The organism is Lentzea albidocapillata (genome assembly GCF_000719115.1).
In the GTDB taxonomy this organism is placed as follows: domain Bacteria; phylum Actinomycetota; class Actinomycetes; order Mycobacteriales; family Pseudonocardiaceae; genus Lentzea; species Lentzea albidocapillata.
In genome coordinates, this window is record NZ_JOEA01000023.1 from 1 (window position 1) to 115,343 (window position 115,343).

A 115,343-nucleotide genomic window follows, 5' to 3' on the forward strand; every position below is an offset into this window, starting at 1 on the left:
ACACGCTCACCCTCCCGGTGGGGAATTACGTGAGCGACGCCCTGCGGAATTACGTGAGCGAAAACCCCTCAGACCTGCGGAATTTCATGAGCGCTGACACTGGATCGCCACAAAGGCTGGCGAATCACGCAGGTTGCCGCCGCTGGAGATCCTTCAAGCCTCAGCCGCCCGCGCCCGAGAATCGATCACGCTCCTGCGCGAGCACCAACCAGAGGGGGCCTTGCCCGAGTCCTTCTCGCTCGGTGATCAACTCACAGTCGGCCACGCCATCGACATTCTCGCAGCCCTGATGGGGTTCGCGGATCTCTGCACAGCCACAGCGAACATCCTGCAACGCACCGAAACCACGCTCGTGACCATGTCGACCACGACGTTGTCGAACCTGCTCGTGCAACTGGCTCCTGATTGTACGAGCGCGCAGGTCGACAACCTCCTCGAACGGCTGACGTTCAAGAACGGCCGGTTGCCCCACTACTCACCTCTTGTCCGCGTGGGGGACGACGCGCTCATAATCTGCCCGCCGCTCATCGGCGTCCGCCTTGTCGACCCGCTCGTGCTGCGCTCAGCTGGCTACGACCCGAACCGGTTCGGGCCCATCGGAAAGTCGCTGGGAGACCTCGCGACGAGATGGACCACATGGCTGGCAAAGATCCCCGGCACTCTCGTAGCCGAACGGATCAAGGTCACATACCCCAACGGGCGTCAGGCAGGCGACCTCGATGTGCTCGCGATCGACCCCAACACCAAGACAGCGGTCTGCCTGGAGATCAAGTGGCCAGTGGACGCCTGGGCGTTCACGGAGGTCGTCAAGGTCGAAGAGTGGGCAGAAAAAGCCGCCAGGCAGATCGCACGAGTCCGCGCAGGGCTCGCCTCCGGCGAAACTACCGCCAAGCTACCAGCACGTTGGCCAGACCTCAGCGACTTCACCTGGACCTGGGCGGTCGGCATCCCCAGGCAGCTATGCGTGCGCCCCCTATCCGAACCAGACATTGAGGTCACGTCACTCCGCTACCTCCTGACGTTGGGCGAGCCGACAAACCTCGAAGCGATCGCACACGCCCTTGCCAAGCCTGACTTGCCAGTCGCCGGCAAGCATTTCACCGTCGATCGCCTGACCCTCCCCTTGCAACGAGGGACGATCCATCTGGACGTGCTCATCATGGACCAGACCAAGCCGTGGATCCCCTTCCAGCGGCAGACCCTCTGAAACCTCAGCACGAAGCAGGTGACTCGTGAGCCTCCGTAACGACTTAACTGCCGGATCGATGCCCGCTGCGTTCAAAATCTCCCAGACGGTGGAGGCGGCGATCTGGTGGCCGAGCCTGGCCAACTCGCCCTGGATCCGCCGATGTCCCCAATACGGATTCTCCCGGGCGAGCCGGAGCACGAGCGACTTGATCGATGCTCGGGTAGGTGGACGTCCGGTGCGTCGCCTCGCGGTGTAGTCAGACTTTCGGGCGACGAACTTGCGGTGCCAGCCAAGCAACGTACCAGGAGTGACAGGGAGGATCTCGCGCCAGCGAGAACGAGGTATCAGCCTGGACAAGGCTGCGAACCAGAATCGATCTGCAGGCTCATAGCGGACCGGCCCGGCCAGTTGCCGGCGAAGGACTGTGTTCTCGTGCCGCAGCACGAGAAGCTCCGCGTCCTTCGCCGCCTCACCGCGGAGCAGCACTGACGTGGCGGACAGCAACTTCCAAGTCGCCTTGTACAGCAGGGACACGCTCACTTGAGCATGCTCTCAGCCGAGGAGAGATGCGCTGCCACGCTGCACTGACGACTTTTCGAGCGGTACAGGTGCATAACTAGGCCATCTCGAAACATGCGAACAAGTGTTCGCTAGCCCCCGGATCCCATGCGAGTCAATTCGACGGACATGCGTCCGCACGGGTGGCAGTCACCCATCCGGTCCCAAAACACACACCTGTGCACGCACACTGTCTGTCATGAGTGCCGATCAGCAGGAGCCCGCACTGACGTGGGTGACGCCTTCTCATCACGCCTTCGTGGAGCAGGCGATCGCACTCGGCGACACACACCGGCAAACCCTTGGAATGCTGCCGCACGAGGTCTACCACGAGGCCGCGCGCAAACGTTGCCTGTTGGTCGCGTTGCAAGGGCGAACGGTAGCCGCGTACGCACTGATCCGCCTGCCTCGTCGTGAGGTTTCGCTGACCCATCTCTGCGTGTCGCGAGCCGCGCGCGGCAGGGGCCTGGCTCAGATGCTGCTTGGAGAGGTGAGCGAGACCTATTCGGATCGTCTCGGCATCCGCGCGAAGTGCCGTGACGACTACGGGCTCGATCCGACCTGGCGGCGGCTCGGGTTCACGGCTCGCGCCAAGACGAGTGGCCGCGGCCTTGACCAAGCTCCCATGACGGTGTGGTGGCGCGATCACGGCCATCCCGATCTCTTCACCGCCCACGAGCAACCGACGGCGGTGCTCGCGGCGCCCGACGTCGAGATCCTCCTGGACCTGCATCGCCGTCGAGACGAGAAGACGGCGGAACGCTCGCTTGTCCTGGAGGCGCAGCACTTGACCGGCATCCTGGAACTCGTCGTCACGTCGGCCATAAGTCGTTGCCAGGACAACCACGGCGGCAGCCAGAGCCTGTCGACGATCGCTTCAACCCGCAAACAACGCCGCGGGCATCCGGACGAAGCTCAACGGTGGCACGACATCATCGATGCCGAGTTGAACAAATCCAGGTCACTTGTCGAAGACATCGACGTCTGGCAGGTTGCTGAAGCCGTGGCGGCCAGCCTGCCGATCTACCTCACGTGGAAAGAGGAGGTGATCGAGCAGGTCGGCCCGGTCGTTCGAGAGCTGACCGGTTTGCGCATCTTCGCGCCGTCCTACGTCATCACGCACCTGCAAGCGATTGCCGACACCGTGGCGTATCAGCCACAAGCGTGGCATGGCAGTTCTTGTACGAGTGTTCGAGCCGGCGATGACGTCGAAGATCACGTGCACGCGTTTACGAACAACGCTGATACCGACGGTTCCCGACTCAGGGAACAGTTGCGTCAGCTCGCGAGTGCCTCGACCCCGTGTTGGCTGATCCGGTCAGAGCAAGGGCAACCGCTGGCGTTGTACGCCACAGAGGTCGACGCAAGTCGACTGTTCGTGCCGTTGTTGCGACTGAACGAAAGCAACCTGCTCGCCGCCACCGTTGCTCAGCAGCTGCTGTGGACACTCCGCTTGCAGGCAAGAGAAGCGGGAGCCTCATTTTTGTCCATTGAGGACTCTTCACTGCCCGACATCATGGAAGAGGCCTGCGACTTCCAAGGGCTTCTCCGAAACGGCGCCAAGCGCGTCGGAGTCGTGGTGGACCATGCAGGCAGCGCTGCCGCCGTCAGCGCCCGCGCCAACAGTGCGCTGCTCAACGCTGGACTGCCTGAATTCGGTCGGCTTCCCGGAAACCTGGCAGCCGAGGTCGCAGCTCAGTACGAACGGTTGTGGTGGCCAGCAAAGCTGACCGACTCCCAGCTCCCCTGCTTCGTTGTGCCAATCCAACCCACCTGGAGCTCAGAGCTCCTCGGCGAGCCAGCACCAATGACTCCCCGTCCGATACAGCTAGCGCTGGGCAGGGAACAGGTGTACTACCGACGCCCAGGCAACAACCGGCTCACCGTGCCGGGACGGATCGTCTGGTACCAGAGCCAGCACCCACGCCTGGGACCTGCCCGCTTCATCGGGGTGTCGAGCATCGATTCCATCCACCTGGACACCCCAGAGGCGCTGCATGAGGCCTTCGGCCACTTCGGTGTCTTCTCGCTGGACGACATCACAACCATCGCCGAGCGAACTGGCAAGGCGCAGGCCGTGCAGGTGTCCAATACCGAGCTCTTCACGTCTCCGATCTCACGCCGCACCTACGACAAGCTTGCGATCGAGCACGGTGGCCCTAAAAGCTTCCAGTCCCCGGTACCGATCTCGTCTGCCCTGTTCACCGAGATCTACCAAGCAGGAATGCCGTCCAGCACGATGATCTTCGACTGACCCACGGTAAGGTCTGCGTTCGTGAGCGAGACGATCATGACCGCATCATCGGCAACGCTGTCCCGCCCGGTCGTCATCTCGCTCCGCCCGCGGTTCGCAGATGCCATCCTGAGCGGAGAGAAGACGGTCGAACTGCGGCGGCACCGCATGGCCGCACCGCTGGGCACGCTGCTGATTCTCTATTCGAGCGCACCGGTCATGGCAGTCGTGGGAACGGCCGTACTCGCGGACCGCCACACCGATCGCCCCACGGCACTCTGGAACCGGCATCGCCTGCACATGAGTCTTACCCGTGCGGAATTTCGCGACTACTTGACCGGCACGGATACCGGCACCGCGCTCAGCCTGCGCGATGTCGTTCGACTCCCTACGCCGTTCAGCCTTGGCCACCTGCGGCAGGAGGGCGCCTTCCAGCCGCCGCAAAGCTTCCGCTACCTGTCTTCGGACGATCCAGAGGTGCTGCACCACCTCTTCACCGCGAACTGAGTCACGACCGGACGAGGAACTGGCCCACTGGCATCCGCTGGGTGATCTCCTGAACTGCGGATCGCAAGTACGCCGCCAAAGTCCAGTCCCGTGGCGCGCATGCCAGACTGAGCTGAGCGAGCTCCTCCACCACGGCCCAGGCAACGTCCCGTTGAGCACCGTCGCTCGCCAACGCAGGCGTGACAAACGCCGTGATCCCGTCGTCGAACGCCGGGAAGCTTGAGCTGTTCCTCAGTACATCGGCAATGATCGTCTTCGAACGCAGTCGCCGAGGATCACCAGCAACATCCGCCGTGTTTAGAGCTATCTGCAGCACGGGGATCATCTCGTCCATGCCCGTGTCTGCGGTCCCGATCCGGGCTCGCAGGCTCAGCAACGACCGATAGGCGTACCTGTCGACAAGCACAGCCGCTGCGATCTGCTGCTCCGTTGTCAGGCGGGCCACCGCGGTTTCAAGCCGCGTCCGCGCCTGCTCACTGGGCGGGTTCGCCGAGTCCGCCCATTCAGCGAGCAACTGAACCGCGGCTACGGCCTCGCGCCCGGTGTTCTCGCCGGAGGCGTCCAGCGCACGGTCGATCAACGCGCGAGCGGTGGGGTTGGCCTGGGCCACAGCGAGCAGTTCCTGAGCGAGACGTTGGACGTGCAGACCCGGTCCCAGACGAAGCAGGCGTAGCGCTCGATCGGTGAGCATGGTCTGGAAGTGCGGAGTCCGGATGGCGACGTCGTCGCCGAGCAGGTCCACCGCGAGGCCGGCACCAGGCATCGTGACTGGACTGGTTACGCCCTCTTGGTCATAGCGCTCGATCAATGTCATCAGGTCGGAGCGCATGTGTTCCCGCTCGCTGAAGAGCCTTCCGGCAGCCAGCAGCCAGGTGTTGCGCCAATGCGGCGAGATGATGAGCGGCGCGAGGCGGGCGAGAATCTCCGGTGACTCGCCGTTCGTGACTGAGCAGGCCGCCATGAACTCCTGCAGGCTGCGCACTTCGAACCCGACAGAACCCTGCCGAAGTGGAACCAACAGGACCAACCTGGTCGTGCTGGCATCGACGAGCCGTTGAGCTAGATCGATTGCCATGCTAGGCGGATGCCCTTCGTCCTGCAGCCGCTGCCTGGCCATCCCGAGCAGGTCGTGCACCAGTAGCACGGACTCCGCCTCCGCAGCGTGTTCGGCCTGGACGTGCAACCGCAGAGCTACGGCTTCGTGAAGCGCATTGACGTGTGTTCGTTGCTCATCCAGCAGTTCCGCGGTTTCGCCGGGCTTCGCAACCTCGCGGGCGTAGATCGTGTCGTAGTACGCCGCGAACAACGCGTACCGATCTCTCGGGGCCCGTGATCGACGTTCCAGGAGCAGCGACATGATCGTCACCTGAAGCGGTGACTGCATCAAGCGTGCAGTGGCCGGCTCGCGGGCGGCAGTGCGCAACCTCTGCACGATCTCGTTCACGGTGTCGGCGTCATCGCCGTGCCTCACTTCAGCGAGACGTTGTGCGTACGCGATGGCCTCGTTCGTGTTGAGCGGTCTCAACTGCAGATGCTCATAGGCTCGTGGCGAGAACTGGTCGGAATATCCCTGAGGCCGGGTCGTCGCGACGATCAGGACATCGGCATCCAGATCTCCGATGTCCACCAGGAACTCGTCGATGCGCTCGGTGACCAGGAGGCGGGTCGAGGCAGCGGCTACCTCGTCCAGCCCGTCCAGCAACACCAACCACGACCAGTCACGCAGCCAGGCGCGCATGCCCTCGACCGTCACGACTTCGCCCCGCTTGGTCACCTCTGCGGCGATGTAGGCGAGCAAGCTTAGGTGCTCATCAACGGCAACCGCATCGCCATAGGCACTCAAGTTGATCTCGATGGGCCATCGGCGAGCCGTCACATCCGGGAGTTCAAGGCGTGACATCGCGGCTCGAAGGCCCTCGTAAATCTCAGCTGCCTGCGGCCCCAGAACGGAGGTCGGCCTGCTCTCCAGCAACGCAACCCGGAACACCTGGCACAACAACTGGCCGATCGTCGTCTTGCCCTGGCCAGGGCCACCGATGAGAACGATGTGAGGGCTCGGTCCGCCACGACTGGGCCGCAGCACCTGATTTCCACGGGAAATGACGTACTCGGCCACCGTTGCCACGTCGGACTTCCTCGACGTAGCAGGCAGATCAATCCCGACCAGACTCAACGGGAGTCGTGAGTTCGTGTCGTCCCCAGCCTGGTCGAGTCTGACGTACTGCCTAGCGATCAGTGCTTTCGTCGCGTGACGTGCGATGGGCGAGCCTATGGACCTGTGCGACTCGTCCAACACGTCCGCCAGCTTCGAGAGAACATCGCCCGGCGTGGTGAGCGCGGCATAGGTACGACGAATCTCCGGGGAGTCGTCCAAGAACCTGCAGATCTGGTCGTAGTGCCAGAGCGCCCATCCTGCCAGCCCCAGCTCGCCCGCCAGGGTGTCGAGAGTCGAGCCGACCTTGTCGATACCTCCTGAACCGGGCACCGCGGACAGCACGACGTTCGTTGCAAAGACCATGTACCTTGGGAATCGCGCAGCTCTAGGCAGCGACAGCTTGATCTGACGCCAGCGCCGCCCCTCCCCGTTGATCTGCTCGGACAGCCAGGCGGCGTTTGATGCCGGATCGCGCGGCCGTTGGTGGAACTTGGCCTGTAGCACGCCGTATCCGTCCCACGGTTCACCGGGATCGGGATGCGGATACGACATGGAGCCGGTGAAGGACGCCTCCCGGCCACCGTCGCGACCATCTCCGAACACACTGACGCCAGCACCGAGAATCTTGATTGCCAGCGCCTGGGTGAGGTGCTCGAACTCGCGCGTGCCCAGACGGGTGAGGTCGTAGTCCACCCTCATCATCCTGCCTGACCGCGCGTCGTGCTTCGACCACTACACCTGAACAGGTGTTCTTCGATCGGCCGAGGTTGCTTAATCGCTGTCAGCGATTTGCGCCACCGCGTCAGGGTTCACGGCCAGCGTCGCACCGGGCTTGGCGAGGTAGAACAACGCCGGTTCACCACCCTGCCCCTGCACGCTCAGCCTGGGCTTCAGGAATAGAACGACAACTTTCCACCGATCCAGTCGAAGTCGTCACGGAGTCCGATCAACGGCCGGGACATGGCTGGGAGCGACACTCGATGATCACGTCGGTGGCGACACGGTTTTCCTCGCCGCGGGCGTCAGCGCTCGACGAGAGTGAGTCGATAGAGCTCATCGCTGAAGCTGCTACTGCGCGCTATACCTGGCGCACGGCAGCTCGCACGCAAGCACGAGCCTGGCGACCTCGCAGACCAGGTATGCCCGATAGATCTACGCGTCACAAAGCAGTAGCCCAAGCTCTGCCGTCCACCAGGGCGCCAGGCACTCTGCTCTAGTCGAACGGCAACGTACCTGCCACAGCATTCCCCGTCGGCGCCTTCAAAGGCACACGAGCAGAGGTCTTCGCGGCTTGGCGGGCTCGACCGACGAGATCGTCGATGAACCACCTCGGCAGGCGGAACCCCTCGGCGCGGTCCGTCATCCAATCCGTGGCGAAGCGCTTGCGGGCCGTCGCTGCCGCGATGGCGTGGAACTCGGGATCGTTCAGCAGATCAGCTGCGAACTCGTCGAGCCGCTGCTTGAGCGACGCCGCGTGTGTTTCTGCCCCTTCTCGGACCTTGGTGATCGCGTGGTTGACGATCCCGCCGCGTTGCCAAGGCGCGGACGCCCGCAATGCCTTGACCAGCTCTGGCAAACCATTAGCGCAAGCCTCGCGCTCCGCCGGAAGACAGGCACGACGGAACGCAGGGTCTTCAGCCAGGACTGTCGACCAGTGCTGCACCTGCTCGTCGGTCATCCCGTCGCCGTCGACGTCCAGGTCGAGTTCGTCACGGTTACGCACAGCGACATCTGAGCTGGCCGCGGTCAACTCATCCCACGCGTCGAACCAGGGCGCCGTCTTCGACCAGACGTGCACAACACCGCCATGAGCAAACCCGAGTTCAAGTTCGGACACCCAACCGGACAGGCGCCTGACCGCGGCACGAAGAGCTTCGTCTTCGTTGGTCCCGCAAGGCAGTTCGGCTGCCACGGGGCCTGTTTCGGCCACTGGTGCCCTCAGATAGATCACCTTCGCGCCGCACGCCGCGGCCGCATCGACCACTTCCTCCATGGTCAGCTTGTCGGCGGTCAGCGAGACTACGTCACCGGTGTCGATCGTGGCGGACAGCACGATCAAGTCCTTCTCACGCGCGTAGTCCCAGACAATGTTCAGCAGCTTCCCCAGGTCGTCGCCGCGGCCGAGGCGGAGTTGCCTGATGAGCTCTGAAGGATCTTTCCTCATGGTCGGCAGCTGACCACCCGGCACCGACAGAAAACGGCCCACCGCAGCCCGAGCTAGCAAAATACACCCGATCGTGTCTGCGTAGTTCGGTGTTCGCCGGGACGTGCGTGCTTAGGGTCAGGGTCATGAGCGAGTCCAGGGACCAGCAGGTCAAACGGGTCGTGGAAGCCATGGCCGTCGCCGTGTGGGCCGCGGGGGTCACGGCGTTGACGAGCAGCAAGGTGGACCTCGAGCTGCGCTTCAACGCTGCCTGGCGCCAGTGGCCCAAGGCTGGTCAGTTCCCAGGAATCACCAGCTATCACGACCCAGGCAACCTGTTCTGGCTCGGCCAGGAACGCTCCGCACGCCGAACGGGCGTACTCGCAGCATGGAAAGACGACGGGCCCTGGAAGAAACCCGCTCTCCTGCAGGACTGGCCCCTCGATGAGTTCTTCGAGGACATGGCCGACGAACACGTCTCGGCGGACGACTGGCGGCAGCTCGGTCAGCTGTACGTCGACCAGTTCAAGCCGGAGCAACTCGTCCGAGCCGACTGACCTCTCGCGCCCACGACGTCGCCGCTCCAGCTGCTTGCGTCGATCGCATTTGTGCAAGTGGCGCCTTGATATCCTGCGTTGTTCTACCGCTGACGACTCCAGCCGCAGGCGTGGTTCGGGAGGTTGCCGTGAGCCCACGTTCTGGTGGTCACTCGGACAAGCTGGGCAACTACTACGAAGGCCTGTGGATCATCTGGCAGATGCTCGAGGTCATCGCCGGCCGGGTGGATTCCATCACCGTCGAGGAGCTGGGTGAGCTTGGCGACGGGGCGGAGTTCGCCCTGCGCTCCGGCAGGAAGGTCGAGCTGCATCAGCTCAAGCGTCAGATCGGAGACGCGAGTGAGTGGACACTGGGAACTCTTCGCTCCAAGGGTGTTCTGAGCCATCTCGCTCGCCACACGAGGCAAGGCCGGGACTTCTGCTTCGTCTCCATGGTTCCGGCTCGGACGCTCCACGAGCTAGCCGAGCGCGCTCTGCACTCCGGCGACGTCATTTCCTTCGCCCAGGATCTGAGTTCGAACAAGAACCTGACCCAAGCCTTTGCGAGCCTTGCCTCGGATGCAGATTTCGGGTCTGAGGAAGCGGCGTGGCAAGCGTTGCGCCGGACCAGCGTGTACTGGACCGACGAGAGGTTCATACGGAGCCACAACTTCACTCTTGCGGATCTGCACCTCGAAGGCCTGCCGCCTGGCCCGATGACCTTGGTACTGGGTGATATCGCTGAGACCAGCATCAGTCAGGTGCTGGACGTCGCCGCTTTGGACGAGAAGCTCGCGAAACACGGTCTCCTCCGCACCAACGGGGCGCAGCAGCAACACATCGCCAGAGCCGAGATCGACGCCATGCTCGCGACCTGGGTGGCAAGTGTCGAAGCGGAGTTCTTCGAGCCGGCCATCCCGAGAATCGCCGCAGACGAGATAGCGAGTGCCGTCGGCGAGAACGACTGCCGCGTTGTCTTCGCCACCGGCGTCGCTGGCAGCGGCAAGTCGGCTGTTCTCCACCAAGCCATCACTCGCCTGCGCCGAGAAGGCTGGGTCGTGGCGGCCACACGCTTGGACCGTATAGAATCGTTCGCCTCATCGGGTCAGCTGGGCCAGCGCGTTGACCTGAGTCGTTCGCCGGTCACCACGCTCGCCGCGGCGGCGGCCGGGCAGAAGTGCGTTCTCGTCATCGACCAGCTCGATGCCATCAGCAAAGCCTCCGGACGCATGCCTGGGGCAATGGACGTCATCGCGGCGCTTGTACGTGAGGCCCGCGCGTTCCCGGCGATGCGGCTGATCTTCGCCTGCCGCAAGTTCGACCTCGACAACGACGACCGCATCCGGCAGATCGCGAACGATCCGCAGGCCTACCCGATCGAGATCGCCCAACTGACCGAGTCCGATACGCGGCTGGTGTTGGAAGCAGCTTCCGTCAGTGCTGACGCACTCACTGCCCAGCAACGGCAGCTGCTGAGGACGCCTCTGAATCTCAAGCTCTACCTCAGTGTCGGCCCGGAGTCCGGAGCACCGGATTTTCGGTCGGTAAAAGACCTCTTCGACGCGTACTGGGAACGGAAGCTCACGGACTGCCGTACACGCGCCGACTCACCCGTTCGGTTCGTCGAAGTGATCGACGTCCTCACCACGAGCATGAGCGCACGACAACGTCTTTCCGCGCCGGTCAGCGTGCTGGACTCCGGGAACCTGTTCCCGGAGGCACTGCTCCTCGTATCCGAGCACGTACTCGTCCGCACAGGCCGCCAGATCGCGTTCTTCCACGAGTCGTTCTTCGACTACGCGTTCGCGCGCCGATGGATGGAGTGTGGCGTCGACCTGGTCACGTTCCTCACCTCTGGCGACCAGGAGCTGTTTCGACGTACACAGGTCCGGCAGATCCTGCTTCATCTCCGAGACGACGAGCCTGAGCGCTTCGTCGCTGAGTCCGAGCTCGTACTCCGCAGTCCGGAGGTTCGTTTCCACCTCAAGGACGTCGTTCTGAGCCTGCTCCGCGTCCTCGAACAGCCGACCGAGGCAGAGGCGCACCTGGCCGATCGCCTGGTTAACGGGAGCCAGCCATGGCTCATGCGGCTCGATCCAGCGCTCCGCACCCCAGGCTGGTTCAACGCTCTGGACGCAGCCGGAGTCCTGCAGAGCTGGTTGGCAAGCCCTGATTCCGAGATCCGCGATCGTGCGTTCCACGCACTGGCCGGCGGGACAGACGAAACGCCGGACCGGGTGGTTGAGATCCTTCGGCCCTACCTGGATGAGAACAGCTTCCCCCATCAGACCATCTGGGTCTTCCGCTTCGCCAACCTGTCAAGCTCACGGTCGATGTTCGACGCCGTGCTGGAGTTGATGCGCCGAGGACATTACGACGCGGACTCGCTCGTTCTCTGGCTTCTGGCACGCCCGCTGCCCAAGCACCAACCAGAGTGGGCTGTTGAGCTCTTGGACGCCTGGCTTTCCAAGCACACGCAACAGGTTGATGCCGAAGGCCCGATCGCTGCGCTCAACAGCCGCACCCATCAACAACTCGAGTTCTGCATCGACACCGCGGTGGCGGCTCCTGTGAAGTTCTGTACGGACATCTTGCCGCACCTGCTGAGGATCATGTCGTTGACGACATACGAACGCCAGCACCCGCCATACGGAGATCGCCACTTCGCGGGCTGGTATCCGGGCAACGACCCCCACCAACTCGACGACGCGCTCATCGAAGCTTCACTCCTCGCGGTCAAAGCAATGACAGAGCAGGATGTTGAAGCCGCGCTCCCGACCCTTCGATTGCTCGCCGAGGACTCGCACAGCGCAGCGCAACTTCTGCTCTACAAAGGACTTCTCGCCGCACCCGAGCGGCTAGGGGGCTGGGCCGGGGAGATCCTGCTGCAAGGCGATCACAGGCTTGAATGCGGCTTCGGGTCGAACTCGATGTGGATAACACGAGAACTCCTGAGCGCAATCAGCCCGTTCATGAGCCCCGACATCTTCAACGCGATCGAGGCACGTGTACGAGACCTGAGGTTCTCCTGGGAGAGGCTGGGAAAACCAGGCACGGGCCGGTACGCGTTCACTCTCCTGAGCGGGCTGGAAGAGCAACGCCTTTCCGAGGTCGGCCGACGGCGCCTCGGTGAACTACGTCGCGTGTTCGGTACGGCACAACCGGAAGAGCCAGATGTTCCGAGCATGAGCAGGTTCCGATCGCCGATCGGGGCGTCTGCGGCATCTCGGATGAAGGACGGCAACTGGCTGCAAGCCATGGCCAAGCACAACCTCGACCGCGCGGACTACCAAACGCATATCGGAGGAGTCGACGAGCTGGCAGCGGTGTTGCAGGCGGAGACCGCACGCGAACCGCTGCGCTTCGCCCAGCTGGCACTCAAGCTCAACGCGGATCTACACCCCGCCTACGCACAGAACTTGCTCATTGGTCTCGGGAACATTCAGAGTCCGGTCCAGGTGGACGCCGTGTGCGACGCCATTCGCCACATCAGACGACTCAGCCAACCCGCAACCGAGCGCTGGCTTGCCTGGCCGCTACGTCACCACCTGGACGAGGAGATCCCCGAAGACATCGTCGAACTGGTGCTCAACCTCGCCCTGAACAGTTGCGACCCCGCCTCCGAGGACGACTGGCCGATCTTCCACGGCGAAGACGCTACACAAGTCGGTGAGCACATATACAACAACGGCATCAACGTGGCTCGTGGACAAGCAGCCGAAATACTAGGCGATCTCGTGTTCCACGACTCCGACGGACGACGCGCTGCCGTCGTCGTACCGCATCTCATGGCACTTGCCGCAGACCCGTCGCTTGCCGTCCGCTCATGTGTGGCATACCTGATTCGCGCAGCACTGCGCCATGCACGGCCCCAAGCCCTCGACGCCTACCTCGTGCTCATCGACACCGACGACCGACTTCTGGCGGCCCGTCCCGTCGAGGATCTCGCCCTCCACATCATGCACAGCGGTGACACAGTGATCTCGCTTTCCACAGTGGCGCGCATGGTCGACTCCGAACACAAGGAGGTCCGCAAAGCAGGGGGCCGGTTGGCCATGCGCCTGGCCCTACTGCGGGATGACGAGGAACAAGTGCTCCAGCATCTGCTGAGTACGAGGTCCGGCGTCCTAACTGGTGTTGCACAAATCGCTGCCGCGTTCCTTCCCCGTACCGATAACCTCGACCTCGTCTCCACGGCACTGGCTCTCTTGTTCGAGGACGAGAACAAGGAGGTGCGAACAGCAGCTGCGGCAGCCGCGGTCGCCCTCCGCGGTGAGGCGCTACGTCCTTACACCGAGCTGCTTGCAAAGCTGATCGACTCTCCTGCGTTCGAAGAGGCTGAGGCTCAGCTGTTGATCACCCTCGAGCGCGCCCCAGACCGAGTCGACACGCTCGTCGTGCGCTGCGCCAGGCGGTTCATAGAATTGCACGGCGATGAGCTCGGAGATCTCTCCACCGGTGCGGCGGCCGACATCCAGCAGGTCACCAACCTTCTTGTGCGGGCATATGCCCAAGCACAAGGCGCTGACGTCCGCAGCGAGATCCTCGACCTCGTGGACCGCCTGCTACTGCACAACGGCTATGGCGTCCAGGAAACGCTGGACACCGTAGAACGCACCTGGTGAGGCTGCTGGCCTGTGGAGTGCCAATAGACCGCCCGATAGCCTGACCTGCGCATTATGCAGCTGCAGCTTCGCACTCGTTGATCAAGCCGCAGAGTACTTGCCGACGACATACGGGCCTGAGTGCTGGCACCCGCACATTCCTGCCGCCTCAGAGCGAAGAACGGCGGGCGGCCGTCAGGCCCGGAATTCGAAGCAGAAGTCCTGCAAGCAGCCTGGACGAGTCGGCGCTGCTGCTGCTGTCGGGCCGGAGCTGAACGCGGCCCTGATTCCACACGTTCGTTTCACGGCACGCGGCCGCGTGCAGCTTGTATGTGCCGAAAACCGTATCCGTGCAGGATAAGCGGCACGGTGATACTCGTCGATGACTCCACCCAGACGGTCAAGTCGATCTACGGTGAGGCCTTCCGTCTAGTGCGAAGCACCGTGTTCTGGATGTCATCCAACGTCTCTGTCCCTGTCATCACTGCGGCCATGGCCTCGGCCACACGCGCAATCGATGGCAAACCTTTAACTTTCACGATGCACGTCTCATCGCCATCAACAGCAACGTCGGCACAGATGCGGTTTACCGTGTCGGTCACAGCGAAAATAATGGTCAGCCAGGTTTGCAAGAACTGGAGCTGACGGTAGACGCGGTAGCTGCTCGTGGCACGTTCCATGAAAACTTCTCGCCCAGTACCGCCAATTGAAGAGGTCGCGCATGCCGCCATCTTGTCGAGCTTCCGCTTGTGCACGCGGAAGTCGTACGCGGATGGCTTGTCTTCCGGCCTTAACCTAGTATCGAACAAGTCAATCGCGTGCAGTCGCTTTCCAGCGCGATACAGCCTTTCCCCCAGCCTGTCGGGCAGCCGGAACTCGATCAGCGCCGCAGTAGGCAGTCGGCGCCACTCGAGACCTCCCGACGTTGGAGTGATCTGGCGTGTCGAACGCCAGCGGCGTCGCAAGGTCCATCCGGGCAGAACGCCGAGGCGAGGCGTGAGGATGTCTCCATCGCTCGCGTCGAACAACTCGAAGACGCAGTGATCATGCAGAAGGTGCTCCCGCGCCACAGTCGATGTCAACTCAAGCAACAGCCTCACCGGGTCGATGTGGTCATACTCGCTCAGCTCTCGGAGCAGACCACCAAGAAGTGCTGCGCCTCGTGAACGGGTGACACCCTCGTAGACGAGGTCCACTGCGTGTCCGTAGCGCACTTGCGCCAAGTCCCTCGCAAACATGGAGAGATGGAACCCCTCAGGAACTGAGCGGGAATGCAACTCCTGCAACGACGGTGTGCAGTACAGCTCAACGGGCGAGCACGAAGCTCTGGGCCGCAAGGTAGTCACGACTGAAGCTCAACTTCTGCGAGGCTGCGAACGAGGTCGGCTAGACGCGGCGGAAGCGAGTCCGGCGCGACAGCGCCTCGCTGAATCGCTTGAGGGAACAGCCAACCAGCCACGAACACGTCCTCGAAGTCGTTGCATGCGCGGACATGATGCAACAACCTTTGTGTCCGTTGCGGCAACTCACTGAACTTGATGTCGACATCTGTGAGAGCGGCATTGATGCTCGTCAGACGGGTAGTCCGCTGCAGGCCGCCTGGTGTCAGGCCAACCATCGGGTCGTCCATGGCCAAAGAAAACACCGCCACGTCGATAGTCTGTTGCGGATCAGCGTCCAGCAGTCGACCCCATACTCCCGCGAAGACTTCGAAGATTCTTGGTCGAGGGCGGATAAGGCTAAGCGTGAAAGCTGCTCCTGATAGCTGGAAGAGCATCAGGTTGGGCTCAGACCACACTGAGCCAAGCACCGAGTAATGCTGTCTGTGCAGGGTCTTCCGCAATCGCGCACCTGCCCGCTCCGTCGCTGCGACCAATGACCTCAGCCGCCTGTCGAGATCATCCGGGGAAAGTTCTCGTCCGGACAGAACTCCGTCCAGCAGATCCTGATGTGCGCGTTGAAAGGCCCACCCGAACATGTCAGGTCGGTCCGGCGTCAGGTCTGTGCCAATCCGCGTCGCCAACCGGGCGATCGGGTACCGCATCTGATCTCGCAACTGCTGCAGCCTGGTGCGCAGCTTTTCCAGACTCAAATCCGGCCACACGTCGTCGACGTTCCTGTGCTCGGCCTCACACCGCTCGAACAGCATCGACATGCTGTCCAAGGTGCCGCTCCACTTATGCGCTGCCTCGTCCACACGGCTCAAAACAGCGCCAGCAACCAACGTGTCACCATCGCCGATGCCGTTCGCCCATGGCCAAAGCTCAGTCTCGAAGGCTGCCATCCACATGTTCACTTCGTCGATGACCTCGGTTGACATTGTGCGAGCGGCGAACTGCCCGATGTCTACATCGGACGATATACGTCGCCCCTCAATCTGTTGTTCGAACGCAAAGCCGTCGCTCAAGCTCGCAAGAAGTTTGGCAGTCTTCGGTCCTACGAAACGAACGTCATCACCGTGCGCCTGTTTCACAGCCCAACGCGGAAAGTCCGTGGCCATCAGCTGGGCGTGCTGACGGAGACCCAGCACAGCTTGACCGTACGCAGATGCGACAAAGTCGACGAGGTTGGTCTGCTCCGCCTCGGTCTCCTTGGCTGGTATGGCGTCGTTCGTCAGCGTTTTCGCTGGTTCGACAACAGCCTCCATCCACAAACGTGCCTCGGTGAACATCCCGAGTGCCAGGAGGTGGCGGACAACGTCGTCGAAGCCAACCACGAGCCTGATAAGGGAACCCGCGTCTCGACCGGCGAGATGTTCCGCAAGGAACGCCGCCAGAGTTCGCTCAACCCACGCGGTATCGTTCACTTCATTCGGGCTTAGCTGAGTCGCGGTTGCGAGCGCGACGGCAACCTCGGTGCCGGCTCCCAGCAACCAGTCCCTGTGTTCTGCTCGCGGCGGGCACCACCCTGGGTGCCGGATGAGATCCTGCTTACTCCCGGCATAGACCAACCAAATGGCCCGCAACACTTGAGAGACCTTGACAGCCCTGAGATCGACGTCGGCGAACTGTGCGGGCACCTTAGCTGCTTTTCGTTCGCGATCGCGGATCAGCCGACAGAGATCACGGAGAACGGCCAGCGACTCGGCTGCGCGAGCCCTGTTGAATGCGACGCTGCTAGCAGTCGGACTGCGCTTAGCCGAACGGGATGCTCTCTTGGTCCACCCGGTGAACTCACGCGTGACGTCTGCAAGCAATCGCGCGGGCTCCAGCATGCCGTAGAGCTGGACACGGAGCCTGCCGAACGACAAGAGAACGAGTCCACACAGGACGAGCATGACGACGAACATCAGGCCGTTGGGATCACGTCCAGTTGTCGGCAGCGTCAGCAACACCAGGCCGAACAGCAGCACTTGAACGTAGGCGAACCCGTACAGCCGACCGCCAGGTGAACGCGTCACCAGCGCACGTACACGGTCCGTGGTGTCCTTATAGGTCGACGACATGACGAACGTGACCGTCGCGAAGTACACGGTGACAAGAGTTCCAGTGATCGTGAGCGCAGTGGTCACGATCACCTGGTAGTTCTGATTGATAGGCGGACTGCCAAGCCACTTGAACATCGACGCGAGCCATACCGGTGAGGACGCCCAACCAGAAATGGCGGTACTTGCGAGGTAACCACCGAGCACGGACGCCGCAGCGATAGCGGTCGCTGCAAGCAAGAGTGCTGTGGCGGCTTGGACAGCGAACTTCATCAACATCCACGACATCCAGCGTGAAGTCCGGAACCGCGAGGCCGCCTCAACAGCTGCGCTCGCGGTCCCACCGCGCAGGCCAGCTAGTCGACTCCGGCCACTCCAGTACCAGCCGGACGACAGTGTTCGAGTTCGCAAGGAGAACAACCGAGTTCCGAGAGCCACTACGACCGCCTTGCTCAATCTCGCTGAGAGCCCGAAGTCTAGTGGACAGCTACTCTGCGATTGCTACGCACACAACGTAACGGCAACCTGCCATGCACTCGCGCGACGGCCAAGCACCTGTCGGCGGCCTTGCACCGTCACTCAGTCACCCGGAACGAACGGGCCCCGCAGCTCATTACCAGGACCACTAAACAGGCGATTCACTACGTCCTCACGTCAGGACTTCAGCAGTAGATCGCCGAGGCGGGCATCAGGAAGACCAGTATGGCGACAACGGTGACGGCCGCCGCCCCATGCGGGTGCTGGCTGAAGCACCCGCACGGCCGTAAGGATTAGGGCTCAAGAGGCTTCTGTTCGAATCTCCGTTCTCACCTGATCCGTGAGATCACGACCTGGCCCGCACCACGAGCAGACAGCCGGAGATCAGGGGAGCCAGCTCGAACTCGCCTTGGCTCGTCACCGAGAGCAGACCGAGCCAGCGAGCAACCCTGGCGAGCACCTCGACATCGGACGGGCGGGATTCGATCAAGGCCGCGAGATCGTCAACGCCACAGGAGCCGTCGTACTCGGCCAGCGCCGCGATCAAGGGCTTCATCTCCGGCAGACCAGCACAGTCCGCGCCGGTCTGCCGCAGGAAGCCCTCACACCACGTCAGGTCGGCACGTGCCTCGCGGAGCCGGTCCAGCGCGGCGTCGACCCCGGACGTCGTCTGCTTACCTGTCACCACATCACGAGCAAGCTGTTCGACCAGCACGGGCCAGCCGCCGGTGAGCTCGAGCGCCCGTTCCTCGAACGACTCGTTCACCAAGCGCTCCAGCTTCGAGTCGCCGCGCCATCGCAGTGGCAACGTGTACCTGTCGTAGCGCTGCAACGGCATCACATGCGCTTCCGCGTCAGGTGATGCGGCGACCTGTGCGAGCCATTTCATGTTCGTGGTCCCGGCGATGAGAGCGGCGGTGCGGGAAGCTCGCCTTTCGTGTGGAATTCCGACACCGGCCTGATCGCCCAGGGCGTACTCGAGCGCTCGCTGGCACGCGGCCGGGGGTGTGTTCAACCGAAGATCTCCCACGACCAACGACCGCCGGGTCTCCGTCGCACCTGTCTCCAGCTTCGACTTGAACTCTCCCAAGGTCTTCATGTCGACCAGGTCGAGATCGACGAGCTGAGGCCTCACCTCGCGCAGCGTCGCCGCGACCTGGTCGATGCCGGTCGCGTCGGACCCGACGACCAGCCGGGCGAAGTTGCCCTTCCTGAACAGCTGCGCGAGTTGGGCGTTGACCAACGGGCTGCGGGTCACGTCGTCCTCGCGGACCGGGCGGTAGCTCTCCCGAGCCTCGCGCACCGGAAGTCCGAACTTGGGCACGAGCGCCAACCCGCGCGCTATGTCCTCTTTGGACCCCAATGCCCTGAGCACCGTCTCGTTGCGAACGGTTCGCCCCTTGATTCCCTCAGCGGGCTCGGACAGGATCCCCAGTCCTGCCAGTTCGTCGAGCAGTTGGAGGAAGGCGTCGAACTCGGTGTCGTGGAAACCGAGCGGCCAGGTGTCGCGACACTTGGCGTAAAGGTCGGCATCGGGCAACCGGACTACCGGCGCGTTCTCGTAGGCGTGCAGCGCGAGCAGGTTGGTGATCACCCGCGTTCGCTTGTCCAGGTCCAGCGTCAGGCTGAGTGCCTTGCGCAGGTCCTGGCGGGTCGCCTTGTCGGCGAGCACATCGGCGACCTCGGACGGCGTGATCCGCCACGGTGGCGCGGCCAGAGGCTTGCGGCGCGATCCACGCGCTTTGAACTGGCGGGTGAGCAGCTTGCCCGCGACCAACTGGATCAAGTACGGCTGGTAGCTGCAGTGCAGAAGAATTCTCTGGACGTCATCGTCTTCGAGCGAATAGCCGAGTGCGGACAACGGGCGGACGACGAGGTCGTAGGCCGGCTGCGGAGCGAGCGGGCCGATTTGCAGGTGGCCGGTGGGACTGAGTGGACTGTTGCCGACCGAGTAGTGCTGAACCGAGTGGAGGCCGGCGAGAACGACCTGGCAACCCGATCGCGTGTCGGCCGCTAGGCTGTGCAACGTTCGGACGTGCGCGAACTTCGGCGCGTCTCCGTCGACGAACCCTTCCGCCTCGTCGAGGAGGAGAAGCAAGCGCCTGCCGGGCTTTTCCTGGAGCCACCTGTCCACGGTGCGGGCGACCGAGTTGCCGGAATCCCGCTTGTCGCTCGCCGAGCTCTTCCCGATCCCCTTGGTGCGCAGGCGTTGCGCCAGGTCGCCCCACAACAGGTTCGGGTCCTCGTCGATCCCCGGCACCCGATCGACCTCGAACCAGACCACGACGAAGTCCTCGTTGTCGGCTTCGCTTTCGACCGTGCGCATGAGCGCGCTCTTGCCCATGCCGCGACCGCCGTAGACGATCGACGGCGCTCCGCCCCTGTGCAGGAGCCTCTGCTTCTCCTCTTCCCTGCCGTAGAACATCTCCGAGGGGACGTCCGAGTCCTTCTCCGACTTGAACGGTTGTGTCGCGGTGAACGGCAGGCTCAGCCTCATGAAAAGGTCGAAGTTGCCCCGGCGAGTGGCCACCCAGGTGAGCAAGGCGTCGTCCAGAACCACCGCGGCGCGCCGGAACGGGTCTGACCACAACTCCGCCAGTCGTAGTCGGCTCTCCGCCGGCAGAGTTCCGAGGTAGCAGATGATGAGCGGCAGCGTCGCACTGTCCGCGTCCCGCCACTCGTCCAGCTGTTCGACGGTCGGTTCGTTCCACACGATCAGCAGCCGGTAGTGGCCATCGGCCGAGGAGCCGAACGCCGGCAGCAACGCTTTGCCGGTCACAGACGCCTTCACGTCCAGAAAACGGCGACCGCGGGCGTACACGGTGAACGAGCGCTTGCTCGCGAGGAGGTCGACGCCGTTGCGGCGAACGTCCAGACCGATCAACCGCAGTGCCGGCAGGAGGTTGTCGGACACCTGGTCCGCGGTCCACCCGTCGACGAACGCGCCTCTGAGCGCGAGCCAGCCACGCAGGCCCTTCAGGACCTCCGCGCGGAACGATTCGGGCACCGAGTTCGCGGGGAGCGCCGGATGTGGCGTCCCCGCGCTCAGCGCCGACAGGAGACGACGGTCGAGGCCTTCGGTGAGCGCATCGATCCCTGCGGGGTGGAAGTCGGCGAAGTCCTCGTCCTCGAAAGGCTGGAAGAGCTGGTCACCCACCTCGAGGTGGTCGAGGCTGTCCTCGGCGAGATCCAATTGACCTCGCTCGATGTGACGATGGACCTGAGTGATGTCCTCGTCAGCGCATCGGTCGGCCAAAGCCTCCACACGTTCGCCGAGGCGTTGCGCGTCGACACGACGCAGGTCCTCTATGCGTTCGCCGATCGAGGATCGGGTGACAAGCGCGGTACGGAGGTCACCCTGAGGATTGGCCAACTCGAGGAGGGCCTCGTCCACCAGGCCGACCAGTTTTTCCTCGGTGACCGCGTCGAGCGCGACCGAGACGCCTGCCTGCGCGGTCTCGTCATCGGCCCCGCTCGTGCCAGCGCGGACGAGTTGGCGGCGCAAGTGCCTCAGATCATCCCGCAAGCTCGTGGCCTGCTCGGCGCGCAAGGTCGTGAGCCGTGCCTCGATCTCGGCCCGCCTCGGCTCGGACAGGGCCCGCGCCAGGAGGTGAGCCGTCGTGAAGTCGGCGGCGGCTGCCTTGTTCAGCGCCACCGTCACCAGTTCCACACCGGTGTCGGGAACTCCCAGCAGCTCCTCGATCCGAGCCTGTGAAGTGCTCGGCGACGGCGTGTGGAGACCGGTTTCGTTGCTCCACGTGCTTCCCGCCAGCGCGATCAACGGAAGATCGAGCACTGGGAGGCCGTGCACGTCCTCCGCCGTGACGGTGGGGTGACCGCTGAGCAAGTCGTCCAGTCGCGTCAGCAGAGACCGTCCAGCGCGAGCGGCAGCGGACACCAACGGATCTGGATCCGCCTCGCGAGAGGCGAACAGGGTGGACATCGCCTCTTGAACGTCCAGCAACGTTGTCCTCAGCTGGTCGACCTGGAGTTCGGCGTAGCTCAGCACAGCCGATCGAGCGTGCCGCTCACATGCCTCTGCCCAGACGTCTGCCGCGCTGATGTCGTCTCGAAGGGTCGCCAGCATTTCTTGACGAACCTGACCGGTGACCGCCTTGCCGGAACTCGACCGGTGTGCCTTGTCCTCCTCTTCGATGAGCCGCTCCAGTGTGGAGCCTTTGGAATGTTTGCTGAGAACGGTCTTCACGTGTCCCAGATGCTCGCGCAGATCGGCCGCGGCGTGATGGAGCGCGTCGCCCAGGGTCTTCGGAGGTTCGCCCCGGGACGCCACAGCCGTTCTCAGGCGTGTGATCACCGCGGCCGCACGAGGCAAGCGGTTGCGCCATTGAACCTCGATGCGTTCCTTGAGAAGTCGTGCTGCCGCGGCGACGTCGAGGTCGTCCAGACTTGCCGTGGCCAGCGCGGCGGGTCCTTGGCCGGCCAGCACTCCCCTGCGAACCGCTTCGCCGACGCCGCGTACGAGCGCGCTGGTGGTCCCGTCGAGGTGGTCCGACAGATCGACGAGCAGAGATCCTGTTCTCGGCGCACCGGTGCTGACCGAAGCCAGGACCAGTGCGCTGGTCGTGAGCAACCGTGCTGCGTCTCCGTCCACCAGCAGGTGTGGCTGCCGCGGTGCGCCGATGAACGCGTCGAGTTCCGGCTCACGGTCGTCATCGGGACCGGTGATCGTCATGGCGAGCGCGGCAAGCCCGGAGGCTTCGGCGAGCGCGGGTTCGTACGGCTGGAGCAAGTAGTGCGCGAGAGCGAACTGCCCTTGGTCAAGCCACACCTCGGCCTTCGCCCTGACGGCGGGCAGCAGCGGATCCGGTTGCGACTCGGCCTTCCTGGGCCTGGCGCTCGTCCGCGCGGGAGCGGACGGCTCAGGAGCGACCGGCACAGGTGGTGTCGCAGCGGGTATTGAAGGTTCAGGTGCTACGGAAGCCGGCGGCTCGCGGACCGGAAGCACCGTCGCCGCAAGCTCATCAGGCCGCGCTTCGACCGGCGTTCGGGCATCGGCAGGGAGGGCTTCCGCGGAAGACGAGGCCTGCGAGGGAGAGTCCTCCACCGGTGGCTGGAGTTCGCGTCCGGCCGATCCAAGGTCTGTGGGCAACGCCACCCTACCGCGAAGAGCAGCCGTCAGCAGCGGAACGACGTCCTTCGACGCCGTTACCCGAAGCTGCTCGTAGCGTGCTTCCACTTCGGCATCCTCGACATCATCTGCGGAGGCGTCAGCGGCCAGGCGCGCCAGGGCGATCAACAAGCCGGCGTCCTCCCGATCTCGCGCGGTCGCCGGTGGCCAGCGGTCGAGGACACCGTTCGCGATGCCGGCCACGATGCTCAAAGCGTCGGCCGCTCCGGCGGGGACACTCGCACCGGCCAAGCGCCGGATCAGGACGACGTCCTCGGAGGCGTCGGCTATCCGCTCGACGGCAGCGTCGATCGCCTCCAACGTCGGTTCGACCGGAGTGTGCAGCAGGTCCGCCAGCTCGGCCGCCGCGCTCACGACCGTGTCGCGAACACTCATGAGCTCGTCCAACGCTGACGGGTCAGGAACCTGCCCCCGTTCCAGTTCCGCCAGAACCGCACGACAGGTCACGACCGCCCGTTCGAACGTCCGACGTGTGGTCTGCGCCAGACGCTCGGCTTCCGCGACGTTGCCACGCACTTCAGTCGCACTGTCATCGGATCGCTCCGGCCCGACCTCATCCCAGAAGCGCTCGAGCGCCGCCTTCCCGCCATCACCCGGCAAGAGGAGATCGAACGCCTCCTCGTCGTGCGCTCGCATCCATCTGAGCACGATGGGCAGGAAAGGCGTGTTCTCCTCAGGGCACAGCGCCGCGGCCACAGCTCTTGCGACCGCAGTGATCGCGTTGTCCCCCTGCCACGCCGTTCCGGCGCGTGCCGACCGCAGGAGCGAAGTCCTGATCGACCGCGTGAGGTCGTGAGCCGCCTGAACTCCGGCCTCCTTCCCGGAGTTCAGGCCTGTCCGGAGCTTCATCACGAAGTGCGCCTGCTGGGGCGGAGTCCACTTTCGCCAGCTCTCGACCGGAAGGCGCAGGAGTTTGAGCACCTCGCGCTTCTCGTCTTCGGCCAGGGTCGCGAACAACGACTTCCACGTGTCGTCCGCGACCTCACCGATGTGGCCGCGGCACCACGCGGTCATCTCCGGCACCATCTCGGAGGCGAAATCACGTGATGCTCGTGAGATCCGCTCGGCAACCGCCTCGGAGTCGATCCCGAACCCCAGTCGCCCGGCTGCTTCGACCAACGGGTTTCTACGCGCTTCGCTTGACAACGACGAACTCCTCACATCGCCTCGCCGGGTTCGAACAGGACGTCTCCGCGGTCAGCCGACTGAGTGGACACTTCGTTTCCGCGCACTGGAACCTGATTCGCTCACATAGGTGATCTGGGGCGAGATGGTGGCCGGATCCAGGCCGATGCTCTTGGCGTACCTGATCGCCAGCTCCCGTTGTTTCGGCGAACGACCGCTGGGCAACGAGCGGAGATGACCCCGGCGGAGGAAGTCCTCGTCGGACCGGGACACCCCGCTGTCCAGAGCGGGCGCCCGGCACGGGCGGTCGGCGGGCGACGGGTGCAGGCTCAGCACGACGGCCAGGTCGGCCGCGATGGGCTCAGCCCGGCTGCACGAGTCCGCCTGCCACTCCCAATCGGGCTCACATCGTCTCCTGGGCGTCAGCCAGTCCCCCTGGCCGTCGTCGTTGCTCAGCAGGACACGCCAGTCCACCCGGACGGTTCCCTCTTCTGCCACTAGCTCGCCGACAGCCGCACAAACAGCCTGCACAGTCGGAACCGGCACACAGATCGACTGGGCCCTGGTCGTCACCTCCCGCACCAGAGTCGTCAGTGGAACGAACAGCTCCGGTGCGCCCTGTCCGACGCGCAGCCCCAGGCGGCTGAACATGCCTCTCAGCACCGGCATCGAGAGGACCTCGCCGGTGTCCTCCAGATCAACGGGATCCGCGAGATAACGCAGAAGAACAGCGGCATCGAACTCGTAGTCGATCGGAATGCCCTCGACGTCGACAGGAGTCTCCAAAGCCGTGCTGGTCGCCTTAACCTGAAAACTGTCCGCGCACCAGGACGCGGTGAGTCGGATGCCGAGAAACATGCTGTCCGGCCACTGAACACCGTGCAGCCGGCGACCGTCGAACCTGACCCGCTGACGGCGGTGTGCCGGATCGAGTTCGGTGCCGGGATGACTGATGTCCAGTTGGAGATCCCCTTCCGGTGGAAGCACGGCACGCATCTCCTCGGCGACTTTGGGGGTCAGCGGGAGAACGCCGCCCCGGCTGTGCCGGGGTCCGAGGTAGAACTGCCACGCCAGCGTCGTGTCGTCCACCCAGCGATCCCGCGCCACAACGCCGTCCGACTGCTCGAGCAGCTCCTCAGTGTCCGCTTCGGCGAAGCGGGGGCTCGGAATCGCGCCCAGTTCAGCTGATTCGTCGCTTGTGGACTCCTCGTGTTCGACCCTCGCCGGTTCCGCCGATCCCAGCCACCCCAGTGCCAGCGGCAGGTCGACCTGGTCCCTCAGCTCGCCGGCGATCGACTCCGACAGTTCGGCTCGCCATACGCCGGCACCCTGCCAAGCGTCGTCCAGTCGGACGTGAACCTCCTTGCCGCGCAAAGTGATCACGCCAGGTTGCCCTTGAGACAACTTCTCCACGAGATACAGCTGTGCGCACACCAGTGTCGTTGCGTACCGTGGTCCGCGCAACGCGTCAGTCGGCAGATCGGGATCCTCGGGATCACGGATCGATTCGCGAAGCGCGGGACCGATCGCCAGGTAGGCAGGTCGCGCCGCGACACCGCCGAAACGACGCCCCTCGACCGGCAGGCACGCACTCGCGAGCAGCCGGGAGAACTGGTCGACGTCAGCGGGATCGACACCGCGGGTGTCTTCGTCCCCGGCGAACCACTGTTCGTACGTCTCGGGATGCAGGTACATCTCGCGCCATCGCAGCAGACCGGTCGCGTCCAGCAGGGTGGCGAGCGCGTCGAACACGCGGTGCAAGGTGTCCGCCAGCTTGTGGTCATCGGCGACAGGACCGACCGGGCGCAACGCCTCACGCACTTCCGCGGTGCGTTGCCGGAGCAAGTGGGAGACGAAGAGCCGGACATCGTCCAGCTCGGCCTGTTCGTCATCAACGTAGGCCGATCTCACGACCAGGTGACCATCGGGATTCAGCGTCCCGCCGAACAGTCTTCTCAGCCGGTTCGGTTGCCCAGAACCAAGTGCCGTCGCGTCGACCACCAGACGTTCTTTCAGCACAACACCTTCCGCGGTTCTCCCCGCGCCCTCGGCTCGGCCGGGGCCGACGGCCGCTGCCGGAGCGCCGGACAACCAGGGCGGGCACTTGCCGTCAGGGTCGAGGGCCGGGTGCTCCCCGTGCCGGAACACGACCTCGCACAGCACGGGCTCGCCGCCGGTGTCGAGCCGGGCGGTGGCGCCGACTGGCATCGGGGCGATCACCTGGTCCGCGGCGATCACGGGAAGTTCACCCGTCTCGACCAGATCGGAGGTGTACTTCCCCCGGTCCAGATCGAACCTGAAGGCGAGGGCGTTGAACGCGAGAGGGACGCTGAGAGGCAGGCGCCGTACCCGTGCCAGTTCTCTCAGGAAAGCGACCGTCTCCGGGTGGCCGCCGAGGTCCTCCGTCAGGAGACCGGCAGGAAGCACGCCCGTTCGCACCGGAGAAAACGTGGTCATGACGTTCCCCTTCTCCTCTTCTCACCCTGAGTGACGTTCGCGACCGTCCTGACGAGGTGTTCTTCTGCGATCAGCACGTTGGCCATCACCAATCTGTCAATCGCGCGACCGACTTCTCCTCTGGTGGCGTCGGGATGCCGACCGAACTGAGGCACGTCTCGCAGCCACCGCGGCACAGGACGCCAGGACGAGATCGTCGCCACCCACTCGCGGTCCTTGCCGTTGAGCACTGAAGTGATCACCCGTGGAGTCAGCCCCCTGTACGCCGAGGCGACGAGCCGGGACACGCTGTCGTCCAGCCGTGCCGCTCGAGTCGCGGGGTCCACCGAATCCGGTTGCAGCTTCCCGTACACCAACGCGTCCAACGGGGTGCCGGCAGTGGTTCCAGGTCCATCGAGGGCACCCGCACACACGGAGCACCGGACGCGATCGCTCGAACAGCATTCGGCGGGCATGTCGACGCTGAAGTACTCCGCGAGCCTGCGGTTCAGACAGACGCGCTCCCGGCTGAAGAACCTGTGCAGGTGGGTTGCTTCGGTACGTGCGCGTGCGAGCTTTCCCTGCACTCTGGACATGTAGGTGGCAGGCAAGTCGACGGAGGCGCTCGCACTCGTCGCGGTGTCGACCAGGTTTGCCGCGATGAGCATCCGGTCGTTGGGGCGTTGCGACACGTCCAGCGCGGCGCTGTCGTGCATGTCGCACAACAACAACCACAGCTCCGCGAGCCCAAGAGCGGCCTCGAGAAACCCTGCGGCCGCACAGGCTGGATTCTTCGCAAGACAGGCGTGCAACTCCTCCAACGGAGCAGCAGTCTGCGAACAGTCGCTGCCCCTGAGCGGCAAGGCCGTGACAGCGTTCGCCACTGCTCGGCCGAGTTCTGTCTCCGGTGGCCGCGTTCCCGGTCTCACCGAGACGACCGCCGGAACGTCACCGCCGTCAGTGATCACTCCCAGATCAGCGAGTGCGGCAACCGCACGCGTCAGTCCGACGGTCCACTCGTCTCGTCTCCGCGGATCCTTCGCCTGAGCGGCGGTGATCCTGCCAGCCTCAACGTCCTGCCGCAGCAGCGTCGTCACGATCGAACTGGCGTCCAAACGGCCAGCCCGCGCGGAGTGCACGGCAGCGACACCGAGCCGTCTGAGCACAGCGGGGTCGAGGTCGAGTTGGGCCATCCACTCCGCGGTCCCCAGACTGCGCGAGGTCGCGTAAGCCAGCGCGTGGGTCGTTACTTCGAGTTCGCCGGCTTTCTTGCCCGCGACGTCGCGGCCTCCGCGTCCGAGTTGCTGGTAGAGCGCGGCGAGGTCCGTCGGCGGACTCGCGCAGAAGACCGTGCGGACATCGGCTCGATCGACGCCCAGGCCGAATGCCGAAGTCGCGACGACCACCACGCGGTCAGCCCCGGACTCGACCTTGCCGGCTTCCTTGAACTCGAGGCTGACTGCGGCCTTATCCACCTCGGCGAGGCGGCCGTGGAACTTCCGCAGAACGACACGGCGCCCGTCGAGGTGGTCGCGCAGGTGCGCGTGCAACCAGTCCGTCTCGCGGACTGTGAGGCAGTAGATGATGGTGTGCCCGGTTTCCGCATCGACGATCTGTTCAGCCAGTGCGGCCGCGGACTTCCGAGTGCCGCTGCCGCGCCGTGCCGCGCGGCGCCCCAACGTGAGTTCCGGACGGATCGGGTTCGCTCGCACAACCACCAGATCCGCGGCACTTCCCGTTTCGGGACTGTCGATCCCCGGCACGAGCCCTGCCAGAACTTCGTCTCTCAGTGATGCCTCGACCGTGGGGGTGGCCGTGGCGGTGAGGGCTTGGAGCACCAACTTGCCCGGCGAGCTCGAACGCAACTCGCGCAGCAACGCGCCCGCACGGCGGAAGCTGGGGCGGAAGTCGTCGCCCCACTGGACATAGGTGTGTGCCTCGTCGATCGCGACGCGGCACAAGGCCCCGGACTCGATTCCGCGACGCAGTGCCTGCCGGAAACGAGCTTGTGAGAGTCGTTCTGGGCTCACGTAAACGATCTTGATGCCGTGTCTGGTGTCGCCGCCGAGCGCTTCCACCACCTCGGTGCGTCCAGTCCGGCTCACCGACTCGGGAAGGCTCGCCACCAGCGCGCGCACCGCGCCGCCGATCGTGTGGTTGAGGCCGAGCGCCTGATCGTGCATCAGGCTGATCAGCGGGCTGATCACGACCGTGACTCCCGGCAGGACGAGCGCGGGCAGTTGGTAGCAGTAGCTCTTGCCGTAGCCGGTCGGCAGCAGCACAAGGCTGTCACGTCCGGCCGCGACAGCCTCGATCGCGGTGCGCTGTTCGGTTCTCAACGTGCGGGGCTCGCCTGCGAGCAACCCCGCCACCTTCTCGCAGCGCCGGACGACTTCCTCCTCCAAGGTGCCCTCGGCTCGGTGTACCGCGACCTCCTCCTCGGACATCTCCAGGTCACGGATCGCGAGCGTCGCCGGGAGCAACGTGTGCCTGTCGAGAGCTTCCGGTGTCGTCAGTTCGGAGAGCCGCTGCCGAGGAAGCACACCGACCTCGGCCAGGAACGGCCAGATCCGTGCCCACGCCTGCCGCATGGTCAGCACGTTGCCCCCGGCCACCTCGCCGGTGTCCGGATCGGCCACGAGCAACCCCGCGTCGAGGCTTCCGAGAAAGACCTCCCGGTACAGGCGGCGCAACGGGAGGTCGCCGGACAGCTTGCGGTCGCTGATGACGATGACACCGCGCCCCGAGTGGTTGCGGATCAGCCGGCCGACCGCCTGCCTCAGATCCAGAGCGGCCAGCGGCAAGTAGTAGGTCGCGTTGGCGTGGTTGTCAGGATCGTCCAGCCCTTGGTCCTCAGCGGCTCTCCGCACGGACTCGCGCCTGGCCGCGACGACCGGGGCGGTGAAGACCGGAAACGGCAGTTTGTTGATCCAGACCAGGTGATTGCGACCCGGTTCGCTCACGTCGACGCCGGTCCAGAGCCCGCGCGTACCGACCAGCACCCCGCCGTGGTGGGACTCATCGCCGGTGAACTCCGCAACCGCCCTCGCCGTACCGAGCAACACCTGGTTGTGCACCGGTACCGAGCGGCCGTCCCCGGCGTGCAGCAGGGTCAACTCGTCCGCGATCCCACCTGCGGCGTTCCGGCTCGTCGTCAGCACCATCGCCCCGTGCATCCACGGTCCGTCGTCATCGAACGCGAGGTTGTCCGGCTCGGCGGTCCTGGTCACCTCACGGGTGAACCCGGCGATCTGGTGTGCCACCGTCCGCATCGCCTGCCGAGGCTGCTCCGCCCAGGACGGGAAGTCCGACAGCGCGACGAGGCGGGCCTGCTCGCGGTAGTCGAACGGCCCTGGCAACTCGACGGCGTCGGCGTGGTGCATTCCCAGACGCGACCGCGTGTAGGTCCAGCGGTCGGCTCCGGGGGTGGCGACGGTCAACGTCGCCGACAGCAGAGCCATTCGTGTGAAGGACGCCAGAAAGCTCTGCCACGTCTGGTCGTTCGGGAGTTCGATAGGGCTGGCGGTCACGGTGACGCGGTAGTGCGCGAGACCACGCCTGTCGATTTGACCGTCTTCCCCGGCGAACACGACGCGGTCAGGCACTGCTGGGCGCCGGGCGGCCTCCTCCCCCGACTCGAGGGCGAGCTGTTCCGGTTCGGCGGGTACCAGGCCGTCCACCGTATCCCGGAGCTGTTCCGCGTTCTCACGCAAGGAAGACAGTCGCTGCCGAGCGGCCGCCAGCCGTTGCAGGTCGAAGACGTCCACCACCGGACGGGCGGCGTCCAGCAAGGAACCGAGTTGTGCGAGCACCCGTCCGAGCTGACCGGCGAACTCTTTCAGGATCCTGCTGATGACTCGTGCGTCACGCGCCGCCCGGGCACCGGTGTGCGGGCTGGCCAAGGTTAGCGTTCGCGCTCCGACCTGGGCCTGCCCTGCTCGGGCGTCCATCATCCCGGACAGGGCGGTGCGAAATCGTCGTTGGCGCCACCACTGCGACAGCTCCGCCACCGCGGCATCCGTCGCGACGGTGAGGCTGGTCGAGCGCAGACCAGTGAGAACGTGGGTCAGCGTGGCAAGCGCGTCGTCGACGTCATCGGCGGAGAGAGCGGCGGACAACGCGTCTGTTGCCGCGTCCTCAAGAGCATGTGCCTCGTCGGCTATCAGCAACGTCGCGTCGGCGCGAGCTGCCAGATCTTCCCAGTGCGTCAGGAGAAGCGCGTGGTTGGCGATGACGAGACGATGTGCGGACAGCGCTTCCCACACTTCGTCGGTGTGGCTGGCGAGTGGTGTCACCTTCGGATCGCGCCACTCGCCGTGCGCTGACTGGCTCAGGCCGGTCGTCCACAGTGGCAGCGCGGTACCGCAGTAGGACTGGAAGAAGGCCGGAAGATCGACGGGGTCGACGCTGTGTGCGATCCAGCGGTACGTCTTGCTCTTCTCCGGATGGACGAGGCGGAACAGCAGGAAGATCAGCAACTCGCGGAAGCGCCGCTTCTGGAGGAACCTGGCCGGCGGCGCGGCCGCGCTCGGTTCGGACCCTGTCGCGTCGGCGAGGGTGTGGACGAGGCCGCGCAGGCTCAGGCGGTTGCTCGACCCTTTGACGACATCGGTTGTTTCCAGCAGACCTGGCACTTGGCTCGACAACCGGGCGAGTTCGTTCGCGAGCTGGTTCTGCAACTGCTTGGTGTGCGTCGAAATAATCGTGCGGTGCGAAGGATCGGCGGCGAGCCAGTTGAGCGCGGCAGCGAGAGCCGACAGGCTCTTGCCGGTGCCTGTCGGGGCCTCGACGAGCACCGGTCGGCCTGCCCGCGCGGCCGACGTGATGGCGTCGGCGACCAGTTGCTGAGCCGGTCGTGGTTCCATCCGGCGCCGGTGCAGGGCCTGAGCGAGTGCCGCCGGCGTGACGTCCCGCTGACCGTCGAGCAGTTCCTCCGGAACCTTCAGCGCCGAGGGCACCGGACCTCGACGAGGGGCCTGGCCGCCAAGCAGGTCGCTGAGGAGCGCGCTGATCTCCGCGACGCTCGAGTGACCACCATCGGCAGGCGGGCTGGGCCGCAACCCCAGAAGCAATCGCCAAGCCGGGCTGTCCCTGCCGACCAGTCGCACGAGTTCGCGCAGCGCCCCATCGACTTGGGCAAGTTCACGTGCACCGGCCACCAGCAGATCGGCCAGCAGAACGGCATCGTTCGTCGCATCGTGCGCGCGACCGGGACGCACTACCCCGATCTCATCCGCGAGTTGAGCCAACCGATGACTTCGAGCAGCGGGCCAAAGACAGTGAGCGAGATAGAGACCGTCAACTCGCTCCACAGCGGGAATCTCTTGCTTGACCGAGGCCAGTGCCTCGTCCAGGACGGGAAAGTCGAGTTGTTCCCCGTTGTACGCGACCAGAACGTCGGCACCGTCCAGCCACTGGACGAGTTCCGGCAAAGCGACGTCGGCAGAGATCGCCTTCCCGCTGTGCCGTGCACGACAATGCAGCGGAACGTCGTAGCCGTCCGGCAACTCCACGAATCTTTCGAATCTGGTGGCGGCCTCAACCCATCGCCGGTCCTCCCCGGTTCGCACCGCACCGATCTGCCAGATGCGGCGCGTCAGAGCACCTCCGTCATCGACTCGAGCACGAACGGCGGTTTCCAGATCGACGACCACGACGCGAACGGCAGCGTTCTCGCTCGTCGGAACCGATGCCTCTTGGCTTCCCGACCGGTTCCGCTCCGTACCCGTTGCGGCAGGGTAACTCTGCGGCTCGCTCGCCACGCCGTCCGCTGAAAGCAGCTGGAAGTCCCCCTCGGGGGACAACGTCAGCTCACCGGCCACACGCGCGCGGCCCAGCATCGCGAGAGCCGCAGACTCAGACGAGGGAAGACGAGCCTCCGAAAGAACCCCACGCACGTCCTCTGTCCGTCCGCTCGTCAACCGTGCCTTGCGCAGCAGCGAGGTCAAGCGCGTTGCCAAAAAAGCCCCGTTCAGCCTTTGATGTTCTGCGGTCTGACAGTCAAACCACAACGTGTGCTGATGATCGAAGTCAGCCGCCGGGTCGTTACGATCAGTTGAACTCCATTCGCCAAATTCACCCGAACGCAGCACAAAACCACCCCGACCAGCGAGTGCGCTCCGATCAAGCCACCCACCCTGCGCGATCACGACTCTGGTCACACTGGGTAACAGGTGGACTGCTTCAACGAATGCACGGCGCCACCACAACATGACGCCCTGGCCGCTTGCCGCTCAAGACCGCGGTTGGGGTGCCGAAATGTCGAGCTCACCTCCGCCGGCTGCAACCGATCCGCACGCAGGCCTGGCTGTGGGGTGGAAATCCTGCCCGATTCTTCGGCTCCGCGGGCCTCCCAGTCTGGTTGAAATCCACCACATGGCAGGAGCACGCCAATCTCGGCCACGCTTCGATCGCTTGACGACGATCTGGGGCCCGCCATTGCGCGGACCTGTCTCGGAACACGAGATATCGGCGCTCGACCGCAGGACTGAGCACGCGATGAGCAGCAAAGATCTGGTCGACGCATTCAGCCTGTTCGCTTTGCGGACGGTCTTGGCGCCGGAGTCACAACTGCCGGACATCCCCGAGCACGTCTACGGCGAACTGAAGGACTTCCTGCTTCAACACGCACATCCGGGACCGATCCCGTAGCAGCGGTACTTCGACCCCCGTGTGCCCCGAGCGGAGGCGCACGGGATACACCCCGACTCCCTCCGGCAGACAGAACCGCTGGGGTGTGGGGTGCCAAAACTAGGCTCAGCGGTCTGACCTGCGCCTTAGGCCGCCGCAGGTTCGTACTCGTTGATCAAACCGCCGAGTACTCGCCGACGACGAACGGACCTACAGCCTGACCATTCCCTGGACGTCCGACAGATCCAAGGAATACGTGGCGTTCAAGTCGCTCGCCTTCGCGATGTCCGCCCTGCTGACCAGGAACCACCCGCGCAAGCAACCGTCCGCCGCCGTGAACCAGGCATTCGCCGAGATCACCGCCAATCCCACGAGCGGACGTGGACCGCCGTCCCCAGCACTCGCGAGCCCTGACCGCTCAACCGAGCAGCTTCACGAGCTTCGCCGGCGCCAGCACGCGGTAGCTCTCGGTCAGCAACTCCCGCACCTCGTCCCAGTCCACGTCCGGCAGCACCTTCAGCCCGACCACGTCCTTGCCCCACGCCGCCCGGAAGAACGGCTCCCCGGCTCCGGCCAGGGCGTCGAACTCCTCGGGCTGGGCGCGGAACGTCATGATCACTGTTGGTTCGGTGAGTTCGGCGGCCCGGCTGTACGCCCCGGTCTCACCGGGATGCGCCGTGAAGACGTGCACGAAGCTGCGGTTGCGGATGCTCCACCGCATGCCCACCCACGCCGCTTGCTCGGTCGTCTCCGGCAGCGCGGCGCAGATGGCCCGCACCTCGTCCAGCATCCGGACCGGCACGTCCGCACGATCGTTCACGGCGCACAACGCTACGCGCCCGCTCCCCCGTCCACGAGCACGATCGCCCGTTCACCATCGATGCCCTGTCGCTGAACAGCCAGGCCGCCACCTCACGCGGTTCGGCCATCCTGCCGAGCGGGCTCAAGGCGTTGTAGCGCGCGGGGAGCACCACGGAGGCGCCTTCTTCGGCGAACAGGCGGGCGGGGACCTCGCCGATGCCCTGTGGGGTGTCAGAACACAGCCGATAGGCCTGACCCGCGTATCAAGCCGCAGCAGGTTCGTACTCGTTGATCAAGCCGCCGAGTACTTGCCGACGACGCACGGACCTACAGCCAGGGGCTGCGATCGGGTCGCGGTGGGGTGTGGTGTGGTGTCGCGCCCAGAATGACTCGACCCAGAGATCAACGGCTAGGAACAGGTTGCTGCTCGTCGTGCCCGGACGCCGCGAGCTTGGAGCTGATGTGCGGATCGCTCGCCGCTTGCTCGGGTCAACCAGCTCAGTGCGACCGAAGTGTCTTCGCCGACTGATCCGCCCCTTCCACCCGGCATCACCGTCGCCGTGCCTGGACGCCTCCCCAAGGGCGCTGCGAGTGTCACTAACGTTGGTATGACTCCAGATCTGCACGTCCTGCAGGCGACTGCGGAGCAGAAGTCAGAGTCAGCCATCCGAGAAGGATTCAAGCAGCCGCGCGGCAGCCACAGGGTCGAGGTCCCACTGCATGCAGATCATCACCAGCCCGTTCATGGTGTTCCAGTCCTCGGTCGGAGTGCCGCGACGCCGCGTGCAATCCCAACCGCAAGCGCCCGTCGCTCGGCACCGTTCTGCACGCCGTCGTTCACTTCGTCCTGCACCCGCTGCGCTATCGATGAGAGCGAGCGGATGACTTCTTCTATCGACGAGTCGTAGGGCTGGATTGCTCGCGCCTTGCTCATCGCTCGTTGGCAGCGCTCGACCTCGTGGTGCTCGGCGGCAGGGTGCGCGCCGAACCACTGCAATCGCCTGGATCCGCAGACTGCCGGGTGCGCGAACGACGCTCGCAACGAGGCGTCGTTCCGCTACACCGGAATAACAAGTACCTGCGTGGCGCGCTCATGGAGCTGCGGCGCTCGCCGTCCTGCGACACCGCTTGGGTGCGGACGACCGGTGGTGACTGCCTGGATCCGTGGGACCCTGCGGCGCCGTCCTGGGAGGTACGAGGCGGCACCGCGCAGTTCGTCGACCCGGACCCTGGTCAGCGCTGGACGGCCATGTGGTCCTTCCGGTACTCGGTGCGGGGCTGTTTCACCCGGCCCAGCCCGAGCGGCTCCGGCTACACCACCGATCAGTGCACGGCGCGGAGGTAGAAGCAGCCGGTCGACATTCCACTTCGGACGAAATCGAGATCTGCACACGGACCAGATCCTTTGCGGAACTGGCTCACATGACAACCGCTTGGCGGTCATGACGCACCAGCTCAGTGCTACGTACGTTCGCAGAGCACAGAAAAGGAGGCCGATGTGCTAATCATCCGGAGCCGGACGCCGAACGTGCTGTTCCTCGTCCTGGCAATGATGGGAACCCTTGTGTTCGGTACTGGCACAGCGACGGCGGCACCCTGCGTCGGTCCGTCGTGTCACGGGCAGAACCCGCAGTCGACGGGGTGCGCCAACGACGCGGTAACGAAGATCGCCAAGGAGTACAAGCAGGAGAACCAGTCGAGCTGGCGCGCGGAGATGCGGTACTCACCGAGCTGCCGCGCCGCCTGGTACCGGCAGATCGTCTACTCCGGCCGCAACCTCGGCTTCCACATCTCCGCGTGGAATCCAGGAGGGGCCAGCGTCGAGTTCGCAGGCGCCGCAGACTGGATCTACACCAAGATGGTCAACGCGTCCTCGGGCGTCGAAGCCTGTGGCGGGGCCCAGTTCTACACCTACGACCAGTGGCGACGCTGGAACTTCCTCGGCTGTTTCCGCGGCTGAGGAACGGTGGTGCCCGCCTCTGTCCACGGGGGCGGGCACCGCTACTGAAGGACCCAGCGGTCGAATCAATGACACAAAGTGGACATTCCGCACGTTCGTCCTGCTCGCGTTAACAGCCCGGCCGCCTGGCGCGAAGAGCAAAGGGCGGTCGGCATCGCCACCGTGCACAACGGTTGAGGAGACGGCCATGCGGTACACGACAAGGGTCGAAGACGGCATCCGCTTCGTCGACACGGACCCGCGCGGTACTGGGGCGGTCTACTTGCTCGTGCACGGACTCGGGGGATCACTCGAACAGTGGATCCCGGTCATCGGTCTGCTCAGCCCGGCTGTACGGGTCATCGCGGTCGACGTGCCGGGCTTCGGCCTCAGCCGAACGCGACGGGGCGACTTCGACCTCGCCTCAGCCGTCGCGCGGATCTCGGACCTGCTCCGTAGGCTCGGCGTCGGCCGGTGCGTCGTCGTGTCCCACTCGATCAGCTGTGTGGTCGCCGCCGGTCTCGCCGCGGCGAGACCGGACGCCGTGAAGAGCCTGGTCCTGGTGAGCGGCGCACTGGTGAGAGCCTCCGAGATCGCGCAGAACCCGTTCTTGACGCTGCGGTATCCGAGACTGGGAACGGTGGTACTCGCCCAGTTCCTGGCGGGCATCGCACCCGCGCCCAAGATCCTGCTCAAAGCCCTCGCGTCGTCCGCGACCCTCCGCGCGGTCACGCTCTGGCCGTTCGTCGCAAGGCCTGCCTCCCTACCAACCGAGCACCTAGTGGAATCGCTGACCGGAAGCGGAAGCCTGGCCGTGTTGCGCATCCTGCTGACCGCGAACGCCATCGACTACCACGGCTTGCTCTCCGCCGTCGAACAACCGGTGGCCCTCGTCATCGGCGACCGGGACCGGCTGATCGTCGCAGACGACATCGCTCGATTACGGAAGATCATGAACGTCACCAGGGTGTCGGTGATCCGCGACTGCGGCCATTGGCCCTGGCTAGAGAACCCCGCACAACTGGCCCAGCTCCTGACGGCCACGGAGTAGCCATGACCAAGAAGATCAGCACCAGCGACCTCGACCCGTTCCAGTTCGCCTTGCTCTACCAGAAGCTCGAGAAAGTCCACACCGGATGGCTCGCACTGGTGAGCGTGGGCGTGGCCGGCGTGCTGATCCTCGCCAGCGTGCTCGAAGGCACGTTCGGCGGCCTCGGCGACTTCCAGGTCGTCGCTGACGTCAAACGCACTCTGGGCATCGCACACCCCGAGCGCTCGTCACCGAGTTTCCCATTCATGCGCGACTTCGTCAGCTGGCTGCTGGCGACAATCGTGGTCACTGGCGCCGTGTTGCTGCACCGGCACTGGCAGTACATGTCCACGTGCTTGTCGAAACTGGCCAAGAACGGCGTCCTCGTCGCGCGGAAGGAGCCCCGGTCGAACAGGTTGTCGAAGATGCTCCGCGTCGACCGGATGATCCAGGGCGTCGGCCAGGACCAGGCCCTGAACACCATCGTGATCAAGGTGATGGAGGTTCTCAAGCGGCGCAGCGTGGGACTGCTGGTGCTCATGGGCGGCTCCGCGCTCGTGCTCACCATCCTTCTGATCCTCGGCCTGGAGAACAACATGTTCCACGTGCTGGCTCCTGCCGGCGCGAGCCCGCAAGAAAAGTCAGTCTGGGTACGTGAGGCGTACTCCAGCTGGTGGGCGGGCAAGCACCACCTCGCCGGGCACATCCTCTACTGGGTGCTGGCCTGGTTCGCGATCTTCGTCATCCTGTCGTTCCAGGTGGTCGGTGTGATCGCCACCTACCTGCTGGCAGCGATGCATTTCGTGGTGGAACCCTCCGCCGACTGGCTCAACCGCGACGGGCGGTACGGCTGGACTCCCCTGGCCGCCTTGTACCGCACGGTGATGTGGGCGAACGGACTGCTGGGGCTGACGTTGACGATCGTGCTGGCCTCACTGGGAATCAACAACTACGGCTGGGTGGCCGTGCTGGTCGTCGTCTACATCGTTCTGGTGCCGCTCTTCGTCGGTGTGCCGTGGCTGGTCGTGCGCCGGGCGGCGGACACCGCCCGCAACGCCCGAGCCGAGCAGATCGCCGGCCTGATGGCGGATCGCGGCATCGACATCGAGTCCGATGTCGAGAACGCCGCTCCCTACATCGCCGAGCTGGAGCGGTGCCGAGCCGCGCGGATCCGGCCGCTCCGGCTGGGCACGGCGTCCTTCTCCACCTATGCGGTGATCGCTGTTCTCCCGGTTCTCCTGACCGCCGCTCAGATCTTCCTGCCGCTGACCTTCGGCACACGATAGGAGGCACATGAAGGACAACGCCGTGATCGCGCCAATCGCTCGTCGCCATCGCGACCACTACGCCGGTCGCTCCGCCCCCTCGTTCGCGGTGCGCACCGCGTCCGGCAAGGTGTTCGAGGTCGGCCCGGACGAGCCTCGGTTCACCTTCGCCGCTAGCCACACCCGCGGTGAGAAGGCGCTCGCCTCGCTCGACCAGTTCCAGATCGGCGTCGCCTATCTGGAGGGCTGGCTCGACATCGAAGGCGACCTCACCGCCGCCCTGGCCATGCGTGGCTTCTTCCGCGACTTCCACCCCATGACGTGGATCGGGAGGTATCTGCCGACACTGGTCGGCACGGGCAACGCCCACGACCGAAGAACGATCTCCGCGCACTACGACCGCGAGTCAGACTTCTTCCTCACCTTCCTGGACCGCCGGCATCGCTGCTACACCCAGGGTTCGTTCGAACACGACGACACCCCGCTCGAGGACGCGATGACGCGGAAGATGGACATCGCGCTGGAGTCCTTAGGGCTCACCGAAGGAGCGCACGTGCTCGAGGTCGGAGGCGGCTGGGGAGCGTTCCTCGAACACGCCGGGCAGCGGGGCGTCCGGGTCACCGCACTTACCCTCGCCGGCGAGTCCGAGCGGTACCTCACCGAACTGGTGGAACGGCGGAACCTGCCGGTCGAGGTGGTACGGGAACACTTTCTCAGTTACCGGACGAAGCAGCGTTTCGACGCGATCGTCAACATGGGCGTGACCGAACACCTACCTGACTACCGCCGCACGCTCCTGCAATACGAAACGCTGCTGCGTCCTGGCGGCAGGGTTTACCTGGACGCGTTCGCGATGCGATCGAGGTACCGGATGTCGACCTTCATGACCCGGTTTGTCTATCCTGGCAAGTCGTCACCCCTGTTGCTGCACAAGTATCTCGCCGAGGTCGCGAGGTCACCGTTCCAGCTCACCGGGCTCCACGACGAACGCCGCAACTACCTGCTCACGTGCCGCGCCTGGGCCCGGCGGCTGGACGCGGCCCGCGACGAGGTCGTCGAGCGGTGGGGGCAAGCGCTGTACCGCCGGTTTCGGCTGTTCCTGTGGGCGTCGGCAACGGGATTCGACAACGGCCTTCTGCAGGCCTACAGGTGGGGCCTGGAGTTACCGGAGCGGTGATGCGCACACGACGAACCGGTCGTCCCGCGGGACGACCGGTTCTTTGCCGTCAAAAGATCAGATCCCGAACTCGCGCAGCGTCGAGTTCAGCGAGTCCGCGTATAGCGTCTGCCCATCGGCATTGGGGTGGAACGACTGTTGCGAAGGGAACGCCGACGGCTCCTCACCCGGTGTCCGGTTCCAGCCCGCGACGTAGTTCCGCACGGATTCCGGTGATCCGCACACGGCCTTGCCGCTGAACTCTTCCGTGGGATCGGAGAACCGCACCTGCGTACCCTGGGCTCTGGCCTCGTTCGCCGCCTCGGAGAGCACCATGTTCAGCTGGCCGGCCATGGAGTTCATCCAGAGCGCCTCCTCCGCGTCCAGGCTCAGGACGCAGGCGCCGAAGCGCTCGAAGAGCTTCGGGTAGCCCATGAGCACGATGCGGGCGTTCGGAGCTTTTCGCTTGACCTGCTCGATCACGGTCCGCACGGACGGCTTCACCTGGCCTGTGATGCGCTTCGGCTCGGCCTGTCGCAATGGCTCGGTGTCCCCGTCCATCCTGAATTCCGCGCAGTTGTCGATTAACGGCGTGAGGCAGAACTTGAGCACGTCGCCAAACTTCGCGTCATTGCCGCCGATCGACAGCGTGACAAGAGTCGTGTGTTCGTCGAGAAAACCCTTGTCCAACTGGGAAAGCTCACCGTACTGGCCACGCCCCGCATCGCCGAACGCATTGCGCGGGACGTCCGATGCCGTATGCACGGGAAGCAGGTTCTCCGTCTCAGCACCGGAACACGCGATCAGGTGGTGGTCGAGCGCGACGTCCCAACTGTCCGCGCGTTGCCCGATCGACGTGCCCGAGTCTGCCAACCGTCCCTTGCGCGACCACGCGAGCTTGGACCTGTGGCAGGCATTCTGTGCCAAGTCGTCGCCACCGCTGTTGTCAGTCTCCGGATAGTAGTCGCCGCCTCCGGCGACCGACGCGCCCTCACCGGACGAGTACGAGTCACCCAGAGACACCACGATGTCGGCGGGCTTTCCCGGCAGCGGTTGAAAAGCAACAGCGTCGTAGGCGATGTCCTCGCTCTCCACTAGCCCGTTCCCGTCATCGCCATCATGGGTGACACTCGACAGCCGCACCTTCGGCGTTCCGGCGAACGGAAAGGACCCGAGCGAGACCCACTTGTTTGCCATCGTGCGCTGCAACACGACTCGGGTGCGCACGCCGGTACCCAGATCCACCTCGTATGTCGCCTGCTGGGTGTGCGCCCCGTGATCGGGCATGTGGACCATCACCCTGGCCCACCCGTTGAGAGTCCGGTTGAGCGTCCACGTCCCGGTTACGCGCATGGAGTTGCCACGCAGGTCCGCGGTGCGCGTGTGGGCGTAGTAGAAATGCCCTCCGAATCCCGCCCCGAGCTGATGGAAGTCCACTTTGGATGGGAAGTTGCCGCTGCCGTCCGTACCGAAGTCGAGGCTGAACGCGCCCTGATTCTGAAAGACGCGTGAACAACCGGGACGGACCACAGGCACGCTGTCCGGCTGGTCGTCAATGATCAGCGCACCGGCCGGAAGCCCCGCCAGCCCGCATGCCGGTGGGTACGCAGTGCCGTCGTCCTGGTAGGCGTAGCCGGGGTAGAACCGCAACAGCTCGTTGCCGCAACTGTAGGAGCAGTCCGACTTCCACGTGCTCGGCTGGTGGTACCAGCACCGGAAGTCGTACTGCCCGGCGCTGTCCCGGTGCATGCACGGGCCGGCGGGCGAACCCGGAGTGACGGCCTGACCCGGCACACAGCTGTTGCTGGCGTCGCAGAACTGCGCCACCGGCGGCTTGACCCTGGCTCGGTTGATCGGGCCCTGTTCATCGCCGCCGTTCCACCAAGCTGCCCGATAGCCCTGGACCAGCTTGCCCGGCGACTCCAAGACCTCCACCGGGTGGCCAGCCCAGCCCATGACCTTCTCCGGGTACGGCCAGTCCTGCGGGTGCGCCGCGTCGGCATAGGTGTACTCCAGGAACGGCGCGCGGTTCGCCGGGTAGTTGGGGTTCACCGGGTTGTTGAACCAGCCGACACCCCAGGCACCCGAGTTGGATCCCGCCGTCGACCGCGGGTAGTAGCCGGAGTTGTAGGCCCACACCGCGTAGAACCAGTTCTCGACCTTCGACGGATCGCCGTTGTTGATCATCAGGCCGTCGGCTCGGGTCTGATTCCACTTGTCCTGCAGGATTCGCAGCCCGGCGGCGACGTTGGAGGCGAAGTCTAGGGTGATCGCCCGTTGCTGCGACGTCGGGCCGGCACCGGGTGCGGTGCGCCGCATCCCGTCCGTCACCTGGGCGACGCCGTAACCGCAGTCCGCGTCCTCCCAGCGAATCGTCCAGTCGTTGCCGGGTTCACCGTCGTAGAGATCGAGCCCGTAGTAGTTGCCGATCAACGGGTTGCCGGTGACCCCCGGCACGACCGATCCTGGTGCCTGCCAGAGGTTCGACTCCTGCGCCAGCATGCCCAGGAACACCTGGGCGGGCACCCGGCCACCTCCGTTCAGCAGAAGCGGCGGGAAATAGCCTTGCGGGGTGTACGCGGGCATGCCGAGGTTCTTCCAGTTCGCTGGCCGCGCAACGGTCAGCGAGTCGGTGATCGCCTGGTCCACGGCCCACTCGACCTGGCGGGGTTTGGGTTGCATCACCTGGTTGCGAGGGTCGTTGCGGGGCACGGAACACGTCCGCTCCGCCTCGACCGGATCGTTCGGCGAACCCGCTGTCGCGATCCGCGCGCCGGTGCCCGAAGTGAGCGTTGGCGCCGAGGCCTGTAGCGGTGCCCGCGTCGGAACGACGGAGAACGCCACCTTCTGTTTGGTGCGCAACGACATCGCCTCTACTCGCACGTCACGGCGCACGTCGGTGGGTTCCGCTTGCCGCGACCGGGTAGCGGTCACCGACGTCAGAACCAGATCGCCCGTCACCCTGGAGTCCTTGGGCGCGTCCAGCTTCCGGATGGAGCTCGGGAGCCCGCGCTTGACCTGGGCGTCACCGGTGATGTGGACGACGCCGTCTTCGCTGGTCAAGCCAGTGCGATCGAGAGGTCCTTCTGCCAGAACCGGAACATTTCCCTGGTCCCTGACCGTGTTGACGCGGTGAACCGTGGCCTTGGCGTCCTTGTGGTCGAGGAAGACCACTCCCCCGGCTGCGTCCGCCTTGAGCGCGAACGGCACCGAGGACGTGGTTGCCAGGGTGCTGCGGCCGCCATCGGACGTCACGCGGACGACGCGTCCGGCATCGGCTGCCACGATGCCGGATGCCGTCGGCACGGCCGAGGTCAGCTGACCGTCGACGATCACCGCCGGTTTCACCGCTGCCGTCGCGGCGTCCACCGGAAGCAGTCGCGTGCGCGTCTCGCCGACTTGGGTGAACACCACGGTGTCTGCGGCACCACAACCTGGGCTGTAGTACGCGAGGGTGCTGAGCACGTCGAGCTTGGTGACCACTCCAGTATCGAGGTTCACCAACGCGGTGAACGCCCCACGCTCGAACAGGTTCTCGCGGTTGGTGAACGCCCGCGGCGCATAGGTCACCGCGAGAACGCGCTTCGACCCGGTGCGGCAGGCGTTGCCTACCCACTGATCGCTTTCGAAGCCCTGCTCGGTCAGGGTGGTGAGCGTTCGCCAGGCGTATCCGCTGGCGGCGTCGGCCACCAGCACGTGTAAGCCAGCACCGTCACCGGACGTCGTCCAGGCTCGGTCGCGGGACGCACGCCATCCGCCGCCGAGCACGCGGTCGCGGTCCTTCTCGGGCACAGCAGCGGGTGCGGGCGGCGAGGTGCTTACCGGGCCGGGTTCCTCCGGAGGTGGCGCCGCCTCGGCGGACACGCTCATCGCCGAGACCGGCAGCGTGGCAAGAAGACAGGTGATCACAAGTTTTCGCATGGTGGTCACCCCTCTCAGAACGTCCGGGTGCACGTGTGCGGCTTGGCGTAGAACCAGGTCGCGGTGCAGCCGGTGGCCTGCGCGGGCGGGGCTCCAGTCAGGATCGTGGCGAATGTGGGGGAGGCGGCGGCCAGATTCGTCGCCGCTCTGCGGAGAACTGGTGTGCGCATCGGTTCGACCTTCCAGGGGCGGAATCGCCACAGAACTTCGCGGCTCACCTAAAGACGCTAGGTACTCCCGCCCCGGTGGTCATGACGGTCGAGCGGCGGTCATGTGGTTGGCGGACAACGGTTTTCCGGACGCCACGCGCGTGACTGATAGCCGTTTACCTCGTCGGCGCGGATCAGTCCGTCTTGGATCGAACGGGCCAGCAGAGCGTCCTTGGTGCTAGCCCGGCGGCCGACGGCGGCGTACTTGGCCCGGGCCCGGTCGATGTACTGCTTCACCGTTGCCTCGGTGATCCCCATGCGCGTGCCGACGGACGACTTCGTCATGCCCTGGAACCACAGCCGAAGCGCGGTCCGCTCCTGTTCGGACAGTGCGGGTCGTTGCGACCGCGAGTCGGCGAGCATCGCCCCGGCGCTGGTGGGCGTCACGTATGGCCTGCTCCCGGCGACGGCCACGATGGTCTCGACGCAGTGCTCCCGGCTCTCGTCCTTGTCGAGGAACTCCGCGCCAGCGTCGAGAACCGCGAGGACGTTCTCAGGCTCGGAGTGCGCCGAGAACACGACGACCTTGCGGCCCGCCGCGGTCAGCTCGCCGATACGGTCGACGATGAGCGTGCCGCGCAAGTTGAGGTCCACCAGCAGCACGTCGGCGTCGGCACCGGGACCCGCGAGCACCTCGTCCAGGTCCGGCCCGCTGCCGACCAACGTCACCCGGCGGCCGGGATCGCCGTCGATCCAGGTGCGGATGCCGTCGATGACGACGCCGTGGTCCTCGACGACGGCGACGGTGATGGGCTGTGCCAGCTCAGCTGTACCCACAGCGACTCCCCTTCACGCTGATATTCGATCTCGACCGGTCCGGCCGACGGAGGTGGCGGATCCGCAGAGGTGTCGGCCAGGACGCTGACGCTGATCCCACCTGGGACAGCGGACAACGTGACGCGCGCCCGGCTGATAGCGGTGCTGAGCACAGTGATCAGCGGCTCGACGAGCAGCCGCCGCACCTCGACCGGAACGTGCGGTAGCGGGCCGGACGTCCGCACGTCGACCGGGATCCCGCGCTGCTCGGCGATGTCCGCGCACGCGCTCACCTCGTGCGTCAGCGGATCGGGCACGTCGTCGGTCTCCAGCAGCAACCGCCGGAGCCTGGCCGCCTCGACCGCGCACTGGCGCTGTGCGGCTAGGTCGCGCGGATCCAGCGTGCCGTCGGCCAAGCCACGGAGGGCGCCGGCAGCGGTGTGCTGGAGCAGTTCGAAACGCCGAGCGCGGGCCGAGTGCACCTCTTCCGCGACCGCTCGGTGCGCTTCGATCTCGCCCCGGACGATCGCCGCGTCGACAGCCCAACCGACCGCGAGCCCGAGCATCCGCGCTCCGATAGCGAATCCTAGCTGCAACGCGATCGCGCCATACGCGCTCACGAGCAACGCGGCCAGGTTCAGTCTGTCGGGATGTCCCAGTGCCACCAGCAGAACAACGCTCACCACCACGTTGCCCGACAGCACAAAGGTCAGCGGTGCCAGGGACCGGCCCCAGGACGCGAGCACACCGAGCCACCCCACGGCGCCCCAGCCCCAGTTGTGAAACGACGTGAGGGCCCCTTCGGACGCCACGCTCACCGCGGCCGAGATCAGCAGCGCGGACACTGCCAGGAACCACGGCCGGGCGACGGTTCCGCGGCGCAGCAACGCAATCGCGGCACCGGTCGCCAAGCCCGTGTAGACGAACCACATCACGACGGACACCCACGGCCACCGGTACTCGGACCAGTTCATCGCGAGCATGGCGGTGTCGTTGCCGACGTGCCAGAGCCCGGTGATCAGGACGGCCGCAAGCGTCGCGCCGCGGCGGTAGCGCACGTCCAGCAGTGCGGCGGAGAACTCAGTCACCGGCCCACCACCGCAACGTGATGCGGGTGCCCTCGCCCGGCGCCGAATCCACCAACGCCACCCCGCCGACGGCCGCCATGCGTCCGACGATGCCTTCCCGCAGCCCGTACCGGTGCGCTGGCACCCCGACGGGGTCGAACCCCCGGCCGAGATCGACGACGGTCACCACGACCGCGCCGCCGGCCTCGTCGAGGCGGATATCAGCTTGATCGACTCCTGCGTGCCGCCGCACGTTCACCACCGCCGCCGAGCCCGCCCATACAAACGCGTCAGCGACCGGGCCCGGCACTTCACACCGGTCGAGCATTAACGCGAGCGACACCGGAGCCGCGGCCCGTTCAACCGCATCACGCAGCAGCTCGTCCAGTCGCACCAGACCAGCCGACTCGCCGTACCCACCGGCCATCGCCATGACAACGCTCAGGTCGGAACGCGCTTGGTCGCGCAACCGCGCCGAGGGCGCGTCGATTGAACCGGATCCGACCATGGTCAACGTCGCCAGCACGGTGTCGTGCAGCCTGCGGTTGGCTTCGCGCTCATCAGCGCGCTGTGCCTCCCGTGCCCGTGACTGGGCCCGGCTGCGCGAAGCCAGGTCCAGCTCGGCATCGGCGCCGCGGCTGACCCTGCGCAGCAACAGCATCAGCCCCATGGTCGCGAAGTTCTGCAATGTGATCACCGCCGCCTGAACCAGCCCGGCACCGGGCACTCCGGCCAGCGCCTGCCCGACGACGTAGAATGCGACGACCACCAGCCCGCTCGGCACCGCGACCACAGGCCGCCACGCCAGGTGTCCGTAGACCACGCACATGCTGGCGATCACCGAAACCCACGCGGCCCCACCGGGCAACGCGGCCCCGCCCACGACGTGTGACTGGATCAGGCAAAGCCCGCACACCGCCACGAGATCCATGGCCATGAGCCACGTCAACAGCCCGTGGCGCAGCGTCACCACGACGAACACCGCTGACCACCCCAGGTTGGCCAGCACCACCGGCAGCACCCAGCTCAGGTCCGCAGGCGGATCAAGCCCCAGCAACGCCGAGGCGCCCCCGACGACCGCTCCCGCTCCTCGCACCGCCGCGGCACATCGGCCGAGCACCCGCCCCATCGCCCTGGTCGCGTCGCCAGAGCCTCTGGGTCCGTTGGTCAGCAGGCTGCCCATGTCGGTCGCCAGCCACGCCCGTGCGCCCATCAGCTCACCTCCTACCTGCCGGAAACCGAAATGTACAAAGGCAGGTGCCCTGGACGCGTGACCTCCGTTCGGCTGTCACGTAGCCCCCAGACAGCAGTAGATGACGCGCTCGTGCCAGGTAATTCTCAAGTGTCGGCGCAATCGTTACCCACACAGCGACCAACCACGCGAATGGCGGAATACTCGGTGCTCAAGGCGTACGCCACCCGAACAGGACCGGATTCCAGACCAATTGGAAATAACTGGTGTGACGGTACAGGAATAGGATGGGTTATCGTTGTTTCCGCCAACTTGGAGGACGTGTGAGCGCCGTATTCGTGAGTCATCGGATCGCTGACGAGGTACCCGCCGAGAAGCTGGCTGCAGAACTGCGCGCCGCGGGTCACGACGTGTGGCTGGACACGTGGGAGATCGGCCTCGGCGACTCGATCGTCGCGAAGATGAACGACGGTCTTTCCTGCTCCGCGTACGTCGTCCTCTGCTATTCAAGCGCGGGAACGACGAGCCCATGGATCAGCAGAGAGTGGATGTCGGCGCTGGCACGCCAGCTCGACGGGGCCGCGGTCAAGATCCTTCCCGTGCAGCTCACCGGTGGTGACCCGCCCGCGGTCCTCGCCGACCTGAAGTACGCGGACCTCACCACCGACTGGGCCGGCGGTCTGCGCGCTCTGCTCGCGGCGATCAGGTGACCTGATGCCCGGCCGGGTCGTGTACATCGTCTGCGCGGAGGGCGAGGAACAGCTCGCCGAGCAGCTGGCCGAGCCGCTTCGCCTGGCCGGGTACGAGGTGGCGCACGACGGGACCGTCTCCGTCGGAGAGTCGTTGATCGGCACGGCTGCGGCGGCCGTGGCGTCAGGCGCGCCCATCGTGCTGTGCGCGACAAGGAAGTCGGCCGGCAGCACGTGGTCGCACCAGATCGTCAACGCCGGCCGTTCCAACGGCACAAGCCGCGTGTTCGTGGCGCTGATGGAGCAACAGGCCTATGTAGACCATCTCGCGCTCGACGCAAAGGCTGCCCGCTTCTACGACGACCCTCTGCGGGGGATGAACGACCTAGTCGCCGCACTGACCAAAAACTTCCCCGCAGAAATCGCCCTGCCCGCGGCCGATCCCTCACCCGCCCCAAAGGAGCGGCAGTACCTCGATCACTACACCGAGGCGCAGGTCGACCACGCGACACTGCAGAGGTTCCGAGCCACGATGCGCGAGGAGGTCGTACAACGTCACCCTCCCGCGCTCACCCCGCGCGAGTTCCTCGAACGCGGGGAGCTCTTACTCGAGGGCAAACTCACCCGCACCGGCGCCCTGCTCTTCGGCGAGCGTCCAGCGTCTGCCTGCTCCACCGCAATGGTCAAATGCGTCCGCTACTACGGCTCAACCCGTGCCGAGCAACGGGAAAGCGAGACGTTCGACGGCCCCGTCCCGGACCAGATCGTCGCCGCGCGCGATTTTGTGGCACGCCGCGTGCGACGCGGCGAGAGACCATCCACTGAGGGAGCCCAGGCCGTACCGGTATACGACTACCCGATGATCGCCGTTCGCGAGATCATCGCGAACGCGTTGGTGCATAGGGACTACTCAGTCGGCCACTCGTGTGTTCACGTGCGGCTGTTCAGCGACAGGCTGGAGATCAGCAGCCCCGGCTCGTGGCTGGACAGGGAGATGCCCGCCGGTGTCCCCCTCGACCTGGCCGCTCTTACCGGGCACTCGATCAAGCGCAACTACCGGCTCGCGCACGTCTTGTCGTGGGTCCGGCTGGTAGAAGGCGAAGGCAGTGGTATTCCGACGGTGCTGCGCGAGTGCGAAGGCACCAGCGCACCCATGCCGACCGTGATGCAAGACCAGGGTTTCATCACCGTCACACTGCAGCCGCTGCCACCCGACCAGCTCGAGATCGGCGCCGTGATCGGCTGGAACAACCTCCCGGCCCCTAAGCAGCTCCCGATGACCGCACGGCATTTCGTCGGACGCCAACGCGAACTCGACGAGCTCCGGGCAGGCTTCACAGCGCATCCGAGGGCCGAGGCTCCTGCGGTGGTGGTGATCACCGGTATGCCAGGCGTGGGCAAGACCGCGCTGGCAATGCGGTTCGCGCACGAGATCGCCGACAAGTTCCCGGACGGCCAGCTGTACGCGTCGCTCCACAGCGACATCGGGCCAACCGAAGTACTGGCTGGGTTCCTCACGTCATTGGGGATCTCCGCCGACCGCATCCCTGCAGGCCTGACAGCCCGAGCGGCTCTGTACCGAAGCATGCTGGCGGGTCGCAGATTCCTCGTCGTCATCGATGACGTTAGGCATGCGTCGCAGCTCGATCCGCTGCTGCCCGGCACCTCGGACTGTGCTGCCGTGATCACCAGCCGCTCTCATCTGGGCGAGGCGGTCGCACGATGGGGTGCTTCAAGTCTCACGCTCGGCGAGCTATCGATCACCGAAGCCATTGCGCTGTTCGCTGAATCCGCGGGAGGCGACCGTGCGGAGCGCGAGCCGGAAGCCGCCCATCGCGTAGCCGAGACGTGTGGACGCCTACCATTGGCGCTGACCATGGCAGGCTCGTCTGCTCGCAGGCGCCCTGCACTGTCACTTGCCGCGATCGCCGAGATGCTGGACAAAAGCCTGTCAGAACCGCCCATGGTCAAGGTGCGCGAAACCTTCGAGTGGTCCTACGCGGCACTCACCGAACAAACGCAACTGGTGTTCCGCGCACTCGGTGTTCATCCGGGCCCGGATGTCGGTATCACCGCACTCGCCGCTATTGCCCAGGTGCGGGTGCGAGCGGCGCGTGCGGCCGTGGAAGAACTCTGCGAGATGAGTCTCCTGAGCGAACACCAGCCGGGTCGATTCCGCGTTCACGATCTAGTACGCCAGTATGCGCGAGACCTGACGTCCGACGACGAGGACGACGAACAGGTTCGGACGCTCACACTCCGCATGATCGGCTACTACCTCGACGCCTGTTCCTCTGCGAGCGCCGAATGGTATGCCGAGGAAGATGCCGTGCTGCTCGCGGTGATCCGCGAAGCCGCGCAGGCGGAGGCCGATGAGCAACTGGGTCGTCTGGTCACCGCTGTTACGCCCTTCTACATCGCGCAACAGCGGTGGGACGACATGCTGAGCATCCACGCCGAAGCTGGCAACGCTGCGGCGAGACTCAGTGACCACCCGGACCTCGCGCGGAGCCTTCTTTTTCTGAGCGTGGCCCACTGCCGACGCTTCGAACACTCGGCAATGCTGCAAGATCTCACCTCGGCGCGTCGGTTCGCACAGCGCGCCTACACCCTGTACGGCCACGCCGCAGATCCCCATGGCCAATGCAACGCGCTCGAGTTGTCCGCTGTGGCGATGCTCGGGCTCGCGCGGTACGAGGACGCTTTGACCTGCTATCGCCAAGGTCTGGAAATCGCCGAGAGAATCGGCGACCGCGTGGCGGAAGCCACGATGCTGACCGGCCACGGTGATGCCTTGGCCGCGGCAGAGGATCCACATTTGGGTTCAGCCGCCTGGGATGGTGCGCTGAAACGGGTCATTGGGCATCTGTGTTCTGCCGACGCAGACCATCAGCGGGGATCAGGCGAAAACAGCCGTCGTGCGGCAGAGCCAGTGCCCGGGCCCGGGCCCGGGCCCGACACAACCTTCATCCACGCAACGGAGGGCAGCCGGACCTCCGACGAGGCCCCGAATTCTCTGGACCAGGTCGCCGACAGCACCTTGGGTGCGACTGCAGCCCAGGCCGCGCGTCGCAATGCGTCGCCCGACCTGATCTCATCGATCTGGCAGCACCCACGCAACCTGCAATCGGGTACATGGTCATCCGGTGCGGGAGCAGCCGATGCCAGCAACAAGATCGATGATCGTGACGATCCTCGCTTGATCACCGACTCTTTTCAGAATGCGGAGGTTGCGGCCGCAGCCTCCGCAACCACACGTGAGAACGACGTGATCAGTGCGCTCGCCACCGCTGCTGGGGGCGAGGCACACCGTGACGCCCAGCAAGCAGAGCAGGAGGCGGCTGCGGTCCGTGAACGCGCGCGACAGATACGTGCGCAGTCAGAGCGTGACGCCGCAGTCTTGCGCGACCTAGCACGGGAAAAAGCCGGTGCCCACGCAAACCCAGCCACCCGCGATCTTGGACGGGCCGGAGAGCAAGCCCGAACTGATGGCTTGTCGCCCACGTTCGCTCAGGAAGTCCGCCGCCTGCGCACGGAGCGCGGGCTCTCGCTCACGAGATTGGCTGAGCAGGTCCGTTACAGCAAGGGTTACCTCAGCAAGATCGAGAACGGTCAAGTCCGCCCGACCGCCGAGATGGCCAAGGTGTTCGAGAACGCCTTCAGGACGCAGGGCCGCCTGATGGCGCTGGCCGACACCTCGGCGCGTCCAATACCGAGCGACGACACGGCTCTGCTCACCTACGACGCGATGCTCGACCACCACCGGACGCTCGGGCGCCGGTCCAGCCCGGAGACGGTGCTGACCGGGCTGCGGTCCCAGGTGGAGATCCTGAGCACCATGGCCCGTTCCTCCGACAATCCCGGCCTCAGCCGGGGCCTGTGGATGCTCGCCGCCCGGTACGCCGAATACGCAGGCTGGATGGAGCAGGAACGCGGCGACGACGCGGCCGCTGCCGAGCTCACCACGCGTGCCGTCCTGTACGCGGCCATGGGCGGTGACCACGAACTGGAGGCCTACGCGCTGGTGCGCGCCGCAGAGCTCGCCCTATATCGGGGAGACGCCCGCGCAACCGTCGCATTCGCCCGCCGGGCGAGCAAGGCCCGCTCCACCGTCGTGCAAGCCGTCGCCGCCCAACGCGAAGCGCAGGGCTACGCCCTCGCCGGCGCCGCAGCCGCCTGCGAGACTGCCCTGGACCGGGCCGCAGAACTGCAGCAAACCGTCGCCAAATCCCTTTATGGCACAACGAGCCTAGTCGACCAGGTGGCCATCACCCGCGCGTGGTCGTTCCACGACCTAGGCCGTCATGCCGAAGCCGCCACCATCCTGGACACCCAGGTCCCGCTGATCGCCCGCACCGACCTGCGCGCCCGCACCCGCTTCGGCCTGCGCCGCGCCCTGGCCCACGCCGCAGCAGGCGACGTCGATCACGCCTGTGAGCTGGTGATCGACCTGCTGGACGACATCCGCCAGGTGCAGTCCGCGACCATACACATCGACCTGACCGCCTTCAGCCGCCTGCTGTCTCGCCTGCAACCCGCCGCGGGCCGCGAGATCGCACACGAGATCAACGAGATCCTCTTCGGCACAACGCCGGAGCCAAGCAGCGCTGAGGTGAGAGGACCGGCGGTCCCGAGTCCGATCGACCCGATGATCGCCGTTCCGTCCGACCTTCCAGCGAACCTCACCGGATGGAGCATCGATTTCGAAACGACGGGAAATGCGTGGGTTCGCCAAATCCCGCTGCTCTCAATTGGCTAACTCGCCTGCACGATGGGGAATCTATGGCGTTCCGGTGTAGTTCATCGGAACCCCTGGGTGCCAAAACGCGGACCGACGGTTTGACCTTGTGCGTACCGAAAATTACGTCCACACAGGCCAAGCGGCATGCTGATACTCGTGGAGGACTCACCGAGGCGATCCCGTCGGAGTACCGCGAGGCGTTCGATCCGGTCAGGTCCGAGGGGTTGGAGTCGGGCTCGCAAGGGTGCTGCGGCGGCGAGGGATCGGTGGGTGCGGTGCCGGTTGTAGTGCTGCTCGTACGCTTGCAGCGCGTGCCGGAGGCCTCGTTCCAGATCAGCGTGCGGTCCAAGAGCTCGCCGCGCAACGTCTTGACCCAGCGTTCCATGATCGCGTTCATGCGCGGCACCCGGATGCCGGTCAAGATCGCCGCGATCCCGGCGCCGCCGAGCATCCCGTCGATCAATGCGGGGTACTTGCCGTCACGATCACGGATGAGAAACCTCACTCGTGCGAGGCTGCCGGCGTCCTCGAGGCCCACCAGGAAATTTCGGAGGGCCTGCGTCACCCAAGCATGTGTCGGGTGCGCGGTTGCGCCGAGAATGCGCACGCGTGCGGCCCAAACAGGCTGCTCGGTCGCGCTGAGCCTATCCCGTCCGACAGAGGCTTAACGGCCCGTCTCTGTATCGCTCGGGCAAACGGGTACGGCAGGGCCTTCGGTCACCCACCGCGCCCGGCGATGAGAGGTAGGGCCGGGGTAGCGACCGAGCAGCCCCGAAGGCCCTGCAATATGAAAAGGAAGACCACTCGGAGACGAGTTTGGGTAGTCCCTCGCGCCCATGGCTCCGTCATCGTTTGACGCCAGAGTGTCCGCCTCAAGAGCATTGCGCGTCGCTATGAGGGCCTACGCCCTCTTGACGCCGGCACTCTGGCACCAACCGCGTCAGGGGCGACGGGACGGGGAGAGTGCGCTTGTAGTGCAGGCTGAAGAAGCAGTTAGGGCGACGAGAGCGTCGTTCCGCCAAGGTGAGGTCCATTGCACCTACGATGCAGCCATGCTCAGGCATCTCTTCGGAAGCTCGTCAGGACGTTGACCCACACCGCACGTGCAGTCGGACAAGCCATGATGCAGGGCCTGGCAACCCCGTAAGACTTCAAAGGTTCCGTCGGTTGAGGCAACCCGCAAATCGATCATGACCGTAACGCTGGTCCCACCACCGACTACATACGACGAGGAACGAGACATCGAATTCCGCAAGAAGGGCGCCCGATCTATGCACCTCAGACAGATTTTCGGCTGGATTCGTACACATCTAGACAGTGTGATCGCGCTGACGCTGGCGGTGGTAGTAAGCATCGGCGGATTGGCCGATAAAGTCGGCTCTAGCGTGGTTACCAACGCCACACTCGCAACGCTTGCCATACTTGCAGTATCGGTCATACGTACGCGTGCCACGCTCATCGACATGACGGGAAGATTGGGCGAAGTTCAAACCTCCCTAAGGGATTCCACCCAGAGCCCCTCCGCCGATCTCTTGTTCTCCACACAGTCCACAGAGTTTCCGATAATTCGAAACGCCAAATCTGATGCATCATTCGTTCAAGAGACAGGATCGCTTGTCAGCGAAACTGTAAAATCCGAGATCGCGTCGCTATTGCGCCGCGGTGGTCGTGTTCAAATTGTCGCTTCCGCACCTGACCGTCCGACTGCCACATTGCTGGCACTTCGTAACGCAAACATCGGAGCAGAAGACATACTTCGACGCCGCGACTCATTTAGGGCGCACCTGAGAGACTTGGCACAGCAGGTCGGCAGAAATGCAGAGCGACTGGAAGTTCGCTGGCTACCATACCCGGTCGATAGCACTTACGTGATTGTGGATCAAGAATCTACAAGCCTTGCTGAGCGCAGGGCACTCGTGCGACTCGCCGGTTACAGAATCCCATTCTCAGAAAAGCTCGACTTCGAGTTCGATGCACTTTCCTCTCCTCATGTATTCTCCCATTACAAAGACGAGTTCGAACACCTGTTCGCGAGCGCGCACAAGGTTGTCCTCGTGGAAGGGCCACCAAGGATTGGCAAGACCTCTGCCTTTATGAAACTGGTGGAAGAAGTCGATCTCATGGATAGCGCCTACTATGCGATATCGCCCGCCTTGTATACGTCAGAACCAGCGCAGGAGCGACGAGGGTTCGCACTCAAGACTAGCGACCGAGCAGGCCAGGAAGAGTTCGCCAGACGTCTTGGCGACCGAAACTACGAGCTGGTCTCCAACGCGTGGCCAGACGTGGTTCCACGACTGCACGCTGCACTCAGTGACCGAAGGTTGATCATACTTGATGAGATCGGTGATTTGCAGATCAAAGATCCATCATTCGTTAGGCTGATTCAGTCCGTTCTGGAAGATCCTTCCGCAACTATGATCGCCTCGATCAGCGAGAGCTGGGCGGACCCGTTCGCGCGTATCAAAACCCATCCACGGGTTTCGCTTTATCGAATGGACAATGAATCCCGATCAAGCGTCGAGGCTGCTATCAAGAAGGAGCTGCAGACAGCGCTTCGAACTATTTCCATCATGAATGACCACCGGGGGGCCGAATGAAAGACTACCTCAGTCGATTCGTTGGGGCGTCAGCTACTGTGCCGACCCGGAATTGGGGACCGCTCAGATTTACGGTAGCTTCTTTTAGCGGTGCAATAGATGGCGACCTTGTTGTAACCCTCAACGAGAAGTCGGACCGGCGCGAGCCTTTGGTTCGGATACACTCGGAATGCGTCTTTGCTGAAGTTTTCTCCAGTAAATTGTGCGACTGTTCGGACCAGCTAGATCTGGCCATGACAAGGCTGTCGCAATCTGACAGTTTCGGAATCTTGTTCTACTTGCGAATTGACGGTCGCGGCGCTGGGCTCGCAGCCAAAGTAGCGGCCACGAATCTTGAAATCAACGGCGCGGACACATGGGAATCTCGGGTTCATTTGGGGGTCGAGCCGGACAGCCGGGAGTATCGATCCATCGCGAATTATCTTGAATCCCTCGGAATTCAGAGCATCCGCCTCCTCACAAATAATCCCAATAAGGTCGGCGATCTTGCAGATTCCGGAATCGAAGTTCGCCGACTGCCACTGGTCGTCCCGAAGCCGAACGGTGATGTCCGTCGCCTTTATGAAACGAAGAGGGATAAGTTCGGACACCTTCTTGGTGACCTTTGATTGTACGTGGGTAGTGAGGCCTGTGAGGCACGGCCGAGGAAGCCACCGGAGTGGACGAACCTGCAGCTCACACGCGGGCCTAGCGCGGGGAGGCGTTGCGCTATTACCACCGTCAACCCACCAGCTACCGCCATCATGCAGCTGGCCGAGTCTCTTGACCCCAGATATGCGTGAGTTCACGGTGCTGAAGAGAGTGTGCTGATCGCCCATAGTGCGTCCGCGAAACGGTCGGTTGAACCTCAGCCGCAGGTCACGGCCGTGATGAGCTCATTTCGAAGTTCCGCACGATGGAACTTCCCGCTGGACCCCGCGCAGGAGCAGTACAGCAGCGAAGTACAGCTACCACCCTGCTGGCCGATGCCCGACAAGGAAGGCTATAAGCCTTCTGACCTCGACAAAGACTGCGGGTGACCTGCCTGCCGAGAGTTCACACCTAAGCGCTCACCACGCGAATCACCGATTGGGTCGAACTGTCACCCGCCAACGTGCCCGTGACCTTCTGCTCACGGCCGCTGGCGACTTCCTGAGCGGACGGTCAGCCCGTGCCCGTACACGGCCAAGCTCAGCGATCACCGGCTCCGCGCTCTCACCGAGACCGTCGACTGCTGATGCCGAGCCCGTTCGGCAGCAATCGCAAACGCGCTAGTCACCCCTGCTCGTCGCGAACCCGGACTCGGAGGTCGAGGACGCGCATCGGCCGGATTCGGTCGTTCGCACCGGACGCGACGCCGAGAGTCGGTTCCCCGCAGCTGCCCACCCACAAGCCCACGACCAGATCCCGCAGGTACTGACCGAGTCCGATCGCCGCGTGCCGGACCTCGCTGTACCGGACCGTGAGCGACGACGAACCGGGCTTGTCCCTGCCTTCGACGATGGCGTGCAACAGCTTGGCGGGCACACACAGGACGTCGCCCGTCTGCTGGATCAGCCAGTACACCGCCGTCGGGCTATGGTCCAGCAGGGCGCTCAGCTGCCTGGTCTCGATGCGCCACGAGTCGGTCGTGCCAGCGACGCCGTGCAGCCGGGTCGACTTCTTCACCTGGACCAGCTCACCGAGACGCACCCTCATCCGGCTCGGGAGGTCGACGTCGACGACCAGACCCACGTCGGCACCGATCGTCCGCTCATCGGCTTTGCGCACAGGACGTTGTGCTAGCGAGATCTCAGGTCCGCCTGCAGCTTGAGGTGCCACGAGCACCAGCTCGGTGTCGATCTTGGAGAACTCGCGCTCCAGCCTCTCGAGTAGCCGCGCGGTGAGCGCGTCCTCCTCCGTCGCGCCCTGGTCGCGAACGATCTCGCGGAAACCGGCCAGTGCGAGGGCCGCGCCATCGTGCATCAGCTCTTCGAGGCTCCGGTCCGACAGCCAGGTGTGCGCCGGTACCGACAACGGTCGTGGGAACGCATCGACGCGGCCGCGGTTCCGGTCGAGGACCGCTGCGGCGGCTTCGATCAGGGACCGTTCCGGATCAGACTCATCCGCACCGCCCGCGCGGACGAGCACGCCTTCCGCGGCCGTCCTGACAGCTCGGTGGGGATGCTCCGTTGCCAACTCCACGGCCTCGCGAAAAGTCCGATCGCCGAGCGCCACCTTCAGCACGAGCAAGGAGTCGAGCACGCCGCTGAAGTCCTGGCACGCCACCAGCAACCACGGCATGGATTCCGCCCACACCTCGGGATGTTCGTCGGCGAAGGTCTCCAGCCGCCGACGAGCAGCGGTCTCGTGCAGACCCCGCCCGCGCCCCGGCGACATCCAGGCCACCAAAGCCGCCACCGTCAGGCGCGTCCAGAGCTCACGGAGGAGTTCTCCCTCCGTCGCGGCGAGAACCGGTCGCGCGGACTCGTCGTCCGCCTCGTGCCCGGCACGCCACCGCCCCGGCCAGCCCTCGCCGAACATCTCCCGAACCTCCTGCCGGCCAGCGACCACTCCGGCCGCCACGCAAGCCGGAACGCGCAGCCGCCGCCACACGTAAACGTCGAAGTACGAGTCGCTTTCCGCGAGCCAGCGCACCACCTCCGGTTGGTCGCGGTCCGCGAGCAGCCGTCTAACGCTGGCCCCCAGCAGGTAGTGCTCCACCGCCTCGGCGTCGTGCGCTACCACTAGGGCGAGAACATGTTCGTTGTCAAGGCCGAACCGCCCGTAATATCCAGGCGAGCCGGCTCGAAAACTGGATGCGATTCCCGGCAACTCGCGCAGAATCTTCTGCGCCTCAGACGACTGGCGTGCCCAGGCGCGGAACTCGGCCAGCGGGGATTTCGGCTCGTTCGGCAGCTGCTCGTCATCCGACATGATCGTCCTCGCGTTCCGCGACGGTGGACAGGACGTACTCCTGCGCCAGTTTGGCCAGGTGCAAGGGCAGCCGCAGCGCGTCGCTATAGTCGGGCGCCTGCCGTTGCTGGTGCACGACGAGCGCGAGCGCCTCAGGGTCGTCGCCCTTATCAGGATGGCACCCCCGCACGACGATCTCGACCAGGGTGGGGTGTTTCAGGCGGGAACCCCTTCTTTAAGTATCGCGTGACATTCCACCCGGCGCGGCAAGAGGTGTCCGGAATGGCTTCACCCGTTCGTTGCAGTACCTATGCGATAACGGACCAGGCTTTGTCGGCGACAAGCCGAGCATGTCACTCAGGTGGTTGATCGCCGCAGGCGCCGTGATTGTCGTCGTGGGGCTCGCCATCGTGCTGTTGTTCCCACGCCTGGGAACGCTGAACCAGGAGAACCAAGCGAGCTCCGCTCCGCAATCGTCGCCAGCCAGCTCCACACCCACGATCGCCCCACTCGCCGAGGAGCAGGCAAAAGCGCTCGCCGCTGATCTCACGAGCGGCGACGAGCCGAGGGTGCGACGCGCGCTCGCCATCTCCGACGCGCAACCGCTCGACCTGGGCGCGGTGGCACAGCTCGCTTCCATCGCTCCGCTCACGATCGACACCGCCTCCTTCCAGGACGCGAATGACGGGACAGCGTCAACCAGCGCACAGACCGGGGGCGCCTCTGGTGCGGCGTGGACGTTGCATCTCGTGGTCCACGACGGCAACTGGAAGATCAGCAGCACAGAGGCGACGCAGTGACGAAGCTCCGGAGGTTGTTGGCCCCCTTGGCAGTGCTGATTCTGATGGTATCCACTCCAGCCCTGGCGTCGGCGGCTGTTGAGGAGTGCGGGGCCGACGGCTGGCGAGCGGCAGACGAGCAAGTCGCGAGCCGCCGGCCTGTGGTCCTGGTGCACGGCTGGACCGGTGGTCCCATGACCGACACCGCGAAGGCGCTTTCCACGCGGCTCGGAGACCGCGTCAGCACCTTCACATTCGACTACGGCAGGCGATCTCTCTACTGGGCCTCGGATGCGCAGATCGCCGGGTGTCTCAGCAAGTTCCTCGACGCGGTGTCGCAGGCGCATCGCAAGGTCGGCGGAGACGGCAAGGTCGTGGCAGTAGCGCACTCGATGGGCGGACTCGCTCTGCGGTATGCGTTGCAGGGCAAGGGAGACATCGTCCCGAACATCATCACGATCGGCACACCGAGCCTCGGCTCACCGTGGGGTGCGACGTGGGTCGCCGACGCGGTGCACGCGATGAGTATCCCCGACAAGGATCTACCCCCGCGCGAGGCAACAGCAGCGTTGTGCCTTGGCCCGCACAACAAGGGAACCGCTCTACCCAAGGGCTGCAACAGCGATCTTCCCTCGTGGATACCCCCGCGCACCCAACTCACCCAGATCGCGGGCGACGTCACCGTCGATCGCACGCTCTTCGGGATACACCTGTATTCGCTGCCACTTTTCAGCGACGGGATCGTGCCCGTACCGTCCGCCCACGGCTATTGGTCGTCGGGACCCGGCGGTGAAAGCCCCGCCGAAGGGGCAAGGCTGGCCAACGTCACGGAAGCGTGCCGTGTCGATCACGGCCTCATGTCCGGCCTGCGCAAGGAACAAGCCCTCGCGGTACCGGCCTGGCTGGCTCTGGACTACGTCGTGCTCCAAGACCTGCAGTCGGAAACGCTCAGCCCGGCGACGGGGTGGTACCTGATCCTCGCAGCGTTCGCCGCGAGCTGCTCGCACATGAAGCAAGCTAGCGACGCGCGAACGCTCGACCGAGTCGAAGCCGCGCTGTCCGAGGCGACTGATGTCCTCGCTGCTTCAATCCCCGTGAACCCAGCCGACTACCGGCTCCCTGAGAGTCCACACGAGCTCTACTACTTCAGGTCGCCCTCGAAGAACTTCTCGTGCGGCATCATCACCCTCGAACTATCAGCTGGTTGCCACGGCAAGACCTCACCGGTGCCACCACGCCCCGAGCACTGCAGCACCCACATCAGCTGGGGGTCCGGCATGTTCGTCAACGCGACCGGCAAGACGGACTTCATCTGCACCGGCGGCGTGATCTACTCCAACGGGTTCGGCCGAGAAGATCCGGTGCTGCCGTACGGGCGATCCTTGACCGTACTGGGATTCACTTGCGTCTCCCGGCAGTCCGGTGTCACGTGCACGCACCAGTCAACCGCTCACGGCTTCCGGATCGCGGCGGAGTCGAACGAGCAGTTCTGAGCCCGCCTGCCGAGCGTGACGTTCGGACTGCGCTCGCCGTGGCCCCGCCAGGTGGTCAGTGGAGCGATGTCGGGAGCACTTCCTCTACCTCGGGTCCTTCTTGGCCCGAATGTTGCGCCCCACCCCACGAGTTCCCGACATCTGCATCTGCGCTACCTGCGCGTTCGTCATGTCGTCAAGGGCTGCTTGCACAGCAGCCTTCTTCGGCACGAGCAACTCGCCAGACACGAACTTCGCCTGCTTTTCCTTCTCGCGATCAAACCGTCGGCACCCTTCGGCAGTCAGCAAGACCTCGTCGAAGACGTGCTCAAGCAGGAAGTGGCCGAGCTCGTGGGCGATGCTCAACTGGCGCCTGAGCGGCCGACCAGGTTCAGTCGGATGGCTTGAGGTTGTTCGTGAAGCCTGGATTCACCACTACGGCTCGTGCGTTCGCAACACGCTCCGTGAACTCGGGCGCGCGAAGGTTGAAGCTGGTCACCTCATCGCAGGCGGTACCGGTGTTCAACTCGCGGAGAACCTGAGCAAGTACGAGGGCTGCGGTGGCGGTGCCGACGAACGAGGCGCCGACTGCCCGGCCCGCGATCGCGACGACACCGCACCTCGCTTCAGCTTCAGTCTGGCCGGCGCGGACACCGTGGGCCACCAGGTCGTCGTACGCGGGGGCCACCACGGTTCGGGGAGCCACAGGAGGAAACGCCTGGTCGACTGTCTGTCCTGACGGGAAGGACTGGACGAGCACGTCGTAGTAGGTGTCGGAGGTGTCGCCGATACCTGCGTCGACGTAACGGCTGAACCCCGCAGACGCGGCCCACTTGCGCGCCGCGCGGTTGTCGAGCCCGCCGAGGGCCCAACTGGGGTCGGCATCGCGGGGATGTGTGTCCTCGTCGAAGGCGCGCTCAATCAGCCGGGTGGTGAACCCCGCGGCCTCCAGTCGTCGTCCGACGACCCGCGTCTTCAGGGTGCCGATGTCGCCGGGTTCGCTGAGCAGGCCGGTGCTGACGTTCGCTTCGACCACCGAGTCGGTGTCCTGCAGGGTCAGTACGACCTCCGCCGGGTTCGCGTACGGGAGCATTCCCAGGCCCCACCCGTACGCCTGGCCGAGGTGGCCGAGGCCGATCAGCCACAGCTTGGTCGGTAGGAGCTCGCACGCCTCGCCGGCGGCGGTCGGGTGCTGCCAAGGAACGTCCGGTTCCCACAACGAGATTCCCAGTGCGCGACGCCCTGCCCTGCTGTCACCTCTGGTGTGCTGGAAGAGTTCGGACACCGCCAAGGAGGCGGCGGCCACGCCCGACTGCGGGAACTCCAGCGCCTCGGTCAGCCGCGGTTCCCCGGTAGGCACCAATCCTGCCGCCCACCCCTCCCAGGTGAGGGTCAGGTCGATCTCGTAACGCGGAGCAGCGTCCAGTGGCGTGCCGATGCGCAGCACCGGAGCCGACGCGTCGAGAGCGGTCACCACCCGTCCTCCGAAGCGGAGTACCGCGTCAGTCAGACCGAGCCCATTGGCCCAGCCCACCGACAGCGCTGGATCTTTCTCGGCAACGACGAGAACTCCGCCCGGAAACGCTCTGACGCCAGCCGCAACGGCGGTGAGCAGGGCTGCTTGGAGCGTCCGGGAGTCGGCGATCGCCGGACCGGCGACGATCTGGAGGCGATACCGCTCCACAAGTCGCCGAGCCTCGTCAACGCTCCGGGCGCGCCCCTCATCCAGTTCGAGCTTCAGCGTCCGGTGCAAGCTGTCCGGGGTTGGGACCGTCATGCCCACCATCCGATGTAGAGAGCCGCGCGGGCGTCCTTGCCCATGCTGCTCGACCAGCCCTCGTCACCGAGGTACCGGTGCACGCCAACCTCCTTCGTGCGGAGAGAGCGGGCGGCAAGGTCCGGAACGATCAGCGCCACATGCCCCTTCCTGGCGATCATCGGATTGGTGGCGTCGGTGTGGCTCTGTGCGACGTGGCCGTTGAAGTGGGTGTGCACGTCACCGATTACGCGCATCTGCTCCCGATCGCAGAGCTCCCAGAGTCGCGGGAATCCCTCGAACCCGAAGCTGATGCCGCCGGTCAAGGACTTCGGGTCCAGGTCGTCGTAGAACACGACGCGTCGAACCCTCCTCGGCGACGACTCGCGGTCGCCGAGGAGGAACGCGCCGGCCTCACGACGGCCGCCCGCGCGTTCTCCCAGCCCCTGAACTAGCCGCCGCCACGTGCGGCGGCTGATCCGCAGACTTGCGTTCCTCCCGAAGAGGCGCTCGCGGATCACGCCGCACCCAGGTAGTCGTCGTCGTTGAGCATCGTGTGGACCTTTCCGAGGAAGAACGTGAGATCCCGGTCCGGCGTCCACGTGTCGCCGGGGTACTGCCTCGGCCAGTCGGGGTGACCTGTGAGCGCGACCCTGTCGAAGGGTGCGTACAGCGCCCGACCGTGCTCCCAGTTCGTCCGGAACACGACCTCGACGCCCTCACCCCTGGGCCGTCGCCTCTCCGCAAGCCGGGCTCCCGCCTCCAGGTCCCACGGTTCTGCTGTCGGCGCCTGCTGGGGGTAGCCGGTCAAGTCCATGCGCAGGGCGATCTCTTCTGGCCCACCGGGCCGAGGCGCCGCCGCGACCGCCACGACGAGGGCGGGCCAGTCGGAGTCGACGACCCGCCATCGCCCCGCCGCGACCGCCGCCTGAAACCTGGCGGAGTCGAGGTGGGCCTGCACGGCCCGGTGGTCCGGGGTCATCCCTGGTACCGGGCCTTCGGCGCGAGGTCGAAGCACACCCGGCCGCCAGATGCCAGCGAGCCGACGTGGGCGTACCGGTCCGCCTCAGTCTCCGCACCGCACACAGCCAACGTGTGCTTGGCGCGCTCGGTGGCCGGCAGGTCGAATCCGGACTCGCCGACTGCCCACTTGAACACCCGCTGGACGTGGACGTTTGGCCGGAAGTCCCTGGTCTTCGTCTCGCCTGCGTAACGCACGCTGACCTCGATCTTCTTGCGCCTGGCCACGTGCAAGCGGGCACCGTCGACCAGGCCGGCCTCGTCCAGCGTGGCGCCGCGGTCGAGCGGCTCGTCTGCGTCCTCCAGCCAGGCGGTGACGTCCGCGTCGCCGCCGTTCTGCAGGCCCGCTCGTCCGATGAGGTCTCCGACGGTGGACGACCCGTCCGCCTCGATCGCCTCGGGGTTGGCGTGTTCCTCGCGGTGCACGAAGAGCCGCATGCTTGACTCCCTTCACCAGGCAGCCGAGTTCACTCGACTGCCGGTATCCTTGACCTAGCAGGTCAAGGAGAATTTCTTTACCTGAGAGGTTAGCCGATCTCGTGGAGCTGCGCATCCCCGATTCGGACTTGGCACGTTTGTGCTGCTCAAGGGCAGTCATGGAGGCCAGGTGGGGCCAGAGGTGGACTGCGATCGCGCGCCGCTTGTGCGAGGTTCGGGCCAGCGCCGACGTCGCGGCGTTGGCACATCTACCGGGAGCCAAGATCCAGGCTATGACCGAGAGCGACTATGAGGTCACTTTCAGCGAGGGCGTTATCGTTCACCTACGTGTCGATCTCGACTTGGACACCGTTCCCGCGCACCGAGCAATGGTCGCCGAGTTGACCGCCGTGACCGCGCACGTGACGGAGGACGTACAGCAATGACCGACCGTCCGGTGACATTCGCACCTGACTACGCGTTCCCTCCCGGCGACACGCTCAGGAACAAGCTGTCCGAGCTGGGCATGACGCAGACCGACCTGGCGGACCGGCTGGGCATGTCGGAGAAGCACGTCTCGCACATGATGAAGGGGACCGCACCGCTCACCTACGAGACCGCAGTGGCGCTTGAGCGCATCACCGGCGTGCCGGCGAGCACCTGGAACGGGCTCGAGTCGCACTATCGCGACCACCTTCTCCGCGAGCGGTTGAGCATGGTCGGGCCACCGGAGGCGGAATGGCTCTCCCTGTTGCCCTTGACCACTCTGCGGGAACGCGGCTACATCAGCGATGCGACTTCGAACGGGCGCACGCTCGGCGAAGCCTTGCGCTTCTTCGCGGTCGCCGACGTCAAGGCCTGGACAAAGGTGTGGAGCCAGCCAATCGTTTCCTTCCGCCGGTCCGCGGCACACCCAGTAAACGCGGAAGCAACCGCCACATGGCTGCGCATCGGCGAAATCAAGGCACAGGAACTCGACTGTCAGCCTTTCGACGCCTCCGCAGTACGCAAGTTGCTACCTGTGCTCCGCGAGCTGACTCGATCAAATGAGTTTATCCACGAACTGGTACAGCTGTGCGCCGCCGCCGGGATCGCGATCGTACTCGAACCCGAAGTCTCCGGATGCCGCATCAACGGCGCATCACGATGGCTCAACCCCAGAAAAGCACTGATCCAACTTAGCGATCGCCAGAAGAAGGAGGACGTCTTCTGGTTCTCCCTCTTCCACGAGATCGGCCATCTCCTCCTGCACTCAAAGAAGGCCAGCTACATCCACGACGGCAGCGAGGACAGCTTTATCGAGGATGAAGCGAACGACTTCGCCCGCGATCTGCTCATTCCACCCAAATGGCTGGACCGTCTCACGGAAACGCAGACCCACGTCGACATCCAGCTGTTGGCCGACGAGATCGGCGTCTCGGCAGGCATCGTCGCCGGAAGGCTGGCACGCGACGAAATCGGCGGATGGAACTGGGCGAAGGTGAGCAAGCTCAGGACTCCTATGCGCATCAACGAAATCTGACGACGAAAGTCTGTCAATTACTACTGCCTGCAGGCTCCTCGGCTACAGCACGCGCTGAAGACGGTCCAAGATCAGGATGCGCTCGCGCGATCCAGGCTTAGCGCTGCACTCAGCCTGGATCGCGCATTGAACCAATCGACCCGCTGGCCGGGCACTCCGTTGAATCTAGGCTGGTAGTAAATCCGGTAGCTGAGACGCGCGATCCCTACCGAGACGCCACGAAATCAGCGAGACTCGATACGGTTGTTCATACAGCTCAAGACCGTCGTGCTGAGACCAGTGCAACTGCTTGATACTCGACAGGATCCGTTCACACCGAAGAGGTCACTGGTTCGATCCCAGTATCGCCCATACAACCCGAAAGCCTCTGACCTGCACAGGTTGGGGGCTTTCGGGTTTCTCGGGCACGTACTGACCCCTCGTTTCGGGGCTTCGGTGCAAAAAGTGGTGCTAAACCGGCGTTGTTCCACGTCAGACCAGCCCCTTCTGCGAGGGTGGCAGGAACAGACCAATCACTGCCTCTGCGGCGTCACGATCAAGGTCCTCGATGTCGGCGGAGTACGTGTCGAGCATGAACGCCACCGTCGCGTGTCCCAGGCGAGAGCTGACAATCTTCGGGTGCACACCGGCACGCAGCGAGATCGTCGCGTAGGTGTGCCGGATGTCGTGAAACCGAATCTTCGGCAACTCCAGTAGATCGACCAACTTGTTGAACTCCTCCGTGATGGTGTCCGGGTAGATCGGCCGTCCGTCGTCCCAGCAGAACGCCAAGCCGTGGTCGCGATAAGCGTCACCCCAGTCCTGCTTCTCCTTCTCCAATTGCTGGAAGTGCGAGGCGAGGACAGCCACGGTGAAACTATCGAGCGCGAGCAGCCGACAGCTCTTCTGACTCTTGCCGACCCTTTCACCGCCTTTCCGCGGGCGATGACTCGCGTGGTGGTGGCCATGCGGACGACCTTCTTCGTCCTCGCTTGCGCTCGAGCAACCGCCCGACAGCCGGCACCAGGTCTTGGTAGTGACCGCCGACAAGGCGTGCGAGCACAGCCACCAGACGCGCGTCCGTTCCAACGAAGATCCGCGCGCGACGCCGTTTCGCTCCTCTTAGGACGATCGCCGCCGCCTCGCCGGGGTCGGTACGGGCAACGCGCTTCTCAAAGCCACGGATCACGGCGTCGCGGTTCTCCCCCGCCGCGAAGAGGCCGTTGCGGACGATCGAGGTTCGAATTCCTCCAGGGACACGCAGGTCACCGAGACCCCACTGCCGACAGCCACGAGCTCCTGGCGCAGCGACTCGCTGAAGCCGCGGACAGCGAACTTCTGCAAGGTGACGGCCTCGCTCAGCTCGACCCGTGTCCTTGATCAACTGAACGACCTGGGGCGTACCTTGGCGTCGGCGCACAGCGTTCCCGAGGTGGCGCATTTCCTGGCCACACTGGGCGCGCTGAGCCACGTATCCGACGCCCGGGAAGGTCAAACTGCGACGTGGCCGGTCTGACAGACGACGCCCGGTTCGCCTATCTCGCCGAGGGCAACGCGAAACAAGCCCGCAAGCGCGTCGCCGCACACGTACTCATCCGGGACCAGCGTGGGCACATCGTGCTGGTGAACCCGACCTACAAAGAGCACTGGGACCTGCCTGGCGGCATGGCTGAGAACAACGAGCCTCCACGCGCTGCAGCTGTTCGTGAAGTCGGCGAAGAGCTAGGCCTTTCCATCGGCCCCAGGCCGCGTGCTCGTGCTCGACTGGATCGGCCCGCATGGTCCATGGGATGACCAGCTGCTTTTCATCTTCGACGGCGGCGTCCTGTCGGAGGAAGACGTTCAGCAGCTCGCTCCGCGCGACCCGGAGATCAGCGAAGTCGCTGCGGTATCACCTCAGCAGGCACGTCAGCTGCTGAGCGCCGACATGGCGAAGCGACTGGAACGTGCACTTCAGGCGCTCGAAGACAACTCCACCGACTATGCGGAAAGTCCTCAGTGAGTGACAGCCCGACAGTCGCCGGTAGGCGGTCAGTCGACCAGGCTCAGCGGCGTGGTGCCTAGGTTTCCCGCAAGGAGTTCGTCGAGCAGACCGGGAAGCTGAGCGGGGAGGAGTTTGTCGGTGCACTGACGTAGTTCCGCTGCTGACCACCAGCGTCGTTCGATCAGTCCGGCCTTCTCGTTCTCGGTGGGCTTGAGGGCCACCTTCGGTGCGGTGTCGGTGATGCGGCCGAGGAAGACGTGGTCCTCGCGGTGGTGGTCGCGTCCCTTGTAGTGGAAGCGGGATTCGCGGATCCACAGTTTGTGGCCCAGCGAGGGAATGATGAGTCCGGTTTCCTCCGCGACCTCGCGCAGGGCGGCATCTTCCGGCTTCTCGCCCTGGTCGAGGCCGCCACCGGGTAGCTCCCACCAGTGATGGCCGCGGTCGTGCGGGTCGCAGGCGTGGATGAGCAGCACGCGGTCGTGGGCGTCGAGCAGGAGCACTCGAGCGCCGATGCGTAGGGTGGTGGCGGTGGCGGACATCCGGCGGGCGTTCCTCGCGGTCGGCTGACTGGTGGCAGCCTGCGCGGGTGGTGCCGGAGTTCAGAACAGTGTTGGCTCCGGCTCGTTGAGCGCGTCGACCGCCGTGGCGGGGTCAGACGTTAGCAGCGTCCGCTTTGCGCAAAGCGACAACCGGACGGCGAGTCCTGAATGATCGGTAAGGCGGGAGCCGTCCTGCATCTTTTCCCTGGTCTGGTGAACGTATTCGCATGCCATGAGCCGCTGCGCGAGCGCTTGCGAGCCGTGGGCGTGGTCATAGCGGTAACCGAGTTCCGGCCGGCGTGCCCAGCTGTGTTCGACCTGGTCGGGGTGCAGGTGCCGGAACAGATCGGTCAGGCCGTGTCGCTCGGTCAGGCCGGTGTAGAAGTCGTACTCGAACTGTGCGAACTGGCCGCGATGGGCAGGCTGGTGGCCGGGTTCGAGCACGTTGAGGTCGCCGAGCAGTAGGAGCGGCGCGTCGGATGCCGTCCTGTCCAGTGCTGCGTGAAACCGGTCGATCCACGACTTCTTTCGTTCGGTCTTCTCCAGAGTGGCGTCACGGGACGGTACATAGGCGCCGACGATGCGCAGCGGCCCATCGTCGGTGTCGACGACAACCCCGGTGGCCCGTGCGGGTAGATAGTCCAGGGCAGCGCCGAGCGGGTCGAGCGTGGTGGCGAGCTTGCTGATGATCATCGCACCGAGTTCGCCGCGTGCCGCTGCTCCAACGGCTTCCGCCGGAACGCGTCCTGCTGGAAACCGACGGCCCCTTCGCCCGCTCCGGGAGCCGTCCAGCCGTTCCTGCCGATCTGCTCAGAACGCTCGATCACCTGGCACGGCTCTGGGCCATGACGACCGATGAGGCGCGGAGGGCGGTCGTGGACAACGAACAACGACTTCGCTGTACCGCAGGTGAGTCGCCGCCAGCCTGACTGACGTCTGCTCGGCGTACCCGCGAAAACGCACACCAAACGGGCGTCACTCGGTGATGAGCCGCAGAAAGTGCGATTACTCGCATGATCACCACAGTGCCGGCGCTCGTGTGGGTCGTGGTCGGCGTGGTGGCAGGTTTCTCTGAGACCGGCTCGAAGAACAGACCGGCCAGCGGCTTGCCAGGCAGGACCAGTCTTGAGTCTTGTATGCGTGACCTTGGCGCTGGGACAACGCGGCTACGGGCATCGTTTGCGACGAATGAGGCCGGGTAACCGGGCAACGTGACTGATGAACTTCCTTTGACCGACTACGACCAGCTCTCTCTAGGCGATCTGAAGCACCGCATCCGGTCGTTGAGCGAGGACGAACTCCGGCGCGTGCGCGACCACGAACGCGACCACGGTGATCGCACCGCAGTTCTGCAGATCATCGAGACCCGGCTGGACGAGCTCGGCCGTGGCGCCGAACCGGCACCTGGCGACCAGCGCAACGCTCCCCAAGTCAGCGGCGCGACAGGCGAGTCGTCCGTCTCACCTGAGCATTCCCCCGACGGCAACACGCCACTGCGACACGGCGTCTACCAACAGACGCCGGCACGCGGGCGAGATTAGATCAGCCTCGACCTAGGACGCCACCGTCCGCCCATGGTGTCCACAGCGGACGCGAACGTCGCCGCCAGCTGGTCGAGCCTCGTGGCCATGATCGGCTCGTCCCCTATCTGCATCGCAGTCATTCGTCGCCACGAGGCGCGGTTCTCCTCACGGTCACGAATACGGCGGACCGCGTCGTTTCGCGCAGACACTGGACACGCCCGCCGGCCGCGCTGTTCTAGATGCACAACCTCGTCTCCGCTGACGTCACGAAACCAGTCAGGTCAGCCGAGTTCGGTCACCAGTTGCTGCTCCGGGATCGCGAAAGCATCCACCAGTGTTCGGGCGTGAGGGCGGAGGTGCCTGCAAAGTCGGTTGACCTCGGCGACCACGCGCTTGGCCAGTGGCGGCGTCAGTCGGCCGTGCTCAAGGAACCACGCGCGGTCGGACTCGACCGCCGAGAGCACGTACAGGTCGCACAGGCGCTCGAGAAGATCTCTGGCCGCCGGATCGGCGCAACGGCGGACAGCGGCTACGAAGGCCTCCAGTACGAGGCGTTCGATATGCACCCGTCCTGCACGCAGAACGTGGTCCTGTGCGTCGTTGAACACGTCGAACGGGTCCTTGTCCGAAGACGCCGCGGTCCTCAACCGCCGGGCCAGGCCAGCGAGGACGTGTTGCTCGCGATCGGCGAACAGGTCGAGGTGCCACGTGCGGTCGTGCATCGCGGGGCGCGCGATGATGAGACCCGGCAGTCGTTCCAGTACCGGACTGATCAGCTGTCCGGCGACCAGCCGCGCGGTGGCCAGGGGGCTGAGATCGGCGAAGTTGTCGCGGTAGTCGGTCAGCAGACCTTTCGCCACCAGTTGCAGCAGTACCGTGTTGTCGCCTTCGAACGTCGTGAAGACGTCGGTGTCGGCCTTCAGGCTCGGCAGAAGATTCTCTGCTAGGTATCCGGCGCCGCCACAGGCTTCGCGAGCGGTTTGGATGGTCGCGGTGGCATGCCAGGTGGCGATGGCCTTGATTCCCGCCGCACGGGACTCCAGCACCCGCTTGTCGCGCTCCCCCGGCTCGGGTGCGGTCTGCGTGTCATGCAGCATCGCGATCAGCTCGTTCTGGGCGAAGTGCAGGGCGTAAGTGGTCGCCAACGCGGGCAGGAGCTTGCGTTGATGGGCCAGGTAGTCCAGCAGCGGGATCTCCGCGTCGCCACCGGGCCGCTGGAACTGGCGGCGGGTCTCCGCGTGCCGGACGGCGAGGGTGAGACTCCGCTGCGTCGCGCTTCCCGCGCTACCCGCCACGCTCACGCGACCGCGTACCAGTGCACCGAGCATGGTGAAGAACCTGCGGCTGTCGTTCTCGATCAAGCTCGTGTACGTGCCGTCCTCGGACACATCGCCATATCGGTTGAGCAGTGCCTCACGCGGCACGCGGACGTTCGAGAACCACAGACGCCCGTTGTCCACTCCGTTGAGTCCTGCCTTGCGGCCGCAGTCCCCGATGCGCACTCCCGGCATCGAGTTGCCTTCATGGTCACGGATCGGGACCATGAACGCGTGGACGCCGTACTGTCGGCCGCGGATGTCAAGCTGTGCGAACACCACCGCAATCCGGCCGTCCCTCGCCGCGTTGCCGATGTAGTCCTTGCGTGCCGAGTCATCTGGCGTGTTGAGGATGAAACTTCCGTTGTTGTACCTCGCGGTGGTGCGCAGGTGCTGCACGTCTGATCCGTGGCCCGACTCCGTCATCGCGAAACACCCAGGCAGTTCCAGCGACATGATGTCGCGCAGGTACCGCTGGTGGTGGCGATCGGTACCGAGCATCTGCACGGCACCGCCGAACAGTCCCCACTGGACACCGGCCTTGACCATCAGGGAAAGGTCCCCGTACCCGAGCATCTGGAACGATACGACCGCTCCGCGGACATCGCCTTCACCGCCGTAGGCGGGATCGAACCCGAGCGCCGGATAATCCGCCTCGACCAACACGCGCATCCCGTCCCACACCTGCGCACGATGGGCCTCGGTTGTGAGGTCGTGATGGCGGTCCACGACCCTCGCACCGGTCATCTGTTTCCGCAACCGACTGCGCAACTCACTCCACTGCCCGTCAAGGACGTCCGTAAGCGCGGAGGCATCCACTTGTGCGGCCATCATTCGGAAGCTCCCTCCTCTGCCCGTCTACAGGTTCCACTCACCCTCTCCGGAGTTCGTCGCGTTCGCCAGTCTTGCCCTCGTCTTCTGTTGTGGACGGTGAGCAGAGGAAGCGTGAGCCGAACATTCCGGCCGGCCACTCGGGCCCGCCCCGCTGTTCCTGGTCGGCCCGTCGTCCCTCCTCCCGCTGCACAGCCACCTCGGGTCGTCCGGGTGCCCGCCGACGCGGAGCACAAACCAAGGCACAAATGTTGCGAGAGGAAATTGTTGCGTGGGCGACTGCAAAGCCTGTTTTCAGCGTGACGACCGGGGTACGCACGACACGACCACTCGTCGTGAACCGAACAGCGGGAGCAGTCGATGACAGCAGCACCCGAACGACCTGACCTGATCAGCGCGATCATCACGGACCACCGCGAGGTCGAACAGGTCTTCACCGAACTGGCCCACGAGAACAACCCGGAGATCCGCAGGCAGCTCACCGACCACGTGATCGCGGAACTTGTCCGCCACTCCGTCGCTGAGGAGCAGTACCTCTACCCCACCGCGCGGGAGGTGCTGGCCGACGGTGACAAGATCGCCGACCACGAGATCAAAGAACACGCCGAGGCCGAACAGCTCATGAAGCGGCTCGAAGACGTCGACGCCTCTGACCCCCGGTTCGACCAGCTGCTCTCCGAGCTGATGTCCTCGATCCGACACCACCTGCGGGACGAGGAAGGCGATCTCCTTCCCCGGCTGGCCGAGCACTGCGACCAAGCGAAGCTGTGTGATCTGGGCGAGAAGTTCGAGCGTGCCAAGAAGATCGCACCCACCCATCCTCATCCTGCCGCCCCCGACCGCCCGCCGGCCAACAAGATCCTCGCTCCGGGTGCCGGGTTGATCGACCGCGTGCGTGACGCGTTCGCTGGCCGCAGCACGTAGGCGCGAGGAGGGATCTCATGGCAGCGCAGGCAGGTGAGGCCGCGGAGTAGACCGGCACGTTCCACTGCGTTGGCCGAAGGCGCGCTGGGCTGGTGGTGCTGATCGGCGCGCAGTACGCAGTCGCCTGGACATCGGTGCGGTGGCGGCCTCTCCGAGGGGCCGTGAAGTCGACTCCACGCTGTTGGTGTGGCAGGGGCGGGCGCGTGGGCCAGGCGCTGCGTGAACATCGTGTCAGCCGAGCAGAGGTGCTGCAGGCGGTGCACTCACAGTCTGCACGAAGGCGACTGTTTGCGGCACGCGCCGATCAGCGCAGTGGATGAACGCCGTCACCACCGTGTCCAGTGGAAGGTCGACGCACCGATGGTCCTGCTCGGTCAACGGTCTTGCGCCCGAAATTGTCAGTCGCTGACCGGCGTGGTGCTCAACACGATCAGCCAGTCGTCACCGCGTAGTTCCCCGATCTCCGCGTCCTCGGTCCAGATCCGCTGACCGTCCCGCACGATCGCCAACACCTCGCTGCCACAGTCAAGCGGCGAGCTGCCGACCTCATACGGCATCGCGGGACGCTCCTCCACCGCCCATTCCAGCTCGGGAAACAGTTCGTACGGAAGGCGTTCAATTTTGAGCGCCCACTCGCCGACCCGGTCAGCCACCAGGACGTGGTCAGCACCGAGGAACTCGATGAGCTCGTGCAGTTGCGTGCTGCGGACCAGAGTGGTGATCGTCGCGGTCTCGTTGAGGCTGCGCACAACCGAGGTGATGCGCAGAGCGAGAGCATCGTCGGCCACCGCGACGACAATGTGATCAGAGGTGTGCGCACCGGCAGACCACAGCACATCCAGGCGCCAGCCTTCGCCCGCCACGGCGTGCACGCCGTCCACTCCGGCCTGCACGACGCGTTCGGCATCGGAGTCGACGACGGTGAAGTCCGTGGCGTGACCTCCGGCGAGCAGCGCACTCAGGACGACGCGGCCGCGAGCGCTGTAGCCGATGAGCACGGCATGTGAGCGCATCCGGACTTTTCCTCATCGTGCGTGGGCGGGTACCGGCCGCCGATCCTGCCGGCCGGTACCCGGATCTCCCCGTAGCGGATTGGCGCGGACGCTCGCCCCGACCGGTTCGCGTCCGCCGCCCACAGTCTGCCGGAAGTCCGCAGTGAGCAACCTTGCGAGGCCCTTTCGATGAGATCTCATTGCCGTGAAGAACGTGAGCGACCTGGCCGTCCGCTGGTCCACAAGTAGATTCCGCCGACTACGGCCACCATCACGAGGAATCCGAGCAGTGCATCGGAGCCGTCGTTCTCGTTCTGCTGAGCGATGTTCTGAGTTCTGGGCACGTTCGGCACGGCTTGGGGCACAGTGGGAACCGGCGTGGGACTCGCAGGTGCTGCCGCAACGGCCGCGAGCGGAATCGCTTCGGTGTCGCTGAAGTCGACCATGCCGGTCGCTTCGAGGACCTGGATGTGGTCGAGCACCACTTCCATGCAACGCTTCGCGAAGTCGCGGATGAGCGTGTTGCGGGTACCGGTGCGAACGACCGCCAGGAACTTGTAGACACCACCGTGCGCCGCGCGAAGGCGGTTGGCGAAGATGCGGTCGAACTCGGCGCTGCCGGCGGGGGCGTTGGTCATTTCGGCGATCCAGCCCTGCTGGTCGGCGTTGGCCTCGCTGGGCAGCGGGACGTTCAGCGTGCGGCCTAGCTCGATGACCTTGGCGTCAAGCTCGGCGTGCCCGTCGATCAGATGCCGGCCCGCTTCCTTCACCAGCGGGTTCGCGGACTTGTTCAGCCCCAGTCGTCCTGCAGGTCCCTCCCACAGTCCGGCGAGCCGGACCTTGACGAGCATGTCTTTGCCTGCGGGTCCCATCGGGCCGAACTGGGTCTGTGTGTAGTCCGGGCCGAAGCCGGGCTGTGCCGATGCCTGCGGAACCGCGAGCGAACAGATGACCGCGAGCGCCGTCACCACCTGGGCGAGACGTGTGAGCACCGTGGATCTCCCTCCGCGCACAGCGGCGATCGTGTGTACTGACACGGAGGGATACGGATGATTCGGACCGTTGCGATTATTGCACTGTGCAACAGTTATCTATTCGTTATCGGCGCAGACCGTGCAGTAGTGCGGCCCTAGCGCTCGGTCGGAACCGGTCCAGCCGGCGATGTCAGCCTGTAGCCAGAGCAGGTCCCACGCGATCGGGCCGGTACTGGTCGTCCGGCGAGACCGGCCGCAACCGTCGCACACGAGAATCGTTCCCGTGATGCCGTCGTCGGTGGTCGGCATGCCCGTCACGGCTGGCGATGACCTTTCGTCGTTCCGCGGCAAGCGTCGGCCGTGTACAACGACCGACGCCTGGCCTTCCCCGGAAAGCGCGCGCAGGCACGCGCCCACTACGGGCGTTCACCCGCGGCGGCAAGCATGCCTGAACCATGCACTGCGCAACCTTACGAACTCCTTCCGAAGGCGCGCATTCCGTCGAAGTGCGGTCAACATGGAATCGTGATAGAAGCAGCACTGGAAACCAACGAGGAAAAGCGGGACATGGATTTCTCCGTGCTGCTCGTGGACGACGACGAGCGCATCCGCCAGGCACTGGGCCTCGCCCTCGCCGACGAGGGCTTCGAAGTCGACGAGGCCGTCTCCGGCGAGGACGCGCTGAACCTGCTCGACGACAATTCGTTCGACGTCGTACTACTCGATCTCATGCTGCCTGGTGTGGACGGGCTGCAGGTGTGCAGGAGACTACGTGCGCAAGGAGACCTGCCGATCATCATCGTCACCGCGCGCACGGACACACCTGATGTCATCGCCGGATTGGAAGCCGGCGCCGACGACTATGTGACCAAACCGCTGGTCGCAAGTGAGCTGGCCGCACGCATCCGCGCTCTGCTGCGGCGGCGAGGCCCCAGGCAGAACGTCTCGTACCGCGTGGAGGACCTGGAGATCTGGCCGGACGAAGGCGTCGTTCAACGCTGTGGCGAGGAGATCCGCCTCACCCGCACCGAGTTCCGCCTGCTCGCCGAACTGGCCGCGGCGGGCGGGCGGATCGTGACCAGGGAGCAACTGCTGCAGCGGGTGTGGGGCTATGACTACTACGGCGACACCCGTCTGCTCGACGTGCACATCCGCCGGCTCCGCACCAAGGTCGAGCACAATCCCGAGGAACCCGTGTTCGTGCTGACCGTGCGCGGCTCCGGCTACAAGTTCGGTCCGCCGAGGTGATGGTCCGCCGACCTTCGCTGCGCTGGCGGGTCGCCGCCGCGCTTGGCCTCGGCTCCTTGCTGGTCACCAGTCTTCTGGCCGTGGCCACCTGGAATCTTGCGTCGGACTACATGTTGCGGCAGCGCGTGCAGGCCACGACGCGCCAGGCGGAGGTCAACCTCCGCCTGGTGGAGGAGGCCGTCCGCACGAACTCGGACGGGCTGACCGAGCTGTTGACCGGGCTCACCACCAATCCGGACTCCACGATCATGCTGTTCCGCGCGGACGAGGTACTGACCAGCGGGCGGCAGGTCGACCCCGCCGTGGTACCCGACGACCTGATAGCGATGGCTCGCGAAGGGACTCCGGCCAGGCAACGCCTGCGAGCTGACGGAATCCCGGTGATTGCGGTGGCCCAGTCGCTGGCCGACGAGCAGGGGGTTTACGTCGAGCTCTTCCAGCTCGTCCAGCTGGACCGCACGTTCCGGTTCCTCAGTGGCCTGCTGATCGCTGGAACGGTGCTCAGCGGGCTCATCGGCGTGGGACTCGGTTCTTGGGCCAGCAGACGCGCGCTGAGGCCGCTGACCGAGTTGACCGCCGCGGCGTCGCGCATCGCGGGCGGTGATCTGAAAGCACGGCTGCCGGACCAGGCCGACCCGGACCTCGCACCGCTGGCGAGCACGTTCAACTCCACGGCCGACGCGCTGGAGCAACGCGTGCTGCGCGACGCAAGGTTCGCCGGCGACGTCAGCCATGAGCTCAGGTCACCGCTCACGACGATGGTCAACGCGGCAGCGGTGCTGCGGCGCAGGCAGGCGGAGCTGCCCGGCACCACTGGGAAGGCGCTCGGCCTGCTCACGTCCGAGGTGGACAGGTTCGCGCGCATGGTGGTCGACCTGATGGAGATCAGCCGCGCCGACCAGGAAGCGGATCGGGACGACTTCGAGCCGCTCGACGTCGGCGGGCTCGTCCGTGGTGCAGCAGGCCTGCGGCTGAGTCCTGATGTGGAAATCGTGGTGGAGCAGCCGGCCCCACTAGTGCTCGGAGACAGGCGCAGGCTCGACCGGGTGATCGGCAATCTGATCGAGAACGCCAAGCAACACGCGGGAGGCGCCGTCCGGCTCGCCGTGCTCCACCACCACGGGAAGATCCGGCTGGAGATCGACGACACCGGTCCGGGTGTGCCGAGCGATATGCGGACGCAGGTGTTCGAACGCTTCACCCGCGGTGCCAGGGCGGGCAGTCGCGGCGCCGACACCGGCAGCGGACTCGGCCTGGCGCTAGTCGCAGAGCACGTTCGCCGCCACCACGGCCGGGTGTGGGTCGAGGACCGGCCCGGCGGCGGAGCGCGGTTCGTCGTGGAACTCCCGGAGGCTGTCGTATGAGAACCGTCGTCGCCGTCATCGTGTGTGTGCTGGCCACCGGGTGCGGCGTGTCCACCCAGGATGAACCGGAACCCCTTGGTACACCGACGATATCGGGTGAGGCACCAACTCCCGTAGTGACGCAGCGCTCCCACTCGACTCCGGCGTCAAGCTCGAGCACCACCGCGACGTCAACGGCAGCGACGCCCACCCCAGCGAGCGATCGTTAGCGACTCGTCAGGTTCACTCATCGATGAATTCGGACAGGATGGAAGGATCCGCCGGAAGGACGTCGTCTTGACCCGAAGCCGTTCCATTCCCGCCGACGCGGAGGCCGTCTTCGACGTCGTCTCCGACTTCGACAACATGACCACCTGGCTGCCCGACTCCATCGAGATCGAGCTGTCCGGCCCCAACCTCATCCGCCTGTGGCTTCCAGGTCTTCACGCCGACGTGGACGTCGAGCGCCAAGTCGCCATCGACTGGGATCGGCTCCACATCACGTGGGGCAGCGAAACCACGGCCTCCTGCAGCGGGACGCTGCAGGTCCTGCGGCTCACCGCCGATCGCAGCACGGTCTGTGTGCGGCTCACCGGTCCGCCCGCAGCATCTCCGAGCACGGTCGAGGCCTGGATCGAGGCAGCGCTAGACGCGCTGGAATCGGTCGTTGCCACCGAATGCCGCACCAAACAGGCCGTGCACCAACCCGTCCGGTGATCAGACGCCGTAGTTGTCGTACAACAGTCGTATGAGCCGGTCCAAAGTCGGCACGAACGACGTCGACGCGCTCGCCGACGCAGGCGGCGAACCTGCGGTCACCTCAGGTGACCTCGGCTGGATCTGACCACTCAGCCGAGCCACTTCCCGGCATCGATCGCGACCACGAGTGATATCAGCGCAATTGCTGCTCCGACGACGATCTGGTTCAGATGCACCACCGGGCTGCCGTCGGCGCGCAGGAGAATCCCTTCCGCGACGAGCGCCGCCGCAAGACAGATGTTGGCCGTGCGCAGCCATGGAACGTCCAATGGCGCCAACGCGCGCAGCATTCCCGCCAGCATGATCACCACAGCGAGCACCAGCGCAAGCCAGTAGGGCCGGAAAAGATGCTGTGCGGCTTGGAAATCCAGGAGCAGAGGAGCCGCGACCAACCATACACCCGCGAGAAAGGTGAGGGTTCCGGTTCTCGCTTCCGATCGTCGGCGCTGTTCTTCACGCACACGGCAATCATTGCGGCGCGCAATCAAAAAGACGACACGTCAGGATGATCGTAGGGAGTTCGCAAGGGCAGGATGCCGTAGTACGGCCGGATTCGTCACCGTAGTGGCGCTCGCCGGCGACATGGCGGTCGCCGTGAACTGCCGCGAGTATCGACGGCACGATCACCACCTGGCACTTCGAGTGCAAGCGTTACACGCAACCCCGAAGCTGCTGGGCGCGGCCTTTGGACGCAGAAGTCAGGAGCGCGCATGATCCCCATGTGGACGGTCGAGCACGTTGCCGTTCGGCGGCAGCACAGACGCAAGTACCCGCGTGTCGACGACAAGAAGATCCGCGAACAGGAACATCCAGTCCCGCATGAAGATGCGCCACCTTGATGAGAGCCACCCACTGTGAACCGACGTCCGGACTCCTGTCTACGTGTGACCGGCGGTCGCAGCCGCTCCTGATAACGCACCGAGGTCGCGTACACATCGCCGTCCTCCAGTTCTTCGGCCGGCACCTATGCGCCCGCCGTCGCCAGCGACGCGCCGTGGCCTCGCCCACGATCATCGCTCGCAGTGCCTTCCCCCGACCGCCGAACCTACGAATTGGGCACATGCCCAAGCGAAACATGTTATTTGCGCAGCGCAAGCGTTGTCTAACGCAATGGTCGTCAGGTCAGCCGAGACGGGCGGTCGGCCACCGACTTCAGCATCGTCATCGCGCACCGCCGCAACGGTGCTTCGTCCATCGTCATAGAGGGCCAGGGCAGGTACATGTGCTCGTACACCGGCCATCGGACGATGTGTGTTCCGCTGCGTCCGAGCCGTCGACTCCCACCACGACCGGTTCGTTCACCTGGCTTTCCCTTTCAGTGGCCTGGTAACGCCGGTCCGGCCTCGTCCGGTCGGCACGACGGCCGCCAACAGCCCTACGAGAACCACGCGCAGATGCAGGACCAAGGCGTCTTCCTCGATTCCGGCGTAGGCGATGGCGCTGTACCAGATGGCGAGACCGGCGCCGTAGAGCCGGGCGTGGCGGCTGTTCCAGGCACAAGCGAGGCCGAGGAGTCCGGTGCACAGCAGCAGAATCCGATGTGGTTCACCGATGTCCGGAAAGCCGGACAGGCCGGAAGCCACCTGCGCCGCGCCGACAAGCAGGACGATGACCTGCGGTCTACTCAGTCGTCCCACCGTTCCCTCACAGGCACTCCGCGACGAACAATCCCCACGACTCCTACGACGACGCACCCGATACCCAGCACCAACACGTCGAAGTTGAGCGCGAGACCGCCACCGACCGTGATCGTGACGCCGGCGCTCGTCAACAGGAGGTAGCGCCGGATCGGGTACCGCCGCCGCGGGCGTTCTTCGAGCAACATCGTCATCCCATCCTCGACGTGTCACCGGGGTAGGCGTCGAACCGCGGCTTCGACCGGGCTCGCCACGAGATCGCCGTGCTCACCAACGCGAGCGCGATGACGACGAGACCGACGACGACGACGTTGACCGCCTCGCCTGGTGTGTCGTAGGCCAACAGCAGCGGCGTGGCCACGAGCCAGCCGCCGAGGGCGACGGTGACCCAGTCGAGCCACGGGATCGACCGCGGCGAGATTGCGCGGGTCAGTGCGACGACGGCGATCACGGTTCCCGTGACGAGCTCGTTCCAGCGTTCCGCGGCGGTGTGGTCGAAGCTGACCGCAGCGAGCAACAGCCAGACCGCGGCCAGGAAGGTCAACGCGTTCGGCACCGCCGCAAGTCCGCCCCGATCGTGGAGGTGCCGAGCGGGATAGCGCGCCCGTGACGGTTGGCGGGTGCCGTTGAGCTCGCTCAGTGGTGTTTGCACGGAGGGCTGGTTTCTGGGGGGCGTCATGCGAGTCGGGTACCGCCATGGGCGCCCGCGACACCTGCACGCCACCGGTTCACCGCACCGTAACACCGGTAACGAAACGATCTCACCATTCCAAGTCAAGAAAGCCTCTACACACAAATCCAGCCTGGGCAACCTTTGCGGGTTCGTCTGCCTGTCCTCAGCACAGCAGCAACAAGTACCGGTGCGCAGCCGGGAGCCAAGCAGCGCGGTCCTAGCGGCGCCTGCCCACGACGGCAACGGTCCACCTGGGCCTGTTCACGTTCGGCAGCACTCGAGCGATCGCACTCACCACCACGACGGCCTTCGTCCACCAGGGCATCTCGAAGACGCTGTTGCTCATCGCGCTGTTGGCCGGCGGGTACCTCATCACCAACCTCTGGACGCGGCACCGCGGGGGAAGGGACTCGATCCAGTTGACCGACGGCATCAACCAGCACGTGCTCAAGGTCGTCAATGACCTCGCCGCCGAGTTCGGCGGCACACTCCCGAGGCCGTCCGTGCTGGAGACCACGGCCGACGGTCAGCGTGGCTCGTCCGGTTCCTCCTCGCGCTCGCCCGCCTCGTCCTCACGGCGGCGGTAGGTGCTCGCGGCGCTCAACGACGCCATCGCGACCACGACCGCACCGACCACGAGATCGTTGATGACGGCTTCAGGGGTTGCTTCCGGGCGGCTGTAGCCGAGTGTGAGAGGCGCAATCACGAGCCAGATGCCCAGTGCGAGGTTGACGATGCTGAACCATGCCACCCGCATCGGCGCGAAGGTGCGCACGATCGCGAGTACAGCAATGACGCCACCGATGACCACGTCGTTCCAGCGAGCCTGAGGCGCGGTGTCGTAGCCCAGCGCGAACGGCGCCAGCACCAGCCACAGCCCCGCCAGGAACGTGAGGCCGCTGGCAGTGGCGGCGCCGAGGGGTTCGCGGGTGTCCAGCGCCAGCGGTGCCCCGTACGGATAGACCAGCGGTGTGTACCCATAGAGCCGTAGCTCCCGAGGTGTGATCTCGGCTGCCTCCCTGCGAGCGGATGTCTGCTCGTCAGGCCGAGTCCTGCCTGGTGATCCGAAAACCATGATCCTCACTCCTGTCCAGGTCGGGCGCGGAGGCGGTAGGTGGTCGTGGCGCTCACCGAGGCCATGACCGCGATGACCGCGCCTGCGGAGATGTCGACCGCGATGGCCGAAGGGGCATCTGGTCCCTCGTAGCCCAGTACGAACGGCGACACGATCAGCCACAGGCCAAGCACGCCGTTGATGACGCTGAACCACGGCGCCTCTTTCGGCGCGAACACCCGCACCACTGCGAGCAACGCCACGACGACGCCCAGGACGATCTCGTTCCAGTACCCCTGCACGGCGCCGCCCGTTGTCCCGAAGCCGAGCACAAACGGCGCCAGCACGAGCCAGACGCCGGCCAGGAAGTTCACCGCGCTCGCCACGCTCACGGCCACAGGTAGGCCCCAACGCTTCTCGGTCTCGTGCCACTCGACGTAGCCGGGCTCGTGCCGTTGTGAACGGAAGACCACCGTCGTCCTCCTCTCTGGTGAGGCCGCTCCATTCGGGTATCCGCTCCCGGCCCTGAGACACGGTTCGTGTCCTGTTGGTTATCGCGGAGCACGAACAACACCGCCACGTCTCAGCGGCGTCACGCTCGCCTCACGACCCCGGCGCCAGGCGCATGGCGCAGCAACCGGTCGCGAATGTGGCTGGAAACTGACGAAGGAGGTGGACGGCGTGCGAAACCGTTGTGGCGCTGGTAGGCGCGGTCACGCTGGTCCTGCCGGGGGCGGCGGGAACGAGCAGGGTGGAGAGGGAGACGACTCCGCCCGCAAGAGCGGCAGGACCGCCGCGTTCGGTTGCACTGATCGGCCGGCGCTTTCCTGGCACGGGTCCGTGACGCGAATACCAGCGCGAGCCAACCCGTCAACGACTCCGTGAAGCGATCTCCACGCGGAGTTCCTGCTTGTCGCCGTTGCGCACGATCATCGCCGTTACCTGCTGTCCGGGATCGGTCGCTCGCAGCGCGCCCAGCAGCGCTTCCACAGTGCGCACCTCTGTGTCGTGCAGCCGCACGATCACGTCACCGGGGCGGATGCCGGCGTCCGCGGCAGGGCCCTTCTCGTCGACGCCGAGCACGACGACCCCGGTGTCGGCCCGCACGCCGAACCGCTCCCGGATCTCGTCGGTCAGACGGCCCGCGCTGATGCCGAGATAGGGATGTTCCGCTGTGCCGTTCTCGAGGAGCTGCTCCGCGATGTCGACCGCAGTGGCCGACGGAATGGCGAACCCGAGCGACACCGCGCCGGCCGCGGATGGGATGTAGGCCTCGTTGATGCCTATGACCTTTCCGCTGGTGTCCAGTAGAGCGCCACCGGAGTTGCCGGGTGAGATCGGGGCGTCGGTCTGAATGAGGTCCACCAACGACCTCGTCTGCGCCGCCGAACCGGGAATCTCCCGGTGCAACCCGGACACGATGCCTGCGGTGACCGAGTTCTCGAACCCGAGCGGGCTGCCGATCGCCAGCACCGGATCACCGGGACGCGGCAGTTCCTTGCTGAACTCGGCGACCGGCAGGTCCTTGCGCTCGGTCCGGACCACCGCGAGGTCGGTGATGGCGTCGGTGGCGAGCACTGTGCCGCCCGAACGCCCACCGTCGGCGTACTCCACGCTTACCTGATCCCGTCCGCCGACCACATGCTCGTTGGTCAGCACGATGTCGGAGCGGAAGACCACACCACTTCCCACGCTCGCCTCCGTGCGCACGGTGACCACGTTCGGTGACACCCGCTCGACCAGATCCGCGTACGAGGAGCCGCCCCGCTGCATCGGAGCGCTGGTGCCGGTATCTCCCGGTGAACAGGCCACCAGCGCCAACAAGAGGGTGACCGCCGCGACGACGGTGATGAACGCGACGGTGATCTGCCTGAACTGATCGTTTCTCACGGGTTGCCTCCGTGGTGAAGGTGAGTGGTACCTGCGGCAGGAGTTCCTCTGCGATACCGCGAAAAACCCGGTCCGCACGGGGGAATCGCGCTTCCTGCGACACCTGGCCGGGTACGTGGTGGGGACAGAGATCTCAAGGAGGAATGCCATGCGAAGCCGCGCACGAATGGCGGGACACGCGATCCATCCGATGTTGATCGTGTTTCCCCTGGGACTGCTGTTCACAGCCGTCTGCTTCGACGGGTTGTACTTCGCGACCGCCACGACGAACTTCGCCGTAGCCGGCGCGTACACGACGGCCGCGGGAGTGCTCGGTGGTGTGCTCGCCGCCATGTTCGGCTGGGTCGACTGGTTCTCGATTCCGGGAAAGACCCGGGCCAAGCGGGTGGGGCTCATCCACGGGCTCGTCAACGGCGTGGCGCTCGCGGTCTTCGCCGTGAGCTGGCTGCTGCGACTGGACCAGGTCACGTGGCGGCCGACCGTGCTGAGCATCTCCTTCGCACTCGGCGGCCTGGTGCTCGCGGCGATCGGCGGCTGGTTGGGCGGCGAACTGGTGGAGCGCCTCGGTGTCGGCGTCGACCCCGACGCCGGGTTCGACGCGTCCAGTTCGCTGCGCGGGCACAGGCGCGCACCCGCGGCCTAAGACCTCAGGAACGGCCGGTGTTCAGTCCCTGAAGGGAAACCGCTCGGCTGATGTCGGTGGGCGAGACGATGCCGACGAGCCGTTCCGCTTCGAACACCAGGGCCCGGCCGTCGGTACATCCGTTCATCCGGGTCAGCAGGTCCGCCAGCGGGTCGTCGGGCTGTACCAGTGGGATTTCCTTCGGCTCGCAGGCGACCTCGCGCAACGCGACGGAACCGCGCTGGCCGAGCGCGACCCGCTTGAGCCTGGCCAGCGTGACCATGCCCTGGAGCACGCCGTCTTCGTCGACCAGTGGAAAGGCGGAGTGCCGGCGGGCCAGCGCCACGTCCTGCAGGAACGAGCTCACACTCAGCCCGCCGTCCACGGTTTCCGGATCCGGAGTCATGACGTCCCGCACCCTCAGGCCTTCGAGCATCCTGCCGATCGTGGACTGGCGCTCCTCCTCGCTCGCCATCGTCACGATGAACAGACCGATCAGCGACCACCACAGGCCGTCGACGAGTCCGGTGAACAGCGACCACACGCCGAGCGCGATCAGCACGAAGCCGAACCCGCGGCCGATCCTGGTGCTCCACACGGTCGCCCGGTGCGGGTCGTCCCACCACGCCCACAGCGCCGACCGCAGGATCCGGCCACCGTCCAGCGGTGCCGCGGGCACGAGGTTGAACGCGCCCAGCACCACGTTGATGAACGCCAGGTAGGCCAGGACACCGAGCACTAGCGGATCGGCGTCCAGCATGCTCGCCAGCAAGAGGGCAGCGCCGGACACGAGCGCCACGAGCAGGCTCGTGGCCGGGCCGACCGCCGCGACCCGGAACTCGGCACCCGGTGTACGGGCCTGGCCCTTCAGCGACGCCAGACCGCCCAGCATCCAGAGAGTGATGCCCTCGACCTCCTGGCCTGTTCTGCGTGCCACGAGGGCGTGCGCGAGCTCGTGGGCCAGCAACGACGCCAGGACGAACAAGGCCGTCACAAAGCCTGCCACCAGGTAGACCCACCAGGCGTACCCTGCGGCGACGACCGGAAGCTGACCGAAACCGATACCGGACATCAGCAACGCCACGATGACCAGCACGCTCCAGTGCAGTCCGACGCTGACACCCCAGAACCGTCCGATCTGGATGGCCGCCTTCATCGCATCTCCGTCCGTTCTTGGTGGGCTCGAAGCCTGAGGACGCGTTCCGGTTTCTCCTTCAGCCGGATACCCCGCACCGCGGCCGCCAGCACCTGCGCCGAATGCACCGCCCTACGACCGGTGTGCCCCTGGTGTATCTGTGTGCGGCAGGAGAAACCGTCGGCGACAACGAGGCTCGTGGTGCGCCGTGGAGCCGCAGGAGTTGTTGCCGATCATCCCGCCGATCGTGCACTGACCGTGCGTGGACGGCTTCAGTCCGAAGACGAGACCGTCCCGCCGCGTGATCCGGTTCAGCTGGTCGAGCACAACCCCCGGCTGGCACACCACGCGTCGCTTCTCCACGTCCACCGACTCGACGCGGTCGCAGTACTTCGACCAGTCCAGCACCACGGCGTCGTTGCGGCACTCACCCGCCAGGCTGGTGCCGCCACCGCGCGACAACACGGGTGCGTCGTGATCACGGCAGATTTCGATGGCGGCAACCGCGTCCTCCACGTCGCGTGGAAGCACCACACCGATGGGCGGCTGGCGGTAGTTGGACGCGTCGGCCGCGTACAACGCCCGGTTGCCGGGATCGAACCTCACCTCACCGCGGAGCCGCCGGGTGAGCTCGGCCGCGAGCGCGCCTGTGTTGCGGGGTGCCATGCCGTCAGCTCCTTGTCTGCCTAACGCGTGCTGTCGATGGCTGCCGGTTACCACGACCAGTCCTCGCGTAGCGCCTGTGACACCACCGATACGTTGGCAACAGGACCGCAACAACAGGCTGTAGTCCACTGTGGACTAATTTCGGCAGTCGCGGATCGCATCGGCCTGCTCGGCTGGCTCAGCCGGACAGCCTGGCATCGCTGACGAGGAACGGAATGCCCTGCATGCAGGTCGTCGGCCTGTCAGGTGCCGGTGCGCCTTCCACAACGACCTCCTCCCCGGCCTGCAGCACCTGAGGATCTCCGCCGAGCAGCAGGAACTGCCGGCCGTCGTCGGCCCTCATCACCAGGCAGCGCGGCTCGACACCGCTCTGCACCACGCCGGTCAGCGTGATCTCGTCGGGTGTGCAGGAGGGCAGCGGTCCGTCGTCCCCGTCTCCCGCCGTCTCGATGATAGCGTCCACGGTCGTCTCCCCGGCACGGTCGAACTCGAACGTGACCGGCACCGTGGTACCCGCGAGAACGTCCTCAGAGAAGTCCAGGACCTGCAGGTGGTAGGCGAGTTGCTCGCCCGCCACGCCGTCGACCCCGCCGTCCGCGGCCAGTGGCAACTCCTGCACCTTTTCGCCGCTGCCGTCACAGTCGCGGTCCCACCGGATCTCGACATCACCGGCGACGGGCGTGCGGACGTCCACCAGCGCGTCGGGATGGTCGGCCCGGTTGAACAGCGCGAGGCTGATCACGCCGTCGTCTCCGGCGCGGAACGCATTGCCCTCCGGCGGGCGGAAGTGAACGTTGCGCAGCAGGATCTCGCCGAACTCCGCGTTGGTGCCGATGGTGCCGCTCTCATGCACGCGTTGGGGTTCACCGCAGGACGTGGCCGTGAGCGCCAGCAGCACTACCGCCATCGTGGACGCGACCTTCGCGATACCGGTTGGCAGCATGGTCGCTCCTCTCGTGATTCGCTTGTCACCGGCTGGCTTCCCCGATGGTGCGAGCCGGAACGGTCTACAGCCGTTTGTGACTCCCCCGTTACCGGAGCATGGTGATCCACAGTGGACGGTCCAGTTTCAGCAGCGCACAGGAGGCTAACCAGTCTCCGTGAAAGAAGCCTCACGTCCGCCGAACTCCGGACAGTTGGTACGTCGCCTCAAAGAGGCGGCGGTACCGGCGGCTGCGTGCATCGCCCTGATCGTGCTGCTCTGCCTGCTGATCCGGCTCTCGGTGATGGTCAGCGCGGTGCTGCTGCCGTGCGCGGTGGCGTTGCTGCTGGCCGCGCTGCTGCACCCGGCCGCCCAGTGGCTCCGGCGGTTCCACATACCCCGGTGGCTGGCCACGGCGCTCGTGTTGCTCGCCGGAGTCGCGGTGATCGGCGGAATTCTCACGTTCGCAGTGAACGCCATCGTCTCCGGACTCCCCGATCTGCAGGCGACGGTGCAGTCAAGTCTGTCGTCGCTGCGTCATTGGCTCGTGCACGGTCCCCTCCACCTGAGCCAGCGGCAGATCGAGGAAGGCATCGACAACCTCACCGCGTGGCTGCGAGAGCGCTCGGATCAGCTCGCCTCAAGCGTGACGGCGACGGCATCGGCGCTCATGCGGTTCCTGGCAGGAACAGTGCTCGCCCTGTTCGTACTGGTCATCCTGTTGTACGACGGCGAACGCGTGCATCGAGCCGTGGTGCGCGCCATGCCACACGACCTTGCACACCGCGCCGACCAGCGGATTCGGTTCGCGTTCGCACAACTCTCGACATACGTCCGGGCGAGCATCGCCGTCGCTCTCATAGACGCGATCGGCATTGGCGCCGGCCTCGTGCTGCTCGGCGTGCCGCTCGCACTCGCCCTTGCCTCGTTGGTGTTCCTCGGCGGCTTCGTCCCGTTCGTCGGCGCATTCGTCACCGGCGGATTGGCCGTGCTGGTCGCCTTCGTGACGAAGGGCCCAGTCGTCGCGCTGGTCGTCTTCGCCATCGTGATCGGGGTCCAGCAACTGGAGGGCAACATCCTGCAACCTCTATTGCTGGGCAAAGCCGTGCGGCTACACCCACTCGTGGTCGTGCTCGCAGTCTCGACCGGCGCCGTCACAGCGGGCATCGTGGGCGCCGTTTTCGCCGTGCCGCTCGTCATCGTGCTACGCGCACTCTTCTCGCCACCTTCACACCAGAGCGACGAACGACGCGCATGATCGGATTGCTGTCCTGCATCGGTTTCGACGGGTTGCAAACCTGCGTGGATGCATTGGGCAACATTTGCATAAAGGCACTCTTGAGACTCGTCGGCTGGGTACGCCAAGGGAACAACGAACCGACGATGATGGAAGAGCCTGTGAGCTCCGTGAGGAACCGCTTGATCGCCGCCACCGCGGTGCTGGGCCTCGGGTCCGTCTTGACCGGATGCGGGAACGACGACCCTGTGAACGATGTGGTCCCCGGCACGGCCGACACGACCACTACCACCACGAAGCCTGATCAGCCTCAGTACTTCGCCAACACCGACCACGTCGGGAAGAAGGTGACCATCGCGGCCCCGGTGGAGAACGATCTCACCGACGAGTCCGTAATCCTCGACGCAGCCCCCTACGGCGACGACTCGCTTCTCGTGCTCTTCAAGGACAACCAGCCCGAGTTCACCGAGGGCCAGACAATGACAGTGACCGGCACCGTGCGGCAGTTCTCCTACGACGACTATGCCGAGCGGTACGGGCTGGGCGAGGCGGCACGCCGCGCCGGCAGGCTACAGGCCGATCTCGACCGCAACTACGCCGACGACGTCGTCACGTTGTCGGCTGAGGGTGTACACCACGGACACGAAGCGATCCGTTCGCTGGCGGCGATTCTGCGCAGCTATCTGCCCGACGGCGCGTACAGCTATCGCAGCCTGCTCGTGCACGGCGAGGTCGGCATGCTCCAGTGGGCCGGGCGATGTACCGCGGGCAGCACCAGCATCCACGACGGCGTTGACACTTATGTGGTGAAGAACGGCCGCATCGCAGCGCAGACGACCCATTATTCAGCGCGAGAGTGACGTTCTCCGCCATTTGTGGCAACACGGCACCGTTGGGGTACAACTGTGCCATGACTCGGTCCAAGGTCGACATCACCAGCGTCGATGCACTCGCGGACGCCGTGCTCACCGCGTCGCGTCTCCTCGTCGCCATCTCCGCACGGTCGATCGCCGCAGCGGGCGACACCATCACGCTGCCCCAGTTCCGTGTGCTCGTCGTGCTGCAGAGCAGAGGGCCGATGAAACTGACCACGCTGGCCGAGCTCCTCGGGGTCAACCCGTCCACCGCGACCAGGACGGTCGACCGCCTCCTCGCAATGGAGACGGTGGCGCGTCAGCCCAACCCGGCCTCACGCCGCGAAGTCGTCATCGAGCTGACCGAGTCCGGCAAGAAGCTCGTCCGGGATGTCACCCGACGACGTCGTGCCGGGATCAGGAAGATCGTCGAGCGGATGCCGGAGGATCACCGGCAAGGCCTCATCGACGCGCTTACGGCGTTCGCCACGGCCGGCGGAGAGCCAGCCGTGAACGGGAGCGATCTCGGCTGGATCTGACTCACTCACGGCCGCGCCAGCGCAGATACGCCGCCGTCGCCCCGCACAGCAGCGTGCCCACGCTGACCGCCTTGCGGTGCTGGGACAGCCACAGCTGCGGACTGTGATCGCGCTGGTGCGGTCCGAAGCGGCCTGGGCGCCGTTCGCGCGAGGTAACGGTCGAGGAGTCCGGGCATCAGCCGGTTCGCCGTCAACGTGGCTACCGTGCTGGCGCCGAGCCAGTACTCACGACGATCGGGGTGGTCGGCCGCGTACGTGATCGCCTCGGCCGCCAGCTCCGGCTGGTAGATCGGTGCCACCGGTGTCGCCTTGCAGCGCATGCGGGACAGCGCCCAGTCGAACTGCGGCGTGTTGAGCGCCGGCAGCTGCACCATCGTGATCTCCAGGCCGCTGCGGTCGTGCACGAGTTCGCACCGCAGGGACTCGGTGAAGCCCTGAATGGCATGTTTGGCGCCACCACTGCAGGCCTGACTCCTCACGTCACGACATCGAGCCGTTATCCAAACGACAGCCTCGCAACGGTTGCGCCACCAAAACGTTTCCAGCCGCAATGGTCGATGCGTTACGTGTTGACGACCACGGATCCGGGGTAGGCGAACGGAGAGACCCTAGCGAGGAGGCTTCATGACCCAGACGGTCGGTGACCACGTAGTCGCCAGGTTGAGGGACTGGCAGGTCGACCAGGTGTTCGCCTACCCCGGTGATGGCATCAACGGCGTCATCGCCGCGTTCGGCAGGGCAGGTGACCAACCGCGCTTCGTCCAGGCCAGGCATGAGGAGATGGCGGCATTCGCAGCGGTGGGCTACGCCAAGTTCTCCGGCGAGGTCGGCATCTGCCTGGCCACCTCCGGCCCCGGTGCCATCCATCTGCTCAACGGGCTGTACGACGCCAAGCTGGACCACGTGCCGGTAGTGGCGATCGTCGGTCAGACGGCCCGCAGCGCGATGGGCGGCAGCTACCAGCAGGAGGTGGACCTGCAGTCGTTGTTCAAGGACGTAGCGAGCGAGTACCTCGTCGAGGTCAACGTAGCCGAGCAGCTGCCCAACGCGATCGACCGGGCCATCCGCGTCGCGCTCGCGGAGCGCGCGCCCACAGCGGTGATCATTCCGGCCGACCTGCAGGAGGAGGACTACGTTCCGCCGCAGCACGAGTTCAAGCAGGTTCCGTCCAGCAGGCCGGGCGCTCCGAGGTCGAGGGTGCTACCTCCCGAGGAAGACATCAGCCGGGCCGCTGAGATTCTCAACTCCGGCGAGAGGGTCGCCGTGCTGATCGGTTCAGGGGCACGGTCGGCCGTGGACGAAGTCGAACAGCTGGCCGATCTCACCGGCGCCGGTGTCGCGAAAGCGCTGCTGGGCAAAGACGTGTTGCCCGACGACCTGCCGTACGTCACCGGGTCGATCGGACTGCTCGGCACCCGCCCGAGCTATGAACTGATGCGTGACTGCGACACGTTGCTGATCGTGGGATCGAACTTCCCCTACACCCAGTACCTCCCGGATTTCGGTCAGGCGCGGGCGATCCAGATCGACATCGACGGCAAGTTCATCGGCATGCGCTACCCCACCGAGCTGAACCTGATCGGCGACGCGCAGGCCACCCTCGCGGCGCTCGTACCGTTGCTGGAACGCAAACCACGCAGCAAATGGCGGGAATCGGTCGAGAGCAACGTCGCCCGCTGGTGGGACACCATGGAGAAGCAGGCGATGGTCGAGGCCGACCCGGTCAACCCGATGCGCGTCGTCTGGGAGCTGTCGAGCCGGGTCCCGGACAACGCGATCATCACCGCCGACTCCGGTTCCGCGGCGAACTGGTACGCCCGCGACCTGAAGATGCGACGCGGTATGCGCGGCTCCCTCTCGGGAACGCTCGCGACGATGGGCCCGGCGGTGCCGTACGCGATCGGCGCGAAGTTCGCCCATCCCGATCGTCCGGTGATCGCGCTGGTCGGTGATGGCGCGATGCAGATGAACGGTCTGGCCGAGCTGATCACCGTGATCCGGTATGCGGACAGGTGGTCAGATCCGCGGCTGGTGGTCTGCGTGTTCCACAACAACGACCTCAACCAGGTCACGTGGGAGCTGCGGGCGATGGGCGGCGCACCGAAGTTCGAGGAGTCGCAGACACTCCCCGATGTGGACTACGCGGGCTTCGCCCGCTCTCTCGGGATGCTGGCCATCGACGTCGACTCCCCCGATCAGCTCGGACGCGCGTGGGATCTGGCCCTCAGCGCCGACCGGCCGACGCTGCTGGACTTCCGGTGCGATCCCGAGGTGCCGCCGATCCCACCACACGCCACGTTCGAGCAGGTGAAGTCGTTGACCGAGGCGATCCTGCGCGGCGACCCGGAGGCGTGGCACCTGATCGTCCAGGGCACCAAGACCAAGGCGCAGGAGCTGCTGCCCGGCGCGCAGAGGTGAATAACCATGAGTTCACCTGACCAGCGGGACGAGCCGCTCTACGGCGCGAAGGTGACGGCAGGCTGGCTCAGCGTCGCGTTCCTGCTCGGCCTGCTGTGGGTAGCCGTGGAGCGCGGACCGAACCAGGCATACATCGCGCTTGTCGCATGCACTGTCGTCGCTCTGGTGATCGGACTTGTGGCTGGGATGCGCAGACATGCACGCCGACGACGATTTGAGCGCTCGTAGCAGATCCTGCTCGGTTCTTTGATCACAGCCGTGGGCGTGCTCGGCCGCTCGCCCAAGAATCAGTCGAAATCGACGTGAGGAGGCATGGACCACATGACCGTGGTAACTGAAATGCTTGAGACCTATCCGGCGGACCTGGGTGAGGTCGACCGGTCAGCGCTCGTGCGGTGCATCGAGGAATGCATCGCCTGCGCGCAGGCATGTACGGCCTGTGCGGACGCGTGCTTGTCGGAGTCGGATGACCAGTTGCCGATGTTGCGCAAGTGCATCCGCACCTGCGAGGACTGTGCGGACATCTGCGCCGCCGCCGGCCGGATTCTGTCGCGCCACACCGGCTACGACGCCAACGCCACCCGCGCCGTGCTCGAAGCGTGCGCGACCCTCTGCAAGTCGTGCGGCGACGAATGTGCTCAACATGCCGAACGGCACGAGCACTGCCGGGTCTGCGCGGAAGCATGCCGCAAGTGCGAACAGGCGTGCCGGAATCTGATCGGCGCGCTCGCCTGAGGCAACGCTCGGAAGGACAGGACGATGGACGTCAAACCTCGTATCCGGGCAGGTTTGCTCTTCGCGCTGATCCCGCTGGCGTTCCTGATCGGATTCGCCGTCTACGCGGGCAACCGCTACCAGGTCTCCCGGATCGCTCTGGCGGCCATCGCCCTGTCCGCGGCAGCGGTGCCGATGACGGTGATGCTGTTCTCCATCAACCGCCGCTGAGTTATTACGACGTCGTGATGTGAGCTCCGACAGCGTGCGGTGTGTTGATGAGACCGACCAGGCTGAACGCCTATGGCGTGTTGCGGTCGGTGTCGAAAGGGCTATCAGCAGCCCAGTCTCATCCTGACATCTGCCTCGAATGTGCCGTACATGACCGGCACACCAAGCGAACCGCGCCGCACAGAGCGTTACCTTTCGTATGTGCAACATTTGCGCTACCCGCGCATCAGGTGTGTGCAGCCAATGCGTCCGGTCCTTACGGTGGACTCGTCAGCCCGAAGCCGTCACCAGGAGCCGCAATGCTCGACGTCAGCCAGCGAGCCAGCCAAGCGATCAACACCATCGCCTCCGCCGCCTGCCGCAGCGAACAGGGTGGGCTGAGGATCTCGCTCACCAGGAAGCCTGCCGAGGGCGCCGGCTTCGCGCTGGTGGTCGCCGACGAGCCGGTGGACGGTGACCAGGTCGTGGCCGGAACTGCGGGCTCGCGTGTGTTCCTCGACCACGTCGCCGCTCGCTGCCTCAGCGAGCAGGTGCTTGATGTCCAGGGCGACGATCGCGGCAAGTTCCACTTCGCCGTTCACCGCAAGTCCTGAGGCGGCGGACCATGTCTGCGGCGAATCCGTTCGTCGAGGTCGGCCACCGAGGTGGTTTAGTCGTCGGCTTCGACGGCTCCGACCCCGCGTGGGAAGCGGTCAGGTGGGCAGCGGACGAAGCCGCCCACCGATTCTGTCCGCTGCTGCTCGTGCATGCGCATCTGACGTCGGTCACGAGTGCGTGGGGCGCGGTGGCGGCACCCGGATGGGGTCCTGCGGCGGTGTTCGATGACACGTCGCTCGTACGGCAGGCAGAAGAGAATGTCGCCGTCGCCGCCGAGGAGTGCCGACGGCTTGAGCCGGGACTTGAGGTCGACGTCAAAGTCGTGGGCGGCCGGGCGACTCCCGCCTTGATCGAGGCAGCACGGACCGTGGACGCCGAACTGCTGGTAGTCGGGATGTCTCACCAGTGGGCGTTGCCTCGCGCGTTGATCGGCTCCACCGTCACGAGCTTGGTGCACGACGTGGACCGCCCTGTTGTCGCGGTTCGCGGTGGCCAGGTGGGCCGGAGCGGTCCGGTGATCGTGGGCGTGGACGACTCGCCTGACAGCATGCCCGCCGTGCGATTCGCCGCCGGCTACGCGAAGCGCCACGCGTGCGAACTACGTCCTGTGCGCGACGATGCCAAGACCCTGCTGGAGCAGTCCGAAGATGCCCAGCTCCTCGTGGTGAGCGACCGCGGCGACAATGCCGTGCATCGGGCGCTGTTCGGCTCGGTCAGCCATACCGCGCTCAACCACGCATCCTGTCCCGTCGCCGTGGTACCCATGCCTTGCTGAGCGAATAGGGAGGCAAGGGGTGCACGAACAGCCGGGTGGGTTCATGGCCGGCCTGCGCATGCTCATCGTCTTCGTCGCCGCCGAGGTGGCGTTCCTGGCGCTGTCGCTGCTCACGCTGATCTGGTACACGTCGGCCGACCCGACGATCGCCGAGGAGGGTCGACTACCCGACAGCGGCCTGCTCGTGTTGCTGATCGTGCCTCCTGTGGGTGGTGCGCTGGTCGCGATCGCGTGCACGTCGCTGTTCGGAGCAGGACAACGAACAGGCCGGTGGCGCCGCGAACTCGCGGTCCGGTCCGGTCTGCGTTCAGCTGGTCTCGGTGCGGCGATCGGGCTCGCCGGACTGCTGGTCACCATCCCCGCCGCTATCGTGTGGGCGAACTGGGTCGGCGGCGATCAGGCCACGTCTTCGGTAGGTGAGGCGTTCGCCGACCGGCAGATGCCCACCGCTGCGGCTGTGACCGTGTTCCTCGTGGTGTGGCTCGTCGCTCCCGCTGCCGAGGAGGTGCTCTTCCGGGGTGCGTTGTGGCGCTCACTGGAGCACTGGCGGCTCAACCGGTGGGTTGTGTTCGCGGTGACGAGTGTTCTGTTTTCCTTGGCGCATCTGGAACTGCTGCGCACCCCACTACTCCTGGTGCTGTCGATTCCAGTCGGACTGGCCAGGATGTTCACCGGCAGCCTGATCGGAGCGATCGTCGCTCATCAGGTGAACAACCTGCTGCCCGCCTTGGCTTTGCTGCTGGCGCTGACGGGCAACGTTCCCCAGCTCTGAGCCTCAGCGCACGCCGCTCATCAGCTTGCGGATGAACGGACTGGCCAGGGCAAGCAGCACTCCGAATGCGACCGCCGCACCGCCGACGACACTGAAGTACACCGCCTCGTTGTCGACGCTGTAGTAGCTCGCGAGCGCACCCGCGGTAGCCGTGCCCAGCGCGATCGAAAGGAAGTTCAACGCGACCATCTGGGTGCGGAACGCCTGTGGCGCCAGCTTCGTGGACAACGACAAGCCCACCGGGGACAGCAATAGTTCGGCAACGCTGAAGGTCAGCAGGATCAGGACAAGCATCAGCAGTGGTGTGGTGTTGCCGGTACCGCCGGCGAAGGGCAGGAACATCAGGAACGCGACACCCATGATGACCGTGCCGAGTGCGAACTTCACCGGTGCGGACGGCTGACGGGACCCGAGCCGCGTCCACATCGCCGCGAACACTCCCGCCAGCAGGATGATGAAGATCGGGTTGATCGAGTTCGCCCACGCGACCGGCATCTCCCAGCCGAACAGCGTGCGGTCGAGCCGCTGGTCGACGTAGAGGACGACGACGGTGAACTGCTGCTGGAACAGGGAGAAGAACACGAAGCTGGCCAGGAACATCGGGATGAAGCTGAGCACCCGGCGCCGTTCCACCCGGGTGATCTTCCTGCTGCTCAGGATAACGGCGAAGTATGCGACCGCCGCCACCGCCACGACCAGGACCGTCACCGTGGCGAGGTTGGCGGCCGTGATCACTCCGGTCAGCACGAGCGCGGCCACCACGGCCACAACCGCCAGCGCACCGATACCGGCGACGGCACGGCCCTTCCCCGGAAGCGGGTTCGGCACGACGCTCGCGTCCCGCGACAGGTTCTTGCGCCCGATCGTGTACTGGACGAGCCCTGCGGCCATGCCGATCGCAGCGAGCCCGAACCCGTAGTGAAATCCGAGTTGCTGCTGCGCGAGACCAGTGAGCAGCGGCCCGATGAACGCCCCGAGGTTCACACCGAGGTAGAACAGCGAAAAGCCGGCGTCACGCCGTTCGTCGCCCTCGGCGTAGAGGGAACCGACGAGCGCGGTCGCGTTGGCCTTCAATCCACCGCTGCCCAACGCAACGGCACACAGACCGAGACCAACACCGGCGAGCCCCGGTACGACAGCCAGCGAGATGTGACCGAACATGATGAGAACGGCGCTGTAGAAGAGAGTTCGCTCCGAGCCCACCACACGGTCGGCGATCCAGGCACCGACGATCGTGGACAGATACACCAGACCGCCGTAGGCACCAACGATGCTGGTCGCGGTGGTTTCGGAGAGTCCAAGACCACCTTCGGTCGCCGAGTAGTAGAGATAGATCGTGAGGATGCCCTGCATCCCGTAAAAGGAGAACCGTTCCCACATCTCCACGCCGAACAAGTTCGCTAAGCCGCGTGGGTGTCCGAAGAACGCGGTGTCCGCGCTGTTGCGGGTGGAGGTGCTCATTGTCCCTGCCGTCCCTTCCGTTGGGCCTGCGTGTCAGCCGACCCGGTGGTCCGCAGCGTCACGGACGGCGAGTCCATGTCCGGGTAGCTCCGCCTGCGGTGCGAGAAACCCGCCGACGGGACGGACGCAACCGGTGAACAGGAGTTCATCGGCCCGTACGTGGTCGCTGAACCACTCGGCGTGCCGGATGTTCGGAACCGCGCAGTCGACCGCCGCGTGCAGGTTGCGGTGCTGTGTGCGAACTGACCTCCAGTTCGAACGAGTCCGCGATCGCCGCAGCACGGAGGAACCCCGGTGACACCACCGCAGCGGGTGACGTCGACCTGCAGGCAGTCCACCGCGCCCGCCTGGCACATCTCCCGGAAGTAGCCGTCAGAGGTGCCGTACTCGCCCGCCGCCACATCGGCCCGGACGGCACCTCGCACCGGTGCCAGTCCGGTCAGGTCGTTGGACGACACCGGCTCCTCGAACCAGGTCACGTCCGCCCCGCCGCCCGATCCGCGATTCGGACCGCCTGTTTGGCGGTGTAGGCGCCGTTGGCGTCGACGAACAGCTGCGCGCCCGAGCCGATCGCCTGACGTGCGAGGCTGGTGAAGCCGCCGCTGCCGTAGACAGGCACGGCGGTGTGCACCCGGCCCAGCAACCAGCTGAGCGGCATCCCGAGTGTCTTCGCCTTCAGGTCCCACAACGCGATGTCCACCGCCGAGATCGCCGACATCAGGTCGATCGCGGGCGCGAGGACATCACGGATCACGTCAGCCGCGCCGCCCGAGCCATAGGTCCATCCCACTCCCGACGCGCCATCGGCGTAGACGGTTGAGACGACGACCGTGATGCCGCGCCATGTCAAGGTGCCATCGGCGTGCGGTTCGTCGAGTTCAACGCGATACACGTCGGCCGACACGTCCGTGATGGCAGCCATCTGTCTACCTCCATCGCGTGAGCACTTGAACCGCGAGTACCACCGGGAAAGCGTCATCAGCCCACCGTGACCAAAACGAAGGCAACATTGCGGCTCAGCAACATTTGTCTATTGCACAGCTCATCTGTTCCGTCTCTACTGCCGGATATGAGGAACGCCAGCCGCACGCGCGATCGCAGCTGCTGACGGGAGACTGAAGTGCACTCCAGCCACGACGACGGTTCCACCGAGCGCGACGAACTCGTACGGCACAGCGCGGAGCTCGATGACGTCGAGCTATCGCGTCTGCCTGGGCCAACAGCGGCGTGACCGCGAGACGCTCGAGCACAGCATTGAGACTGGCATCGTCAAACGCCAGTCGCACGGCGCGTTCCTGGAACTGCACCAGCCACTCGGAAGGAACGGCCTGCCCTACGCCGGCGCGCCGGTTCCGAAGAAGCCGAACGAGATCGGCGCAGCGGGCAAGCCGGTTCCAGGCGGGTTCTTCAGCCCTGATCCACAGAACAGTGACGAGCGTCGATAAAGTCGAACCGGTTCTGAACACCTGTTGCTTGCAGCACCCGTCGGACAACACCACCGCATCCGGCCAATGAGATCGCGACACCGCGTGTGCGTGCGGAGCGGTCGGCCGCCAACAGTACGTTGACACCTGCTGCAGACAGGAACGTGAGGCCGGACAGGTCGAGCACTACATGGTCGATGTCCTCGGCGAGTAGTCCGGCCAGCCGTTCGGCGAGCAGTGGGGCCGTCGACATGTCAACCTCACCGACAAGCTCGACAACCGCTCGGGCCGGGCCGGTTCTACCGCTGCACACCCGCAGCGCCTGGCGTGCCGCAGTGGCGTGATCCCGCCTGAGCGGGACCGTCCACAGTTGTTCTGGCTCCACGAGATCGAGAAGTGGTCGCATGTCACGCTTCCGATCAGTTCGGCGAAGAAGGTTCGACGCTCCCCCGAAATCACCATACTCCGGCCGGCCAAGCCCACCTTCATCTGCTGACGCAAAAGTTGCTCACAGCATGGATTCGTCATCCACTCGTCAGGTTCCGCACTTGGCAGCTCAGGGAGAATGGAGACGACACCACGTGAGGAGGAAGCAGAATGACTGTCGAGGTCGAACGGTCCGACCGGCACGTGATGGAGGTGACGAACGGGCTGGCCGCGGAGTTCAGCGGTGTACTCGCACGGCCGGTCGTCTCGGAAGCCGTGCTCGACGCGCGGCGAGACCTGGAAGGACAGATCGTGCCCGAGGCACTGAGCGAGATGCTGCACCAGCTCGCCCGGCACAGGCTGGGAAACCTGAGCACCGCGAGGAAAGCCTCCGTGGGCTGATCACCGCGCTTCGGCTACGTCGCCGCAGCAGGAGGACGCTGCCTGCTACGAGCAGGACCAGCGCGTAAACGCCGTAGTACGCCACGTACAGCCCGGCGAGCACCAGCAGCACGCCCCCGAACTTGGACGTGTGCGGCAGCAGTGATCGCGACAGCTCTTACCTGGCAACCATTCTGGCAAGCATGCGTAGTGCGGTGGTTGCTCGACGTAACCCGCCTCGCAAACGCCGACGAGGTAACCTCGCGGTTCGCGTGCTACGCCAGCCTTGCACAGCGCACTCCTGGAGCTCCTGCCTGCCATCGAGACAGCAAAGAACGAGCAGGCAACGCGTGCGGCGGCGCGATCGTCAGCCTGTCGAAAGGTTCATCCCGGCTGACGCACCAACAGCATGGAGGGATCCTCCGAGGAGGTCAGCGTCAGGTCCCGACGCCGGCTGCCGGACAGGTACCAGCGATCAACGCGTTCACGACACACCCGAAACTTGCGTATAGCAAGCTTTGTGAACTGCAACAGGGCGCGTAGAACGGCGGCTGAACGCGGCCCGGTCCGGATAGCGCACGACGATCACCGCGTCCCAGCTCTGCCCTTCCTCGGCCACCAGCACGGTGGATCCGGTTCCGGCGTAGAGAACCTCGCCGCCGTAGCGGGGCAGGAACGTCTCGCGCAGATGAAGCGCGTACTCCCGGTACGATTCGGCACCGCCCTCGGCGAATCGCAGCAGGTTCAGCATCACCACTGGCCCGCCTGGGTCCTCGGCGAGCAGTCGCTTCACATCCGCACCACGTGGATCAACGGCCATGTGAACAGCATGTCTCTCGGCCGAACCGCTCGCATCGGTCGATCCACCTGTCCGGGCACGCGCACCGATCTGGCGGAACTCCGGACCAAACCGCGGGACGGTCGCCCGGTGGATGCATAGGCGCGCGGCCTTGCGCCGTTCGTCGTCGAGTTGGTCCGCGACGCGGCGGCGTCAACGGTGACTCGCCGGCAAGGTGCTACTCAAGGCCGTCCGACGAGCGCTGCACCGGCAGGTGGGGCGAGTGTCCACTGTCGGGTCAAGGTGTCAGCGCTGATCGGATTCCGTTGTCTGCGGGGAAAGCACCGCCACCGGGCACGACGCCCTGTCGATCGCCGCGTGGCTGACCGAGCCCATGAACGCCCGGCGGACCGCGCCCTTGCCATGACTGCCGACGACCAACAGGGACGCCTCGGCGGACGCGGAGAGCAGGCCATCCACCGCAGGGCCAGGGACGGACATCAATTGGTGCCGAACGCCTGGGTATCGCTGTGCGCACGCAGCCAGCTCCGCGCCCAGCGGGCCCACGTCCTCGCGCAGCACCGCCTCGTCGTGGGTCTCCACCGGCTCGACCACGGTGGTGACCTCTCCGTCGGCGGCGTGCAGAACCACGACCTCGGCTGCATGTCGGGCGGCGAACCCGAACGCGAACCGGAGAGCCCGCCCGCTGACCGGGGACCCGTCCAGACCGACCACCACTGGTCCCTCGTCACGCCGGCCGTCGACCGTGACCTCGTCCCGGACGACGACGACCGGCCATGGGCACGACCGCGCGAGTCGCTGCGCGGTGGACCCGAGCAGGAACTCGGCCACACCGCCATGGTCGGAGTGGCCGACCACCACGAATGCCACCCGGTCCGCGGCCAGGATCACCGCGTCCGCCGGATCACCTGAGAAGATCTCGGTGTGTACGTCGACACCGGTCGTGTGGCGGCAGTGTTCGGCGAGTCCTTCGAGCATGTCCCGCGCCCATCGCCGCATCGGCTCCTCGGTGACGCCCGGTTCCATGGCACCGATGCCCACCGGGGCATGCAGGTGCGCACTGGTGTAGACCGGCCACTGCATGGCGTACACCAGCAGCAGCGGTTTGCCGAAGATCGCCGCCTGCCGCGCAGCCCATTGGGCAGCCCGCTCCGACGGCTCCGTTCCGTCCACGCCGACGACGATCGCGCCATCGTTCGACACCTCCATCATTCTCCTTCCCGTCCGTCAGCTCGACGGTGTGGTCCCCGACGGCGCAGGTACGTTCTGCCGCACGTTGTGCGCGGCCAGAAACTCTTCGTCGGAGTAGGTGCGGTAAACGCCGTCATGGAGCAGTCCGTAACGGTCGCGGTAGTCGGCCAGCCGGAACTGCTCCACGATGCCGCTCACCTGGACGACATCGCCCTTCCTGATGGCGTCCGCGTTCTCGGTGGAGAGCACGAGCAGCGACTCGTCGCCGTACTCGCTGCCGTCGAGCACGAACGCCTTCTGTCCAAGCACCTCGGTGACGACGGCGCTGACGCGCCCATCACGAGCGCGTTCGACCTGCCGGCGCGTCCGGTCTGATCAGCACGCACGATGAATTTCTCCTGCCTCCGTGCCGAGCCGCGACGCTCAACTCCTGCCGCGGGTTTCGTTGGCTGCGTACAGGTTGGCGACCCCAACGAACCGACTAGCGCGCATCCGGTGCCCAGCAGCACGACGGCCGAATTGGTAACCAAGAAGCCGACCAGCAGGACCGTGCCGACAAGCGCGGACGCCGGGTCGGACACGGCCAACGCCTGCTCGATCTAGGCCAAGGGGCGCTCGTCGTCGCGCTCGGTCATCCTGTCCACTCTGGTCCCTCCAGTTCAGCGTGCTCGGCTGCTCCGTCGTGCTCGGCGCGCCTTGCTTCCGCTCAGGTTCGTTTCGTTCCACTCGTGTCTTCTGTCGGGTTCCCGTGGGCCGGTACCAGAACCTTGCGACCACCTTTCGCCTGTCGGGCGTCCCGACGGATCGGCTGGCATGCGGTGAGCACCGGCTCAGCGCTCGGTGTGCTGGGCGTCGGCGCTCGGCTGCCAGGCTGATCTCCTCAGCGTCCTCGCCGACGACGTTGGTGCCGGGACCGAGGTGGACGCACAGACCGCGGTCAGACACTGCTCGGCGCCGTCAGCGCGTCGCGGGGAGTCGACGCCTCGGGCGTTCGCTGGCGTGCCGGTGGGTTGGTCTACGGCCTCGGAGCCGCAGCCACCCGGCAGTGCCATGGTCACGCACGACGCGGTGGTCAGGACCCGGTTGCGTTGGTATCGCGGAACATCGGTGACTGGCGTCCTCGGTGGGTCCATGGCAGGACTTCCCAAAGCGCCTTCATTCGAACGCGATCCCTCGGGCAATCGCAACGTCCCCATGCCGATTGGCTGCCCGTCAGGCGGGTATCGCGAACCCGTGTCCCGTTCAGCACTCCCCCGGCAGACAGCCGGGAGAACTGGAGCCCGTCCGTGACGCTGGTGCTGGCTTTCGGTGTGGTGATGCTGGTCAGCGTCGCGTTGTCAGGGCTGGCGGCGCGCACGGTGCTCTCGACGGCGTTGATGGTGCTCCTCGCCGGGGCTCTGCTGGGCCAGGGTGGATTCAGCGTGGTGGAGATCCCCTCCGACAGCGGGTTCGTCTCGGCGCTGGCCGACCTGGCCCTCTTCACGGTGCTGTTCACCGACGGGCAGCGGGCCGGGTTGCCGGCGTTGCGCGAGGGGTGGCGCAGTTCAGGCAAGGCACTGGGCATCGGCATGCCGCTGGCCATGATCGGCATCGCGGTGCCCGCACACTACCTGGCCGGCCTGGACTGGGCCACCGCTTTCCTGCTGGGTGCGATCCTGTCTCCCACCGACCCGGTGTTCGCCTCCGCGATCGTGGGCCGCGAGGACGTACCGCTGCGGTTGCGGCGCCTGCTCAACGTCGAGTCAGGTCTCAACGACGGTCTGGCCCTGCCGTTCGTGCTTCTCTTCCTGGCCGCGGCCTCGCACGAGACCGCGCACCCCGGCGAGATCGCCCTGGAACTCGTCCTCGGCCTGGTCCTCGGCGTCGCCGTGCCCGGTCTGGTGGCGCTGGCGCTGCGCTTGCCGGTCCTGGGCGCGGAACCCCGTCTGCAGGCGCTCGGGCCGCTGTCGGTGGGCATCGTCGTCTACGCGGCAGCGGAATTGACCCACGCCAACCCTTACCTGGCCGCGTTCGCGGCCGGTTCCACGATCGCGACCCTCACCCCGACCGCGGCAAAGCAGTTCGAGCACTTCGGCGACCTGCTGTCGGAGACCACGAAGTTCGGCGCGCTGCTCGTCTTCGGGGCGATGATCACCCCCGAAAGGCTGTCCCACCTGAGCGTCGGTGACTGGCTGGTCCCGGTGGTGGCCATCCTGCTCGTGCGACCGCTGTCGATCGCCGTCTCGCTGCTGCGCAGCAGGCTGAGCAAGCGAGAACGCGCGGCCGCGGCGTGGTTCGGGCCCAAGGGCTTCGCCTCGGTCGTCTACGGTCTGCTCGTCGTGCAGTCCGGCCTGCCCGAAGCCTCACACGTGTTCGACCTCGTGGCCGTCACCATCGCGCTGTCCATCGTCCTGCACTCCTCTTCGGACGTCCCGGTCGCCAAGGCCCTGCGCATCGAACCACCCGACAACCTGCCCACCGGCGGACCGGACGAACCAGACGTCGGGCGCACGCCGCCTGGTTGACCTGGTCGATCACCGATCCCTGTCCGAGCGGTTTGAGTTCACGGCCGGCACAGAGCGACGGTCACCGGGCCCGGACCTTCGAGTAGAGCTCGCGACCAGGGCTGTCTGGTCAGGCCGAACACGACCGTGTTTGCCGCTACGACGAGCGTGACCGCAGCGAACAGGCGCGGATCGCTCACTCCTTGGTGAACGCTGTGTGCCAGGTAAACAGGGCACTGACTCCGATCGGGCCGAACCCACCGGCGAACAGCGCGTCGCGGCGTACGAGACGCAGAGGACGGGCCAGCGCGAGGACGAACGACAGGCGGCGCACCAGCAGGACCGCGAGGACGAAGGCGATCGCCGCGGGCCCGAAGCCGACCCAATCCCGCCAGGGCAGCACCGCGCCGAGCACCAGGAACAGCTGCAGCACCGCATAGCGGTTGACCGCCTCGTCTACGGCGTCCTGCGGGAACAGGAACCGCGCGGTGCGCCGGAACCTGGACAGCTGGCCGTTGTCCGCGCCGGCGTTCCCCCTGTGACCCTTGCGGCTGACACGATTGGCGTCACCGATGCCCTTGCGGCCCGTTGTACAGGGCGGACGTTCACGCTTCTGAGCACGAGTTCCGGTTCATTCGGCAGAACGCGAGCTGTTCTGCCGAACTGGCTTTACGCGAGCGAGACACGAGGGCCGTCCCCGGTGCCGCGATCATTGATCGAACAGCATCCGAATCGGACTCAAGCAAATGGGGCGAGCCCGAGTGGGGTGCTGTCGCGCTGAAGTTGTTCCCGCAGCTCGGCGCATGCATCAGCGCGGGCGAGGTCTTTGGGCCTCGGCGGATCCGGAACGCGTTTGAGCACCTCGTGGGGATCGCACACCCACACCGGGGTCCCGGCCAATTCCAGTTCGGTTGCGCCCGTCCGCAAGTGGGCGTACGTGCCAGTGAGCTCTGGTGGCACGTCGAGCATGCCCAGTCGTGTGACGAACAAATGATCCAGTTGCGCCAGCGTCAACGGTTCCGGCCGCCAGCTACGGCACCGTTCTTCTGTGAGCCCGTTGCGCCAACTCGGGTCGTAGGCGGGTATCGCTTCCAGTTCCACCAGTAGGTCCGCGATGCGCTGAAGGTTGTCCGGGTCTGGCGACGGCACGACGTCGAGATCGTTGGGCTGCACGTCCGCGCCGTAGACGGCTAGAACGACGGATCCGCTCATCACCCAGTCGACGTTGTGGCGATGCCCGAGACGGCCCTGCCGATCTACGCTGAGGCGTTCGATTTGATCGAGTTCGAGAGGCTGGGGCCGGCCCCTCAAGGGCGCCGCTCCAGCGAGTGATCGGTGCGTGCGGTGCTCGTTGTAGTGCCTCTCGTACTCCTGCGGGGCGCACCGTAAGTGGGTCTGATTCCAGATCATCGTGCGTTCCAGCAGTTCGGCGCGAAATGTCTTGACCCAGCGTTCAATGAAGGAATTCATGCGCGGCATCCGGATACCGGTCGGCACCGTAGCGATTCCCGCGGTGCCGAGGATCTTGTCGATCAGCGCGGAGTACCTGGCGGCGCGGTCACGAATGCACGACTGGCTGTGGCGTGTCGGCGCAGGACGAGCCCGTTCTGATCACCTCCACGAACTCAGCCGAGCACACCCCTACCATCACGATCAAGCCCACCGCGGCGCCGGCCACCACGTCGAGCTCGCCGGCACCGGCGGGCTACCGGAGGATGGCACGTGCGCCAGGTCAATGCCGTTTCACACCCAGGCTCGACCTCCTGCGGACGCATGAGATACCGCGGGCTGGCCTCTGCGACATCGAGGTCGCGGTTCGTCGATCGGGCGTCAGTTTGCATCGACGGTCTGCGGGGACGGTCGCGCCGAAGCATGATCCTCGCGGCAGGCCGTCATCTTTCAAGGAAGCCAGAATCGTCCACGCCCAGGCCTCCCTGCGAGGCTGTTTGAGGCTCAGGTCCTCGATTTCGTCGGCAGTCGGCGACTGCCTCCAAGTCCAAGTCGTCCGTCAAGTCGACATGGATGAAGTCGCACGCCAGCATGCCAGAAGCCTGATCACGCAGGAAACACAGCCAGGACGTGACGAGCCCGGCTCGGCGAGGGCGGTATCCGCAGACGCGCGAGAACATGATGGACCGTTTATTCTGCCGTCCGGTGACACGCCTGGATTTACCGAGGAGCTGTTGTCATGAAACGGAAATGGCGTATTGGGCAGTCGCTGATTGCATTGCACCGCTAAGCAGTTTCCGATCCTCGTCAGAGTTAGCCAGTTTGATGAGAAATCCCGTGTGTCTGCGGTCGAATGCGGCGGCCCAGTCGAGCAGATCAGCCGAGCACGCTTCCGGCGCATACAGCCACAATCCGGGTTTGATCGCATCCTTCGCTGTGTCTGGCAGCGTCCGCGCCAAGAACTCGAGCAGCTTGTCCAACGACTCGAGTATCCGCACTGACGGGAGCAGCGCGCCCTGCGGGGCTGCAGCCAGCACCTTGAGCAGCTTGGTGACCTCGACGTGGCTGCGTCCAGCGGCTTCAGTGAGTTCCTGAAACAGCCCTGCCTCGGTCAGTTCGCCGCCGAAGACCTGCCTGCCGAGCATGGCGGCGTCTGCATGCTTTGCGAACCGGCCTGATCGCATGGTGATCCACCAGGTCCCACCGATCACGAGGAGGAACAAGGGGTAGTCGAAGTACCGTTCGACCTCGCCGCGGATCGGCATGTCGATCGGAAGAGCGACCATGATGACGCCGAGTACCGCGAGCACTGTGATTCGCCACGGCGACCGCAGGTGCTGGAAGCGTGCTGCCAGTCTGCCCGTGTACGGAGCAAGCTCATGACGGTACGGCCACAGCTCTTTGAGACGCCGCTGCGGAAACCATCCGTGCTGATGTTGATGTGGCGCATGAACGACCAGTGCCGCGGTTGCGAGAGGCCAGCTTGACATCCACAGCCCGACGACCAGACGTGGCAGGGCACCGAAATTGCGCGCAAACAGATCGACAAAAATTTGTGTGAACAGAGAGAGTGAGACGGCTCCCAGCAGCGCGCCGAACAGGCATATGACGCCGAAGGCCAATGAGGCGGTCAGCTCCGTTAGTGACTGAGCGTCTTTTCGAAGAGACCAGAGGAGGATGGCCGCCAGCAAGGCAAGTCCGCCCACTGAAGCTGCTCCAGTAGCGGGCCGTGTCGTTACGGCAAGCCAGAAAAGAAGGACCACGGTGCCGCCCAACGTGATCCTGCCAATGTTGAGGAGGGCTTGCAGCATCGGCACCAGCAGCCGATCGGGACCTGATGATTGGCGATCCGTCAGGAACTGGTCATCGGCCCACGCCGCCAGCGCGTTAACGATGACGATCACTCTGTTCCGCAGCGCCGTGTGGTCTGGATCCGTTGGATCCCAACGCAAATGCTCGGCAATCTGTGACGTCGTTCGCGCGTCGAACTTGAGCACGACGGCCTGCCGATGCAGTGCCGCGACCGCGGCTGGCGAAGCCAGCGGCAGTAAGGACAACGAGGCTTCCCGATCGCGCCGGCCGCCACCGAACATGCCAAGCCAGATCAGCCGGTCGATACTGTCGTTCGTGTCGTCGAGTTCGTCAGCCTCGCTCAACACTGTCAACGCGTGCAGCACCGGCGGTGGCCAACTGAAGGAACCCAACGGTGGGAGTACGGCCGAATCAGCCTGTTCCCAGACGGTACGCCGGACGAGATCATGAATAGAGGTCACCAGTAAAACCTTGAAGCCGGCGTCGCCGAGTCGGAGCGCCTCAACGAGGACACGGCGCGTCTCGGCGGTGCTCGTCGCGTGTTCCAGGTCCAGCACGGGGCGCGTTCGCACCAGGTATGCGGCGGCCAGATGTGTGAGGAGCAACGGCACTCGAAACGAAAACCCTCTGCCCTCGATCCGTCCTAGCCGCGAGGCGAGCACCGGAGCGATGTCGGCGTCATCCGTGGCCAGGTCAGTGGTCTTGAAAGCAAGGCCGTACGCGAAGCTCTCTGCCTTATGCCGCAAGGACTCGGACGATTGGTTGACTGCGGAGTGCCGATTCAGCCGCGCCGCGACGAAGGCGTCGAGCACCGCGGCCTGACTGCGCAGCGGAGCACTCACCACGTGCGGGCCGAGTTGCATGATCATGGCCGGACTGGCGAAGATCGCTCTCATCGAGCGGTCGCGGATAAGCTGATCGTCTATGTCGTGGATGCCCTGTCTACCGAGCAGTTCCCTCACCTGGCGGCTCGATGGCTCGCGAGGCGTGAACACCGGCTGCGCGTCCGGATAGGCTTCGCGGACGGCAATGATCGCCCGATCCCGTTCCCGATGCCGCATGAAGTTGCGCAACGCCTCGAAGTACTGCTCCTGCTGCTCCCGCGTCAGTTCACCGTCGAGATCGAACGCGAACATCCACCGCGTCCCGCGCGCTTCGCCAGAAAGATAGCGGGAGAGGCGGTCGCCGAGCACGGTGTTGTCCTCCGCGACCGACTGCTCGATCTGCTGGAAGAGCACATCCTGCGTGATTGACCCGGTGATCGCGGGCAACCTACGCACCGAAACGTATACAGCCAGTTGCTTGGGTCTTCTTGCTTGAACAGCCTCACGGCATACGTTGAGCACGAGGTGACGCAGGGAGACGCTCTTCCCGCTGCCTGCAGAACCGGCCAACACCGACACGGACGCGGTGGGCAGCCGCGCCAGCGAGAGCCTCCGCACGTTCGACGTCTCTGTCTCCCCGGACCACGCATGTCGGTAGGCCACCGCGAAGCCGAGCGGAACGTGGTTGGCGCGCACGAAGTCGTCGTCAGCGTCACTGTTGCTGTACCGCGGCCTCCACCGCGCTGGCCAGCTCTCGCAGCGCGCCGCGATCAGCCGACGGGGTAAGAGCAGCCATCAGGCCACCCGCCACCGCAATGACCAGACATGCCAACAGGAACAGCCCAAGGAGCCGACCATCCCTGTTCAGCGGCGATACGTTGTTTTCCCGCAAAGCGATGATCGCGGAGATCGCCCCGAACAAGCCGAGCACCGCGATGAGCCAGCCGACCGCAGGCCGGAAGGACTTGGTCTCAGACCTGCCCCGGACGAACTCGAGGAAGAATGCCACCAGAGCGATCAGCGTGGCAGATCCGGAAAACCCGGAAGCGGCCTTGACGAAGCCCTCGCTCAATCCGGTTAAGCCATCAAACACGCCACCGCCCCCTCGATGTTGTTCGGCTTCCGTGCAGATGTCGGCGCTAGGACCAGCGTTGTTACGTCCCGAAAGACTTCACGCCACCACGTCCTGGTCGACCGGCGACCCGACGCCCGAACCACCACCTGTTTGCAGGTGGACGACGACCTCCAGCAGGGCCATTCACTCAGACTCCAGCACCACAGAATGAGGGACATGACAGTCGGCCGCGTGACCAACCGACTCGCCTACCTGATCAAGCGCAGCGTCGAGATCCTCGCGGCATGCTCTAGCTGAACGGCAACTCCGCAGCCACCGCACTCCGCGCCAAGGTCTTCGGAGGCACGCGAGCAGAAGGCTTCGCGGCTTGGCGGGCTCGGCCGACGAGGTCGTCAATGAACCCCTCGAGAGGCGGAACCGGTCTGCGCGGCCCATCATCCAGTCCGTGGCGTAGCGCTTGCGGGCTGTCGCTGCGGTGATCGCGCGGAACTCGGGTTCATCCGCCAGTTCGGCCGCGAACTCGTCGAGCCGGGGCTCAAGCGACACCGCGCATTCTTCTGCCTGTTCTCGGACCTTGTGTACCGCGTGGCTGACGATCCCGTCGCGCTCCCAACGGTTGGCACCTTGCAACGCTTTGGCAAGGCCGGGCAAGCCATCGGCGGCGGCTTCAAGCTCTGCTGGACGGCGGCACGCCGGAACGCCGGGTCCTCAGCGAGCGCTGTCGACCAGCGCTGGGGCCTGCTCGTCCGGCATTTCGTCGCCGTCGTGATTCAGTCCGTCGGGGTTACGCCTGGCGACGTCTGAAGCGGCGGTGGTCAGCTCCTCCAGACCTCACCCGACCACGACGCTGGCCGAGCTCTGCCAGCAAGGACCGGTCTGGGCGCACGTCGCGCTCGACTTCGAACCCAAGGTCAGCCTGCTCCTGCCGCCGCGGCCGCAGGGCTCCCGCCGGTGCGTGAGCCGTAACGATCACCTCACTGAGAGCGACATTCGCTTGTGGCAAGAAATCCGGCGATCTCGTTCCGTGGCGCGCTGAAGATCTTCGGAGCGGACACACCCAGCTGGGTGAAGACACTCGACCTCCTGCTCGGCGGCGCCATCCTTACCGCCGGAGGCATACCGGCGACCAACCCGCTCAGTGCAGTCTGGGGATGGATCGACCAGAAGAACGAGGCGATGCGTCTTCTCCGCGAAGGAGTGGACGCGGTTACCTCAAGGATGGCCGACAAGCGTGGTCTCGAACGCCACGAACTGGTCATCGCAGCGCACACGATCATCGTGGCAACAGCCTTCTTCGATGCGGTCCGAGATCTCTTGGACGTGCGGCTCAAGGGCACGTTGGACCTGAGCGAACCGAACCACGCCCTCCTGCACCACATCTACACCGCGCCGGTGCCAGCCCCTTCCGCAACAGCGAACTTCGACAAAGTCGCCAAGCACGTCGAGGCCTGGGCACATTCCGCGATACAGCAGGGCATGGAGACGGTCCTCGGTGACGCAGGCGAGAACGATCTGCACAGGATCCCGTTCGAGACCAGAGAGCGCTATCGATACCTCTACCATCAGCTGAAGACGAAGGTGCCGGAGTTCGCGATGTGGGCGGACCAGATCGAGCACAGCTACACGCACACCGCCCTGGGACGCCTTGAGACGCTGTTGCAGCCGGGACCGCCCGCGCGTGGCGCGGCCACGACCATCGCCGCCGTCAACCGGAGCGAACTAGGCAGGCCGGTGGTGGACACCCAGGGATACGGGAGCGGACTCACGTTCCCCACTGTCGACGAGATCTTCATCAGCCCTACTTACGAGCAGGAATACCGGACCGGCTCCGATCTCGAACTCGTGCTTGCACGGCATTTCACCTCTTTCGAAGCGACAGAACGCCCGCTGGTCGTGCTCGGGCATCCGGGAGCCGGGAAGTCGCTGCTCACCAAGGTGCTCGCCGCACGTCTCTCCGAGCGGGGATTCACGGTGGTGCGGGTACCACTGAGGGCCGTGGAGGCCGACGCTCCGATCAGCGAGCAGATCCGCGAAGCTCTGGCGCAGAGCACCAACGGACGTGTCTCGTGGGCGGAGCTCTCCGACCAGTCCGAGGACAGCATCCGGGTGGTCCTGCTGGACGGCCTGGACGAACTGCTCCAGGCCAGCTCGCACAGCCGCCAGAGCTACCTCCACGATGTCATCGAGTTTCAACGTGTGGAAGCCGTGCTCGATCGTCCCCTCGCGGTCGTCGTCACGTCCCGCACAGTGGTCGCCGACCGCGTGCCGATTCCGGACGAATGCCCGATTGTCAAGATCAAAGACTTCGACGACTCGCAGATCGAGGAGTGGCTCTCGCGGTGGAACCGCGTGAACACCAGCGACTCCACTCGCCTGATACCGCTCAACGTCGCACTCGCCCAACGCGACATCGCCGGACAGCCGCTACTGCTGCTGATGCTGGCGCTCTACTTCTCCGACCCTGGCGTTGAACTGCGCACGGACCTCTCCAAAGCCGAGCTCTACAAGAGACTGCTGGAAGCCTATGCGGAGCGCGAGGTGGCACGACCTGACAAACCGAACGTCACCGAAACGGTGCCTGATCTGCTTCGCAGGCTGGCGTTCGCCGCACTCGGCATGTTCAACCGTGCCAGCCAGAACATCAGTGAAGCCGAACTCACGGCAGACCTGACCAACCTTGAAGAACCAGTGACCTCTGGCGAACACGTACTCGGCCAGTTCTTCTTCGTGCACACCGCGACCGCCACCACCTCAGCGACGCAGCAGCGCAGCTACGAGTTTCTGCACGCCACCTTCGCCGAATATCTTGTGGCATCACAACTACACGACACCGTCGCAGAGATCGCGGCCGTCACAGCTTTGCGCGGCAGGACAAAACCTGATGACGACTTGCTCTTCGCGCTGCTCTCACATCAACCGCTCTCCCGGCGCTCGCCGATCACGGGCTTCCTGACCCACATGTTCCGAGTCGATCAGGACGTCTCGAACCTGACTCACACGGTGAACACGCTCATCCGCGACTTCCCGACCCGCGCCGAACCGAGGCGCTACATCGCCTACCAATCCCTGCAACGCAACCACATCCGCACCTTGGCCGCTTACTCCGCGAACCTGTTAATGCTGCGCCTCATCATCGCCGACGGACAACCGGTCGAGCTCGCGGACATCTGGCTCGACGACTGCCAACACAACTGGAGTTCTTGTGTCGCGCTCTGGAAAGCAGGCTTGGACCCGCTCCAACTCCAGGACCTACTCACCTCTGTGAGCATCGACAACGGCCGCCTGCACTGGAACGCAAAGCCCCCGAGCTCGACCCTCGGGGTTGGAATCCACACCTACCTGCTGACGGACGAAGACTCCACCGCGGAGTTCTTGGCCATCGGCCACTCTGCGGTTGGGCTGAGCCAAGCAGACGAAGTGATCAGCGCCTCGCTCTTCGCGTCTCGCCTGTTCCCTGTCCTGCGTGCAGTTCCGATCAACAACTGGCCGGCGATAACCCCCGCGCTGCTCGACGAGGCCGCGTTGTCCAACTCGCGGCCTGCCGAGGAAGTCTGGAACCTTCTTCGCAACAAGTCAGGCACGTTCCCACACGGCTTGGCAGGCCTCCTGGCGTCGTGGGCTGCTGCCCGTGACGAGCCGTTCCCGGCGATCGCCGTAGCCGCTGCGGCCTATCGACACGCCGAGGTCTTCAACGTCGTCGAACCGTTGTCGGAACAACTTCCTGCTCCGGGAAAGCCGCTCCTCGAGCTTGCACGCCACAAACATGGCCGACTCGATGACATCGACCCCATGGACGGAGCTACCGTCCATCTCCTCATCACGGCGATGGTCGAATGGTCGTGGTCGGAGGCCGGTCGACGCCACTACCCCTGATGACCTTGTGCCTTGCGGCACCCTGTGCGTGCCAAATTTCGTCCGCACAGGTCAAGCGGCATGCCGATACTCGTGGAGGACTCCACCGAGACGGTCCCGTCGGAGTACCGCGAGGCGTTCGATCCGGTCAGCTCCAAGGAGCTGGAGTCGGGCTCGCAAGGGTGCTGCGGCAGCGAGGGATCGGTGGGTGCGGTGCTGGTTGTAGTGCTGCTCGTACGCTTGCAGCGCGTGCCGGAGATGGGCCTCGTTCCAGATCAGCGTGCGGTCCAAGAGCTCGCCGCGGAGCGTCTTGACCCTGTGGGGTGCCAAAACGTGGCCCAACAGGCCTGACCTGCGGATCAAGCTGCGGCAGGTTCGTACTCGTTGATCAAGCCGCCAAGCACTCGCCGACGACGTACGGACCTGCAGCCCGGCTCTGCGATCGGGAGGTCGGGTCGCGGTGGGGCGTGGTGCTGCGCTTGATGTGGTCGTCGGTGGTTGTAGTGGGACACGTAGCGGTTCAGCACTGACTTGAGGTGATGCTCGTTGATGATGAGCAGCCTGTCTGTGAGCTCTCGTCTGACGGTGCCGACAAACCGTTCCGCGTAGCAGTTGGCCCGCGGACACTGCGCCGGGATCTTTACGACGTCGATCCCGGCGTCGGCGAGAACGGAATCGAACGACGCCGTGAACTGGCCCGCCCGGTCACGAATGAGGAATCGGAAGTCGCTGACCCGATCGTCAAGAACCATGAGGAGGTTGCGCGCCTGCTGGGTGGTCCAGCGCCCGTCAGGATTGGTGGTAGTGCCGAGGATATGGACGTAGCGGGTGCCGACCTCCATCACGAAGAACACGTACACCCGTTTCAACGTGACGGCGCAGTCAACGTGGAAGAAGTCGCACGCCAGCATGCTCGCCGCTTGAGCACGCAGGAACCGCCGCCACGACGTGTCAGTATCCCGAGTCGGCGAGGGCGGTATCCGCAGACGCCGGAGTACGCGGCGGACAGTCGACGCAGCCGCCCGGTGGCCCAGCTTGAGCAGTTCACCTTGAATACGGCGGTAACCCCAGCCGGCGTTTTCCCTCGCCATGCGCTCGATCAACGCCACGACGGTGTCGTCGATCGGAGGCGCCCGGCCTGGTTCGGGTAGGTCCACTTCTTCGCGACCAGGCGCCGATGCCACCGCAGCACGGTGCCCGGAGACACCAGCCGGTGCTTCCGCAACCAGACAGGCAGCCGCCGCACCAACGTCGCGAACACCGCACGATCAGCCCAGTCCAGACGCGGACGGCCATGGGTACGACGCAACACCGCGACCTCATGCCGCAGCACCAGCAACTCCACATCCTTCGCCGCCGATGACCGGCCGAGCAGAACCAACCAGCCACCTAGCTGGACAAAGACGAGGTAGAGCAGTCGCAGCGCCACATCCACGATCATGCCGTCAGAACGACAGAACCCGATCACTGCAGCTCAGCGGGCGAGTGCAGAGTTCTGGCACCCTGCAGGCAGATCGTCTGAGCGCAAGTAGCAGGCGAAGGTGCTCTAACCAACTCGCCCGCCTACGTCACGGACGGCTTTTCGCCCGGCCCTATCAGCTGTTCCAGCACGGCGTCGTGCTCCTGATAGACGACTCGGCTGGTGGCACGTATGGCGTCATACAAGTCGTCGCCGATCCACTCCGGCGGCGACGTGAACAACACAGCGGACGAGTCCGCCCCTGCATACCGAACCACGTCGGCGGACATGGCCACGAGGGTGGCACCGTAGGTCGTCACGACCTGCTGGGCGATCTGCAGACCGGCGGCGTCGAGGTCACCCGCGTAGCGCAGGGTCAGTCCCTGGTCGGCGGCGAGCTGAAGAAGGGCGTGGTCGACGCTGCCGAGCTGTCCACTCGTGCATGCGAAGGCGTGTGGGCTCTTGCGCTCCATCGCGGCTTCGAGGACCGACGGATTCTCAACCACGGTGAGCGTCTGCACGGCGAACGTCGGCGGATGAACGGTCAGATCGAGGAGAGTCACGGGGATCGGGGTGCTCGCATCGCGCAAGCGGCGGTCCGTTGGACCATCTCCGACGACCCGCACCTGGTGCAGCAGAATTGTCGAGGACAACCGGTCCGCGAGGATGCCCACCTCGGCCAGGAGCGCACGAACGAGGTCAGGTCGCGTCGGCTCAGGCACGGCCGACCGTTCAGCGACCGCGCAAACAAGTCTCGCGCCAGCGATTCGGTCGAGGTCGAAGTAGTGCGGATCGCCGGCAGAGTCGTGAGCCAGCTTGGCGAGGCTAGTTGGCGGATCCAGAGGTAACGCCGCTACGACTTCGGCGAGAGCTCGAACGAAACGCCGCGTTGCCGCCTCGTCGTCCGTTCCGGCGGCTCGCATCCGCGCCACCAGGACCGGAAGGTTCGGCAGGTGGAACTCCACTTCGGACCACAGATCTCGGCGTTGCGACGACGCTTGCCTGCGCAACGCTGCGGTGTCGATCACCGGTCGCCCCACCGCCAGTTCCACCAGCGTCACCAGATCGCTGACGGGCACTGCCAGAGTCACCAACACTTCGCGCAGCGGGACGATCGTCACATCGCCTTCGACGACGACGGCCGAGCGAGTGCGGCTACGACGTGTCGTCGTGTCCACCCACGAACGGAGAAGCGCGGTGCCTGCGCGTGAAAGCCCGTCGACTCGGACCGACACGACGGACTCCGGCCGGGCGCCCGAGCACAGTCGCTGGTGAACTGCCTTCCACAGGGGAGCCAGATCTTCGTCCTGTGCCAGGTGCGCTGGTGACAGGGTCACGGGGTGCTCGCCCCGACGACGAGGTCGAGCGTCAGCACTTGAGGTTCACCCCGGCCACTCCACAGCCATGGCACAGTGATCCGCTTCTTTCCAATGGTGACGACCTCGTGCAACACGACTCGCCCGGCCTCCTTCTTTATCATCGGCGTGATGAAAGGAGCGGTCGCCAGTACGTCGAACTGCCACGACCGCAGGAGTGCGAGCACCTGCCGCAGGTTGGGCTCGTCGAACGCAGCATCGATCTCGTCGATCGAGATCCACCGCGGCCCTCGATAGTCCGCTCCCGAGTACATCGACCACGCCGCTGCGAGCAGCGGCAGCATGGTCGCGAGCCGCCGCTCCCCCGTCGACAGAGTCTCCAGCGGGTTGGAGCGCGCGTTGACCTCGCGGAACCGCTCCTGGTTAGGCCCGGTGAACGACGCGTGGGTGACGGAGATCTTCCACTCGTGCCACGACCGGTAGTCGAAGGTGTGCGCGACGCGGTCCTTCCACGAATCGCCGGCCTTCTCGTTCATCCTGTTGCGCAGCACGGTGTACATGTCCTCGAAGACGTCGTCCGACTGCGGCAGGCCGATGAGCTTGACCATCCGTTTGGCGTCGTCCTCCTCCCGCACGACCCACTCGACCTGGACACCCACGTCGGCGACGCCCGTACGCACCTCCGCGAGGGTCCCGCGAATCTGGCGAACCAGCTCCTTCGCGGCGTCCATGCGCACCAGGATGTCCCGGCGGAGCTGAGTGAACAGGCTGGTCTTCAAGGTGCGCTTGACGTCGTCGCGCAGGTCTTCCTCCAGCTGCGCCGCGGTCGACTCCAGCTTCCCGACCGCGATGTGCAGGTCCTCGCCTCGTCCCGCGCCCGGATCCGCAACGACTGCGCGGCGCCAATCGGTTCCTTCAACGGTCTCCATCACGACCTGGCGGTCGAAACGAGCCAATGCGGTGCTGGTGGAACGGGCGGTCGATTCGAGCTGCGTCAGCGCACGCGCACGTGCTTGACGCAGCGTTTCCAGCCGATCGGATCCACCGGAATGGTGCTGCAACAGGCGTCTGGCCCAGCTGAGCGCTGCCGTGAGGTGGGCAGGTCTGCCGGCTTCGTCGCGGAGGTCCTCCGGCATGGTGGCCAGGCGTTCGTCGACGAGCTTCCCGATCTGCCGGACGCAGTCGTCGCGCCTGCGTTCAGCGGCCTCCCGTTGAGGTGCGATGCCTTCGAGGGTGGCGCGAGCGGCAGCCGCGGCCTCGCCGGCCTTCTTGTTCTCGTCACTCATCACCACGGCCGCGTTCTTCGTGCCGGCCAGTTCAGTTCCGATCTTCTCCCTAGTCGCACGAAGCTCCTCGTACTCGGCGCCGTGCAGCTGGCGTGTTTCAGCCAAGGTGGCCGCTTCCCGAACTGCGGTGAGCTTCGCAAGTTCCGCTTCGTCCTTGGCCCTGCCGGACGCCGCCGCGCGCTGCGCGGCCGTCGCTGCGACGATGCGTGCTTGCCGCACGAGTTCGGTGGAACGTTCGGCGGCGTGCCGCCAGAGTTCGACCTGGTGTCCCAGGCGTACGACACACGAGCCGTGCGCTTTCAACCCAACAGATTGTGTTGGCAAGAGACTTCGATCCGGCAGCGACGCCGCGTGGTTGAGTTCACGGAGCGCCTGCCGCACTTCCTCACCAGCATCACGATGGCGCTCGGCCGCGGCGAGCACAGCCGCGCCGGCCCGGCGGAGGTCTTCAGCGTTCCGGTCCTCCTCGGCGCCAGCGGCTCGGACGTCATCGAAGGCAGGAAAGGACTGCCGTTCGTCGTCCGCCTCGCGCTGCGCCCGCACCGCCCGATCCAACGCGTCGGACGCTTCCGCAGAACGCTGTGC

The 115,343-nt window shown here is 65.4% G+C and carries 101 protein-coding genes (1 of these 101 running past the window's edge); 45 read left to right on the top strand and 56 right to left on the bottom strand.

Annotated elements, in window-relative coordinates; translation table 11 throughout:
- Positions 1–133: 133 nt before the first annotated feature.
- The 3 genes from IG04_RS46790 to IG04_RS0133410 all read left to right on the top strand — a co-directional run bounded on the left by IG04_RS46790 (position 134) and on the right by IG04_RS0133410 (position 4,487).
- Positions 134–1,207 (top strand): hypothetical protein, encoded by a 1,074-nt coding sequence (locus tag IG04_RS46790; RefSeq protein WP_030480739.1) that lies wholly within the window; start codon positions 134–136, stop codon positions 1,205–1,207.
- Between the two features lie 739 nt (positions 1,208–1,946).
- Positions 1,947–4,001: a GNAT family N-acetyltransferase gene (locus IG04_RS0133405; protein ID WP_030480740.1), complete on the top strand. Its 2,055-nt coding sequence runs from the start codon at positions 1,947–1,949 to the stop codon at positions 3,999–4,001.
- A 21-nt stretch (positions 4,002–4,022) separates the two neighbouring features.
- Complete coding sequence (locus IG04_RS0133410) at positions 4,023–4,487, top strand: ASCH domain-containing protein (RefSeq protein ID WP_211257857.1); 465 nt, start codon at positions 4,023–4,025, stop codon at positions 4,485–4,487.
- Between the two features lies 1 nt (position 4,488).
- Here IG04_RS0133410 and IG04_RS0133415 read toward each other — a convergent pair whose 3' ends face one another.
- On the bottom strand, positions 4,489–7,335 hold the full coding sequence (locus IG04_RS0133415) for an NACHT domain-containing protein (RefSeq protein ID WP_144065737.1): 2,847 nt from the start codon (positions 7,333–7,335) through the stop codon (positions 4,489–4,491).
- Between the two features lie 520 nt (positions 7,336–7,855).
- Complete coding sequence (locus IG04_RS0133430) at positions 7,856–8,848, bottom strand: hypothetical protein (RefSeq protein ID WP_030480743.1); 993 nt, start codon at positions 8,846–8,848, stop codon at positions 7,856–7,858.
- An 83-nt stretch (positions 8,849–8,931) separates the two neighbouring features.
- Between IG04_RS0133430 and IG04_RS0133435 the strand changes: the two genes are divergently transcribed.
- Positions 8,932–9,342, top strand: coding sequence for a hypothetical protein (locus IG04_RS0133435; RefSeq protein WP_030480744.1), 411 nt, complete (start codon positions 8,932–8,934; stop codon positions 9,340–9,342).
- Positions 9,343–9,470: 128 nt separating this feature from the next.
- Positions 9,471–13,946 carry an NACHT domain-containing protein gene (locus tag IG04_RS0133440; protein ID WP_144065739.1) on the top strand — a complete coding sequence of 1,492 codons (4,476 nt, stop codon included), beginning with the start codon at positions 9,471–9,473 and terminating at the stop codon, positions 13,944–13,946.
- A 389-nt stretch (positions 13,947–14,335) separates the two neighbouring features.
- Here IG04_RS0133440 and IG04_RS0133445 read toward each other — a convergent pair whose 3' ends face one another.
- The 5 genes from IG04_RS0133445 to IG04_RS0133465 all read right to left on the bottom strand — a co-directional run bounded on the left by IG04_RS0133445 (position 14,336) and on the right by IG04_RS0133465 (position 31,494).
- The gene (locus IG04_RS0133445; RefSeq protein WP_144065740.1) at positions 14,336–15,121 is read right to left on the bottom strand and encodes a hypothetical protein; all 786 of its coding nucleotides are present in this window, start codon (positions 15,119–15,121) and stop codon (positions 14,336–14,338) included.
- A gap of 146 nt (positions 15,122–15,267) precedes the next feature.
- Complete coding sequence (locus IG04_RS0133450) at positions 15,268–17,622, bottom strand: hypothetical protein (protein ID WP_144065741.1); 2,355 nt, start codon at positions 17,620–17,622, stop codon at positions 15,268–15,270.
- Positions 17,623–18,172: 550 nt separating this feature from the next.
- Complete coding sequence (locus tag IG04_RS0133455) at positions 18,173–24,121, bottom strand: AAA family ATPase (RefSeq protein WP_144065742.1); 5,949 nt, start codon at positions 24,119–24,121, stop codon at positions 18,173–18,175.
- Positions 24,122–24,172: 51 nt separating this feature from the next.
- Positions 24,173–26,557, bottom strand: coding sequence for a hypothetical protein (locus IG04_RS0133460; protein WP_030480749.1), 2,385 nt, complete (start codon positions 26,555–26,557; stop codon positions 24,173–24,175).
- Entirely contained in the window at positions 26,554–31,494 is a 4,941-nt protein-coding gene (locus tag IG04_RS0133465) for a DEAD/DEAH box helicase (RefSeq protein ID WP_051771190.1), read from the bottom strand. Before IG04_RS0133465 ends, IG04_RS0133460 begins: the two co-directional genes overlap by 4 nt.
- Before the next feature lie 69 nt (positions 31,495–31,563).
- On the opposite strand from IG04_RS0133465, the gene IG04_RS48360 reads away from it, so the two are divergent.
- Both IG04_RS48360 and IG04_RS46795 read left to right on the top strand, forming a co-directional pair.
- Entirely contained in the window at positions 31,564–32,310 is a 747-nt protein-coding gene (locus IG04_RS48360) for a hypothetical protein (protein WP_245816731.1), read from the top strand.
- 724 nt (positions 32,311–33,034) lie between these two features.
- Positions 33,035–33,187 (top strand): hypothetical protein, encoded by a 153-nt coding sequence (locus tag IG04_RS46795; protein WP_157513041.1) that lies wholly within the window; start codon positions 33,035–33,037, stop codon positions 33,185–33,187.
- A gap of 397 nt (positions 33,188–33,584) precedes the next feature.
- Here the strand turns inward: IG04_RS46795 and IG04_RS0133480 are convergent, their stop codons facing one another.
- Positions 33,585–33,986: an MmcQ/YjbR family DNA-binding protein gene (locus IG04_RS0133480; RefSeq protein WP_036016477.1), complete on the bottom strand. Its 402-nt coding sequence runs from the start codon at positions 33,984–33,986 to the stop codon at positions 33,585–33,587.
- Between the two features lie 1,074 nt (positions 33,987–35,060).
- Between IG04_RS0133480 and IG04_RS0133490 the strand changes: the two genes are divergently transcribed.
- From IG04_RS0133490 to IG04_RS0133510, 5 genes are all read left to right on the top strand, one after another.
- Entirely contained in the window at positions 35,061–35,312 is a 252-nt protein-coding gene (locus IG04_RS0133490; protein ID WP_030480752.1) for a hypothetical protein, read from the top strand.
- Positions 35,313–35,465: 153 nt separating this feature from the next.
- Entirely contained in the window at positions 35,466–35,927 is a 462-nt protein-coding gene (locus IG04_RS0133495; protein WP_030480753.1) for a DUF2690 domain-containing protein, read from the top strand.
- A gap of 187 nt (positions 35,928–36,114) precedes the next feature.
- Positions 36,115–36,957, top strand: a complete 843-nt coding sequence (locus tag IG04_RS0133500) for an alpha/beta fold hydrolase (protein WP_030480754.1) — start codon at positions 36,115–36,117, stop codon at positions 36,955–36,957.
- A gap of 2 nt (positions 36,958–36,959) precedes the next feature.
- A complete protein-coding gene (locus IG04_RS0133505; RefSeq protein WP_030480755.1) occupies positions 36,960–38,222 on the top strand; it encodes a hypothetical protein in 1,263 nt (420 codons plus the stop codon).
- Between the two features lie 22 nt (positions 38,223–38,244).
- A complete protein-coding gene (locus IG04_RS0133510; RefSeq protein ID WP_245816732.1) occupies positions 38,245–39,378 on the top strand; it encodes a class I SAM-dependent methyltransferase in 1,134 nt (377 codons plus the stop codon).
- 57 nt (positions 39,379–39,435) lie between these two features.
- Here IG04_RS0133510 and IG04_RS0133515 read toward each other — a convergent pair whose 3' ends face one another.
- From IG04_RS0133515 to IG04_RS43185, 5 genes are all read right to left on the bottom strand, one after another.
- A complete protein-coding gene (locus tag IG04_RS0133515; RefSeq protein ID WP_030480757.1) occupies positions 39,436–43,278 on the bottom strand; it encodes a golvesin C-terminal-like domain-containing protein in 3,843 nt (1,280 codons plus the stop codon).
- 14 nt (positions 43,279–43,292) lie between these two features.
- Positions 43,293–43,448 (bottom strand): hypothetical protein, encoded by a 156-nt coding sequence (locus IG04_RS46800; protein WP_157513043.1) that lies wholly within the window; start codon positions 43,446–43,448, stop codon positions 43,293–43,295.
- Positions 43,449–43,547: 99 nt separating this feature from the next.
- Positions 43,548–44,264: a response regulator gene (locus tag IG04_RS0133520; protein WP_030480758.1), complete on the bottom strand. Its 717-nt coding sequence runs from the start codon at positions 44,262–44,264 to the stop codon at positions 43,548–43,550.
- Positions 44,153–45,331 (bottom strand): hypothetical protein, encoded by a 1,179-nt coding sequence (locus IG04_RS44445; RefSeq protein ID WP_051771196.1) that lies wholly within the window; start codon positions 45,329–45,331, stop codon positions 44,153–44,155. Before IG04_RS44445 ends, IG04_RS0133520 begins: the two co-directional genes overlap by 112 nt.
- Positions 45,324–46,523, bottom strand: a complete 1,200-nt coding sequence (locus tag IG04_RS43185; RefSeq protein ID WP_051771199.1) for a sensor histidine kinase — start codon at positions 46,521–46,523, stop codon at positions 45,324–45,326. The genes IG04_RS44445 and IG04_RS43185 overlap by 8 nt, the downstream gene beginning before the upstream one ends.
- 302 nt (positions 46,524–46,825) lie before the next feature.
- Between IG04_RS43185 and IG04_RS0133535 the strand changes: the two genes are divergently transcribed.
- Entirely contained in the window at positions 46,826–47,212 is a 387-nt protein-coding gene (locus IG04_RS0133535) for a toll/interleukin-1 receptor domain-containing protein (protein ID WP_030480761.1), read from the top strand.
- A 4-nt stretch (positions 47,213–47,216) separates the two neighbouring features.
- Positions 47,217–51,950: an NsdA family TPR-like regulatory protein gene (locus IG04_RS0133540; protein WP_030480762.1), complete on the top strand. Its 4,734-nt coding sequence runs from the start codon at positions 47,217–47,219 to the stop codon at positions 51,948–51,950.
- On the opposite strand, the gene IG04_RS45765 is transcribed toward IG04_RS0133540, so the two are convergent.
- On the bottom strand, positions 51,874–52,539 hold the full coding sequence (locus IG04_RS45765; RefSeq protein WP_211257858.1) for a hypothetical protein: 666 nt from the start codon (positions 52,537–52,539) through the stop codon (positions 51,874–51,876). The genes IG04_RS0133540 and IG04_RS45765 overlap by 77 nt on opposite strands.
- A 583-nt stretch (positions 52,540–53,122) precedes the next feature.
- Here IG04_RS45765 and IG04_RS45770 point away from each other — a divergent pair.
- The gene (locus tag IG04_RS45770; protein ID WP_084402213.1) at positions 53,123–54,532 is read left to right on the top strand and encodes a nucleoside-triphosphatase; all 1,410 of its coding nucleotides are present in this window, start codon (positions 53,123–53,125) and stop codon (positions 54,530–54,532) included.
- Entirely contained in the window at positions 54,529–55,140 is a 612-nt protein-coding gene (gene ribA, locus IG04_RS45775; RefSeq protein ID WP_084402214.1) for a GTP cyclohydrolase II RibA, read from the top strand. The genes IG04_RS45770 and ribA overlap by 4 nt, the downstream gene beginning before the upstream one ends.
- Before the next feature lie 646 nt (positions 55,141–55,786).
- On the opposite strand, the gene IG04_RS0133545 is transcribed toward ribA, so the two are convergent.
- Positions 55,787–57,427: a hypothetical protein gene (locus IG04_RS0133545; RefSeq protein WP_144065744.1), complete on the bottom strand. Its 1,641-nt coding sequence runs from the start codon at positions 57,425–57,427 to the stop codon at positions 55,787–55,789.
- Positions 57,417–57,596, bottom strand: coding sequence for an RNaseH domain-containing protein (locus IG04_RS49025; protein WP_211257859.1), 180 nt, complete (start codon positions 57,594–57,596; stop codon positions 57,417–57,419). Before IG04_RS49025 ends, IG04_RS0133545 begins: the two co-directional genes overlap by 11 nt.
- Positions 57,597–57,771: 175 nt before the next feature.
- Here IG04_RS49025 and IG04_RS0133555 point away from each other — a divergent pair, with 175 nt between their 5' ends.
- Both IG04_RS0133555 and IG04_RS44450 read left to right on the top strand, forming a co-directional pair.
- Positions 57,772–58,206, top strand: coding sequence for a hypothetical protein (locus IG04_RS0133555; protein ID WP_144065745.1), 435 nt, complete (start codon positions 57,772–57,774; stop codon positions 58,204–58,206).
- Positions 58,207–58,250: 44 nt separating this feature from the next.
- The gene (locus tag IG04_RS44450; protein WP_338043629.1) at positions 58,251–59,678 is read left to right on the top strand and encodes an alpha/beta fold hydrolase; all 1,428 of its coding nucleotides are present in this window, start codon (positions 58,251–58,253) and stop codon (positions 59,676–59,678) included.
- Positions 59,679–59,762: 84 nt separating this feature from the next.
- Here the strand turns inward: IG04_RS44450 and IG04_RS0133565 are convergent, their stop codons facing one another.
- From IG04_RS0133565 to IG04_RS0133585, 5 genes are read right to left on the bottom strand one after another with little or no spacing between them, the layout of a single operon-like run.
- The gene (locus IG04_RS0133565) at positions 59,763–60,086 is read right to left on the bottom strand and encodes an ImmA/IrrE family metallo-endopeptidase (RefSeq protein ID WP_084402216.1); all 324 of its coding nucleotides are present in this window, start codon (positions 60,084–60,086) and stop codon (positions 59,763–59,765) included.
- Positions 60,049–61,434 (bottom strand): thiamine biosynthesis protein ThiF, encoded by a 1,386-nt coding sequence (locus IG04_RS0133570; RefSeq protein WP_144065747.1) that lies wholly within the window; start codon positions 61,432–61,434, stop codon positions 60,049–60,051. The genes IG04_RS0133565 and IG04_RS0133570 overlap by 38 nt, the downstream gene beginning before the upstream one ends.
- Positions 61,431–61,934 carry a hypothetical protein gene (locus IG04_RS44455; protein WP_144065748.1) on the bottom strand — a complete coding sequence of 168 codons (504 nt, stop codon included), beginning with the start codon at positions 61,932–61,934 and terminating at the stop codon, positions 61,431–61,433. Before IG04_RS44455 ends, IG04_RS0133570 begins: the two co-directional genes overlap by 4 nt.
- Positions 61,931–62,395 (bottom strand): DUF7665 family protein, encoded by a 465-nt coding sequence (locus IG04_RS0133580; protein ID WP_030480770.1) that lies wholly within the window; start codon positions 62,393–62,395, stop codon positions 61,931–61,933. The genes IG04_RS44455 and IG04_RS0133580 overlap by 4 nt, the downstream gene beginning before the upstream one ends.
- Positions 62,392–62,871, bottom strand: a complete 480-nt coding sequence (locus tag IG04_RS0133585) for a hypothetical protein (protein WP_030480771.1) — start codon at positions 62,869–62,871, stop codon at positions 62,392–62,394. The genes IG04_RS0133580 and IG04_RS0133585 overlap by 4 nt, the downstream gene beginning before the upstream one ends.
- A gap of 272 nt (positions 62,872–63,143) precedes the next feature.
- On the opposite strand from IG04_RS0133585, the gene IG04_RS46805 reads away from it, so the two are divergent.
- Both IG04_RS46805 and IG04_RS0133595 read left to right on the top strand, forming a co-directional pair.
- Positions 63,144–63,296 (top strand): hypothetical protein, encoded by a 153-nt coding sequence (locus tag IG04_RS46805; protein ID WP_157513045.1) that lies wholly within the window; start codon positions 63,144–63,146, stop codon positions 63,294–63,296.
- Complete coding sequence (locus tag IG04_RS0133595; RefSeq protein ID WP_036016480.1) at positions 63,293–64,372, top strand: ImmA/IrrE family metallo-endopeptidase; 1,080 nt, start codon at positions 63,293–63,295, stop codon at positions 64,370–64,372. Before IG04_RS46805 ends, IG04_RS0133595 begins: the two co-directional genes overlap by 4 nt.
- A 471-nt stretch (positions 64,373–64,843) precedes the next feature.
- Here IG04_RS0133595 and IG04_RS45785 read toward each other — a convergent pair whose 3' ends face one another.
- Positions 64,844–65,440 carry a tyrosine-type recombinase/integrase gene (locus tag IG04_RS45785; protein WP_084402217.1) on the bottom strand — a complete coding sequence of 199 codons (597 nt, stop codon included), beginning with the start codon at positions 65,438–65,440 and terminating at the stop codon, positions 64,844–64,846.
- A gap of 534 nt (positions 65,441–65,974) precedes the next feature.
- On the opposite strand from IG04_RS45785, the gene IG04_RS48370 reads away from it, so the two are divergent.
- Positions 65,975–66,145, top strand: a complete 171-nt coding sequence (locus IG04_RS48370) for an NUDIX domain-containing protein (protein ID WP_245816739.1) — start codon at positions 65,975–65,977, stop codon at positions 66,143–66,145.
- The gene (locus tag IG04_RS48375) at positions 66,102–66,353 is read left to right on the top strand and encodes an NUDIX hydrolase (protein ID WP_245816742.1); all 252 of its coding nucleotides are present in this window, start codon (positions 66,102–66,104) and stop codon (positions 66,351–66,353) included. Before IG04_RS48370 ends, IG04_RS48375 begins: the two co-directional genes overlap by 44 nt.
- Before the next feature lie 29 nt (positions 66,354–66,382).
- On the opposite strand, the gene IG04_RS0133610 is transcribed toward IG04_RS48375, so the two are convergent.
- Entirely contained in the window at positions 66,383–66,874 is a 492-nt protein-coding gene (locus IG04_RS0133610; protein WP_030480775.1) for an NUDIX hydrolase, read from the bottom strand.
- A 60-nt stretch (positions 66,875–66,934) separates the two neighbouring features.
- The gene (locus IG04_RS0133615) at positions 66,935–67,567 is read right to left on the bottom strand and encodes an exonuclease/endonuclease/phosphatase family protein (protein WP_245816733.1); all 633 of its coding nucleotides are present in this window, start codon (positions 67,565–67,567) and stop codon (positions 66,935–66,937) included.
- Between the two features lie 17 nt (positions 67,568–67,584).
- On the opposite strand from IG04_RS0133615, the gene IG04_RS49030 reads away from it, so the two are divergent.
- On the top strand, positions 67,585–67,803 hold the full coding sequence (locus IG04_RS49030) for a TatD family hydrolase (protein ID WP_144065749.1): 219 nt from the start codon (positions 67,585–67,587) through the stop codon (positions 67,801–67,803).
- Between the two features lie 282 nt (positions 67,804–68,085).
- Positions 68,086–68,415: a DUF8129 domain-containing protein gene (locus IG04_RS0133625; protein WP_030480777.1), complete on the top strand. Its 330-nt coding sequence runs from the start codon at positions 68,086–68,088 to the stop codon at positions 68,413–68,415.
- Here IG04_RS0133625 and IG04_RS48730 read toward each other — a convergent pair.
- Together IG04_RS48730 and IG04_RS0133635 are read right to left on the bottom strand one after the other, a co-directional pair.
- Positions 68,412–68,537 (bottom strand): hypothetical protein, encoded by a 126-nt coding sequence (locus tag IG04_RS48730; protein ID WP_276326725.1) that lies wholly within the window; start codon positions 68,535–68,537, stop codon positions 68,412–68,414. The two genes, IG04_RS0133625 and IG04_RS48730, sit on opposite strands and share 4 nt — an antisense overlap.
- A gap of 141 nt (positions 68,538–68,678) precedes the next feature.
- Positions 68,679–70,544 carry an acyl-CoA dehydrogenase family protein gene (locus tag IG04_RS0133635; RefSeq protein WP_144065764.1) on the bottom strand — a complete coding sequence of 622 codons (1,866 nt, stop codon included), beginning with the start codon at positions 70,542–70,544 and terminating at the stop codon, positions 68,679–68,681.
- A 360-nt stretch (positions 70,545–70,904) separates the two neighbouring features.
- Here IG04_RS0133635 and IG04_RS0133640 point away from each other — a divergent pair, with 360 nt between their 5' ends.
- Positions 70,905–71,468, top strand: a complete 564-nt coding sequence (locus tag IG04_RS0133640) for a hemerythrin domain-containing protein (protein ID WP_030480779.1) — start codon at positions 70,905–70,907, stop codon at positions 71,466–71,468.
- A 398-nt stretch (positions 71,469–71,866) separates the two neighbouring features.
- Here the strand turns inward: IG04_RS0133640 and IG04_RS0133645 are convergent, their stop codons facing one another.
- The gene (locus IG04_RS0133645) at positions 71,867–72,481 is read right to left on the bottom strand and encodes an NAD-binding protein (protein WP_084402218.1); all 615 of its coding nucleotides are present in this window, start codon (positions 72,479–72,481) and stop codon (positions 71,867–71,869) included.
- A 176-nt stretch (positions 72,482–72,657) separates the two neighbouring features.
- Positions 72,658–73,452, bottom strand: a complete 795-nt coding sequence (locus IG04_RS43195; RefSeq protein ID WP_051771209.1) for a DUF4142 domain-containing protein — start codon at positions 73,450–73,452, stop codon at positions 72,658–72,660.
- Between the two features lie 549 nt (positions 73,453–74,001).
- Here IG04_RS43195 and IG04_RS0133660 point away from each other — a divergent pair.
- From IG04_RS0133660 to IG04_RS0133670, 3 genes are all read left to right on the top strand, one after another.
- Positions 74,002–74,682 carry a response regulator transcription factor gene (locus IG04_RS0133660; protein ID WP_030480783.1) on the top strand — a complete coding sequence of 227 codons (681 nt, stop codon included), beginning with the start codon at positions 74,002–74,004 and terminating at the stop codon, positions 74,680–74,682.
- The gene (locus IG04_RS0133665; protein WP_030480784.1) at positions 74,682–76,046 is read left to right on the top strand and encodes a sensor histidine kinase; all 1,365 of its coding nucleotides are present in this window, start codon (positions 74,682–74,684) and stop codon (positions 76,044–76,046) included. Before IG04_RS0133660 ends, IG04_RS0133665 begins: the two co-directional genes overlap by 1 nt.
- A gap of 276 nt (positions 76,047–76,322) precedes the next feature.
- Positions 76,323–76,742 (top strand): SRPBCC family protein, encoded by a 420-nt coding sequence (locus IG04_RS0133670; protein ID WP_030480785.1) that lies wholly within the window; start codon positions 76,323–76,325, stop codon positions 76,740–76,742.
- A 131-nt stretch (positions 76,743–76,873) separates the two neighbouring features.
- Here the strand turns inward: IG04_RS0133670 and IG04_RS0133680 are convergent, their stop codons facing one another.
- From IG04_RS0133680 to IG04_RS0133700, 5 genes are all read right to left on the bottom strand, one after another.
- Positions 76,874–77,245 carry an SPW repeat domain-containing protein gene (locus tag IG04_RS0133680; RefSeq protein ID WP_144065750.1) on the bottom strand — a complete coding sequence of 124 codons (372 nt, stop codon included), beginning with the start codon at positions 77,243–77,245 and terminating at the stop codon, positions 76,874–76,876.
- A gap of 237 nt (positions 77,246–77,482) precedes the next feature.
- Positions 77,483–77,605: a hypothetical protein gene (locus tag IG04_RS48735; RefSeq protein ID WP_276326726.1), complete on the bottom strand. Its 123-nt coding sequence runs from the start codon at positions 77,603–77,605 to the stop codon at positions 77,483–77,485.
- 477 nt (positions 77,606–78,082) lie between these two features.
- Positions 78,083–78,421 (bottom strand): hypothetical protein, encoded by a 339-nt coding sequence (locus IG04_RS0133690; protein ID WP_030480787.1) that lies wholly within the window; start codon positions 78,419–78,421, stop codon positions 78,083–78,085.
- On the bottom strand, positions 78,409–78,615 hold the full coding sequence (locus tag IG04_RS0133695; RefSeq protein ID WP_030480788.1) for a hypothetical protein: 207 nt from the start codon (positions 78,613–78,615) through the stop codon (positions 78,409–78,411). Before IG04_RS0133695 ends, IG04_RS0133690 begins: the two co-directional genes overlap by 13 nt.
- Positions 78,612–79,100: an SPW repeat domain-containing protein gene (locus tag IG04_RS0133700; protein WP_144065751.1), complete on the bottom strand. Its 489-nt coding sequence runs from the start codon at positions 79,098–79,100 to the stop codon at positions 78,612–78,614. The genes IG04_RS0133695 and IG04_RS0133700 overlap by 4 nt, the downstream gene beginning before the upstream one ends.
- 332 nt (positions 79,101–79,432) lie before the next feature.
- Between IG04_RS0133700 and IG04_RS47355 the strand changes: the two genes are divergently transcribed.
- Positions 79,433–79,681, top strand: coding sequence for a hypothetical protein (locus tag IG04_RS47355; protein ID WP_159460534.1), 249 nt, complete (start codon positions 79,433–79,435; stop codon positions 79,679–79,681).
- On the opposite strand, the gene IG04_RS44465 is transcribed toward IG04_RS47355, so the two are convergent.
- From IG04_RS44465 to IG04_RS0133725, 3 genes are all read right to left on the bottom strand, one after another.
- Positions 79,621–80,169, bottom strand: a complete 549-nt coding sequence (locus tag IG04_RS44465; protein ID WP_144065752.1) for an SPW repeat protein — start codon at positions 80,167–80,169, stop codon at positions 79,621–79,623. The two genes, IG04_RS47355 and IG04_RS44465, sit on opposite strands and share 61 nt — an antisense overlap.
- 5 nt (positions 80,170–80,174) lie before the next feature.
- Positions 80,175–80,621: an SPW repeat protein gene (locus IG04_RS43200; RefSeq protein WP_051771216.1), complete on the bottom strand. Its 447-nt coding sequence runs from the start codon at positions 80,619–80,621 to the stop codon at positions 80,175–80,177.
- Between the two features lie 397 nt (positions 80,622–81,018).
- Positions 81,019–82,038 carry a S1C family serine protease gene (locus IG04_RS0133725; protein WP_245816735.1) on the bottom strand — a complete coding sequence of 340 codons (1,020 nt, stop codon included), beginning with the start codon at positions 82,036–82,038 and terminating at the stop codon, positions 81,019–81,021.
- A gap of 148 nt (positions 82,039–82,186) precedes the next feature.
- On the opposite strand from IG04_RS0133725, the gene IG04_RS0133730 reads away from it, so the two are divergent.
- A complete protein-coding gene (locus IG04_RS0133730) occupies positions 82,187–82,681 on the top strand; it encodes a DUF2231 domain-containing protein (RefSeq protein ID WP_030480794.1) in 495 nt (164 codons plus the stop codon).
- Positions 82,682–82,685: 4 nt separating this feature from the next.
- Here the strand turns inward: IG04_RS0133730 and IG04_RS0133735 are convergent, their stop codons facing one another.
- The 3 genes from IG04_RS0133735 to IG04_RS44470 form a co-directional block, all read right to left on the bottom strand.
- Positions 82,686–83,816 (bottom strand): site-2 protease family protein, encoded by a 1,131-nt coding sequence (locus IG04_RS0133735; RefSeq protein ID WP_030480795.1) that lies wholly within the window; start codon positions 83,814–83,816, stop codon positions 82,686–82,688.
- Between the two features lie 111 nt (positions 83,817–83,927).
- Positions 83,928–84,461, bottom strand: coding sequence for an FAD-binding oxidoreductase (locus IG04_RS0133740; RefSeq protein ID WP_030480796.1), 534 nt, complete (start codon positions 84,459–84,461; stop codon positions 83,928–83,930).
- Between the two features lie 178 nt (positions 84,462–84,639).
- Positions 84,640–85,404, bottom strand: a complete 765-nt coding sequence (locus IG04_RS44470; protein WP_051771218.1) for a copper chaperone PCu(A)C domain-containing protein — start codon at positions 85,402–85,404, stop codon at positions 84,640–84,642.
- Positions 85,405–85,561: 157 nt separating this feature from the next.
- On the opposite strand from IG04_RS44470, the gene IG04_RS0133750 reads away from it, so the two are divergent.
- Genes IG04_RS0133750 through IG04_RS0133760 form a run of 3 tightly spaced genes read left to right on the top strand, consistent with a single transcriptional unit; the run spans position 85,562 to position 88,013 of the window.
- Positions 85,562–86,641, top strand: a complete 1,080-nt coding sequence (locus IG04_RS0133750) for an AI-2E family transporter (protein ID WP_144065753.1) — start codon at positions 85,562–85,564, stop codon at positions 86,639–86,641.
- Positions 86,638–87,480 (top strand): nuclear transport factor 2 family protein, encoded by an 843-nt coding sequence (locus IG04_RS45795; protein ID WP_144065754.1) that lies wholly within the window; start codon positions 86,638–86,640, stop codon positions 87,478–87,480. The genes IG04_RS0133750 and IG04_RS45795 overlap by 4 nt, the downstream gene beginning before the upstream one ends.
- A 50-nt stretch (positions 87,481–87,530) precedes the next feature.
- Positions 87,531–88,013, top strand: coding sequence for a MarR family winged helix-turn-helix transcriptional regulator (locus IG04_RS0133760; RefSeq protein WP_030480800.1), 483 nt, complete (start codon positions 87,531–87,533; stop codon positions 88,011–88,013).
- Positions 88,014–88,018: 5 nt separating this feature from the next.
- On the opposite strand, the gene IG04_RS43205 is transcribed toward IG04_RS0133760, so the two are convergent.
- Entirely contained in the window at positions 88,019–88,492 is a 474-nt protein-coding gene (locus tag IG04_RS43205; protein ID WP_420864960.1) for an SDR family oxidoreductase, read from the bottom strand.
- A gap of 145 nt (positions 88,493–88,637) precedes the next feature.
- Between IG04_RS43205 and IG04_RS0133770 the strand changes: the two genes are divergently transcribed.
- From IG04_RS0133770 to IG04_RS0133795, 7 genes are all read left to right on the top strand, one after another.
- Complete coding sequence (locus tag IG04_RS0133770) at positions 88,638–90,431, top strand: thiamine pyrophosphate-requiring protein (RefSeq protein WP_030480802.1); 1,794 nt, start codon at positions 88,638–88,640, stop codon at positions 90,429–90,431.
- Positions 90,432–90,437: 6 nt separating this feature from the next.
- Complete coding sequence (locus IG04_RS46820) at positions 90,438–90,659, top strand: hypothetical protein (RefSeq protein ID WP_144065755.1); 222 nt, start codon at positions 90,438–90,440, stop codon at positions 90,657–90,659.
- 84 nt (positions 90,660–90,743) lie between these two features.
- Positions 90,744–91,166, top strand: a complete 423-nt coding sequence (locus tag IG04_RS0133775; RefSeq protein WP_030480803.1) for a four-helix bundle copper-binding protein — start codon at positions 90,744–90,746, stop codon at positions 91,164–91,166.
- A gap of 24 nt (positions 91,167–91,190) precedes the next feature.
- Positions 91,191–91,376, top strand: a complete 186-nt coding sequence (locus IG04_RS46825; RefSeq protein ID WP_144065756.1) for a hypothetical protein — start codon at positions 91,191–91,193, stop codon at positions 91,374–91,376.
- Between the two features lie 299 nt (positions 91,377–91,675).
- Entirely contained in the window at positions 91,676–91,969 is a 294-nt protein-coding gene (locus IG04_RS0133785; RefSeq protein WP_030480804.1) for a hypothetical protein, read from the top strand.
- Between the two features lie 11 nt (positions 91,970–91,980).
- Positions 91,981–92,748 carry a universal stress protein gene (locus IG04_RS0133790; protein ID WP_030480805.1) on the top strand — a complete coding sequence of 256 codons (768 nt, stop codon included), beginning with the start codon at positions 91,981–91,983 and terminating at the stop codon, positions 92,746–92,748.
- 19 nt (positions 92,749–92,767) lie between these two features.
- Positions 92,768–93,520, top strand: coding sequence for a CPBP family intramembrane glutamic endopeptidase (locus IG04_RS0133795; protein WP_245816736.1), 753 nt, complete (start codon positions 92,768–92,770; stop codon positions 93,518–93,520).
- A gap of 3 nt (positions 93,521–93,523) precedes the next feature.
- Here IG04_RS0133795 and IG04_RS0133800 read toward each other — a convergent pair whose 3' ends face one another.
- From IG04_RS0133800 to IG04_RS48740, 3 genes are read right to left on the bottom strand one after another with little or no spacing between them, the layout of a single operon-like run.
- Positions 93,524–94,981: a peptide MFS transporter gene (locus IG04_RS0133800; protein ID WP_030480807.1), complete on the bottom strand. Its 1,458-nt coding sequence runs from the start codon at positions 94,979–94,981 to the stop codon at positions 93,524–93,526.
- Positions 94,978–95,460, bottom strand: coding sequence for an enolase C-terminal domain-like protein (locus IG04_RS46830; protein WP_051771224.1), 483 nt, complete (start codon positions 95,458–95,460; stop codon positions 94,978–94,980). Before IG04_RS46830 ends, IG04_RS0133800 begins: the two co-directional genes overlap by 4 nt.
- Positions 95,457–95,885 carry an enolase-like domain-containing protein gene (locus IG04_RS48740; RefSeq protein ID WP_276326727.1) on the bottom strand — a complete coding sequence of 143 codons (429 nt, stop codon included), beginning with the start codon at positions 95,883–95,885 and terminating at the stop codon, positions 95,457–95,459. The genes IG04_RS46830 and IG04_RS48740 overlap by 4 nt, the downstream gene beginning before the upstream one ends.
- A 283-nt stretch (positions 95,886–96,168) precedes the next feature.
- On the opposite strand from IG04_RS48740, the gene IG04_RS0133810 reads away from it, so the two are divergent.
- Complete coding sequence (locus IG04_RS0133810; RefSeq protein WP_030480808.1) at positions 96,169–96,426, top strand: hypothetical protein; 258 nt, start codon at positions 96,169–96,171, stop codon at positions 96,424–96,426.
- Here the strand turns inward: IG04_RS0133810 and IG04_RS48745 are convergent.
- Positions 96,389–96,811 carry an STAS domain-containing protein gene (locus IG04_RS48745; protein ID WP_084402220.1) on the bottom strand — a complete coding sequence of 141 codons (423 nt, stop codon included), beginning with the start codon at positions 96,809–96,811 and terminating at the stop codon, positions 96,389–96,391. The two genes, IG04_RS0133810 and IG04_RS48745, sit on opposite strands and share 38 nt — an antisense overlap.
- A 191-nt stretch (positions 96,812–97,002) precedes the next feature.
- Here IG04_RS48745 and IG04_RS0133820 point away from each other — a divergent pair, with 191 nt between their 5' ends.
- Complete coding sequence (locus tag IG04_RS0133820; RefSeq protein WP_030480809.1) at positions 97,003–97,233, top strand: hypothetical protein; 231 nt, start codon at positions 97,003–97,005, stop codon at positions 97,231–97,233.
- Positions 97,234–97,696: 463 nt separating this feature from the next.
- Here IG04_RS0133820 and IG04_RS0133825 read toward each other — a convergent pair whose 3' ends face one another.
- From IG04_RS0133825 to IG04_RS0133835, 3 genes are all read right to left on the bottom strand, one after another.
- The gene (locus IG04_RS0133825) at positions 97,697–98,005 is read right to left on the bottom strand and encodes a hypothetical protein (RefSeq protein ID WP_211257860.1); all 309 of its coding nucleotides are present in this window, start codon (positions 98,003–98,005) and stop codon (positions 97,697–97,699) included.
- Between the two features lie 291 nt (positions 98,006–98,296).
- A complete protein-coding gene (locus tag IG04_RS0133830; RefSeq protein ID WP_159460535.1) occupies positions 98,297–99,214 on the bottom strand; it encodes a universal stress protein in 918 nt (305 codons plus the stop codon).
- Positions 99,215–99,238: 24 nt separating this feature from the next.
- On the bottom strand, positions 99,239–99,511 hold the full coding sequence (locus IG04_RS0133835) for a hypothetical protein (protein ID WP_030480812.1): 273 nt from the start codon (positions 99,509–99,511) through the stop codon (positions 99,239–99,241).
- Positions 99,512–100,488: 977 nt separating this feature from the next.
- Here IG04_RS0133835 and IG04_RS0133840 point away from each other — a divergent pair.
- Entirely contained in the window at positions 100,489–101,706 is a 1,218-nt protein-coding gene (locus tag IG04_RS0133840) for a cation:proton antiporter (RefSeq protein WP_036016481.1), read from the top strand.
- Between the two features lie 175 nt (positions 101,707–101,881).
- Here IG04_RS0133840 and IG04_RS0133845 read toward each other — a convergent pair whose 3' ends face one another.
- The 4 genes from IG04_RS0133845 to IG04_RS0133865 all read right to left on the bottom strand — a co-directional run bounded on the left by IG04_RS0133845 (position 101,882) and on the right by IG04_RS0133865 (position 106,863).
- Positions 101,882–102,118 (bottom strand): hypothetical protein, encoded by a 237-nt coding sequence (locus tag IG04_RS0133845; protein ID WP_030480814.1) that lies wholly within the window; start codon positions 102,116–102,118, stop codon positions 101,882–101,884.
- A gap of 305 nt (positions 102,119–102,423) precedes the next feature.
- Entirely contained in the window at positions 102,424–103,182 is a 759-nt protein-coding gene (locus IG04_RS44805; RefSeq protein WP_063758348.1) for an integrase core domain-containing protein, read from the bottom strand.
- A 689-nt stretch (positions 103,183–103,871) separates the two neighbouring features.
- Positions 103,872–106,466 (bottom strand): NACHT domain-containing protein, encoded by a 2,595-nt coding sequence (locus IG04_RS0133860; protein WP_144065758.1) that lies wholly within the window; start codon positions 106,464–106,466, stop codon positions 103,872–103,874.
- 16 nt (positions 106,467–106,482) lie between these two features.
- Complete coding sequence (locus IG04_RS0133865; RefSeq protein ID WP_030480817.1) at positions 106,483–106,863, bottom strand: hypothetical protein; 381 nt, start codon at positions 106,861–106,863, stop codon at positions 106,483–106,485.
- A 567-nt stretch (positions 106,864–107,430) separates the two neighbouring features.
- Between IG04_RS0133865 and IG04_RS0133875 the strand changes: the two genes are divergently transcribed.
- Complete coding sequence (locus IG04_RS0133875) at positions 107,431–107,649, top strand: hypothetical protein (protein WP_144065759.1); 219 nt, start codon at positions 107,431–107,433, stop codon at positions 107,647–107,649.
- Positions 107,650–107,841: 192 nt separating this feature from the next.
- On the top strand, positions 107,842–110,718 hold the full coding sequence (locus IG04_RS0133880; protein WP_030480819.1) for an NACHT domain-containing protein: 2,877 nt from the start codon (positions 107,842–107,844) through the stop codon (positions 110,716–110,718).
- A 51-nt stretch (positions 110,719–110,769) separates the two neighbouring features.
- Here the strand turns inward: IG04_RS0133880 and IG04_RS45805 are convergent, their stop codons facing one another.
- From IG04_RS45805 to IG04_RS0133900, 5 genes are all read right to left on the bottom strand, one after another.
- Positions 110,770–111,060, bottom strand: a complete 291-nt coding sequence (locus IG04_RS45805) for an integrase core domain-containing protein (RefSeq protein WP_211257861.1) — start codon at positions 111,058–111,060, stop codon at positions 110,770–110,772.
- Positions 111,057–111,806, bottom strand: a complete 750-nt coding sequence (locus tag IG04_RS47785) for an integrase core domain-containing protein (protein WP_245816737.1) — start codon at positions 111,804–111,806, stop codon at positions 111,057–111,059. Before IG04_RS47785 ends, IG04_RS45805 begins: the two co-directional genes overlap by 4 nt.
- On the bottom strand, positions 111,797–112,138 hold the full coding sequence (locus IG04_RS47790; RefSeq protein WP_245816738.1) for an integrase: 342 nt from the start codon (positions 112,136–112,138) through the stop codon (positions 111,797–111,799). The genes IG04_RS47785 and IG04_RS47790 overlap by 10 nt, the downstream gene beginning before the upstream one ends.
- Before the next feature lie 122 nt (positions 112,139–112,260).
- Entirely contained in the window at positions 112,261–113,334 is a 1,074-nt protein-coding gene (locus IG04_RS0133895; protein WP_211257862.1) for a TIGR02679 domain-containing protein, read from the bottom strand.
- A 155-nt stretch (positions 113,335–113,489) separates the two neighbouring features.
- A protein-coding gene (locus IG04_RS0133900) for an SbcC/MukB-like Walker B domain-containing protein (RefSeq protein ID WP_051771228.1) crosses the window boundary here: on the bottom strand, positions 113,490–115,343 show its final stretch. 3,084 nt of this gene lie beyond the right edge of the window; the window shows 1,854 of its 4,938 coding nt (coding positions 3,085–4,938); its start codon lies off the right edge, out of view; it ends in the stop codon at positions 113,490–113,492.

Coding starts and splice junctions, on each gene's coding strand:
- IG04_RS48730 (WP_276326725.1), bottom strand. CDS start 68,537: ATGACTGCGATGCAGATAGGGGACGAGCCGATCATGGCCACGAGGCTC.
- IG04_RS44450 (WP_338043629.1), top strand. CDS start 58,251: ATGGTATCCACTCCAGCCCTGGCGTCGGCGGCTGTTGAGGAGTGCGGG.
- IG04_RS0133585 (WP_030480771.1), bottom strand. CDS start 62,871: ATGCGGCTCTTCGTGCACCGCGAGGAACACGCCAACCCCGAGGCGATC.
- IG04_RS0133730 (WP_030480794.1), top strand. CDS start 82,187: ATGCGAAGCCGCGCACGAATGGCGGGACACGCGATCCATCCGATGTTG.
- IG04_RS0133545 (WP_144065744.1), bottom strand. CDS start 57,427: ATGTCGGATGACGAGCAGCTGCCGAACGAGCCGAAATCCCCGCTGGCC.
- IG04_RS46825 (WP_144065756.1), top strand. CDS start 91,191: ATGGACGTCAAACCTCGTATCCGGGCAGGTTTGCTCTTCGCGCTGATC.
- IG04_RS46800 (WP_157513043.1), bottom strand. CDS start 43,448: ATGCGCACACCAGTTCTCCGCAGAGCGGCGACGAATCTGGCCGCCGCC.
- IG04_RS46820 (WP_144065755.1), top strand. CDS start 90,438: ATGAGTTCACCTGACCAGCGGGACGAGCCGCTCTACGGCGCGAAGGTG.
- IG04_RS48735 (WP_276326726.1), bottom strand. CDS start 77,605: ATGCGGGACTGGATGTTCCTGTTCGCGGATCTTCTTGTCGTCGACACG.
- IG04_RS0133700 (WP_144065751.1), bottom strand. CDS start 79,100: ATGACGCCCCCCAGAAACCAGCCCTCCGTGCAAACACCACTGAGCGAG.
- IG04_RS0133735 (WP_030480795.1), bottom strand. CDS start 83,816: ATGAAGGCGGCCATCCAGATCGGACGGTTCTGGGGTGTCAGCGTCGGA.
- IG04_RS0133820 (WP_030480809.1), top strand. CDS start 97,003: ATGACTGTCGAGGTCGAACGGTCCGACCGGCACGTGATGGAGGTGACG.
- IG04_RS0133665 (WP_030480784.1), top strand. CDS start 74,682: ATGGTCCGCCGACCTTCGCTGCGCTGGCGGGTCGCCGCCGCGCTTGGC.
- IG04_RS0133775 (WP_030480803.1), top strand. CDS start 90,744: ATGGACCACATGACCGTGGTAACTGAAATGCTTGAGACCTATCCGGCG.
- IG04_RS0133595 (WP_036016480.1), top strand. CDS start 63,293: ATGACCGACCGTCCGGTGACATTCGCACCTGACTACGCGTTCCCTCCC.
- IG04_RS0133505 (WP_030480755.1), top strand. CDS start 36,960: ATGACCAAGAAGATCAGCACCAGCGACCTCGACCCGTTCCAGTTCGCC.
- IG04_RS0133615 (WP_245816733.1), bottom strand. CDS start 67,567: ATGATCATCAGCAAGCTCGCCACCACGCTCGACCCGCTCGGCGCTGCC.
- IG04_RS0133490 (WP_030480752.1), top strand. CDS start 35,061: ATGGAGCTGCGGCGCTCGCCGTCCTGCGACACCGCTTGGGTGCGGACG.
- IG04_RS0133610 (WP_030480775.1), bottom strand. CDS start 66,874: ATGTCCGCCACCGCCACCACCCTACGCATCGGCGCTCGAGTGCTCCTG.
- IG04_RS0133790 (WP_030480805.1), top strand. CDS start 91,981: ATGTCTGCGGCGAATCCGTTCGTCGAGGTCGGCCACCGAGGTGGTTTA.
- IG04_RS0133785 (WP_030480804.1), top strand. CDS start 91,676: ATGCTCGACGTCAGCCAGCGAGCCAGCCAAGCGATCAACACCATCGCC.
- IG04_RS0133450 (WP_144065741.1), bottom strand. CDS start 17,622: ATGAAGTTCGCTGTCCAAGCCGCCACAGCACTCTTGCTTGCAGCGACC.
- IG04_RS43185 (WP_051771199.1), bottom strand. CDS start 46,523: ATGGGCGCACGGGCGTGGCTGGCGACCGACATGGGCAGCCTGCTGACC.
- IG04_RS0133570 (WP_144065747.1), bottom strand. CDS start 61,434: ATGACGGTCCCAACCCCGGACAGCTTGCACCGGACGCTGAAGCTCGAA.
- IG04_RS0133810 (WP_030480808.1), top strand. CDS start 96,169: ATGACGTCGAGCTATCGCGTCTGCCTGGGCCAACAGCGGCGTGACCGC.
- IG04_RS45795 (WP_144065754.1), top strand. CDS start 86,638: ATGATCGGATTGCTGTCCTGCATCGGTTTCGACGGGTTGCAAACCTGC.
- IG04_RS0133500 (WP_030480754.1), top strand. CDS start 36,115: ATGCGGTACACGACAAGGGTCGAAGACGGCATCCGCTTCGTCGACACG.
- IG04_RS0133770 (WP_030480802.1), top strand. CDS start 88,638: ATGACCCAGACGGTCGGTGACCACGTAGTCGCCAGGTTGAGGGACTGG.
- IG04_RS44470 (WP_051771218.1), bottom strand. CDS start 85,404: ATGCTGCCAACCGGTATCGCGAAGGTCGCGTCCACGATGGCGGTAGTG.
- IG04_RS0133515 (WP_030480757.1), bottom strand. CDS start 43,278: ATGCGAAAACTTGTGATCACCTGTCTTCTTGCCACGCTGCCGGTCTCG.
- IG04_RS44465 (WP_144065752.1), bottom strand. CDS start 80,169: ATGGTTTTCGGATCACCAGGCAGGACTCGGCCTGACGAGCAGACATCC.
- IG04_RS0133800 (WP_030480807.1), bottom strand. CDS start 94,981: ATGAGCACCTCCACCCGCAACAGCGCGGACACCGCGTTCTTCGGACAC.
- ribA (WP_084402214.1), top strand. CDS start 54,529: ATGAAAGACTACCTCAGTCGATTCGTTGGGGCGTCAGCTACTGTGCCG.
- IG04_RS0133540 (WP_030480762.1), top strand. CDS start 47,217: ATGCCCGGCCGGGTCGTGTACATCGTCTGCGCGGAGGGCGAGGAACAG.
- IG04_RS0133645 (WP_084402218.1), bottom strand. CDS start 72,481: ATGCGCTCACATGCCGTGCTCATCGGCTACAGCGCTCGCGGCCGCGTC.
- IG04_RS0133460 (WP_030480749.1), bottom strand. CDS start 26,557: ATGACCACGTTTTCTCCGGTGCGAACGGGCGTGCTTCCTGCCGGTCTC.
- IG04_RS0133640 (WP_030480779.1), top strand. CDS start 70,905: ATGACAGCAGCACCCGAACGACCTGACCTGATCAGCGCGATCATCACG.
- IG04_RS45770 (WP_084402213.1), top strand. CDS start 53,123: ATGACCGTAACGCTGGTCCCACCACCGACTACATACGACGAGGAACGA.
- IG04_RS0133635 (WP_144065764.1), bottom strand. CDS start 70,544: ATGGCCGCACAAGTGGATGCCTCCGCGCTTACGGACGTCCTTGACGGG.
- IG04_RS48745 (WP_084402220.1), bottom strand. CDS start 96,811: ATGCGACCACTTCTCGATCTCGTGGAGCCAGAACAACTGTGGACGGTC.
- IG04_RS0133695 (WP_030480788.1), bottom strand. CDS start 78,615: ATGACGATGTTGCTCGAAGAACGCCCGCGGCGGCGGTACCCGATCCGG.
- IG04_RS0133580 (WP_030480770.1), bottom strand. CDS start 62,395: ATGACCCCGGACCACCGGGCCGTGCAGGCCCACCTCGACTCCGCCAGG.
- IG04_RS46805 (WP_157513045.1), top strand. CDS start 63,144: ATGACCGAGAGCGACTATGAGGTCACTTTCAGCGAGGGCGTTATCGTT.
- IG04_RS0133740 (WP_030480796.1), bottom strand. CDS start 84,461: ATGGCACCCCGCAACACAGGCGCGCTCGCGGCCGAGCTCACCCGGCGG.
- IG04_RS0133405 (WP_030480740.1), top strand. CDS start 1,947: ATGAGTGCCGATCAGCAGGAGCCCGCACTGACGTGGGTGACGCCTTCT.
- IG04_RS46795 (WP_157513041.1), top strand. CDS start 33,035: ATGAGCAGCAAAGATCTGGTCGACGCATTCAGCCTGTTCGCTTTGCGG.
- IG04_RS0133760 (WP_030480800.1), top strand. CDS start 87,531: ATGACTCGGTCCAAGGTCGACATCACCAGCGTCGATGCACTCGCGGAC.
- IG04_RS0133435 (WP_030480744.1), top strand. CDS start 8,932: ATGAGCGAGTCCAGGGACCAGCAGGTCAAACGGGTCGTGGAAGCCATG.
- IG04_RS0133660 (WP_030480783.1), top strand. CDS start 74,002: ATGGATTTCTCCGTGCTGCTCGTGGACGACGACGAGCGCATCCGCCAG.
- IG04_RS47790 (WP_245816738.1), bottom strand. CDS start 112,138: ATGATCGTGGATGTGGCGCTGCGACTGCTCTACCTCGTCTTTGTCCAG.